74 protein-coding genes, 1 tRNA gene and 3 pseudogenes are annotated in these 91753 nt (G+C 54.4%); 46 read left to right on the top strand and 32 right to left on the bottom strand.

What is annotated here, in order from left to right:
- Together H6G53_RS15740 and H6G53_RS15735 are read left to right on the top strand one after the other, a co-directional pair.
- Positions 1-609: pseudogene (locus H6G53_RS15740) on the top strand (photosystem II q(b) protein); the annotation flags it as partial.
- A gap of 656 nt (positions 610-1265) precedes the next feature.
- Positions 1266-4244, top strand: a complete 2979-nt coding sequence (locus H6G53_RS15735; protein WP_190534595.1) for a CHASE domain-containing protein — start codon at positions 1266-1268, stop codon at positions 4242-4244.
- 121 nt (positions 4245-4365) lie between these two features.
- On the opposite strand, the gene H6G53_RS15730 is transcribed toward H6G53_RS15735, so the two are convergent.
- Positions 4366-5109 carry a J domain-containing protein gene (locus H6G53_RS15730; RefSeq protein WP_190534592.1) on the bottom strand — a complete coding sequence of 248 codons (744 nt, stop codon included), beginning with the start codon at positions 5107-5109 and terminating at the stop codon, positions 4366-4368.
- Between the two features lie 140 nt (positions 5110-5249).
- Here H6G53_RS15730 and H6G53_RS15725 point away from each other — a divergent pair, with 140 nt between their 5' ends.
- Positions 5250-5822, top strand: coding sequence for an NYN domain-containing protein (locus tag H6G53_RS15725; RefSeq protein WP_347278291.1), 573 nt, complete (start codon positions 5250-5252; stop codon positions 5820-5822).
- A gap of 28 nt (positions 5823-5850) precedes the next feature.
- Here H6G53_RS15725 and H6G53_RS15720 read toward each other — a convergent pair whose 3' ends face one another.
- Positions 5851-6855, bottom strand: coding sequence for a DUF1822 family protein (locus H6G53_RS15720; protein ID WP_190534589.1), 1005 nt, complete (start codon positions 6853-6855; stop codon positions 5851-5853).
- Entirely contained in the window at positions 6855-7718 is an 864-nt protein-coding gene (locus H6G53_RS15715) for a hypothetical protein (protein ID WP_190534587.1), read from the bottom strand. The genes H6G53_RS15720 and H6G53_RS15715 overlap by 1 nt, the downstream gene beginning before the upstream one ends.
- A 411-nt stretch (positions 7719-8129) precedes the next feature.
- On the opposite strand from H6G53_RS15715, the gene H6G53_RS15710 reads away from it, so the two are divergent.
- Entirely contained in the window at positions 8130-8669 is a 540-nt protein-coding gene (locus tag H6G53_RS15710) for a glycine-rich domain-containing protein-like (protein ID WP_190534584.1), read from the top strand.
- Positions 8670-8882: 213 nt separating this feature from the next.
- Here H6G53_RS15710 and H6G53_RS15705 read toward each other — a convergent pair whose 3' ends face one another.
- Positions 8883-9110: a ferredoxin family protein gene (locus tag H6G53_RS15705; protein WP_099531821.1), complete on the bottom strand. Its 228-nt coding sequence runs from the start codon at positions 9108-9110 to the stop codon at positions 8883-8885.
- 200 nt (positions 9111-9310) lie between these two features.
- Here H6G53_RS15705 and H6G53_RS15700 point away from each other — a divergent pair, with 200 nt between their 5' ends.
- Positions 9311-9976, top strand: coding sequence for a lysophospholipid acyltransferase family protein (locus H6G53_RS15700; RefSeq protein ID WP_370567647.1), 666 nt, complete (start codon positions 9311-9313; stop codon positions 9974-9976).
- A gap of 151 nt (positions 9977-10127) precedes the next feature.
- Here the strand turns inward: H6G53_RS15700 and metK are convergent, their stop codons facing one another.
- From metK to H6G53_RS15680, 4 genes are all read right to left on the bottom strand, one after another.
- Complete coding sequence (gene metK / locus H6G53_RS15695; protein WP_199309282.1) at positions 10128-11384, bottom strand: methionine adenosyltransferase; 1257 nt, start codon at positions 11382-11384, stop codon at positions 10128-10130.
- A gap of 347 nt (positions 11385-11731) precedes the next feature.
- Positions 11732-12541 carry an HAD family hydrolase gene (locus H6G53_RS15690; protein WP_190534580.1) on the bottom strand — a complete coding sequence of 270 codons (810 nt, stop codon included), beginning with the start codon at positions 12539-12541 and terminating at the stop codon, positions 11732-11734.
- Positions 12542-12869: 328 nt separating this feature from the next.
- The gene (locus tag H6G53_RS15685) at positions 12870-13886 is read right to left on the bottom strand and encodes a 30S ribosomal protein S1 (protein WP_099531823.1); all 1017 of its coding nucleotides are present in this window, start codon (positions 13884-13886) and stop codon (positions 12870-12872) included.
- Positions 13887-14069: 183 nt separating this feature from the next.
- Entirely contained in the window at positions 14070-14219 is a 150-nt protein-coding gene (locus tag H6G53_RS15680; RefSeq protein ID WP_190534578.1) for a hypothetical protein, read from the bottom strand.
- 73 nt (positions 14220-14292) lie between these two features.
- Between H6G53_RS15680 and H6G53_RS15675 the strand changes: the two genes are divergently transcribed.
- The 3 genes from H6G53_RS15675 (at position 14293) to H6G53_RS15665 (ending at position 17895) form a co-directional block, all read left to right on the top strand.
- On the top strand, positions 14293-15342 hold the full coding sequence (locus H6G53_RS15675) for a carboxylesterase (RefSeq protein WP_242030708.1): 1050 nt from the start codon (positions 14293-14295) through the stop codon (positions 15340-15342).
- A gap of 287 nt (positions 15343-15629) precedes the next feature.
- Entirely contained in the window at positions 15630-16985 is a 1356-nt protein-coding gene (locus H6G53_RS15670) for a TrkH family potassium uptake protein (protein ID WP_099531825.1), read from the top strand.
- Between the two features lie 196 nt (positions 16986-17181).
- Positions 17182-17895, top strand: coding sequence for a TrkA family potassium uptake protein (locus H6G53_RS15665; RefSeq protein WP_099531826.1), 714 nt, complete (start codon positions 17182-17184; stop codon positions 17893-17895).
- Positions 17896-18031: 136 nt separating this feature from the next.
- Here H6G53_RS15665 and H6G53_RS15660 read toward each other — a convergent pair whose 3' ends face one another.
- The gene (locus H6G53_RS15660) at positions 18032-18337 is read right to left on the bottom strand and encodes a hypothetical protein (protein WP_099531827.1); all 306 of its coding nucleotides are present in this window, start codon (positions 18335-18337) and stop codon (positions 18032-18034) included.
- Between the two features lie 509 nt (positions 18338-18846).
- Between H6G53_RS15660 and H6G53_RS15655 the strand changes: the two genes are divergently transcribed.
- The gene (locus H6G53_RS15655) at positions 18847-20073 is read left to right on the top strand and encodes a DUF790 family protein (protein ID WP_190534575.1); all 1227 of its coding nucleotides are present in this window, start codon (positions 18847-18849) and stop codon (positions 20071-20073) included.
- Positions 20074-20092: 19 nt separating this feature from the next.
- Here H6G53_RS15655 and H6G53_RS15650 read toward each other — a convergent pair whose 3' ends face one another.
- Both H6G53_RS15650 and H6G53_RS15645 read right to left on the bottom strand, forming a co-directional pair.
- Positions 20093-22171: a phosphodiester glycosidase family protein gene (locus H6G53_RS15650; protein ID WP_190534572.1), complete on the bottom strand. Its 2079-nt coding sequence runs from the start codon at positions 22169-22171 to the stop codon at positions 20093-20095.
- A 114-nt stretch (positions 22172-22285) separates the two neighbouring features.
- Positions 22286-22480: a heavy-metal-associated domain-containing protein gene (locus H6G53_RS15645; protein ID WP_190534569.1), complete on the bottom strand. Its 195-nt coding sequence runs from the start codon at positions 22478-22480 to the stop codon at positions 22286-22288.
- 163 nt (positions 22481-22643) lie between these two features.
- Between H6G53_RS15645 and H6G53_RS15640 the strand changes: the two genes are divergently transcribed.
- From H6G53_RS15640 to H6G53_RS15620, 5 genes are all read left to right on the top strand, one after another.
- Positions 22644-23510 (top strand): branched-chain amino acid ABC transporter permease, encoded by an 867-nt coding sequence (locus H6G53_RS15640; RefSeq protein ID WP_099531831.1) that lies wholly within the window; start codon positions 22644-22646, stop codon positions 23508-23510.
- 337 nt (positions 23511-23847) lie between these two features.
- Positions 23848-25032 (top strand): helix-turn-helix transcriptional regulator, encoded by a 1185-nt coding sequence (locus H6G53_RS15635; protein WP_190534566.1) that lies wholly within the window; start codon positions 23848-23850, stop codon positions 25030-25032.
- Positions 25033-25199: 167 nt separating this feature from the next.
- On the top strand, positions 25200-26438 hold the full coding sequence (cofH, locus tag H6G53_RS15630; RefSeq protein WP_305068629.1) for a 7,8-didemethyl-8-hydroxy-5-deazariboflavin synthase subunit CofH: 1239 nt from the start codon (positions 25200-25202) through the stop codon (positions 26436-26438).
- An 85-nt stretch (positions 26439-26523) separates the two neighbouring features.
- On the top strand, positions 26524-27582 hold the full coding sequence (locus H6G53_RS15625; RefSeq protein WP_190526176.1) for a hypothetical protein: 1059 nt from the start codon (positions 26524-26526) through the stop codon (positions 27580-27582).
- 293 nt (positions 27583-27875) lie between these two features.
- A complete protein-coding gene (locus H6G53_RS15620) occupies positions 27876-29684 on the top strand; it encodes a ShlB/FhaC/HecB family hemolysin secretion/activation protein (protein WP_190534563.1) in 1809 nt (602 codons plus the stop codon).
- A gap of 162 nt (positions 29685-29846) precedes the next feature.
- Here H6G53_RS15620 and H6G53_RS15615 read toward each other — a convergent pair whose 3' ends face one another.
- Entirely contained in the window at positions 29847-30029 is a 183-nt protein-coding gene (locus H6G53_RS15615; protein ID WP_099531833.1) for a hypothetical protein, read from the bottom strand.
- A 1006-nt stretch (positions 30030-31035) separates the two neighbouring features.
- Here H6G53_RS15615 and H6G53_RS15610 point away from each other — a divergent pair.
- Entirely contained in the window at positions 31036-32283 is a 1248-nt protein-coding gene (locus H6G53_RS15610; protein WP_190534559.1) for a calcium-binding protein, read from the top strand.
- 255 nt (positions 32284-32538) lie between these two features.
- Here the strand turns inward: H6G53_RS15610 and H6G53_RS15605 are convergent, their stop codons facing one another.
- The 4 genes from H6G53_RS15605 to H6G53_RS15590 form a co-directional block, all read right to left on the bottom strand.
- Positions 32539-32715, bottom strand: coding sequence for a hypothetical protein (locus tag H6G53_RS15605; protein ID WP_190534556.1), 177 nt, complete (start codon positions 32713-32715; stop codon positions 32539-32541).
- Positions 32716-33020: 305 nt separating this feature from the next.
- Positions 33021-33890 (bottom strand): ATP-dependent sacrificial sulfur transferase LarE, encoded by an 870-nt coding sequence (larE, locus tag H6G53_RS15600; RefSeq protein WP_190534552.1) that lies wholly within the window; start codon positions 33888-33890, stop codon positions 33021-33023.
- A gap of 174 nt (positions 33891-34064) precedes the next feature.
- Positions 34065-34811: a hypothetical protein gene (locus H6G53_RS15595; protein ID WP_190534549.1), complete on the bottom strand. Its 747-nt coding sequence runs from the start codon at positions 34809-34811 to the stop codon at positions 34065-34067.
- 368 nt (positions 34812-35179) lie between these two features.
- Positions 35180-37201, bottom strand: a complete 2022-nt coding sequence (locus tag H6G53_RS15590; protein ID WP_190534546.1) for an FAD-dependent oxidoreductase — start codon at positions 37199-37201, stop codon at positions 35180-35182.
- A 598-nt stretch (positions 37202-37799) separates the two neighbouring features.
- On the opposite strand from H6G53_RS15590, the gene H6G53_RS15585 reads away from it, so the two are divergent.
- The 6 genes from H6G53_RS15585 (at position 37800) to H6G53_RS15560 (ending at position 47877) form a co-directional block, all read left to right on the top strand.
- Positions 37800-38078 (top strand): 4a-hydroxytetrahydrobiopterin dehydratase, encoded by a 279-nt coding sequence (locus H6G53_RS15585; protein WP_190534543.1) that lies wholly within the window; start codon positions 37800-37802, stop codon positions 38076-38078.
- Positions 38079-38713: 635 nt separating this feature from the next.
- Positions 38714-40546 carry an HD domain-containing phosphohydrolase gene (locus H6G53_RS18790; protein ID WP_370567846.1) on the top strand — a complete coding sequence of 611 codons (1833 nt, stop codon included), beginning with the start codon at positions 38714-38716 and terminating at the stop codon, positions 40544-40546.
- A gap of 223 nt (positions 40547-40769) precedes the next feature.
- Positions 40770-42482, top strand: coding sequence for an iron uptake porin (locus tag H6G53_RS15575; RefSeq protein ID WP_190525788.1), 1713 nt, complete (start codon positions 40770-40772; stop codon positions 42480-42482).
- Between the two features lie 338 nt (positions 42483-42820).
- On the top strand, positions 42821-43858 hold the full coding sequence (gene glpX, locus H6G53_RS15570; RefSeq protein ID WP_099531459.1) for a class II fructose-bisphosphatase: 1038 nt from the start codon (positions 42821-42823) through the stop codon (positions 43856-43858).
- Between the two features lie 467 nt (positions 43859-44325).
- Complete coding sequence (locus H6G53_RS15565) at positions 44326-45612, top strand: glutamyl-tRNA reductase (RefSeq protein ID WP_099531458.1); 1287 nt, start codon at positions 44326-44328, stop codon at positions 45610-45612.
- Between the two features lie 1260 nt (positions 45613-46872).
- Positions 46873-47877 (top strand): ATP-binding cassette domain-containing protein, encoded by a 1005-nt coding sequence (locus tag H6G53_RS15560; RefSeq protein WP_190354153.1) that lies wholly within the window; start codon positions 46873-46875, stop codon positions 47875-47877.
- On the opposite strand, the gene H6G53_RS15555 is transcribed toward H6G53_RS15560, so the two are convergent.
- Positions 47819-48355 carry an MBL fold metallo-hydrolase gene (locus H6G53_RS15555; RefSeq protein ID WP_190534537.1) on the bottom strand — a complete coding sequence of 179 codons (537 nt, stop codon included), beginning with the start codon at positions 48353-48355 and terminating at the stop codon, positions 47819-47821. The two genes, H6G53_RS15560 and H6G53_RS15555, sit on opposite strands and share 59 nt — an antisense overlap.
- A 330-nt stretch (positions 48356-48685) precedes the next feature.
- Positions 48686-48784, bottom strand: a pseudogene (locus tag H6G53_RS19345) (MBL fold metallo-hydrolase); the annotation flags it as partial.
- A gap of 3 nt (positions 48785-48787) precedes the next feature.
- Between H6G53_RS19345 and H6G53_RS15550 the strand changes: the two are divergent.
- Positions 48788-50308 (top strand): site-2 protease family protein, encoded by a 1521-nt coding sequence (locus H6G53_RS15550; protein WP_099534632.1) that lies wholly within the window; start codon positions 48788-48790, stop codon positions 50306-50308.
- 182 nt (positions 50309-50490) lie between these two features.
- The gene (locus tag H6G53_RS15545) at positions 50491-52158 is read left to right on the top strand and encodes a tetratricopeptide repeat protein (RefSeq protein ID WP_190534534.1); all 1668 of its coding nucleotides are present in this window, start codon (positions 50491-50493) and stop codon (positions 52156-52158) included.
- On the opposite strand, the gene H6G53_RS15540 is transcribed toward H6G53_RS15545, so the two are convergent.
- Together H6G53_RS15540 and H6G53_RS15535 are read right to left on the bottom strand one after the other, a co-directional pair.
- Positions 52155-52784 carry a precorrin-8X methylmutase gene (locus H6G53_RS15540; RefSeq protein ID WP_190354258.1) on the bottom strand — a complete coding sequence of 210 codons (630 nt, stop codon included), beginning with the start codon at positions 52782-52784 and terminating at the stop codon, positions 52155-52157. The two genes, H6G53_RS15545 and H6G53_RS15540, sit on opposite strands and share 4 nt — an antisense overlap.
- Positions 52785-53032: 248 nt before the next feature.
- The gene (locus H6G53_RS15535; RefSeq protein WP_099534634.1) at positions 53033-53863 is read right to left on the bottom strand and encodes a TPM domain-containing protein; all 831 of its coding nucleotides are present in this window, start codon (positions 53861-53863) and stop codon (positions 53033-53035) included.
- Between the two features lie 374 nt (positions 53864-54237).
- Here H6G53_RS15535 and H6G53_RS15530 point away from each other — a divergent pair, with 374 nt between their 5' ends.
- Together H6G53_RS15530 and H6G53_RS15525 are read left to right on the top strand one after the other, a co-directional pair.
- A complete protein-coding gene (locus tag H6G53_RS15530; protein ID WP_099534635.1) occupies positions 54238-54909 on the top strand; it encodes a MotA/TolQ/ExbB proton channel family protein in 672 nt (223 codons plus the stop codon).
- Positions 54910-55079: 170 nt separating this feature from the next.
- Entirely contained in the window at positions 55080-55268 is a 189-nt protein-coding gene (locus H6G53_RS15525) for a hypothetical protein (protein ID WP_190534531.1), read from the top strand.
- Positions 55269-55537: 269 nt separating this feature from the next.
- Here H6G53_RS15525 and H6G53_RS15520 read toward each other — a convergent pair whose 3' ends face one another.
- The 5 genes from H6G53_RS15520 to H6G53_RS15500 all read right to left on the bottom strand — a co-directional run bounded on the left by H6G53_RS15520 (position 55538) and on the right by H6G53_RS15500 (position 59345).
- Positions 55538-56074, bottom strand: coding sequence for a pentapeptide repeat-containing protein (locus tag H6G53_RS15520; protein ID WP_190534528.1), 537 nt, complete (start codon positions 56072-56074; stop codon positions 55538-55540).
- 6 nt (positions 56075-56080) lie between these two features.
- Positions 56081-56404, bottom strand: coding sequence for a hypothetical protein (locus H6G53_RS15515; RefSeq protein ID WP_199309281.1), 324 nt, complete (start codon positions 56402-56404; stop codon positions 56081-56083).
- Between the two features lie 10 nt (positions 56405-56414).
- Positions 56415-57842: a cysteine--tRNA ligase gene (cysS, locus tag H6G53_RS15510; RefSeq protein WP_190534524.1), complete on the bottom strand. Its 1428-nt coding sequence runs from the start codon at positions 57840-57842 to the stop codon at positions 56415-56417.
- A 302-nt stretch (positions 57843-58144) separates the two neighbouring features.
- Complete coding sequence (locus H6G53_RS15505; RefSeq protein ID WP_099534638.1) at positions 58145-58366, bottom strand: DUF167 domain-containing protein; 222 nt, start codon at positions 58364-58366, stop codon at positions 58145-58147.
- Between the two features lie 73 nt (positions 58367-58439).
- A complete protein-coding gene (locus tag H6G53_RS15500) occupies positions 58440-59345 on the bottom strand; it encodes a C40 family peptidase (RefSeq protein ID WP_242030710.1) in 906 nt (301 codons plus the stop codon).
- Here H6G53_RS15500 and H6G53_RS15495 point away from each other — a divergent pair.
- The 3 genes from H6G53_RS15495 to rsmI are packed head-to-tail and all read left to right on the top strand — an operon-like array spanning position 59344 to position 61702.
- Positions 59344-60306 carry a serine hydrolase gene (locus tag H6G53_RS15495; RefSeq protein WP_099534640.1) on the top strand — a complete coding sequence of 321 codons (963 nt, stop codon included), beginning with the start codon at positions 59344-59346 and terminating at the stop codon, positions 60304-60306. The two genes, H6G53_RS15500 and H6G53_RS15495, sit on opposite strands and share 2 nt — an antisense overlap.
- A 40-nt stretch (positions 60307-60346) precedes the next feature.
- Positions 60347-60787, top strand: a complete 441-nt coding sequence (locus H6G53_RS15490) for a metal-sensing transcriptional repressor (protein WP_242030711.1) — start codon at positions 60347-60349, stop codon at positions 60785-60787.
- A gap of 15 nt (positions 60788-60802) precedes the next feature.
- Positions 60803-61702, top strand: coding sequence for a 16S rRNA (cytidine(1402)-2'-O)-methyltransferase (gene rsmI / locus H6G53_RS15485; protein ID WP_099534642.1), 900 nt, complete (start codon positions 60803-60805; stop codon positions 61700-61702).
- 7 nt (positions 61703-61709) lie between these two features.
- Here the strand turns inward: rsmI and H6G53_RS15480 are convergent, their stop codons facing one another.
- The 3 genes from H6G53_RS15480 to H6G53_RS15470 form a co-directional block, all read right to left on the bottom strand.
- Entirely contained in the window at positions 61710-62498 is a 789-nt protein-coding gene (locus H6G53_RS15480) for a 7-carboxy-7-deazaguanine synthase QueE (RefSeq protein WP_190534521.1), read from the bottom strand.
- Between the two features lie 186 nt (positions 62499-62684).
- Positions 62685-62789, bottom strand: coding sequence for a photosystem I reaction center subunit VIII (psaI, locus tag H6G53_RS15475; RefSeq protein WP_099534644.1), 105 nt, complete (start codon positions 62787-62789; stop codon positions 62685-62687).
- A gap of 221 nt (positions 62790-63010) precedes the next feature.
- Positions 63011-65344: a hypothetical protein gene (locus H6G53_RS15470; RefSeq protein WP_190534519.1), complete on the bottom strand. Its 2334-nt coding sequence runs from the start codon at positions 65342-65344 to the stop codon at positions 63011-63013.
- 339 nt (positions 65345-65683) lie between these two features.
- Here H6G53_RS15470 and H6G53_RS15465 point away from each other — a divergent pair, with 339 nt between their 5' ends.
- The 5 genes from H6G53_RS15465 to H6G53_RS15445 all read left to right on the top strand — a co-directional run bounded on the left by H6G53_RS15465 (position 65684) and on the right by H6G53_RS15445 (position 70629).
- The gene (locus H6G53_RS15465; RefSeq protein ID WP_190534515.1) at positions 65684-67213 is read left to right on the top strand and encodes a phosphoribosyltransferase family protein; all 1530 of its coding nucleotides are present in this window, start codon (positions 65684-65686) and stop codon (positions 67211-67213) included.
- Positions 67214-67314: 101 nt separating this feature from the next.
- On the top strand, positions 67315-68259 hold the full coding sequence (locus tag H6G53_RS15460; RefSeq protein WP_199309280.1) for a radical SAM protein: 945 nt from the start codon (positions 67315-67317) through the stop codon (positions 68257-68259).
- Positions 68252-69538: a hypothetical protein gene (locus tag H6G53_RS15455; RefSeq protein WP_190534513.1), complete on the top strand. Its 1287-nt coding sequence runs from the start codon at positions 68252-68254 to the stop codon at positions 69536-69538. The genes H6G53_RS15460 and H6G53_RS15455 overlap by 8 nt, the downstream gene beginning before the upstream one ends.
- Before the next feature lie 70 nt (positions 69539-69608).
- Positions 69609-69690, top strand: a tRNA-Leu gene (locus tag H6G53_RS15450).
- Positions 69691-69705: 15 nt separating this feature from the next.
- Positions 69706-70629: an ABC transporter ATP-binding protein gene (locus H6G53_RS15445; RefSeq protein ID WP_190354165.1), complete on the top strand. Its 924-nt coding sequence runs from the start codon at positions 69706-69708 to the stop codon at positions 70627-70629.
- Between the two features lie 100 nt (positions 70630-70729).
- On the opposite strand, the gene aroA is transcribed toward H6G53_RS15445, so the two are convergent.
- Positions 70730-72079, bottom strand: coding sequence for a 3-phosphoshikimate 1-carboxyvinyltransferase (gene aroA / locus H6G53_RS15440; RefSeq protein ID WP_190534510.1), 1350 nt, complete (start codon positions 72077-72079; stop codon positions 70730-70732).
- A 190-nt stretch (positions 72080-72269) separates the two neighbouring features.
- Between aroA and H6G53_RS15435 the strand changes: the two genes are divergently transcribed.
- Positions 72270-72758 (top strand): hypothetical protein, encoded by a 489-nt coding sequence (locus H6G53_RS15435; RefSeq protein WP_190354167.1) that lies wholly within the window; start codon positions 72270-72272, stop codon positions 72756-72758.
- 313 nt (positions 72759-73071) lie between these two features.
- Here H6G53_RS15435 and H6G53_RS15430 read toward each other — a convergent pair whose 3' ends face one another.
- The 3 genes from H6G53_RS15430 to ldpA all read right to left on the bottom strand — a co-directional run bounded on the left by H6G53_RS15430 (position 73072) and on the right by ldpA (position 77061).
- A complete protein-coding gene (locus tag H6G53_RS15430; RefSeq protein WP_190534506.1) occupies positions 73072-73824 on the bottom strand; it encodes a superoxide dismutase in 753 nt (250 codons plus the stop codon).
- Positions 73825-74038: 214 nt separating this feature from the next.
- Entirely contained in the window at positions 74039-75838 is a 1800-nt protein-coding gene (locus H6G53_RS15425; protein ID WP_190534598.1) for a R3H domain-containing nucleic acid-binding protein, read from the bottom strand.
- Between the two features lie 158 nt (positions 75839-75996).
- On the bottom strand, positions 75997-77061 hold the full coding sequence (gene ldpA / locus H6G53_RS15420; RefSeq protein ID WP_190534503.1) for a circadian clock protein LdpA: 1065 nt from the start codon (positions 77059-77061) through the stop codon (positions 75997-75999).
- Between the two features lie 275 nt (positions 77062-77336).
- Between ldpA and rfbF the strand changes: the two genes are divergently transcribed.
- From rfbF to H6G53_RS15360, 12 genes and pseudogenes are all read left to right on the top strand, one after another.
- Positions 77337-78110: a glucose-1-phosphate cytidylyltransferase gene (rfbF, locus tag H6G53_RS15415; RefSeq protein WP_190534501.1), complete on the top strand. Its 774-nt coding sequence runs from the start codon at positions 77337-77339 to the stop codon at positions 78108-78110.
- Entirely contained in the window at positions 78107-79183 is a 1077-nt protein-coding gene (gene rfbG / locus H6G53_RS15410; protein WP_199309279.1) for a CDP-glucose 4,6-dehydratase, read from the top strand. The genes rfbF and rfbG overlap by 4 nt, the downstream gene beginning before the upstream one ends.
- 21 nt (positions 79184-79204) lie before the next feature.
- The gene (gene rfbH, locus H6G53_RS15405) at positions 79205-80563 is read left to right on the top strand and encodes a lipopolysaccharide biosynthesis protein RfbH (protein ID WP_190534495.1); all 1359 of its coding nucleotides are present in this window, start codon (positions 79205-79207) and stop codon (positions 80561-80563) included.
- A 27-nt stretch (positions 80564-80590) separates the two neighbouring features.
- The gene (locus H6G53_RS15400; RefSeq protein ID WP_190534492.1) at positions 80591-81670 is read left to right on the top strand and encodes an NAD(P)-dependent oxidoreductase; all 1080 of its coding nucleotides are present in this window, start codon (positions 80591-80593) and stop codon (positions 81668-81670) included.
- Positions 81671-81732: 62 nt separating this feature from the next.
- On the top strand, positions 81733-83520 hold the full coding sequence (locus H6G53_RS15395) for a thiamine pyrophosphate-binding protein (RefSeq protein ID WP_190534489.1): 1788 nt from the start codon (positions 81733-81735) through the stop codon (positions 83518-83520).
- A gap of 56 nt (positions 83521-83576) precedes the next feature.
- Positions 83577-84506, top strand: a complete 930-nt coding sequence (locus H6G53_RS15390; protein WP_190534486.1) for an acetaldehyde dehydrogenase (acetylating) — start codon at positions 83577-83579, stop codon at positions 84504-84506.
- Positions 84487-85500, top strand: a complete 1014-nt coding sequence (dmpG, locus tag H6G53_RS15385) for a 4-hydroxy-2-oxovalerate aldolase (RefSeq protein ID WP_190534482.1) — start codon at positions 84487-84489, stop codon at positions 85498-85500. The genes H6G53_RS15390 and dmpG overlap by 20 nt, the downstream gene beginning before the upstream one ends.
- Positions 85497-86558, top strand: a complete 1062-nt coding sequence (locus H6G53_RS15380; protein WP_190534479.1) for an NAD-dependent epimerase/dehydratase family protein — start codon at positions 85497-85499, stop codon at positions 86556-86558. Before dmpG ends, H6G53_RS15380 begins: the two co-directional genes overlap by 4 nt.
- A gap of 25 nt (positions 86559-86583) precedes the next feature.
- Positions 86584-87042 (top strand): glycosyltransferase family A protein, encoded by a 459-nt coding sequence (locus H6G53_RS15375; RefSeq protein WP_190534476.1) that lies wholly within the window; start codon positions 86584-86586, stop codon positions 87040-87042.
- 39 nt (positions 87043-87081) lie between these two features.
- A pseudogene (locus H6G53_RS15370) lies at positions 87082-87798 on the top strand (IS1 family transposase).
- 261 nt (positions 87799-88059) lie between these two features.
- A complete protein-coding gene (locus tag H6G53_RS15365) occupies positions 88060-89919 on the top strand; it encodes a glycosyltransferase (RefSeq protein ID WP_190534472.1) in 1860 nt (619 codons plus the stop codon).
- Between the two features lie 153 nt (positions 89920-90072).
- Positions 90073-91008 carry an NAD-dependent epimerase/dehydratase family protein gene (locus H6G53_RS15360; protein WP_190534470.1) on the top strand — a complete coding sequence of 312 codons (936 nt, stop codon included), beginning with the start codon at positions 90073-90075 and terminating at the stop codon, positions 91006-91008.
- Positions 91009-91753: the final 745 nt, after the last annotated feature.

The raw sequence follows: 91753 nt of genomic DNA, 5'->3' as shown, positions 1-91753 counted from the left end.
CTGATCTACCCGATCGGTCAAGGTTCGTTCTCTGACGGTATGCCTTTGGGCATCTCGGGCACCTTCAACTTCATGTTGGTGTTCCAAGCTGAGCACAACATTCTGATGCACCCCTTCCACATGTTGGGCGTTGCTGGTGTGTTTGGTGGCTCGCTGTTCTCGGCAATGCACGGCTCCTTGGTGACCAGCTCGCTGGTGCGTGAAACCTCGGAAGTGGAAAGCCAAAACTACGGCTACAAGTTCGGTCAAGAGGAAGAAACCTACAACATCGTTGCAGCCCACGGCTACTTCGGTCGTTTGATCTTCCAATACGCTTCGTTCAACAACAGCCGCTCGCTGCACTTCTTCTTGGGTGCTTGGCCGGTTGTGGGTATCTGGTTCACTGCACTCGGTATCTCGACGATGGCGTTTAACCTGAACGGCTTCAACTTCAACCAATCGGTTGTTGACTCGCAAGGTCACGTGATCAACACCTGGGCTGACGTGATCAACCGCGCCAACCTGGGTATGGAAGTGATGCACGAGCGTAATGCTCACAACTTCCCGCTGGATCTGGCTGCTGGCGCTGAAGCTCCGGTTGCCCTGCAAGCTCCGGCAATCAACGGCTAAACCTGCCTTGGCTCGATCGCTCGATCGAGCCAACAACACAACTGAATCTTGCTGGAAAGGGGAGTGGTTTTGCTGCTCCCCTTTTGATTGGTTTGGGGGGTGTTTTGGGAATGTTGGGTTTGGTTGGATGATTGCGGATTGCAGCCCTGAGTTTGTGTGGATGCATCGGCGAATCCGAGCGTCTTAATCGAGGACTGAAAACCGTTGGTAGATAGTTCAACTGGGCGATCGCCCCTTAGAAGCCCCTTGGAAAAAGTTGGGATGGCCCTGCCAATTGAGCTAAAAAGTGCCTCAAATCGAAGATAGGAGCCTGAATTGCGCACATTAACCGCAAATATGGATCCTGAGTGCGCCAACAGCTTCTGAACCAGTCTGATAAGATCGTGGCAGTTGGAACCATCGTCATTCAATCTCGCTCCCCGTTCGATCAGATAGCACTAGTGCCTAGTTAGCGAACCGATCGGGTGAATGCTGAAGGGGAAGCAGCATCTTATAAACGCTTAAACGTCTGAACGTCTAAACGTCAAAATTCTAAACGTCGAGATTCAGCCTGCGGCTATCAACACTACCAACGCTATCAATAGTTATCGAAAGCATTAGAGTTTTTAGCCATCAGGAAGAGGGGATATCGATCAACACTGAACTGTTCATCTCCCATGAAACTTTCTGATGTTATTAGACGATGTGTTAGAGACTTCTGGAAAAAGACAGCCGTAGTTGCGGTTGCCTATTGTGGAACCGGCTTATTGTCGGGCTATTTTGCCATTCCACCGGGCTATGCTTCGCCGGTTTGGCCAGCAGCGGGGATCGCCTTGCTGGCTGCCTTGTATTGGAAAAAATATTCCTATTTAGGCATTTGGCTAGGGTCTTTTGTCCTGAATGTGTTGATCGGCACAAGGGCGATCGGCACGATTAATCTCAGCATTGTTTTGGTGGGAGCTGGCATTGCTCTGGGCGCAATTTTGCAAGCCTATGTTGGCAATGTTTTATTACAAAAACTGTTTAAGCATCCCATTTGGCGAGAAGAATTTTTAGGAATTCTGGCGCTACTGGTGTTAGCGGGGCCCATCAGTTGCATGGTGGGAGCAACGGTGGGCAATGGTGTGTTGCTCGCCAGCCATTCCATCACTGGGTCTCAGTTTTTGGAGTCTTGGTGGAATTGGTGGATTGGTGATTCGTTGGGAGTTTTGGCGGTTTTGCCCGTTGGCATCGTGTATATGCTCAAGCGCCAACGCATTGTCTTGAAGCTACACCGTGAGTCTAACCGTGATCGACAATTTGCGTCCTATATTCTGCCAGCTTTGTTGGTTTTAATCTCCACCATTTTGGCTTTTCAAATCACAAAAAATGCGGAACGACAGCGCCTCTATGCTGTGTTTGAAAATGATACGGAAATTATTACTCAACGGCTACACGAGAATTTGGACAAGGCCACGCAAATTCTCTTTAGTTTGCAAGGGCTGTTTGATACGGCTGACCGCGATCGGGGTTTGATTCCGGTGAGTCGGCAACAGTTCAAAATCTTTACGGATCCCTATTTTGAGCGAGTTCGAGGCATCCAAGCCGTTGGTTGGAATCCGGTGGTGAAACGGGGCGATCGGGCGAAATATGAAGCCTACATTCGCGAAGAAGGCTTTGTGAACTTTCAATTTCAACAACGAGATGAAAATAATCGGCTGATTCCTGATCGCGATCGGGAAACCTATTACCCCGTGTTGTATATCGAGCCGCTGAATGGAAATCAGCGTGCTTTTGGGTTCAACTTAGGGTCAGAAAGTCGCCGTCTTCGGACTCTAGAGCTGGCTCGGGACTCTGGCGGCTTAACGGCCACACCGCCAATTAAACTGGCCCAAGAAACGGGTCAACAGCAGGGCGTAATTCTCTATTTACCGGTTTATGAATTGCCGCTGCCAACCACCACAGCCGATCGGCAAAAATCTCTGTCTGGCTATTTATCTGTTGTTTTCCGAGTGGGGGATTTGCTGGAAACTTCTTTTCGGAATTTAGTTTCCAAGGGAATTGAATTTACCCTGTATGATCAGCCGCTTTCGGAAACGCTGTACCAGTCTAACCTTCAGGAGACTCAACAGAATAAAAATGCCTACATGGCCCGAGAGCAAATGATTCGCTTTGGGGGACGAGCTTGGGAAATTCGGTTTTGGGCGACGGAAGCTTATATTCGCGAATTAAGTACCAATGAACCCATGGTGGTGTTGCTTTCTGGGTTTTTCATTACGGGGTTAACGGGGGCTTTTTCGATCGCCCAAATTCGCAACTCCATTTTGGTGAACCTGTTGGTAGAAAAGCGAACCTATGAATTGGCAAGAAGCCAAGAAGCGGCTCTGCAAGCGGCCAGTAATGCGGAAAAGGCAAATCGGGCAAAAAGTAATTTTCTGGCGATCATGAGCCATGAATTGCGCACGCCCCTCAACTCCGTTCTGGGTTTTACGGAATGCTTGAAAGAGGATATGTTTGGCCCTGTGACGGAGGAGCAACGCAATGCTCTGGAGACCATTGAGCGGAATGGTCGCCATTTGCTGGCTCTGATCACAGATATTTTGGATCTATCGAAAATCGAAGAAGGCAAGTTTGAAATTGAGCTGGCTCCAGTGGATATTGAGCTGCTTTGTCGGTTTTGCCTAACGTTAGTCAAACAACAGGCGATCGCGAAAAGCATTACGGTCAATCTTGATCTGCCGTTGGTGATACCAACCCATGGAAATTTGCAATTGATGGCGGATGAACGACGGCTGCAACAATCGATCGTGAACTTGCTGAGCAATGCGGTGAAATTCACTTCTGAAGGTGGCTCAATTACGCTGCAAGTGTCGCTACCAGACCCTAATCATCCATTCATCCGCTTTGCTGTCATTGACACTGGAATTGGAATTGCGGAAGCAGATTTTCACCGGTTGTTTCACCCCTTCACGCAACTGGATGAGGCGCTTAATCGTCAATACGAAGGAACAGGCTTGGGCTTGTCCTTAGTGAAGCGCTTGGTTGAATTGCATGGTGGACGAGTTGGCGTTACCAGTCGGGTGGGCTTCGGCAGTTGTTTCACGATCGACCTTCCCAGCGCATTGTTGATTTCCGTGTCGGATGATGTTGAGAGTCCTGTTGAGTTGGATGATGAAACTGAGCCAGATTCAGGATCAACACCGGAATCAAGATCGGATCGCGATCGAGCAGATCATCTTGATCCACTAAGGGGAGAAGATTTGGTGAATTTGTGGGCCCCAACGCTGAAAATTTCTCCCCACTTGCCAATTGTTCCGCCGCTCATTTTGCTGGCCGATGATAATTTTGAAAATGCCCAAACCATTGCCCGATATTTAACTAATCGAGGTTATCGATTCTTGCGAGCTGGCAATGGCCGGGAAGCTGTTGAAATGGCAATTGACTATCAGCCTGATTTGATTCTGATGGATATCCAAATGCCGGAAATGAACGGGTTGGAGGCTATGGAACTCATTCGCGAAAATCCCCAAACGGCTCATATCCCAATGATTGCTTTGACGGCTTTCGCCATGGCTGGCGATCGGGCCCGTTGTTTGGCTGCTGGGGCTAATGAATATCTTTCTAAACCTGTAGAATTGGCCCATTTAAACAAAATAATTCGTAGCTTTTTTGAATAGTATTTTTGAATAGATGAGTGTTTTAAAGTGTTTTTAAATAAGTAAAGTGTATGCAAAATACCGACACGAAATGCACACACGAAATGCGCATACCAAACGCTCAAACCCTAACGTCCCAACCCTAACGCCCCAACTGATTAACAGCGGCCTTAGCTTCTCGGCGTAACCCTTCGGCATTGCGGAAAAACTCCTGGCCGTCGTGGAGCCGGGTTTCGTCATAATTCAGCGGGAAGTAGGCTAACTCTTCCAACCCATCGCCCAGGTGGTTCAAGCTGTAGTACAAATTGGCGGCAATGCCAGCGGTGCTGCGGGGATTGGGCATGGATTGCAAAGTGGCCTTGGCCCGATCGAGCGCCGTGGTCATCCGTTCCAAATAGGCTTCAAAGTTTGCCATCAATTCGTCATCGTAGGGATCGGCGGCAAGGGCGTTCACGGCTCCCTTGAGCGATCGGGCAATTTCGCGAATGGCGCGATCAATCGGTGTATGAACCCGCCGTAACCATTGTTCCAAGTCTTCATCGGCGGCTCGACCCGTTTGGCGCGATCGCCGCTGTTGGCGATGCTGTTCCGTGGCTGTGGTGCTGCGTTGTTCCCGTTGCCGATCGGCCGCATAGGGCTGGTGGTTCCAATTGTCGGGGCGATCGAATTGCCCATAGCGCAATGCCACGTCATAGTCAGCACGCCGTTGGTCATCGCTGAGTACTTCGTAGGCGACGTTAATGGCGGCAATGAGGTCATTGTTGGGCAAATCAGGATTGCAGTCCGGGTGAAATTGCTTCACCAAACGCCGATAGGCCTGCTTAATTTGCGCGGCGGTGGCAGTGCGATCGACCTGAAGGGTTTCGTAGTGGTTGGAAGCGGCCATGGGTGGAAAACAAAAGGCAAGCGGGCAATGATCCACCCATCATCGACATCTGACAAGCATTGGCCGATACGGTTGAAGGGGAATCTGCGTATTAAGATAGTTTGCGAACCACCCTTGTAAGCAAAGTGTAGGCAACGCTTGTGACTGCCCGATCGCATGAAGCGACTCTCTTCGTCGATGGCTACAACGCCATTGGTCAGTGGTCGCAAATGCGAAAATGCTCCATGCACCGACACCTCGAACGGGACGACTTGGAGGCAGCCCGTTGGGAGTTGATTCAGCAACTTTGCAACTATAGTGCCTATCGGGCGTTTGCAACTTATCTGGTCTTTGATGCCCAATACCGAGCAGAACGAGCTTCTGCGGAGACCATCACAGATCACCTAACGGTGCATTACACGGAATTTGGGCAAACGGCTGATACTTACATTGAACGGGCCTGTGCGCTCTACAGCCGCGAAGTGAATCGAGCCAGTCGGCGCGTGATTGTGGCCACGTCCGATCGCGCCCAACAGATGACCACGATCGGCTACGGCGCTGAGTGGATGTCTGTTCAGCAATTGCTCCACGACATTGAATTAGCGGAACAACAGGTGCGTCGTCGGCAGCGATCGACCCAAACCAGCAGCGGCCGCTTCCTGAGCAGTCGCCTGGATGATGCGGTGCGTCAGCAGCTTGAACGATTGCGCTATGGCGATTCCGCTTCCTCTTGATTTTTGTTTGATGGCCTTAATTTCCATTTCACCCTTCAAAAGTCTGCTCATCCCACAACTGTCGCAGCCGATCGAGCAAGCGCAGGGGCAAGGTTTCCCAGTCTGCCGCCGTTTCCGACTCCCCAGTCGTAGGCTGTGATCCATAGGAACTCCGGCGATCGCGCACTTGGGGCGTTAAGGATGATGACTTTTGCCCATAGGTCATTGGAGGGCGTGATGTGCCTCCTGGTAGCTCTCTGGCGGCATCGGCATCGGCTCCCGGCCCCTCCGCGCGATCGGGCTTCAGGTTAGGGGGTAAGTTCGTTGAAAACCATTCAGTTAATCGATCGGGCAGTCGATCGTTGAAATTCCCGGGAATTTGCGACTCTGAAGGTGATGGGTTCCGTGTGGATTGGTAAAGCCGCTCCAGGTACATCACAACAGCAGCCCGTTGCTTTGGCGCGATCGCCTGGCGAGTTTGACGGGCGATCGGATCCGTCGCTTCCGCAATCCAAACCAAGCCCGATCGAACCCGCGCCAAATAGGTTTCCAAGGCCTCCCAATCCTGAAGCGATGTCACTGGTAATCGTTCTGGCGCATGGGGTGGCAAGGGCAAATCGCCCACGGCCAACCAGCCCCAGAGCCAAGCCTCCGTCAGTTGCGCATTAATTCCCACGGGCACAAAGGCCACCACATGATCGGGCCAATCTAGCGGCATGGCCAACGGCTCAAGGATGCTGGAGTCTTGCACCTTCGGGGTTTGTGCCGCCCCTGGTGCTTCGGTTTGGGACTCCATCACAAAGGGCAACAGGGCGATCGAACCCACTTGCGGCACGGCCAAACAAGCCACCTCGCCAGGCAGCCTGGAAACCGGCTGTAACTCACCCGACGGTTCAAGGGCCAACCACTGCCAAAGATGCCCCAACGCATCCATCGCCAAACTTTCCAACAATACCGCTCGTCCTTGATGGGGGTTGGCCGCCTGACCCGCTTGGGCCAAGGCCCTTTGCCGATCGGCCTGATCCAAAGACAGGATAAGTGGATCCCAGTCCATTACGGCGCTCCTGTTTTGGGGGTGATCAAGCCTAGTAATTCCATAAATTGGGTTGGCTGGGTGCAAATCTCCTGGGCGATCGCCTGCAACATGGGATAGCACCGTCGCTTCCAGTGACTATGAATTGTTTGTTCATTCATTTGCAACTGCTGAGCTAAAGAACGCCAAGTCACCTTTTTCTCGGGCGGTTGTCGCTCCACCCGATCGCCCCGAGTCTGCAACAAAATCGACTGAGCCAAGAACTGACAATTAAGCTGTGGATCCTTCATGCCACAACAACCACTCAGGCGGCCTTCTGGATCTCGCTCAATATAAAGCTCCACCAGCAACCCTTGGCGCTGCACAGTTTGACGTTGCTGCTGTTCAATCAGGGTTTCAATGCCATCTAAGCGCAACCCGGCCGGCACGCAGTCTCCCAATGTGGAACTAGCGCGATCGCCCCGATCAGTTCCCACCGGAGCATCCAAGCTGAGGGCATTGAGCGGCATTTTGGCGCGGCGATAGAGATCAATAATTCGATACTTCAACTGACCATTCACCCAGGTCACAAATCGTCGGCGCACCAACTCCGGGCTGCTGTGGTCTAAGTCGCACCGAAAGGCAGCGATGTTCTTTTGGACATATTCCAACGCCAGGTTCAGCGCTTCCAAATAGTCCGGGTGTGAATCTTTCCGCAGACCCGGCAGCTTGGGAATTAGGGCCAATAACTGCTCAAGGGCCCGTTTGCGGTTCCGGGACTTGGGGGGCTGAAGTTGGCGCAGCAGCCGGATCAGCGCCAGGTCAGGATCCGCCGGATCCGCTGGGTCGGGAGAATTTGGGGAGTCTGGGGAATCTATTGAGTTTGAGTTGATCGATCGAGCCACGTTTGCCGCTCCTAGGAACGAGAGGGAATCGGTGGAATAAGAGGGCTAATTAACAATTGACGATGGAATCAAGATTGCAGCCGCTTTGGTGATCCCCCCTAACGGGTCTGCATAAGTTTCTGGGACTTAGCCGATTAATAGAAGCCACAGTTGCATGTTGCCTGGCTGATTACTTTCGGTAAACGACTTCCGGTGAATGCCCCCCGGTGAATAACTCCCGGTGCATTCTTCCTGGGCTGATTACTGCCGGTGAGCAACTTCCGGTTCATTTTCTTCAGCTTATTTTTTCTGGCCCATTGGCTCATTATTACGGGAGGCTAACCCATGACAACGCAGGGGATTGCTAGTGATTATTCTGTTGCCCAGCCGCAGTTCACCTCAGATCCAGCCACCGCTCCATCTGATCAAACCATGAGCACCCAGCCTCTGGCTAACAATTCCCACGGGACCAGCTCGATTCACGGACGCTTGCGACAAATTGACTGGCGACCGATTTTGTTCAAACTCACGGATGCAACCCATGGGTTGGGTTGGTCGATGGAGCGTGCAATCCCAGCGTTGCAAGGCTATTTGCAATTTTTACGAGCCATCGATCGCTATCCTCACATGGCCCTTGTACCCAGCGAGGACGTGGATGAAGTGTGGCACTGCCATTTGCTGGACACGCAAAAATATGCGGCCGATTGCCAGTGGCTCTTTGGTCGTTTTATTCACCACAATCCCTATTTGGGCACGCCAACCACGGGGGGCAAGGAGGCTTTGGCTCAGGCTTGGCAAGAAACTCGCCGGTTGCTCCAAACCTCGGTGGATGAACTGGCGGGCGGGTCTTGGGGCTGGTTGAGCGATGGCCCTTCCACTTGTGTGTTGTCCTTTCAAGATTTGGGCGATCGCCCTGGTTTGCCTCTCCGAATTCGGGCGGATCTGTCGGTGGAATTGCTGCCCTGTGCTTAGGGGATGTCTGGCAAGGATTGGGGGGCACTGGCCAATTGGGACACTAGCAAAGCACCAATCGTCGTGGGGGCAAGATTGCGAGGGCAAGATTGCGGGGGCAAGGGGCTTAAGCCCCTTGTCTTTGGCGGTTGGTGAGACCCGCAAGCTAGCAATCTGGGCTGTTCAGACACCCTCTGAGGAGTTTAATCTAATGCTCTGCTGCCCGATACGGTGCTACTGGGGAGTGCGCTGCAAGTCCGATCGCTCTTCGGGGACGATCGCCCCTTCCACCGGACAAACTTGGAGGCAAATGCCGCAATCAATACAGGTGGCAAAATCAATCCAGAACCAATCGGTTCCCTTGTTGTTTTTGCCGGGGCCGGGGTGAATGCAAGCGACGGGACAAGCTTCCACGCAGTCGCCCACGCCTTCACAGGTGTGGGTCACAATTGAATGAGCCATAGGACAATTAGGGACGGTTCTTCAGGTGTGTTCTTCTCAGGCCATGAGGCGCTCTTCAGTGTATCGCGACGTTAAGTAATGTAACGAGCGGCAGAATCGTACAAAAGCATGGCGAGAACTCTCGGGAATCTGCTGACTGGTGGGCCGGGAGGGGATGTCCATGAAACAATGTCCAGAAAGCAACTGTTGTGGAAGGATGATTGGCGTTGGTTTCTGAGAACCTACAACTCGTAAAGCGCGATCGGGAGCCTGTCAGTAGTTGGGCGCTTTACCATCTCCTGAAGTGGTCGGTGATTAGCCCGGTGTTGCATTCTTATTTTCGGGTGCGCATCTACGGAGCCGAGCGGGTGCCGAAGACTGGGCCGCTGATTGTGGCCAGCAACCACGCAAGCGATTTTGACCCCCCGATCGTGGCTAATTGCACGGGCCGGCCGGTGGCTTTTATGGCCAAGGAAGAGCTGTTTAATGTGCCGCTGTTGGCTCCTGCGATTCGGCTCTATGGGGCTTATCCGGTCAAGCGTGGTACGGGCGATCGGGGAGCCATCCGAGCCGCCATGGATTATTTAGATGCGGGCTGGGCTGCGGGTGTATTCATTGACGGCACGCGCCGGCCCGATGGCCGCATTCACAACCCCAAGCTGGGGGCAGCGCTGATTGCGGCTAAAACTCAAACGCCTTTGTTACCCATGAGCTTGTGGGGGACGGAGCAGATTTTTGCGAAGGGGAACGTTCCCTGCCCGGTGTCGGTGACGGTGCGCATTGGTGAGCTGATTGATCCACCCCGATCGAGCAATCGTGCTGAACTGGAAGCCGTCACCCAGCGCTGTACGGATGCGATCCATGCTCTCCATGCTCTGGGTCGTTAGGGGCCAAACGGTTATGCCGTAGGAAGCATAAAGGGATAGGGGCATACAACCGTATGCCCCTACTGGAAACTGTGTTGGGGGGTGAAGCCGCAAGGGCACCCCCCATTTGTTGTCAAAAATCGTTGCCAAGCAACGATCGCCTAGTGCGGGTCTAGGACACGCTCGACAACTGCGCCAAGTTGGCTTTGAGGGCCTCCACCTTGTCCAGGGCTTCCCAGGGCAAATCCAAGTCTGAGCGGCCCAAGTGCCCGTAGGCCGCCACCTCTTGATAGAACCGGCCACCCCGATCGCCCGGTAACCGTTGCAGATCGTAGGTTTGGATGATGCCAGCGGGCCGCAGCTCAAAGCAATTGCGAATGGCTGTGAGCAGTTGGTCTTCGTCTACCTTGGCAGTGCCAAAGGTTTCGATCGAGATACTGACCGGGCGGGCCACCCCGATCGCGTAGCTGACCTGCACTTCGCACTTGTCTGCCAAGCCAGCGGCCACCACGTTTTTGGCCACATGGCGACAGGCATAGGCCGCGCTGCGATCGACCTTGGTGGGATCCTTGCCCGAGAAAGCGCCGCCCCCGTGGCGAGCATAGCCACCGTAAGTGTCCACAATGATCTTGCGGCCCGTTAAGCCCGAGTCCCCTTGGGGCCCACCGATCACAAACTTACCCGTTGGGTTCACGAGAAAACGGGTTTCGCTCGAAGGCTTCACGCTCAAGTCCGTGAACACCGGCTCCACCACCGCCGACCAAAGATCCTCCCGGATTTTGGCTTGCACGGCCGCTTCTTCGGAAATATCCCCGATCGAAGCGGTGTGTTGCGTCGAAATCAGAATCGTATCGATCGCCACCGGCCGGCCGTCTTCATAGACCACCGATACTTGAGTTTTGCCATCGGGTCGCAGGTAAGCCAATTGACCCGTTTTGCGAACCGCCGCCAACCGCCGCGCCAATCGGTGAGCAATGCTAATCGGCAGGGGCATCAATTCCGGCGTTTCGTTACAGGCATAGCCAAACATCAAGCCCTGGTCGCCTGCCCCGATCGCATCCAGGGCCTCATCGCTCATCGCCTCCCGAGTTTCCTGGGCCGCATTCACCCCTTGGGCAATGTCCGGCGATTGTTCATCCAACGCCACAATCACAGAGCAGCTCTCGGCCGCGAACCCATTGCTGGAATCGGTGTAGCCAATTTCGGCAATTTTGCGCCGAGCAATCTCAACAAAGTTCACATGGGCCTTGGAGGAAATTTCCCCTGTAATCAACACTAAGCCCGTGTTAACCACCACTTCAGCCGCCACCCGCGCCTTCGGGTCAACGGTAAGCAGCGCATCCAAAATGGCATCGGAAATTTGGTCACAAATTTTGTCGGGGTGACCTTCCGTGACCGACTCAGACGTAAATAGGGAGCGACGAGACAAGGACACTGGCCCTCCAACAGCGAGACAGACTGATTGCTGATAAGCGAAGCGATTATATCACTGGTCTCTATTTGCCTTAGGTAACCATTAGTACTTGCGCTTTTCCATGAAAACTCTGAGAGCTATGATTCACGAATGAGTTCAATCAATTGTTTGGGTTAATTCATGGAACTCATGTGGGCTTAATTGATGAAACCTATTCTTGAACGGGTTAATTAACGGTTGAATCAATGGGGCGATGTATTGCTTGGCTTGGCAGTTAATTGAGAAATGAATCTGAAAAATTAGTTTATTAATAAATTTGAAATCGGTTTGAGAACTGATTTGTTAATTTATGCGATCGAAACCTAGGCGATCGAAACCTGAAGTGCATCCAAACTCTGAATCAGAAAATCAGCCTGTAGTTCCGATCGAGCCTGGTTGCGCATCTCTTGAACATCAATCGCCTTGGGGGGAATGGTGCGCGAAACGATCGTGTTGGGGATTGCGTAGGTGCGGTCGATCCCGATCGCGGCGGCCAGCCCCGCAGCCCTCGCTGCCTGCATGTCAATTGCAGAGTCACCCACGAGCAAGACCCGATCGGGCGCAACCCCCAATTGCTCACACAAGCGCCAAACACTAGCCGGGTCTGGCTTGGCGGGCCCCGTGTTCGCCGCGCCAATCACCTGAATCCATTGGGCCAGGTCATACCGCACCAGAAACGCTTGGGTATGTTCCAGCGTATCCCCCGTCAAAATCCCTAATTCCAAGCCCGATCGCGCCAAGCGCTCCAGGCAAAATTCCGTATCCTCGTAGGGCCAAGTTTGCAACGCCTTGTCCCCACAGATTCGATCGGCTTCGGCAAAGGCCTGTTGCACCAGGGCGATCGCCGTGGACCAGCTACAGCCGGTTTCCGCCACGTAGGCCGCTGCCGCCACACAGTTTTGCTCACGAGTTCCCACCGCCATCAGCCCGGCCGGATTCCAGCGATCGGCACCGGCCCCCATAGCCAACAGCAGGCGATCGTCCACCTCAGGAATGCGGGACTGAATAGCTTTGACCCTCGCTTGGGCCAACAGCCGCAAAAAACTGCTTGTGTCGGCCAGCGTTCCGTCCTTGTCGAACAGAGCTGCCTCAATTCCCTCTAGGGGGTGACCATCTACCCAAACTGTTAACACGAGTGGTTTTCCCAAGGGCGATCGCCCATAAAGACTACCCCCCCAAATGTTGATCTGGCCTGAATTTTGGATTCAGCCACCCAATTCCCACACCAAGGGCAAGCAAGATTTCAAACAGACTTCAAAAACCAGACTTCAAAAACCAGAACTCGAAAATGCAGCGAAAATGCAGCAAAAATGCAACCCAAAGACGCGATCGAAAAACGCCGTTTAAGTCCCTGATCTCTAATCCAGAAACCCTAATCCAGAAACCCTAATCCAAAAAAACTAACCCAAAAACACAACAGGCAAGGGTTTTTCGCTCCTTGCCTGTCGGGTCTCGTCAATCTTACTCGTCTGCTGCGGTGGCGTAAGCGGCTTCGTCTGCGCTTTCTTCCACCTCTTCCGGCGCTGCTTCTGCAACCGGCTCAGCGGCAGCACTAGCACTGCCCCCTTGCTGTTGCAGTTTCATTTGCTCGCGGTACTTCGCTGCCATTTCTTCCGCCTTGTCATAGACCAATTGGCGGTTCTTGAGCATGTCACCGGGTTCCGGCTCAAGCTGCTTGGTCGAAAGCGAGATCCGGCCGCGCTCGGCATCCAAATCGATAATCATCACCTTCACTTCGTCGTTGACGTTGAAGATGCTGTGGGGCGTATCGATGTGCTCGTGCGAAATTTCGGAAATGTGCAGCAGACCGCTCACGCCGCCGATGTCGATGAACGCACCGTAGGGCTTGATGCCACGGACGGTACCGATCACCACTTCGCCCACTTCCAGGCGGTTCATCTTGCGCTCCACCAATGCACGGCGGTGGCTCAAGACCAGGCGGTTGCGATCTTCGTCCACTTCCAAGAACTTGAGGGGCAGCTCTTCGCCCACCAGTTCTTCCTTGGGCTTGCGGGTGCTGATGTGGGAACCGGGGATGAAGCCGCGCAGGCCTTCGATCCGTACCAGCGCACCACCCCGGTTGGTGGCAAACACGGCCGATCGCACGGTGGCATCTTCCGCTTGCAGTTGGCGCACCCGTTCCCAGGCCCGCATGTACTCAATGCGGCGGATTGAAAGGGTTAATTGCCCATCCTCATTCTCATCAGCCAAGATGAAGAATTCGCGCGTTTCGTTGGGCTGCAATACCTCATCCGGATTTTCGATCCGGTTGATGGACATCTCCTGGATGGGGATATAAGCAGAGGTCTTGGCACCGATGTCAATCAATGCGCCGCGCGGTTCGATGCTGAACACCGTCCCTGCCACGATGTCACCAGGGCTAAAGTGATAGTCGTACTTATCAAGCAGGGCGGCAAAATCGTCGTGGCCGAAGCCAACGTCAATGCTGTTGATGGCTGAGATTTCTTGGGTGGGCATGCTAACGTGATGGTTTGAGTGCAGTCCGCTCACAGGTTCGCCGGTTACTCGAATGCTAGGCCGTCTACTAGCGAACACGACGATGGGCTATGGCAAGCTGCGAATGCTAGTCACTGGTCTAGATTCGCCTACAGAGACGGCGTGGGGCGAACTCCAGCAACCAGGGTTGACCGACTTAATATACTAGCACGATGGGTTGGTTCCGGTGGCTTGGTTGCGCGGATTGGCCGGACAAGCTTCCCCAGTGTTGTTGGTCATGGCCGAAATACCGCCGAAATGCCGTTGAATGGGGTTCCCAAAAGACGGCCTCAGCCCCCATAGAGCATGACCCATAGAGCATTCTCGATCGCCTAGCTAGAATCGGGGGCATCAGGTGGCCCCGTGTGGGCCCAGGAGGGGGGAAATCTTGAGTACGAATCTTCCAATCAGCAACTATCGGCAAGTGATCGGCAGCATGACCCAACAGGTACAAACCCTGGAGGCCAAGCTACCCCTGAAGCATCCGGACTGTCGATCGCGCTTTTGGTTACACGATCGCCCCGTGCAGCGCGTCTGTCTGCTATTTCACGGGTTTACCGCTGCGCCCTATCAATTTGTCCCGATCGGGGAAGCGCTCTATCGGGCCGGTTACAACGTGCTGGCTCCCCTGATGCCGGGCCATGGGCAAGCGGGCAAATGGAACAGCCAAACCCCGCCTCCCCTCCCGATCGACCCCAAGGTTTATCAGGACTTTGGGTTGGAGTGGGTAGCCAAAGCACGCACCTTTGGCCAACAGGTGTCGATCGGGGGGCTGTCCGGCGGCGGCACATTGGCTGCTTGGTTAGCGCAAGAACGCCCCCAGGAGATCTACCGCGCCCTTCTGTTTGCGCCCTACCTCAGCAGCAGCAGCAAAGTGGTTGACTTGTTCGTTTCCAAAACCCAAGGCTACTTCTCTTGGGGCAAAGGGGCCGAAAGCAGCAGCTTCGATCGCCCCGGCTATCCGGGTTTTGCCGTGCCCGCCCTGGCCACCATGCTGAAAATGGGGCAACAGGTGCTCGATCGGGCCCGTCGCCAGCCCAGCGCCCCCCTATTTGTGATCTCCAGCCAAAGCGACCAAGCCGTCGGCATTTGGGATCACCGTGCCCTTTGGGAAGACAACCGCAAACGCCAACCCATTACCTGGCAACTGGTGTTTAACCGTGTGCTCGATATTCCACACACGATGATGACCCAAGAGGAAGGCAACCGCTACGCCTCCCTGTTGATTACCCTCACCCAGGCCTTCATTGAAAGCAGTCTCACCTGGTCAGATGTGGAGGCGATCGCCCGGCGGATGATGAACAGCGAAACCTTCATGGATGCCGCCACCAAACTGCGACTCACCGATCGCGTTTCCGTTCACATGCCTGCTGCCATGACCCTGTTTGACAAGCGGGCCTTTGCGATGGATGACTTACTCGGAGAAAATCGCGACTGATTGTGGCGTGACTGACTTGGCATGACTGACTTGGCGTGACTGACTTGGAAAAATCGCGATCGATCCTGAGCACTGCGGATTTTTTGCGGTGAACGCTTGGATTAACACCTGAATTGACCCCTGGATTGGCCCTTGGATTCCTGATCCTTGCGGGGCTGGGTTTTGATGCGATCGCATTCAGACTCGGCCGGTTCTTTCGCAACTGATTTTTTCGCAACTGATCCAACAATCCCAAACCTCAGGTATTCTGCAAAAACTAAAAACTCGCTGATGGCAATGCCCAATTTATGACCCCAGCCAGAACCATTTGCCTGGGCTTTTTAATGGTGATTACGGTAGGCGCAATTCTCCTCATGCTGCCTATTTCTCTGACTAATCATCAGTGGAGCGATCCGATTACCGCGCTTTTTATCTCCACTTCGGCTGTTTGTGTGACCGGACTTTCAGTGGTTGATGTGGGGAAATATTACTCATTCTTTGGTGAGTTTGTAGTTGCTCTCCTAGCCCAAATTGGTGGATTGGGCTATATGACCGCCACGACTTTCCTGTTGCTGATTTTGGGTCGTCGTTTTGGCTTAAAGGATAAACTCGCCCTGCAACAATCGCTAGATATGCCCGGCATTTCAGGCGTTTTGCAACTGGTGAAATCCATTATTGGCGCAACCCTCCTGTTTGAGCTAACCGGTGCATTTTTATTGCTGGGGGCTTTTGTTCCTCAATTAGGTTGGAATTTGCAGGCAATTTGGTTCTCGGTATTCCACAGCGTCAGCGCTTTTAATAATGCTGGCTTTGGGTTATATACCGATAACTTCATGCAGTTTGTGGAATCGCCTGTGCTGAATTTCACCATCACAGGTTTGATCATCTTTGGAGGAATTGGCTACCAAGCGATTATGGAGGTGTTTTTTTGGGGGCGATCGCGCTTAGGTCGTAATCACGCCGCTAGCCTGCGTCCCGATCGCTTCATGTTTTCGCTTAACTTCAAAATTGTCACCACCACAACCCTGGCCCTCCTGCTAATTGGAACGGTTGCCATTTTGGTGACCGAATTTAACAACCCAGCCACACTCGGCAACCTCAGTTGGAATGGCAAACTCTTAGCCGCTTGGTTCCAATCGGTAACCACCCGCACGGCTGGTTTCAACACAATTGATAATGGAAAGTTAGGATCAGCTGCGCTGTTTGTGACCATCGCCTTGATGTTTGTGGGGGCCAGCCCTGGCAGTACCGGCGGCGGCATCAAAACCACCACGATTCGGATTTTAACCGGCGTGACCCGAGCGGTTTTGCAAGGTCAAAGCTCCGTCATTTTGTTTAATCGCCAAATTCCAATGGCGTTAATTATGAAGGCGATCGCGGTTTTCTTGGGTTCCCTCAGTGTGGTTGTGGTGTCCACCATTCTGTTAACGCTATTTGACCCGGCGATTCCGTTTGTTCAGTTGTTTTTTGAAGTGGTTTCCGCCTTTGCAACCGTTGGTCTATCCACAGGAATTACAGCGCAGCTCTCCGTTGGCGGCAAATTAGTTCTCATTGGCACAATGTACATTGGCCGGGTGGGCATTCTGCTGCTCATGAGCACTTTAATTAGTGAAAATGCTCGCAGTGTAATTCGCTATCCCGAAGAGGAATTGCTGGTGGGATAATTTGGCTCTGGTGCAATTCTTTTTCTCGATTAGCCCATTTTTTCGATCAACTGGCTTGATGCGATCGCCCTGACTAACTCACCGAATGGATGAAATTGATCGGTCAGCTCGATCGACTGGATCAAATCAGTTTGCTTAATTCGCCTCATAGGTTTGCTTTAAATCATCTTGACCCTGTGATTGATGGAGATTTCAAATGCAGTTTGGTTCCCTTAGTTTTTGGCGCAATTTTCGCAGCACGAACAAACAATATGTGGTGCTGGGCTTGGGTCGTTTTGGGCGTGCTGTTTGCTCCACGCTGCACCAAATGGGCTATGAGGTGATGGGAATTGACTCGGGTGAAAAGCAGGTCACCCAAGCCCTGAACGATAATATTGTGTCCCATGCATTGCAACTAGACACGACCGATCGCCAGGCCCTGGCAGAAGCTGGAGTTTTTGAATTTGAAACAGCCATTGTAGCGATCGGGAATTACATTGAAGCCAGCACCATCACCACTCTGAACCTCAAAGATGGCGGCGTGAATTATGTGGTTGCTAAGGCATCCACCGAAATTCATGGGCAATTGCTGGATAAGGTGGGAGCAAATTTGGTCATTTTTCCCGAGCGCGAGATGGGCTGCCAAGTGGCACGAATGCTCACCCGGCCCAACGTGCTGGAACGGCTAGATTTGGATGCCAACAATAGCGTGGTTGAGCTGGTGATTCCTGAGGAATTTGAAGGAAAAACGCTGCAAGAACTGCAACTGCGATCGCGCTATGGTGTGAATGTTTTGGCTGTGGCTCAACAATGCACAAAGGGCGGCGTGGAGAATATCCAAGTTAACCCCAATCCCTACGATCGACTGCACAAGGGAATGGTGCTCATTGTGATTGGTTCCAATGAAGGAATCGAACGGTTGCCGATGTAGATAATCTAGGTCAATTGCTGATTCAACTTGGCAATTCAATTTGGCAACTCAACTTGATGACCTAGATCAGCGATTGAGATGGGTGCTCTAAACTGCTAAGGCAATTGCCCCTGAATCTTGTGAATCTTGTGCCCGCCTAAATAGCTTCTTGCCAGGGAAAACCACTACCGTTGCCATCACCCAAAGGCAACGTCATGAAGGGAATGCCATTGGCAAAAACTGAAAGATGGCGGGCCACATTCAAAGCTGTGATTGGCTCCACCAAAGCCCCATAAAGACCCAACAATTTTTCAGCAACCGATCGATTGGGACAGTGAATTTCCAAGGTGCGCCACCGCCGCCGAATTCGACATTGGCGCAAAATTTGTAAGCGGCGGTTCAGGTCAGGATCTTCGCGGTAAAAATCCAAAATGACGCGCCCAAAGTCGAGGTTGAAATTCATAGTCTATCCTCCCGCGATCGAAACGGGCGATCGCCCTCATCACACTAATGATGGTCGGTGGCGATTCCCATGGGCATCACCTTTGGTGGCTGGGGATTAGGAGCCAATAACCGTATTTCGATTGAAACGCGCTTTCGGAAAGGCGGCCAGGAACTGACAAAAGAGTTCACGACCGGTTGCACCTCGTTACGAAAATCGTTAAAGTCCGCAATTTTCCGTTTCAATTGACATGGATGAACCCAAATTGACGGGATCCACTGATCAGCGGTCGATTCAAAGCTGATCAGATTCTAATCAAGGTGATCAAAAGGTGATCAAGCGGATCAATTTGCTTAATCTGATCAAAACTTGAGCGATTGGTGGTCAAATGCCGGTCGATCGCTGGTTAAAATTTGGGCCGCTGGCGGTCTAGAGGATGGCCAGTTCAAAGGCACACAAAATTGCATCAAATCGCACAAATTGACGAAAAATTACAGTAAATTACAGTCGATCGGGGTGAATCGAGACGGATGCTGCCATCGGAGCTATTAATTCATCGACGACGCGGCGAACAAATTATCCCGAAGCGCTTGCCTTTGGGCCCAGAGCACCTCAGCCAAGCCCAGGCCACAATCGCCCAATTTCAAGCGGCCGTGGGTCAGCCTAAATTGCAACTCGATCGCACCTTGGCTGAACTAGAAGGCACTAGCCCAGATTTCAAAGTGCAGCGAGGATTTGCGCATTTGTTGGAATCGGGATTTTCGACCTTTGAAGTGGTCAGCCCGATCGAGCCGTTGGCCCTCCGTCAGCGGGTCTTTGCCTTGGCCAATGCTCAGCCTCCCAGCCGCGATCGCGCTGGGGCCGTTTGGGAACAGGTGGCCCGGGAGTTGTCCATGGAGGGCGATCGGGAAGTTTTGCCCTCGGAATTGCAGCAATCTTTATATGCTGATTTGCCCCAAAACCGAATTTTGACGCAATTTGATCCTCCCACCCCCGAAGCCCTGATTCATCGCTATAACCTGTCCCAAGTTCAGGGAATTTTCTATCGTGCAAGTCACCTAAAAATTGATGCCTATCGCAATGATCCCGGTGAGTATAAATTGCTCTTTCGCTATTTAAAACTCTTTCAGTTAATGACCTATATTGAAGGCGATGAAGATACGGGATTTACGATTAGTGTGGATGGGCCCGCCAGTTTGTTCAAAGCCAGCACGCGCTATGGTTTATCGCTGGCAAAGGCGATCCCAGCCCTGTTGCATGTGACGAAATGGCGGGCAACGGCCACCTTGCAGGATCCCGATCCCCTCACCCGATCGCCCCAAGAACGGTTCTATGAACTGACGGCAGATTGCAGCTTAGTCAGTCACTATCCAGCCGGTAAACCCTTTGACAGCTTAATTGAAGAATCTTTTGCCAAGCGCTGGGAAAGCACCAAAACCGATTGGAGGCTGGAACGCGAAGTGAACCTGATTCCCATTCCTGGCAGCGTGGCCATTCCGGATTTTCGGTTGGTGCATCCCGATGGGCGATCGTGGATCTTAGAAATTGTGGGCTATTGGCGACCGGACTATCTGCGCAAAAAGTTTGCCCAGGTGATCAAGGCCGATCGCCCCGATTGGGTTTTGGCCATTTCCGAGCGCTTAAACCTAGAAAAGGCGGGTCTCGATGCACGCCAACTACCCGCCAAGGTGATTTGGTTCAAGGATCGGTTGGCTCCCAAGGCGGTTTTAGAGGCGATCGGGGAAACCGATCCCTAGGGGCAAAAACGCCGATCGCCTAGGGGCTGTTGAGGAAGATGCCCAGCGCACCATGCACTCGGGCCGCGCTGCGGGACGGGCGATCGACAATCCGCCCACCCACAACCAACGTGGTGGAACTGCCGCCATCGAGGTTCACCCCGTTCACAATCCCCATTTGCCGCATTAATTGCGCCATTTCCGAGAGCGACGGGCCGCGACCGCCCACGCGATTTTGCACAGCCACCACCAACAACCGACCATCAGCCGTTTGTCCAAAGCCACTGCGTGCCGCCAACTCCACAATGAAGGCATCGCTGAAGCCTTCGCGTTTGGCATCCAAGACAATTTGCCCGTTTTGCAGCATCAAAGGGCCAGCGGCAACAATCTGGGGTAAGCCGTCAAAGCCGCTAGGGTTGCTGCTGCTTTGTAACCGCACAGTGGTTCCCACAGGCAGGGCCGCCGCCACGCTGGAGAGCGATCGCGCCACGAGCAGATAGCCATTGGCCGGAATCGGAAAATTGCTGCTGCCGGCCGGGCCCCCCGTGAGCTGTTGCGCCACCCGATCGCCCTGCACCAAAATGCCTAATTCCCCATCGCTGAGGGTTTTGTAGCTGCTGCCCCAATCGCTGGTGTAGCGAGCGATGCCCCCTTGGATGTAGCCACTGTTGAGGGTGGTGAGTGTCCAATTTTGGCTGCCAGCGCTGATTTGCTCCCGCAGTTGCAGGCGATCGAACAAAAATTGCCCCGCATCATTCCAACCCACGGCCCCACGACCCAAGATCGGCCCCGACAGCCACCGGCCATCGCGCCGCAGGGCCCCCAAGGGCAGTTGGGTGTTGCGGTTGAAGTAACCGCCATTGATACCAGCGGGCGCTTCCCACTGGCGGATGGTTTGCACAAGGGGGGCAATGCCCGTTTGGCCGGCCGCATTGGGCGGCAGGGGCCGCAGCCGCAGACCCGGTTGGCGCGGGTTTAGCTCCAGCCACTGCACCGGAAACCGGGCAGACCCAAGGCTGAGGTATTGTTGCCGCCAGGTGAGACCGTTGGCCCAGGCGATCGAGCGGCTGGGGAGCCAATCGGGCCGCAGATCAATCACCAGTCGATCGGGCTGCACCAGGGTGAACGCCCTGGGCCGCGATCCGCTGGGAATGGGAATCCGGATGATGGTGCGGTTTCCGGCGGCGGTGATGTCGAGGGTGCTGCTGTTGGGCGGCAGGGCCGATCGGGCATCGAGGGCCACGATCAGGGTGCTGCCGTCTTCTTCCAGTTGCACCGCCGTGGGCCGATCGAAGTCCAACACATAGCGCGGGCCCCAAGCCTGATTGCCTTGGCGCAAGGTGCGGAGGGTGGAAACGGCGGCGGTGATGTCCAGGGTGCTGCCGTTGGGCCGCAACTGCCACCCCCGATCGCGGGCCCAATCGGTAATGTCCAAATAGCGAAAAGCACCAATTTGCCGAGCCGCCAGGGTCACGGGCATGGGCGAAAACCACTGAATTGGCTGGCGATCGGGCGCATTGGTATCCAGCAAATCAGCCCCCACCAACTGGGCGATCGCCCCGTCGGATAGGCCAATGCGGGTTTGGCCGTTCTCGCTCCAGCGGGCCCAACTGGCCCAACTGTTGGGAATCGATCGGCCATTCACCGTGATTTGGGTGCTGGTTTCCGCCCCGGCCGCCACTTGGGCAATCACCGACAGCGGCAACAGGGAATCGGCTTCGCTCAAGGACTCGGAACCGGTGAGTTCAGAACCGTTTGACACAGAACCGTTTGACACAGAACCCATCGATCCAAAATTTGCGGGTTTTTCAGATGCTTTTGCTAATTCAGCGGCTAATTCAGAATTGGCGGACTCAGAACCCATGGGCCCGGATGCTGCACTGGGTAAGGCGATCGGTGCAACGGACTTCAGGCTAGCGGCTTGCATTCGGGGTTGGGGAGCCGTTTGGGCCAGGCCAGGCATTGCCCCCCACCCCAGGACGATCGCCCCACCCACGCCCAGCCACCAGCGGCCCGAGCCTGTTGAGTCGAATTGCTGACCCGATCGCCCATAGCCACGTCGGCTCGATCGACTGTGTGCTTGCTTGCTCTGCACCGTTGTCACCCCAATTCTTGCCATGACTGCAAATTACCGATCGCCAGTCCACTGATTGCCAATGATTGCTAATCGATCGATCCCGATCGCCCGATCGCCCCGCACTGCTCGCCGCATCCGTCAGCAATGAGCCATTGATTAGCTCACTGGAAAGCCCGCCGCCTCGATCGCCTCGCGGATCGTGCCTTCTGCCGACTGGGTTTCCACAATCACCTGCTTGGTGGCCGGATCGCCCTGCACCGTCGCTTGGGGATCCACTTCTTGCACCGCGCGGGTAATGGCCGCCGCACAGGAAGCACAGGCCATGCTAGGAACCGTAAATTGCAGTGTCATAGACTCTTGAAAATCTTAAAAATGACGTTGAAATGGCCTTGAAACCACATTGAATAATCACGCTCCAAGAGCGCGGCCGGGGCGCAAGCTAATTTCCAGACGCTTGGCCAAGCGGTACACTGGCAACCGTCGCCCAGCCTAGCATTATCGCCCTCGATCGCTCATGGATCTGCAACTGGTTCAGTTTCTAATTAACGGGGTCGCCGTCGGCTGCATCATTGCCCTTGCCTCCGTGGGTTTAACCCTCACCTACGGCATTTTGCGCTTGTCAAACTTCGCCCATGGGGACTTGATGACCCTCGGAGCCTATCTGGCTTGGGTCGCCAACAGCGCGGGGGTAAATATTTGGCTGGCGATCGCCCTCGGAGCCGTGGGAACCATTGGCGTGTCCCTGCTGAGCGAAGTGGCGATTTGGCAACCCATGCGCCAACGCCGGGCCAACTCCACCACCTTGATCATCATCTCGATCGGGGTGGCCTTGTTCCTTCGTAACGCGATCGTCCTGATTTGGGGCGGCAACAACCAAAACTATGACCTGCCCGTGGTTGCTGCCTTTGACCTGTGGGGGCTGAAGGTCAAGTTTTACAACATTGTGGTGGTAGGTTTGGCGGCCCTGGCGATCGCCGGTTTGCATTACCTCCTGCAAAACACCAAGGTCGGCAAGGCCATGCGGGCTGTGGCCGATGACGTGGACTTAGCACGGGTGACCGGCATCAACGTGGATTGGGTGGTGCTGTGGACTTGGATCATTGCCGCTGGTCTGACGGCTTTGGGTGGCGGCATGTATGGACTGCTAACGGCCGTGCGACCCAACATGGGCTGGTTTTTGATTGTGCCGATGTTTGCCTCGGTAATTTTGGGCGGCATTGGCAATCCCTACGGGGCGATCGTGGGTGGCCTGGCGATCGGGATTGCCCAGGAAGTCAGCACCTATTGGCTGCCCACGGAATACAAGATGGCTGTGGCCTTGGTGATGATGGTTTTGGTGCTGCTGGTGCGGCCGCAAGGTCTGTTTCGGGGCACAACTTAAAAGTGGCAGCCTGAGAAATCAAGACAAACTCGAAACAACAAACTTGAAACACAGGATCCACGGGCCACTATTGCGAATCGATCGGCCAGCTTGCGAGGCATCGGTAACCGTTGAATAACCCCGATCCGGTTGATCAACCCCCCACCCGCTGACGGCCGTTTCGGCGGTTTGAAGCATCACAGCGGCGCAGGGATGCGGAAAAACAGTAGCGGTTGCTACATCAACCTTGACGAACTCCGTTCGCAATTGCCGTTATTTAACCTGCTCGCCTGGAAATTCTCCTGAAACTGGCCCCACTGACTGGAAGCAGTAGATCAGCCAGCCAGGAGGGGATTTCATGCTTGCTCAAGCCACACCGCCAGGGTTACCAGATACCCAACCAACGGATGTTTTGTTGGGGCAAATTGAAGCGGAACTAACGCGCAGTTTGGTTTATCAGCAGGCGATCGCCTCCTTGCAGGATTTGTTGGGTGAATCGGCGGAGGCGGCGCGGCGAGCGTTGGTGACGGTGGGCCGAGAGGCGGCGCGGCTTGCATTGCGCCGTAGCCAGTCGATGGCTGTGCCGATCGCCCTGCAAGAGCCAATGACCCCGGCCGCCGGTTTAGCGATCGCCCGCCAACAGGCCGGGGCGATTGGTCTTTGGCCGGATCCCGCTATGGTTCCGGCTCCCACTGACAACCCTTTTGATTTGCCTGAGTTGTTGATGAACGTGTTTGAAGGAACTTGGGCCACGCCGGATTACCAGAACACCGCTACCCAGCAGCCGATCATTGATGCCACACCCCAGGGCAAAGCGCCCCGGAAGGCAGGGTTAAACGGGTCAAGGCTAAATGATGCAGATTTGAGCGATTCAGGGCTGAATCATTCAGGGCCGAATCACTCGGGACTGAATCATTCACCGCTCAACGATGCAGCGCCCAGACCCTTGAGCAGTTCCCTGAGCAATCCCCGATCGGTCGTCGCCATTACCCTACCGGAGATGGATCCAATGGATTGGGATGAGAGTTTGCGGGCCATGGGTCGCACCTTGGCCGAGGTTCGGCAACAGTTGGGCTTCAACTTGGAACAAATCCATGTGCGCACCCACATTCCTTTGCGCCATTTACAGGCAATCGAGTCCGGCGACCTGAGCCGCTTACCGGAGCAGATTTATGTGCGTGGTTTTGTGCAGCGGATGGCGGAAGCGTTGGGCCTGGATGGCAAGGCATTGGCGGCCGCGTTGCCCCGCACAGAATCGGTGGCGGTGGTTCCCGATTGGTCGCAGCGCGATCGCAACACCAACCCTGCTTTGGAACTGAAGCCTTGGCATCTCTACGCGGGCTATGGGGTGATGGTGGCCAGTGGGTTGGCTTGGGTTTCCCACGCGGCTCCTGGTGCCAGCTCGCAACCGCTCAAGCCGGTGATTCTCGATCGCGAAGCGGTGGTGTCTCCGCCCACCAAGGCCGACCAGCCCCAATCTGCTCCCGCCACCGAGGCCGAAACCCTGGACTCTTTCATTGCTCCGCCGGAAGCCACGCGCTAGGGTCAAGGCCGCTTGATGGGGCGAAATTTTGGGTGCAATCTTGGGCGAGTTCGACATGGTGGAGCGGTTGCGCTGCTCTGGCCCTGGGCGATCGCCTTGAAATTAGCCATCTTTAGCCATCCGTTGATTAGCCCTTAAACTGGCGATCGTTGCGTTTGGCTTCCCCTATGATGGCTTCGATCGCCCCATCCCCCGCCCAGTTGGCAGCATTTGACCAGGCCTTGGAACGGGCTTTGGCCGGTGCGTTGTTGTCGCCCTCTGAAGGGTTGGTGTTGCTGGAAACGGCCTATCAATCCAAGGATTCGGCCCCGCGCGATCGACTGCGATCGGTGGCGGATCAGCTTCGGCAACGGCAAGCGGGCGAAACAGTCACTTACGTGATCAACCGAAATATTAATTTCACCAATATCTGCGAGCAGCATTGCAATTTCTGTGCGTTTCGGCGGGATGCGGATCAGGCGGGGGCCTATTGGCTCGATCGGGCGCAAATTTTGGAAAAAGCCGCCGACGCGGTGGCCCGGGGAGCCACAGAAATTTGTATGCAAGGGGGACTGAACCCCGAGGCGAAATATCAGGGGCGATCGCTGGATTACTACTTGCAACTGGTGCGATCGATTAAAGACACCTTTCCCCAACTGCATCTGCACGCCTTTTCGCCCCAAGAAGTGCAGTTCATTGCCCGAGAAGATGGCCTGTCCTTTGCGGCTGTGATTGGGGCCCTGCGAGATGCGGGGGTGGGGTCAATGCCCGGCACGGCGGCGGAGGTGTTGGTGGATTCGGTGCGGCGGATTTTGTGCCCGGAAAAAATCAACAGTGCCACTTGGTTGGAGATTGTGGAAACGGCCCATCGCCTGGGATTGCCCACTACCAGCACCCTGCTCTCGGGTCACATTGAAACCCCCGCTGAACAAATCGCCCATTTGGAACACCTACGATTGCTCCAGCAACGATCGCGCGATCGGGGCGATCGGGGCATCACGGAGTTTATTCTGCTGCCCTTTGTGGGCCAGGATGCGCCACCGACCTTGCGGCGACGGGTGGGCCGCGATCAACCAATTCTGATCGATGCCCTGATTTTGATGGCCGTGGCGCGGCTATACCTGGGCCCGGTGATTGCCAACCACCAGCCCAGTTGGGTGAAGTTGGGTCTGGCGGGAGCCACCGAAGCCCTGCGCTGGGGTTGCAATGATTTGGGCGGAACCCTGATGGAAGAGCACATCACCACCATGGCCGGAGCCACGGGCGGGACTTGCCAAAGCCCGGAGGATTTGCGTGGGGCGATCGCTGCCTTGGGCCGACCGGCTCGCCAACGGGACACCCTCTATGAGGCGATCGACGGCCCAATCAATGGGACAACTGATCCAGCCATCGACAGGGCGATCGATCCTTCCCGATCGGCCGCATAATGATCCGGCTGTTGCGATCGCCCGCACCCCCATGGACTATCCCGATGCAATGCCCGCCGACTTGGCCCCCGACGCGATCGAGCCGGTGGCCCGCCCGCCCCTAACCACCGAGGATTTGGAGCCACCCACGGATCTGAGTTTGCAGTTGCCGGATCCGGAAGACGACAAAATCAGCTTCAGCGATTTCCAAATCCAAATTGACAATGCCTGGCGCGTTTGCGATCGCTTCGACCTGCAAACGGATATTTGGCGGGGACGGATTTTGCGGATTGTGCGCGATCGGGAAAAACGCAGCGGTGATGGCCGGGGCACGGGCTTCCTGAACTGGCTGAAGGATCGTGAAATCAGCAAAAGTCAAGCCTATAGCCTGATTGAGCTGGCCGACAGCGCCGATCGACTGATGGATCAAGACGCGCTGGAACCGGAAACCCTTCGCCACTTCAGCAAGCGTGCCTTTGTGGCCACGGCCAAAGCCCCCGCCGAAGTGCAACACATGGTGGTGGCCGCGGCTCATCAGGGCGATCGAATCGCCACCAACACCGTTCGTCGCCTCACAGATGAGTGGCAGGCCGCCACCTCCGAACTGTTGCCCGAAAACATTCGCATCAAAGCCGCCGAGCATTCCCTGCCGGCCCGCTACCTTGCGCCCCTGGTGCGGGAAATGGAAAAGCTACCCGAGGTGCATCAGGTGGCCCTGCGCGAGGAAATTGAAGACCAACCGGATAAGGAAACGGTGAAACAGGCCACGGCCCAAGCGAAATTTTTGGCGCGATATTTGGATGCAGCCACGCGAGTTGCGGCACTCGATCGCCCGGAACTGGATCTAGAACAGGCTCTGGAGGAAGCCCTGCGGCTCGGTAGCTTGAATTTGGCGGCGGACTTGGTGAACCAGGCAGCTCAACTGGAACAGGCGATCGCCAAAACCTACAGCAGTTGGAAACGGGTGCGCGACCTGGCCGATCGGCTTTGGGTAGATAGCGGAGCCAGCACCCCCCACCTCCGCAACCTGATTAGCTGTCTGGGAACTCTTTCCAGCGAGCAAGTCAGCGTTCCCCTGGCCGGTGGGGGCGATCGGGTTGTGCGCTTGCAAGTGCTAGAAGAAGCCGAAGTTGGAGCCGAAGTCGAACCATTCCCAGCGCCATAAACCAGTCCCCAAGGGATATCAAAAGCCAGGGCAAGATGATTGGGTTTTTGAATTAAATTCGCCAATTTGATGGATCAGGTGAATTTTTAGAACCGATCCAGAAACTTGGAGAAAATCACCCCTCCTATTGTCGAAAAATGCCCAAAAACCGACAAAAACGCCCATCACCGTCAATCGTTAGAATCACGCAGGATCCGTGAGGATCCATCGCTAGGCAATTACTAAGCCGCATGTCAAAATCGCGATGATGGTTGACGGCGGCACAGTACTTAGCGCAGACGGTGACACGGGCTATGGCAACAAAACGGACGAACGTGAAGACGGCGTTAGGGCGAATTGCGATCGCCCAGGGCCTGGGATCTCTGCTCTGGTCGGGGGGGCTGTGGGGGCCGATCGCGCCGGGTTGGGCGATCGAGCCGGAAGCCGCCCAAACGCCCCAACGACTGACCCAACTCCCCCCCGACACCCGCCCGGTTCCCGACCTCAACCGCGATCGGTTTCCCCAAACGGGCCCAGACCCGCTGCAACCCCTGCCAGGCGATCTCCCCGCGATCGACTCGCCCAACCCGATTACGCCACCCCAGCCCTTGGATCCCAATGCGCCCCGCTTTTTGGTGAAGCGAATTGTGGTGGAAGGCAGCACCTGGCTCTCGGCCGCCGAACTGGCCGCCCTGACCCAACCCAGCGAGGGCCGCGAACTCACCCTCAGTGAACTGCAATCCCTGGCCGACCGCATCACCCAGCGCTATTTGGACGCGGGCTATCTCACCTCCCGCGCCTACGTGCCCGAACAGACGATCGGCCCCGATGGGATTGCCAAAATCGCCGTTATTGAGGGCTATCTCTCAGATATTCGGATCGAAGGAACCCAACGCCTGAGCCAAAACTACCTGCGATCGCGCATTCAACTGGGAGCCGGTCGCCCCCTCAACGCCGCCCACCTGGAAGACCAACTGCGGCTGCTGAAAGCGAATCCACTGCTAGAGACGATCGAGGCCAGCTTGCGAGCCGGCAACGATCCTGGCGAAAGCGTCCTTACCGTCCGAGTCACCGAAGCCAAAGCCTTGCGCGGCAGCATCAGCACCGACAACTACTCACCCCCCAGTATTGGCTCCGAACGCGGCATCCTTGCCCTGCAATATCGCAACTTGACGGGCATTGGCGATGAAGCCAGCTTCAGCTACAGCCACACCTGGCAAGACGGAGCCGACGTGTTGGATTTTGGCTATCGTCTGCCCGTGAACCCCATGGAAGGCACGATCCAGTTTCGGTTCTCGCCCAACTGGAACGAAATTGTGCAGCCCCAGTTTGCGGAATTGGGAATTCGCGGCAAATCCCAGCTTTATGAAGTGACTTACCGCCAGCCCCTCGTGCGATCGCCCCGCGAAGAATTTGCCCTTTCCCTAGGATTCAGTCACCAGCGCGGCCAAACCTTCCTGTTTGATGACGTGGGCTTTCCCTTTGGCATTGGCCCCGACGAAGACGGCCGCAGCATCACCAGCGTGTTGCGGTTTGGGCAAGATTACCTGCGCCGCGACCCCAATGGGGCCTGGTTGTTGCGATCGCAGTTCAACCTAGGAACCGGCCTGTTTGATGCCACCACCAACGACGGCGACGACCCCGACGGGCAGTTTTTTAGCTGGAATGGCACGGTTCAGCGAATTCAGCGCCTGAATCCCACCCATCTGTTGATTCTGCAAGCGGATGTGCAATTGGCCTTTGATGAGCTATTAGCCTCGCAGCAGTTTGTGATCGGTGGGGGGCAGTCCGTGCGCGGGTTCCGCCAAAACGTGCGATCGGGCGATAGCGGCTTTCGACTGTCCGTGGAAGATCGCATTACCCTGCTGCGCGACTCCTCTGGCGCACCCACCCTCACCCTGGCTCCCTTCATTGATGCGGGATATGTTTGGAACCATGACAACAACCCCAACTCCATCCCAGATCAGCGGTTTCTGATCGGTGCGGGAGCGGGACTGTTGTGGGAACCCTTCACGGATTTTCTGGTGCGTTTAGATTACGGTCTGCCGTTGGTGGATTTGGACGATCGCGGCTCCAATGCTCAAGATTCCGGAGTCTATTTCAGCGTCACCTACCGGTTCTAAATCGTGTTTGTGCCATTTTTCCTGTGAGTTTGATGGGGTTTGCTGCTGAAAACAATTCCCCGCCCAATTGGTCGATCGGGCGGGGAAGCAATAAGCTGGAAACTTGAAAAAAAGGGACAGGCAAAACCAACGACCAGCACCCTGCAAAAGGGTTGCGCAATATTACAGGTCGATCGGGGCCACCACTTCCACTAACTCCGCTTCTAACCGCAGGGATCCCGAGGGCATCTCTTCCACCTCAGCCCGCTGCTGGCGAGCGCTCCAGGCAATCAACCCCGGCAAAACCAAGCACAGCGCGCCGCTACCAATGCCGCACAGCGTAGCAATCGTCACTCCGCTATCCATAGCAACCCCTCCTGGCTTTGTATTGAGATTTGTATTGAAAACGAATTGGCTATGTTCGGTTCTGTTGTCAGGGAACCGATGCCCAAAAGTCGGGTCAAGCGGGGTCAAGTTGAGCGCTTCAACCCGCATTTCATTGTCGCTAAATTTCTGATCAAAACAGAAGGCTTTGGCGATTCAAAAAAGCTGTTTTGTGTATAAATTCCGCTAATGCTTGATGCCGATTGACTCCAATTGTTAATTAATAAATTCATAATTCTTTAAGATTTGAGACCCATTTCAGAGCCAAAATTCTCAGATCTTTTTAAGACATTCCAAAAGAAAGAAACTTATGCCATCAGTCTTTGGGAGTATTGCTGGGCGGAGGGCGATCGACTCTGCCGAAGGGGCAAGGGGGCGATCGATCCGGGCGATCGGCAAAAAATTCCCGTTCATCACCTCAAAAATCGTCACAACACTTATTCCTAGCTGCAAAACTGCCCCAGGCGAGAGGCTGCCCCCCCTTGCCCGCAAGATTTTGCAACGGTAAAACCAGAGTTTGGAGGATCCGAGAACAGGTTTTCCGCCCCAGACCGCAGGCCCAAAAGCAGCCCCAGATCGACGACTGAAACAAACCCTAGGACAGTTGCGTCATTGGCTTCAGCAGTTACCGAGCAAAACCGCTCAAAAAGCCGGTTTTTGCCCGCTAAACGTTGGGTCAGGCTGTGGCGTTCATGGAAGCGGCTAATCGTCCGCATCATGCCCAACTCAACTCGCGACAATCATCATTAGCTTTCATCACTCGCTCATCACTCGCTTTGATGCCTTGCTTCCGCGCTTCCGCTGGCTGTCCTGGGGTCGCTTGGCCCTTGGACGACAGCCAGCGGGTGGCGGCGCTTGGGTGACGATCTTTGGGTGACGATCTGTAGATGTCAGGTGCGATCAGTCCTCGATCGACTTCCCGATCGGGTGTTTGCCCCCGCCTGTTGCCCCCCTTCGTTTAGTTTTCCCTATCACCAGGAGTTGAATCATGCCTACCGTCACTGTTGCCGGGACGATCAATGCCGTTGATGCCAATAACAGCGGTCTCTATCCGTTACGCACTGTGCCCTTTGGGGAATACACGATCACGGGATTAACGGCAGGCAGCACCCAAATTGTCGCCTCAGCCAATGCCAGCACCCTCGATCCCTACTTGCAAGTTTTTAAGAAGAGCGGCACAACCTTGACCCTGGTGGCCGATAACTACGACTCTTCGCCCACCAACAAAAATTCCTTGGTGCAATTTGCCGCCGAAGCGGGAACTCAGTACGTGGTGCGCATTGCCCGCAGCAGCGCCGATGCTGGAGGGTTCAACCTACAAGTGACCAATGATGCCAGCGCCGTGATTGCGGGGCCCACGGCCGCCGGGACGGCCGATCTGTCGGTGGGTGACATCACGAGTCAATCCTTCGCGTTCCCCTCCTTCCCCACAACGGCGGAACTGGCCTCGCCCAATGGCGTTCCTAGCGGCCCTTCCACAGGACGCGATGACCTGTCGGGGTTGCCCCTGTTTTACCTGTCTGACGATGCGGACAACACCAACTTGGGTGTGCGGGTCGAAACTAAGGGCTTTTTCGTGGTGGGTCTGAATGGCAACGACACCATTACTGGCTCCTCGGAGAATGATTTCTTCAACGGCAACCGGGGTAATGATGTGTTGCTGGGTGGGGATGGCATTGATCAAATTCGGGGCGGCAAAGACTCCGACAGCATTGATGGTGGCGCTGGCAACGAAATTATTCTCAATGGCAACGATGGCAACGATTTAGTGCGGGGCGGCGAAGGCAATGACACGGTGAATGGTGGCCGCAACTCCGATTTACTGTTTGGGGACAATGGGGACGATCAACTGTCGGGCGATTTTGGCCAGGATATTTTGACCGGGGGCGCGGGGGCTGATTCCTTTGTGCTGCGGGCTGATCGTGACACCACGGCGGGCTTGTCCAACACGGCGACCAGTGCCAACAGCGCCGATATTGTGGCGGATTTTGTGCTGGGAACAGACAAGATTCGGCTGAACACGAGCGATAGCCTGACGCTGGAGAAGCTGAGTTTTGAGTTTGTGGCGATTAATGTGTCCACGGAGATCACCGGGGCCCTCACAACGGGGGTGAAAACGGGCACAGCCATCAAGGTGAATGACCCAACTTCGGCGGTGAATGGTCAGTATTTGGGTGTGGTGTTGGGAGTGTTGCCGGGGGCGCTGAATCAGTCGGCTAACTTTACGGTTGGTTAGGGGTTGGGGTGCTGGGTTGATGGGTTTCCTTCTGACCCGCTACACCTGATCCGCTGCACCTGATCCTTTGTGCCTCGGCCTTAAAAAGGGGATGAACCTGTGATCAGTTCATCCCCAATTACGTTTGGATTAGTCAAGTTTGTTCAGTCAAACTTGCACCATTTCGGTTGTGTTGATTCGGCCGCGCTTGCTCATCACCCACGATTGATCTGTGATCCGGCGAAGAGCAGCGGTCGATCGCCAACCCTAGCCAGACTAAGGAGTCGTGGTGGGGCTGGGGCTAGCAGCGGGGCTAGCAGCGGGGCTGGCTTCGGGGCTAGCAGGGGCTTCACCGCCGCCACCACCGCAAGCGGTTGCCAGACCGGCAACCAAGCTTGCAGCCACAACACCACGGGCAACGCGGGAAACCAAAGTCTTCAGGGTAGATTTCATGTTTGTTGTCACTCCTCAACAGCACAAAATGGGGTAGTCAAATGAACCCGACTGTCATCTTAAACGATGCGATCGGGAATCCGGGTAATTTGGCGGAGATCAGATTCCTGAGGATTCTATGACAACCGCCGCAATGGAGGTCGTGACCGCTCTCCATTGGGTTTTGGTCACGTTAACCCATCGTTAACCAAGAAACCTAACGCTGATTCTAGATCGACCTGTCGCTTTTGGTACGACAAGCGGGGCATTCTCGTGCAATGGTAGTTCGATTTTGCACTTTTCCTCAGCGATCGGTTGTAATTCGCCTAGCGCTGTGGGCCTGCGCTGGCGGAAACGCCTGACGTGGCAACCGATTCAGCCCCTCGGGGCCAGTTCAAGACGCGGTTGAGCTTGCCGCTCACGAGTCCTTCCAAGTCTAGGCAAACATACAAAAACCCCAGTTCTTGGAAATCTTGGACTAGTTTGGGCAGGTCGATCGCCCCCACAAAGTCCTTAATCAGCGCTGGCGGCAGTTCAATGCGGGCCGTGTCGCCCTCCGAGCGCACCCGCAAATCGCGATAGCCCAACTGTCGGAGATAGCGTTCGGCTCGACCCACCCGCTGCAATTTTTCGAGGGTGATGGTTTCGCCGTAGGGAAAGCGGGAACTCAGGCAGGGTTGGGCCGGTTTGTCCCACCAGGGTAAGGCTAGTTGCTTCGAGAGTTCGCGCACTTCGAGCTTGCTGATCCCCAGCTCGGCCAGGGGCGATCGCGCGCCTCGTTCCTTGGCGGCCTGGATCCCCGGTCGGTAGTCCCGGAGATCATCCGCATTCACCCCATCCACCACGTAGGGATAGCCCCGGGCGATCGCGATCGGCTTCAAGGTGTCGTGTAGTTCGCTCTTGCAGAAGTAGCAGCGATTGGTGGGGTTAGCGGCGTAGTTGGGGTTATTTAGTTCATGGGTTTGCACAATTTCATGGGCAATGCCGATGGCCGCTGCTTGGGCTTGCGCCTCCAGCAAGTCATCGGGCAGCAGGGAAGGGGACTCGGCAGTGATGGCCACTGCGCGATCGCCCAGCACATCAAAGGCCACCTTTGCGACGAGGGTGCTGTCAATGCCACCGGAGTAGGCAATGAGGGCGCGATCCATCTCTTGAAACAACGATCGAAGGCGATCCAGTTTGGCAGTGATCGTCATTTACCCATGCTCCATGGAACTTGCGAGAGAACTAGTTTAAAAGTTCCGTCGCGGCCTTTCCCAGCTATGCACACCCAATCTTGGATGTTTTAGGGTGATAGGGGCCTGGGTGGGTTCAGGATGGTTTCAGCCACAGGGCATCATCAGCCACGGGGCACGATCAGCCACGGGGCGTTATTTGAAAAAGCCCGTGAACGTGTAGCCCACACCCAACAGGAGGGCCACATCGGTGTTGTCGTCTAAGAAGGCGGCGGCCACTCGCCCGGTGGCTGTCCAGCGGTAACTGAGGGGGACATCAATGCCGCCCGTGAGCGCGAAGCCCACGTCTGTGTCATCGCCGAATAGGTCACTGATGGCCAAGCCGCCACCCACGAAGGGGACGATCGAGATGTCGCCCGTTTCCTGATTGCGAATGGGAAAATCGGCGGTTAGGGCAATCACCGAAGTGCCACCATTGCCCAAAATGCTGGCGTTGTGTAGGGAAAGGTTTTCGCTGAAAGCCGTTTTGCTCAGAAGGGCAAAGCCGCCTTCACCCAGGGCGCTGGAATCGTCATCGCCGCTCAGGCCGATCGCCCCACCAATACCGATGTAGCTAAATTTGCTGCTGGTGCGGCGGCCATTGGCGGCGCGATCGGGCTGTTGAGCAAGCTGACCATCGAAATGCGAGTCGGCTGCCAAAGCAGCAGGAGCAACGGCGAGGGTGGGCACTGCTTCCTGCAATCGATTGGCCTGAGTGGACGGCGCACCGAATTGATCAAGGGCGATCGGCTGGCGGCTGTCTTGCTCGGTGGCGGGCAAGTCTGCCGCCAATTCCGTCAGCTCAGCAGCGGGGGTTGCTTGGGCCGGTTGGCCAACGGCTCCTAACCCGATCGTGAACGCCAGGGCCAAGCCAGCCCGTAGGGGATCCAACATCAAAGGCATGGTCTACACTCCTCCACAATCAACGGCAACAGACGACAAGGCAAGCAACTCAAGGCGAGCAACTCAAGATCAGCAACTGTTGAGCAGCCCATCATGGAGACTTGTTGGGCGATAGGTTGAGCCGCTTGCCCGATCGTGATGGGTTGAACCGTGGGCGATGGGTTGCCAGCGGCCAAAACCGGGTTCCCCAGGTCTCAACAGGTCTCCATGGATGTGGGCTGAGGGGTCAGTCCCTCCAGTTGCCGCGATTATAGGAATTGCCCTTGAGCGCACCATGGGGTGAGTGCCAGCCCCCCATCTGGGCTAAGGGGGTTGGGCCAGTTGCCCGGCAGACTATGCCACCTATGAAAGGCTCTGAACTGAGGACTCTAAATTTGCAGCACCCCCTCCGGCCGAACAGTCAACAGGGTGCGGCGTTGTAATCCTTCCTCATGACAAATTTCATTGGCTGCCAGCAGGCCACTGCTGATGGCTCGTTCCATCAGACCGCAAGGGAAGGGCATTTTCACCCAATCGCCCGCAAACATGAGGTTGCTTGCGCCCGATCGCGTGGCAGGGCGTTGGGAATAACTGCCGGGGGGGAAGCCAGAGAAATTCTTTTGGTTCACCAGCTCGCGATGCAAAATTGTGGCTCCTTTGAGGGCCGGCACCAACTCGTATAGCTCCTGCTCAAAGGTGGTGAGCAGGGCTTCTTGGGTGGGGAATTCGGCTTCTTTGTAGCAGTAAGCATGGAGTTCAACCACGCTGCCCCCTGTGCGATCGGCCCAGGCTTTGTAGTCCTCTTGGATTTTGTGATAGCGGGTGATGCTGTCCGTTAGGCGGTAGCCCGAGAGGGAGGTGAACTCGCTTTGATCCCAATCAAAGTCGCGATCGAACCAGATGCGAGCCACCGCAAAGGGATCCGCCACGGTGAGCTGGGCCACTTGCGATCGCGTGGGTTCAGCCACGTCTCCTTCGGCAATGTCAAACAGATGGCGAATACCTTTCACATCCGCTGCAAACACGAAATAGTCCGCTTCCACCACCTGGCTCGGAGTCCGATCGACCGCTGCGGCCGCCAATTGCACCCGATCGCCCGATCGCTGCTCCACGTTGTAGCGAGCTAGGGGCTTGGTGGCGGGCCCCTGAAGCACCTTGCCCTCGCGATCGAACCGGGCCCCATGGCAAGGACATTGGAACGTGCCGTCTGCCTGGGGAGCCACCGTACAGCCCTGGTGCGTGCAGGTTAACGACAGCGCCGATCCCTCCGCCACCGCATAGACCTCATCGCCGCCCCCAAAATATTCCGGGCGATTCGCCAGCGGTTGAGCTGTGACCGGCTGCTCGGTGGCCGTAACCTCCTGGGTTTCTGGGCGCTGGGAAGTGGCTTGGGCACTGGCTTCGTTCAGCGAACTGTGGCGATCGACCCAGAACGGAACTGGAATGGCGGATCCCGTTTGGCGGTAGCTCAGGGATGTGATTTGTTGATCCTGCCACGCCACCTGATCGACCTGAGCATTGGCGATGACTTTGCCCCCGTTGGCCTCGATCGCCCGCATCATCGGCTCCACCAACGTGCGGCCCATGTCCTGCTTGGTGCCGTTAAAGGCCAGCCCCTCCGGATTGCCAAAGAAATAGAAATGGAAAAACTGCATTAACTCGCCCGCACTCAGCACATCTGGCGAGTTGAGCGTGGATTTGCCAAAGGGTAGGAAATACAGGTCATATAGTCCCTTGGGGAAGTCATTGGCCGCCCAGTCTGTCACGGCGATCGCATCGAGTTCCTCGTAGGTCTTCGTGGGTTCAAATCCCGTAATGGCCCGAAATACGGCCCAATGGGCAGGGCTGGTGAGATTTAAGCCCCAACGAAACCGATTCGGCGAAGAAATGGCCAAATCGACAATATTCCAAGGGAAGGATGAATGGGTGGGGCGAAACACTTCCGGTGCGTAGGTTTCATCCTTGTAGAGCACTGAGTAGCGCTCCAGGGACAGAAAATCCTGACGGATATTCATTTCTTCCGTCAGGGCCCACAGGTTGTAGTACTGCGGGAAAAAGCCATGGAACCCATGCTCCATCATCAGCGATTCACCATTGACCGTGATGGGCCAACTGGCGATTTTGCCGCCCAAGTGGGGCGATCGCTCCAGTAATGTCACCGCAAATCCGCGTCGGCTCAATTCATAGGCCGCTGCCAAGCCCGCCAAGCCACCACCGACCACAGCCACCCGCTTAGGGCGATCGTCCGGTAACCGCGTTGGCAATGTCAGGCGATCGGGTTGATATTGACTAGGCTCCGGCTTCATGAACCGCGAGTAGCCGAGGGCGCTGCCCACCGCACCCACACCAAGCAACTGCAAAGCTGTGCGACGCGAAAACGTTGATGCAGGATCCGTTGATGCAGGATCCATTGATGCCGAGTCCGTTGATCCAGAATCCGCAGAATTCGGCTGGGGAAAAAGAGTCATGGGGAAAGGAAGACAGTAAACGGCACAAGTTACGGCACAAATTCCTGAACTTGCTCTTGAACTTGTTCAGGAACCGGTTTCCGAGTTGCCAACAGGGCCAAGTGGTGCAGCGGGCGCTTGGTGCTCCCTCTTTGCAGCCACTCGCGAATCCTAGCCTACGATTGTGCCGAATTCCCTGAGGTTCTGCCACCTACATCAGGTCTTGGGATCATGTGGTGGCCGTCCCTGGGCGATCGCCCCAGCCCCGAGCAATGATCAATCAATGACCAATTAATGACCAATCCAGGATCAGCACCGATGTGAATCTGCTGTGGATCTGCCAATTTCAGCGCTCTTGATCTTGTACCAAAGCGGGATTCTACAAATTGCCAAAAATCGCCAAAATCGACGCTTATTCAGTATTTTTGCTGAAAATCTTGAATTCTGCGCCAAGCGATCGATCTTCCTTCCCCAAGACAGACCCGGTAACTTTAATTGAAGACCTCAACTCAACCTTGGGTTCGAGATCACTTCAAAACCACTGCGGGGTGAAATCAAAAATATGGCGCTTCTGACTGCATCCGAAATTCAAGACCGTTTGACCGCTCTGGCCAACTGGACGCTAGAGGGAAGCACCATCGTTTGTCGTCGTCGGTTTGCGGACTTCATCACAGCGATCGCCTTTGTTAATCAGCTTGTGGAACCCGCCGAAGCGGCCAACCACCATCCAGATTTGGAAATCAGCTATAACAAAGTGACGATCACCCTCAGCACCCATGATGAAGGGGGCTTGACGGCTAAGGATTTTGATCTGGCTGCCAAGATTGATCAGTTAGGCTAATCAGTTAGGCTAAGAGGATGTTTGAAAAGTATTTCTTGGCACAGGTCAAATAATAATCGTTGTCGTAAACAAGGGGCTTAAGCCCCTTGTCCCCCACGATCCACCAACGGTGAAGTCAGGGTTTCAGGCGACTTGACGACAGGCCCTAAGCCCCTTGTCGTTGTCGGTTGGCAAGACCCACAAGGTAGCCATTTAAGCTTTTCAGCCATCCTCTTAAGGATCAACGGAGTAAGGACAAATTGCCGAGGCTAACCCGGCGAGAGGCTGAAAACAGGAAAAGTGGGGAAAAATTGCCTGAAATTGCCTATTTCTCCAATCCATCGAATCCTGTTTTGCTGCAATTCCCATGTTTTACTGCAATTCTCATTCTCATGTTTTACTGCAATTCTCATATTGATGATCTGCTGATGATCTGCACTTCACTTCAGACTTGATTGCCAAATCGTTGAGCAGTGCCAGTCCTGTCATTCGTCATTCTTTGATGCATTATTCCTACGATCTTGGTAAGTGTGTTTAACTGCAAGGCTTGACTGCAAGGTTGGATTGCAGATTGATGACCAGTCTCTGAGGGGGTTTTGCATCGTTTTCAACAACTAAGCTTCCCTTCCCACCCTGTTATGCTATCGAGCGAATCGGTGAATTCAGTTTCTATCTGGGGCGAACGGGATTTCTTACAGGAAGCAGCCAGCCAAGCTTCTTTGGTGGAAGAGTTGCTGGCGATCGCCACGGCCCTGTCGGCGGTTAGCGACCTGGATGAATTGTTGGCGCTGATTCTCACCACTTGCCGAGAGCTGACTTGGAGTGATGCGGGCAGTGTCTATTTGATTGATCGCAGTGACGACACGCCCAAGCTGATTTTCAAAGTTGCCCAAAATGCCTCGCAGCCCAATGCCTCGTTTCGGGAATTCGCCATGCCCCTGGCCCGACGCAGCTTGGCGGGCTATGTGGCGCTCACGGGGAAAAGTCTGAGCATTCCCGATGCTTACTGTTTGCCAGCGGAGGTTCCCTACCAGTTCAATCACAACTTCGATAGCGGCTTTTCCTATCGAACCCGATCGGTGATTGTGGTGCCCATGCAAAACCTCAATGGCGAAACGATCGGGGTGTTGCAATTGATTAATCGCAAAATCGATCCCCGCGCGATCGTGGATCCCTGGAATGCGATGGAGGTGACCCGTCCCTATACGGAATGGGAAGAGCGCGTGGTGCAGGCCCTGGCTAGTTTGGCGGCCATTTCGATCGAGCGCAGCAATCTACAGGAAAGTATCGAAGCTCTCTTTGAGGGGTTTGTGCGGGCGGCGGTTCAGGCGATCGAGTCTCGAGATCCTTGCACCTCCGGCCATTCGGAGCGGGTGGCCACCTTGGCAGTGCGCCTGTGCGAAGTGGTGAACGAAATCCACACGGGGCCCTTGGCGGCCACCTACTTCACCCCTCGGCAAATTCAAGAAATTCGCTACGCCAGTCTGTTGCACGACTTTGGTAAGGTCTGTGTGCCCGAAGCGGTGTTGGTGAAACAGAAAAAGCTTTATCCCGATCAGCTTGAGGTGATTCGTCACCGGTTTGCCCTGGCTCGGCGGACGCTGGAGCTGGATTGTTTGCAGGTGAAGTATCGCTACTGGGTTGAGCACCCGGAATTGTTAACGGCTTATCAAAGCCGATCGTTGGTTCCTGAGTCTCCGAATGGGGTTTCTAGTCCTGGGGTTTCTAGTCCTGGGGGTTCTAAGCTGGCGGAGTCGAACGGCCATGGGCTAGCGGCCGCCAAGGTGCCCCCAGCCATGGCCCCCCAGACCCCTCATAAAACGATGGCCAATGCGGTGGCGGTGAACCCGCTCGATCGTCTGGACTCGGAGTTAACGGCGGCCTTGGATGAGTTGGATCAATATTGGACATTACTCCTAGAAGCCAATGAGCCGCAGGTGCTGGAAGCGGAACCGCTGGCCCAGCTTCAGGAATTGGCGAGTTACACCTATCGCGATGTGGATGGGCAACAAAAACCCCTGGTGACGGCGGCGGAAATTGAGCAGCTCACCGTTCCCCGAGGTACGTTGACCAGTGCGGAACGAAACGCGATTCAGTCCCATGTGACCCACACGTACCAATTTCTGAAGCGCATTCCCTGGACGAGCTATCTGCGTCAAGTGCCAGAAATTGCCTATGGCCACCACGAAAAGCTGGACGGCTCGGGTTACCCCCGGGGACTGCAAGCGGGTGAAATTCCGATTCAAACGCGCATCATGTCGATCGCGGATGTTTACGATGCATTGACGGCGGCCGATCGCCCCTACAAGCGGGCAATTTCCACCAGTTCTGCCCTCACGATCCTGCGGCAAGAGGCCCAAATTAATCGGCTGGATTCGATGCTGGTGAGCCTGTTTGAGGAAAAAGCGGTTTACCAGGCGATCGGCCATGCACTCGACCATCAATTGCTCCGGCCCCAGTCGGCGCTAGACGGCCCGTTCTGGAGCTGAAAGGGCCCGAAAACCCGCCCAGCCTCCGCAAAAGATTTTTTGAAAACTTTAAAAACTTTGGAAAGTCTTGCGATCGCCCGCCCACAAACCGATTGGGATTTTCGGCAGCGGTCACTAATTTTCAGTGGTACTCTATAAAGGTGATATGGAAAAATCGGCCCGAGTCGCCTTGCTGCGATTTTTCAGACCATCTTCCAGACAGGTGTGAGGATAGGAGAGCGTAATGTCAAAGTTGATTTGGAAAGCCCTGCTGGCTAGCCCGGCGATCCTGGGCGCTGCGGTTGTGGCAGCCTCGCCGGCTTCAGCCCAACAAGTTTCTTCAACCACCGTGCCGTCGGTGAGCGCTCTGGAAGCGACTGGCGACGGTTCGACCCTGAGCAACCTCGACCAGCTCAACCAGTATGGCCGCGAGGGCCGTGCTCGCCGCGCCAACAGCGCCGAGCAAGTGACCTCCGTGTCGCAACTGTCGGACGTGCAACCCACCGATTGGGCATTCCAAGCCCTGCAATCGCTGGTTGAGCGCTACGGTTGCATCGCCGGTTATCCCGACGGAACCTACAAGGGCAACCGGGCCATGACTCGCTACGAGTTTGCGGCTGGTTTGAATGCTTGCCTCGATCGAATCCAAGAATTGCTCGTGACCAACGTGGCCGACTACGCCACCAAGGCCGATCTGGAAGTCCTGAAGAAATTGCAGGACATGTTCAAGACCGAGCTGGCTGCCCTGCGCGGTCGCGTAGACACCTTGGAAGGTCGGATTTCTTACCTGGAGAAAACCCAATTCTCCACCACCACCAAGCTGACCGGCGAAGCCATCATGATGCTGGCCGGCGCTACTTCGGCCAACCTGGATGATCTGGGTGATGCCTTCAGCGGCAACAACGGTGACGACAACCAAGTGGTGTTCCAAAACCGTGTTCGCCTGAACTTCAACACCAGCTTCAGCGGCAAAGACCTGTTGATCACCCGCTTGCAAGTGGGTAACTCCAAGGGCTTCAACGGCGTGGCTGGCGAAACCGTGTTGACCAACCAAGTGTTTGGCGACACCGGTAACCAGTTCACCTTGGATACGCTGCAATACCAATTCCCGATCGGGGAAAAGGGCCGCGGCTACCTGATGGCCAACGCGGGCGTGTGGGATGACATCTCCAACACCCTGAACCCCTACTTCGAAGACTACGACGGTGGTCGTGGTTCCCTGTCCACCTTCTCCCAACGCAGCCCCATCTACCGTCTGGGCGGTGGTGCTGGGATCGGCGTGAAGTATGACTTCAGCGAAAACTGGCAACTGTCGGCTGGTTACCTGGCCGGTGAAGCGGCTAACCCCCGCAGTGGCGACGGTGTGGGCGAAGGTGGCCTGTTCGACGGTCAATTCTCGGCCATGGCCCAGTTGACCTACACGAACGATGCCAAAACCTTTGGCTTGGGTCTGACCTATAACTACTCCTACTTTGGCGAAGGCGAGTTCGGCTTTGATAACGCCGGTTTCGTCAGCGGCTTCACGGGCACTCTGGCGGCCAACCTGTTGCCCCAACAGGATGCTGTAACCTCCAACTCGGTTGGTCTGCAAGGTTACTACCAATTCAGCCCCAAGGTGGCTCTGACCGGCTTCGTGGGCTACACGGGTGTTGACTCGAAGGGCGGCCGCTTCGATGATGCCGACATCTGGTACTACGCTTTGGGCTTGGCCCTGCCTGACCTCGGTAAGGAAGGGAACCTGGGTGGCATCTTTGTGGGTGCTCAACCCTACCTGACCAACATCGATGGCGATGATGTGGATACCGATATCCCGCTGCAAGTGGAAGTGTTCTACAAGTACGCGGTTAACGACTGGATCTCGATCACCCCGGGTGTGATCTGGCAGATGAACCCGAACCAAGACAACGACAACGATGATGTCGTGATTGGTACGCTGCGGACGACCTTCGTGTTCTAGAACGCTTTGCGCTGGCGCAACCGCTAGCGCTGTTGAGGCTGATGGTGAGTTTCCCTAAACCTACAATTTTTGATTGGATTTAGGGCGGCTCCCCGGACTATGACGGTGGCTCAGCCTTCTGTTGAATCAGTCATTTCAGCCCCCTTTTAGCCCCACCTGTCACGGGTGGGGCTTTTGCTTTGTTGGCAGGCCGCGGGCAGCGATCCCAGTTCCCACAAATCTTTACAGCCGGGTTCTGGTAGAAGAGTTCGGCGCGATCGCCCCCCTTTGATAGACTAACTGAGCAAGCCCGAACGACTCTGGGGTTTCGTTGGCCAGCACTTGGGAAGGAGATTTTTGTGGAAACTACCCTCGGTTTAGAAATTATTGAGGTCGTCGAACAAGCAGCAATTGCGTCTGCTCGTTGGATGGGCAAAGGTGAAAAGAACACCGCTGACGAAGTGGCTGTGGAAGCCATGCGGGAGCGGATGAATAAGATTCATATGCGCGGCCGCATTGTGATTGGTGAGGGCGAGCGCGATGATGCGCCTATGCTCTACATCGGTGAAGAAGTGGGGATCTGCGCAACGCCCGACGGTGCCCAGAGCTGCAACCCTGACGAGTTGGTAGAAATTGACATTGCTGTTGACCCCTGCGAGGGTACGAACTTGGTGGCCTATGGCCAAAACGGTTCGATGGCGGTGTTGGCGATCGCCGATAAGGGCGGTCTGTTTGCGGCTCCCGACTTCTACATGAAGAAGTTGGCAGCGCCTCCGGCAGCCAAGGGCAAGGTGGACATTAACAAGTCGGCCACCGAAAACCTGAAGATCCTGTCGGAATGTTTGCACCGCTCGATCGAGGAGTTGGTGGTGATCGTGATGGATCGCCCCCGGCACAAGGATCTGATTGCTGAAATCCGGGAAGCCGGTGCGCGCGTTCGGTTGATCAGTGATGGCGACGTGTCGGCCGCTATCTGCTGTGCCTTCTCCGGGACGAACGTCCATGCCCTGATGGGGATTGGGGCAGCTCCTGAGGGTGTGATTTCCGCCGCCGCCATGCGCTGCGTTGATGGTCACTTCCAAGGCCAACTGATTTACGATCCCGAAATCGTGAAGACCGGCCTAATTGGCGAAAGCAAGGAGAAAAACCTGGAGCGCCTGGCCAGCATGGGCATCACCGATCCTGATCGGGTGTACAACGCTGACGAGTTGGCTTCGGGCGAAAACGTCCTCTTCGCCGCCTGCGGGATCACCCCCGGTGTGCTGATGGAAGGCGTGCGCTTCTTTGGCGGTGGTGCGCGGACTCAAAGCTTGGTCATCTCCAGCCAGTCCCGCACGGTGCGCTTTGTGGACACCATTCACCAATTCGGTAAGCCCTCGGTTCTGCAACTGAAGTAAGGGCTGACGGTTTGTAGTGGCTTGCTGAGGTTGCTTTGGCGATCGCGGCAAGCCATTGCCATGTCTACAGGTCTCGCCCCATCTATGGGTCGATCGCGCCTCAGACTGCCAACAGCAAGTTTTGGTCAGATGCCAATGGCCAAAAGATGGTTAACCGAAAACCAGAAATTGACGTTTTGTTGCATTCACGAAGTCGATCGCCGTTTCGGTAGCCTTAGCCTCAGACCAAACTCCCCCAGCAATCGTTTGATCATGACTCAACCAGGGGGTATAGCTAACCAGCGGTTGGCGATCGCTCCCCCCTTTTCTTAAAATCCCTGGCATAAAATCCCTGAAATTTGGCTAATCCAAACCCAGCTTGGCCCAATCAAGTGTCAAAGTTTCTATAGACCGATCGCCCGACGATTGGTAAATCCGTTAAAGTCGAACTTTCAACGCCGTTTGAGTACGTTTTAGCAAGAGGCCATATGAATATTGCTGTGATCGGACTGAGCCACAAGACGGCTCCGGTTGAAGTGCGCGAAAAATTGAGCATTCCCGAACCACAGGTCGAGGCAGCAATCGCCAGCTTAAGGAGTTGCTCCCATGTGGAAGAAGTGGCGATCCTCAGCACCTGCAACCGACTAGAACTCTATTGCGTTCTGAGTGAGGTCGATCGCGGCGTGCAGGAAGTGGTTGAAATTTTGGCAGAGCGCAGTAAGCTGCCCTTGGAAGCCTTGCGCCACCACCTGTTTGTTCTGTTGCGCCAGGATGCGGTGATGCACCTGATGCGGGTGGCGGCTGGCTTGGATAGCTTGGTGCTCGGTGAAGGTCAGATCCTCTCGCAGGTGAAAAACGCCTATAAACTCGGTCAAGACTACAAGGGAATTGCCCGCATCTTGAATCGATTGCTGAAACAGGCAATCACCGCCGGTAAGCGCGTCCGCACTGAAACCAGCATCGGCACGGGAGCCGTGTCCATCAGTTCCGCCGCAGTGGAATTGGCGCAACTGAAAGTGCCGGATTTGTCGCCCTGTCGCGTGGCCATTGTTGGGGCCGGCAAAATGTCTCGCCTGCTGGTGCAACATTTGCTGTCCAAGGGCGCAACCCAAATTTCGATCGTCAACCGATCGCTCGAACGGGCAGAAGAACTGGCTCGCCGTTTTCCGGATGCGAAGTTGAATCTGCACCCCCTGCCAAGCATGATGAGCACGATCGCCGCTTCAGACCTCGTGTTCACCAGCACCTCCGCCACGGAACCCATTCTCGATCGCGCCAAGCTGGAAGCCATCTTGCCCGAACATCGATCGCTGATGCTCTTTGATATTTCCGTGCCCCGAAACATTGCCAGTGATGTGAATGAATTGCCCGGCGTGCAGGCCTTTGACGTGGACGACTTGAAAGAAGTGGTGGCCCAAAACCACGAAAGCCGCCGCAAAATGGCGATCGAAGCCGAAGCCCTGCTTGACGAAGAAGCCGAAGCCTTTGAAGCCTGGTTGCAATCCCTAGACACCGTTTCCACCATCGACAGCCTGCGCCGCAAAGTCGAAACCATCCGCACCCAAGAACTCGAAAAAGCCCTGTCTCGCCTGGGATCAGAATTTGCCGAAAAGCACCAGGAAACGATCGAAGCCCTCACCCGTGGCATCGTCAACAAAATTCTGCACGATCCCATGGTGCAACTGCGGGCCCAGCAAGACATTGAAGCCCGCCAGCAGGCCATGCAAACCCTGCAAGTGCTGTTCAATCTAGAAACCGCCGACAGTGCCGCCTAGGCTGCCTCAGTCGTCGCCAGACCCTTAGAAATGACGGGTGGCTTGAGCAACCGCCCGTCACTCTGAATCGATGGTTTCTGAGACGATTCTTTTTGAGAGGATTCAATAATAACGATCACGCTTGCTGCGGTGCGATCGTTGTTATTGAATTGGTTACTGAATTGCTTAGCTCAAGACATTGCTTAGCTAAAGCATTTCGCAACAAGGATACAGGTTGAGGCATTTTTCAAGAACGGCCGTGAGCTGAGGGATGGCGCGATCGCGATGCCTCGCCCAAATCCTATGTCTATTGAGATCGCTTGAGATGAGGTTGCTTGGGATCGCTAATACAGCCGCCGATGAAATTACCAACAACGATCGCCCACAACTATTTCAATTGCATTGGGTCAGAATTGATCAAATCACTACCCACAAGGTGATAACCCTTTTGGGAAGCCAACTCAACAATTTGTTGAATATTCAAGCTCCGTACCCAACTCATTTCCTCATGAGTTAGGGTTTGGGATTGCAGGTAATGGATCATAGAAATAAGATCAATACCCAGATCGCTCATAAAGTGCATGATTTTGAAGCTCCTGCAAGATGGCTAGACATAACCTTCGTGTCAGTTATGTTGAGGTGCTTTGAAACGTCAAAAGCGGGTGGCTTGATCGGGTTCCAGGTCGCTCAACAGGGGTTAGAAAATGGCCCGGAGAAAGTTTGGGCAAGGGGTCGCCAAGGGAGATCAAGTCTTGGCGTTGGCATGAGTGGTTGTTAAGGAAAGTAATGCGATTAATTTCAAAGATTGAAAAATTCTAACAAACAACAGCGCCTAAACGCGAAATTTTAGCACCCCCAAAGCAACCGCGACTGATATATTGCGAGTCTTTGAGCATTGCGGTTAATTTCTTTGGAAAAGTTTTGTACTGCTCTTAGGAAAACTTCATCAAGAGTCTGTAAACATATTGTAATTGCCTCGTAAATATTTGGGAAATGCTCAGGCAGTATTCAGAGATTTATTCTCTGGCTGGATACTCAGACTGTGGTGAGTTGTGATGGCTAATGGTCTGGATTACCTCAATCTCTGAAGTGCGTGGTTACATGTTCAATTGGGCCACGAGTCGTTTTCGTCATCGGCTGTAATCGCGAGTTGTGACCGATGAACGCTAGGAGCGCCGATCGCTCAGGGGTTTCGCTGGGTGCAGCTTGGTTTAGCCTCTTTGAGCTTTGTGCTGGTTTTTGCGAGTTGAATCGGGTTTGTGCGAATGCGGGAGAGCAATCATGGGGATGTTGGTAGCAGAGGGGCTGCAAAAGTCCTATCAAGTGGCCCTGAAAGCGCCGGGGCTGCAAGGGACGATCGCCCACTTTTGGCGACGACGCTACCGAACGATCGAGGCGGTGAAGTCCGTGTCGTTTTCGATCGCCCCCGGCGAGGTGGTGGGTTTTTTGGGGGCCAATGGGGCCGGCAAAACCACCACATTGAAAATGCTGGCGGGTTTGATTTATCCCTCCGGCGGTCGGGTGCGGGTGGCGGGCCATGAACCCTTTGCCAGAGAGTCGGCGTTCTTACATCAAATTGCCCTGGTCATGGGGCAAAAGCAACAATTAATTTGGGATTTGCCCGCCTGGGATTCATTGCGGATTAATGGGGCGGTGTATGGCCTGAGCGATCGGGAACTGACCCAGCGGGTGGGCGAGCTGAGCGAACTGTTGGCGCTGGAGTCCAAACTGACGCAGCCGGTGCGTAAGCTGTCTTTGGGCGAGCGGATGAAGGCGGAGTTGCTGGCGGCGTTGCTCCATCGGCCGGCGGTGTTGTTTTTGGATGAGCCGACCTTGGGGCTGGATGTGAACGCCCAGGCCAACTTGCGGGATTTCTTGCGGGAATATAACGAGCGCTATGGGGCGACGATTTTGCTTACGTCCCACTACATGGGCGACATCACGGCCCTATGCGATCGGGTGTTGTTGATCCATGAGGGGTCGTCGATCTATGACGGCAGCCTCTCGGGGTTGGTCGATCGATTCGCGCCCTATCGGGAAGTGCGGTTAGAGTTGGCCCAACCGATGACAACGGCCCAACTTCAGGATTTTGGGGAGGTGGTGGCGATCGAGGGGCGATCGGTGCAACTGTTGGTGCGACGAGAGGTGCTGACCCCAACGATCGCTCGCCTGCTGGAGCAGTTGCCGGTGCAAGACCTGAGCGTGACGGAACCCCCGATCGAAGACATCATTGGTCAGGTGTTTCGCTCAGGCTCGGCGACTGAAGCGCAACCGGATCCAGCTTAGCGGCCGCCAAGTTCAAGGTCGTGAGCCGCTCATAGGCGCGATCGACCGACAGGGCCCCGCGCAAAAAGCCCACACTGGCCCCCGGGCAGCAATGGGCCAGGTTGACCGGCGAAAAGCGATCGATCAAGGCCTGAACCGATCGCAATTGACGGAACCAATGGAAGGTTTTGGCGGTTTTGAGGGGCATCAACTCCCCCTGGGGCGTGGGCAACAGATGACGACCACTAAACAAAATGCCCCCCGCCCGATCGAGCCAAACGCAGGCCGAGCCGGGCGTGTGGCCCGGGGTCCAAATCACGCGCAGTTCTGGACTCAGGATCACTTCTTCCCGAAACGTGGTCACCGGCAAATTGGGCAGCAGATAGGCCTCCTGTTCTTGCACCACCAATTCGCAGCGGGCGGCCGCGGACTGGGCGGCCGGCTCGCCCTCCTCAAGGGTTGTGGCCGGATTGCTGAAGGCCCGATGCAAGGCCCGCACGGTTTGCAGCGGGCCAAAGGAACTGCGGTGGGTAAAAATCCACCAACGTACTCCCCCATGCTGGGTTAAAAAATCTGCCGTTTCCTCGTGCCAAGGTGGACAATCGATCAGAATATTGCCTGGCAGTTGATGGGCTGGTTGATGAGCTGAAGAATGATCTGAATGATTTGAGTGATCTGATGGATCCGTTGGATTCGTCAGCTTATGAACCGATTGAGTAGGATCATCAGTCGGTTGCTTGAACCCAGTCGGCTGATGAGCAGATGGAACTGATGAATTTGATGAATTGGCCGGTAGGCCATTATGGTCGGCCGAGTCAGCAGGGTTGATCGAGTTTCCTACAATGAAATAAGCAGTCCCGCCTAACGTGTCGCGGTTGGGCGGAAAGGCATAGATCGAATCGAAAACAGCCTGCGGTGGCTTGGGCATCAGATGATTGTTTGGCTAGTGTTGATCGGCATCGTCGCATATTTTATTGTCCGCCAGAGCGTTAGCGGCATCACACGCGCCTCCGTGTGGGTGTTGTGGTTGGTGATGATGGCTCCGGCCTTGATTTGGACGGCTTGGACGCTGGCCAATGGCCCCGGCCAGCCCGTGCCGCCCTGGTTGGCCCTGCCGCCGTTTATTGCCTGTCCGTTGATTTATGTGTGGTTGGTGCAACAGGGGCGATCGGCCCGGCCCCAACAGCCCACCAATGGGGATTTGGAATCCCCCATTTCGGTGCTGGCGGATCCCAGCAGTCCCGCCGAAGCCCTGGCCCTGGCCCAAGCCCTTGGCTCTGCCAAAATTTCGCCCCGCCTGCTCGATCGCACCGAAGAAGCCAGCCTGCAAGATTGCTTTCCCTGGTCGGTGTTTTACCTCAGCAGCGTGGAACATCGTCCCCAAGCGGCCCTCTGCTATGGGCAATTGCGAGCGGAACCGGCCCTGGCTTACCGGACGGTTTGCGACAAAATTCGCCAAAAGTTTAGCGATCGATTCCTGGTGATTTTCCAAGAAGGGCAAAACGGTAAGCCCTTCTTTGCCCTGGTTCCGAATCCTCAGCGCACGCCCTTGGGCCAGGCCCTGAGCAAAGAACCGCCCCTCTGGAAACAGGTGGTTTGGTCGGTGGGGTTGCTGGGGTTGTCGCTGCTGTCCATGACCCTGATGGGGGCGGAGATGCTGCGGAACCCGAAGCTAGATTTGGTGCGAGATTGGGCCTTTATTCAGTCCGGTGCGCCCTACGCGATCGGGTTGTTGTTGGTTTTGGGGGCCCATGAACTGGGGCACTACTGGGCCGCTAAGCGCCATCGGGTGTCTGTTTCGTTGCCGTTGTTTATTCCGATTCCCGCCCTGCTGGGAACCTTGGGCGCGTTCACGCCCCTGCGATCGCCCATGCCCCACCGCCGCGCCATGTTTGATGTGGGCTTTTGGGGGGCGATCGGGGGGCTGTTGGTGGCCCTGCCCCTGTTGGTTTGGGGGTTAGCCCACTCCACGGTGGTGAATCCTTTGCCCGGCTCGGGGTTGCTGAATTGGCGCTCGATCGACCCTAGCTACTCCATCGCCCTGACCCTAATTAGCAAAGCCACCCTCGGCGCGGCCCTCACGCCCGGCAAGGCGATCGCCCTCCACCCGATCGCCCTGGCGGGCTACATTGGCCTTTGGTTAGGGGCCTTTCACCTGTTGCCCCTCGGTTCCTTGGATGGGGGGCGCATTGTTCGCGCCATGTTGGGAACCCAAGGAGCCATGCTGGTGGGACACATCACCCGGTTTGCCGTGTTGGCCCTGGCCTTGGCCCGCAGCGAATTCCTGGCGCTGGCCCTGTTGGTCTTCTTTTTGCCTGCCATTAGCCAACCGGCCTTGGATGATGTGACCCCGCTGGACGATCGACGGGATGGATTGGGCTTTTTGGCCTTGGCATTGTTGGTATTGGTGGTGCTGCCTGCGCCGCGTTTGTTGTTGAGTTGGTTGAGCTAAGGGGTTGAGCCAAGGGGTTGAGCTAAGGGGTGGCCAGGGTGCTGGATTGGCCACGGGCTGCCACACCCAAGGACTCCCGGATTTAGGACGATCGCCTCCGAAACAATAGCTAGTCACTCGGTCAGAGCCGGGGATCAACATCGACTCGCAATTGACTCGCAACGGGTTCGGAGGCTGTCTACATGAGTTCTTCCCGCAGCAATTTTGGTGAAACGGGCGATCGGGGCCGGGCAGCGGTCTGGGTTCCGGCCCTGGTGGTTCCCTTGGTGGCTCCTCTGGCCTTGGCGGCCAGCCCCGCCCAAGCCGTGACCCGCGCCACAACCCCGGTTCCTTGCCCTGTGACCGAAGCGGGCCAACCCCAGGCCACCTGTGCCAGCTTGGCGGAACCCGAAGCCCCGATCGCCGCCGCCGAGGCCACCGACCGCGCCGATCTGACCTTTGCCACCGCCAACATCAGCACCGGGGAAGCGATCGGCCTGGAGCGCACCCTTGGGGGCCTCAGTTGGTTGCTGATTGCTTTGGGAACGGCGCCCTTGGCCATGACGGCGGCCCTCTGGTTGGGGCGACGCAAGGTGGTGAATCATTTGGTGCAGTCGGTGCGCCGCAGCCTGAAGGATTTGGGCGATTTGGAAGCCCGGGTGAAGGTGGCTCGCCATCGGGCCGATCGCAGCCTGCAAGACCTGCAAGACCAGGTGGAACGCACCAAAATCTCGGCCGCCGCGTTGATTCATGAGCTGGAAACCCATGTGGCCGCCGTCAAGGGAACTGCCAACCAGGAACTAACCCAGTTTCAAGAACGGTTGGCCAGTGATCGCCGGGTTTCGCGTCACCAAATTGCGGAACTGGAGAAGGAATTTATTTCAAATATGCAAATTTTGGCGGGTCAAGCCGATCGCCAAAAGGCCTACATCATCCAAGAATTTACGCAAAAAGCGCCTCAAGAATTGCTGGCTTTGATTCAGCCGCAAATTCAGCAGGAATTGCGCACTTTGGTGGAGCAGTTGGTGTCTTTGCAGATGCAACAGATGCCGATGTTGGCTCCCACGCCGTTGCCCGCGAATGCCGATAATATTGCCGATCGGGCTGAACAACTGTTCCGTAACGGTGATCCGGAAGGGGCCTTGGCGGAATATGACAAGGCGATCGAGCAACAGCCGGACTGCTACGCCGCTTGGTGGGGAAAAGGGGTGGTTTTGGAAGCATTGCAGCGCTATCCAGCCGCGATCGCTGCCTACGATCGAGCCGTGCGCCTGAAGCCCGACAGCTACGAAAGTTGGCACAATCGCGGGCTGGTGCTGATGCGGCTGGGCAAATTTGAAGAAGCCGCCACCTCCTACCACCAGGCGATCGCCCTGAATCCCAATCACCCGGAACTGTGGCTGCATCAGGGATTAATCCTCAGTAAGTTGCAGCAAACCGATCAGGCCCTCAAGTCCTATAACCAAGCGATTTCCCTGAATCCCGATAGCCACGAAGCTTGGTATAACCGGGCCAATGCCTTGGCGCGGCTGCAACGGCCCCAAGAGGCCCTGCAAGCCTACGATCGGGCGATCGAGCTAAACGGTCAAAACGCCAGCGCCTGGCACAATCGCGGCATTGTGCTCACCCAGTTGGGCCAGTTTGCCGCCGCCCTCAGCAGCTATGACCAGGCGATCGACCTCGATCGCGCCGACCCGGAAACTTGGTACAGCCGGGGCAATGTGCTGGTGCGGTTAGACTGCTACCCCGAGGCGATCGAGTCCTATAACCAGGCGATCGCCCTCAATCCGCAGCATGAGCGGGCCCAGCGGAACCACAGCCTGCTGAGCGATCGCTTGGCCCAAGAGGCCGCCGCCCTGCAAACCGGTTAGCGCCCCTTTGCCCTGGGCCCGTAAGCCTGCCAAGCCAAATCCACCAGCCCGCCCATGGCCGCGATCGCCACGATTGGGCTGCCCTTGCGACCTTCCACGCAAATGTGGGACACCTGGGCATCGCGCAATCGGGCCTTGGTGGTGTCCACTTCCACAAACCCGGCCGGGGTGGCAATCACCAGGGCCGGGTTAATTTCTTCCGCCTCAATTAGTTCAATTAGTGCCAGCAGGGCCGTTTGCGACTCGCCCACCAGAAAGATGGCCTCCGGGTAACGCCGGGCCAGGGTTTGAATTCCCCAAGCGGCCTTGGTCAGGGCCTGTTGCGGCCGGACGATCGCCTCCGTGGCACAAAACACCGGATTGGCAAAGGTCGCCTGAATAGCAGGGGCAATCCCCACCTGCACCATCGGCACATCCACAATCACCGTTGTCCGCGCCGCCAGGGCCGCCGCGCCCGCACTGAGCGATCGCTCGGAAAAGCTCAGGCAACTGGCATAGTCAAAATCTGCGGTGGCATAGATCACCCGACGCACCATCTCGTATTCTGCTGGTGAACGATCGCCCCGATCGCCCAACTCCCGATCGATCAGAGCCAGGCTCTGTGCGTCCGTGATATGCCACTCCATCATCAACAACTCGTGCCAACTCAGCTTGGGCGGGCCATGGCCCCAACCCTGCTCTAATTTCACCCACCAAAGACACGGTGGCAACGATCGCGATCGCCCCGATGCTGAATTGGAGCACCGATCGCCAGGAAACTACCGCTAAAAAACTACCGCTAAAAAACGATTGCTAGAAAACTATCGCCAGAAAACGACTGCTAGAAAACGGTTGATTAACCTGTAGCCCCAAAACTGGATTTCATTGCCTGATCCTAAGTTTCGGCCTCTGAAGGGGGGCGACCAAAGACCGGCGACAGGAAGGCCACCAACGCCCCGATCGCGAATCCGGCAATGTTGCGCACCAGGGGCAGCCAGTCCGCCGTGCGGGTCACCACCGGGCCAATGCCAAAGGCAATGAACAAAATGCCCCACAGCGGCGACAAAATCAGCGCCCATTGCCAGGAAATCCATTCGCCGGCCTTGCGCGGGTGGGCCGCAAAACCACAAATCACGCCGCCCAGCACCGAAGTCACCAGGGTTAGGATCCATTGCTCCTGGGGCAAACCGGGCACAAACTGACAGCCCCCTTGGCGCAGGCAACCCATCACCGATTCCAGGGATTGGACGATCGCCTGATTTTCCCCGTTTTCGCGCACAAAGAACTGGTTACCGTAGCGGGTTTGCAGCTCAATCCAAAAGGTGCGCGGAAAGACGCTATAAAAATCGCCACCCACATTGAAGTTCAGCAAGTTGCCCCCCCGGGAGTCGGCCACCACCAGCAGGGTCTTGTTGTCCACATCCCAAAACCGCTTCACGGCCAGGCCGGGCGTTTGGTCAAATTGGGTCAAAACACGCAATTTCCAGCCGGTTTCCGCCTCGAAGTCCGCCAGGGTTTGGGCGAGTTTTTGCTCTTGGCCACTGGGCAACTGGTTGGCCAAGTCCACAACGGTGGTGAACTCCTTGGGCAGCAGGTCGGGGTTGTCGAAGGCTTGGGCGGGGGCCGGTGCGGCGATCCAGGCGATCGCACAAAGCACCAACGATCCCAGCGTGGCCATCAACCACTGCGACCAGCGGCGGGAAACCAGTTGTGTTGCCTGTTGCATAGGGACGCGCTCCAAAAGCCAGGGCGGAAGGATGGGGGACAAAATCGAATGGGGAAAAGAACTGAAAACCCTTGGTCTGTGGGGCAATCAAGGGGCCGGAGGATGGAAACCGTTGATTAATCGCAACAGTTCTTTACAGTCCATTAATGTAACTCAATGGTAAGGATCAATCCCCACTACAGTCAATTGCCTGGGGCCGATCGCCCCGATCGGGACGGGGCACAGCAACTTCCGGCCATCGCCAATCGGGCATCATAGGGCCAGGCTTGTTCTTGATTGGGTTTGGGTTTGGGTTTGGCTAAGTTTCGGCTGGCCCACGGGCCATGATTGGCCGCTAGATCAACCCGCTACGTTGCAAGGGGAGTAGGTGCTCGATGTCGTCGGTATGGCAATGGTTTGTGGCCGGTGGGGCGGTGATGGTTCCTTTGGCGGGTTGTGCGATCGCCACGATCGCCCTGGCGGTGGAGCGGGGCCGGTTTTGGTGGCGTTTGGCCCAGGAACAACCGCTCCTAATTCGGGAGGCGCTCGTGTTGTACGGGCGGGAACCCGATACCGATCGCACCCTGCGTTTGTTGCGATCGGCTCCAGAGGATTGGCCGATCGTGCAAATTTTCCTGGCGGCGCTCACGCTCGATCGCCCCACCCCCGAGGAGTTTCGATTAGCCCTTGACAGCGCCGCCCAAGCCCAACTGCCTCAACTCAAGCGGTTTGGTACGGCTTTCGACACGATCGTTGGCATTGCGCCCCTCTTGGGCCTGTTGGGCACGGTGTTGGGCTTGATGGGATCCTTTGCGGCCCTCCGCTGGGACAGCATCGGCTCCACGGGCGGCCCCAATGGCGCGGGTATCGGTTCGGGTCTGAGCGAGGCGTTGGTGTCCACGGCCACGGGCCTGGTGGTGGCGATCGGGGCGTTGCTGGTGGCGAATGTGTTTCGGAGTTTGTATCGGCGGCAGGTGGCGGCGATCGCCCAGCATTGCGGCCAGCTTGAATTGCTCTATCGTCATCATTGGGAAACCAATGGCGGGGTTCCCTTCGATTTAAGTTGATTGAAATGATTTGAGTTGATTGAAATTGTCTTGAATCGCTGTTGATTGAAATGACTTGAGTTGATTGAAATCGTCTTGAATCGCTGTTGATTGAAATGATTTGAGTTGGTTGAAATTGTCTTGAATCGCCGTTGATAGCTGCTGATTACTGTTAATTTCTATTAATTCTCATGCCGCGTCGTCGCACAGCCAATCCCCAACCACGACCCTGTGAACTCTGCCAGGCTCTGTCATTGGTGCGCTATCGAATTCAGGTCGATCGCACCGATCAATGGGTTTTGGCCTGTCCCCGTTGCCAAAAACAGCAAAGCGCCACCAATCCGCACTATCGCTATGGTGGCACTTGGAAGGCTCGTTAATTAGACCTCTTGCGCGGATCAATGTATTAAGCCTGTCGTGCTAGTAGTAGCGTGGCTGCCTTAATCCGTTGGGTTGAATTACATGGCTGTTACCGTCACCTGATCGTTAAGCAGCAAGATGCTCAAGCCCCTTGTTACCACGACTGGCTCCGCAACTTTGACCCAATGCATTAAGCCTGTCGCGCTAGTAAGTTGGGTTGAGGTACAAAACCCAACAACAATAAGGTTCATGCTGATCTGCTGTTCAGAGATTCCAAGCGCAATGGGCACTAATCACAACCTAAACTTTCGCGGGTGCTGACACCGGTTTTTTGATTGATGCCGCTGGCGACTTTGCAAAGTTGGGCCACGTCGTACCGATCGATCAATGCATCGGTGAAGTCGGCTCCCTCGATCGCGGTGTCGGCCAAAATTGAGCGCGTAAAAATTGCCTCACGGGCGATCGCTTGGGTTAAATCCGCCCGTTCCAACACCGCGCGATCGATCAAAGCGCCCGTTAAATCCGCACCTTGCAGGTTGGCTCGCAGCAAGGTGGCTTGGGTGAGGGTGGCATTGCTCAAGTTGGCTCCCGCCAGATTGGCATCGCGCAAATCGGTGGCCAAAAAAGCTGCGCCCACCAAGTTTTCACCGGCAAAATTCTGCCCTTCCTGGTTGGTTTTGCTGTAGTTGCCCATCGCTTGGGCGGGCAAGGCTCCCAACAAAACCCACAACAGGGCCAGCCCCAGCACCAGGATTAATCGTTTGCTGATGTTTTTACCAATGTTTTGACCGATGCTTTGGATTCCCAGGTTTCGGAGATTGATCATGGCCAATTACCGGTTGAGGTCGTCGGAGGTCGCAGTGGAAAATTCCGGTTCGATCGCCCCGCGCCAATCGGGACAAGGATCGGTTCCTGACCAACCAAAGGGGTGAATGCCGCAAATCAGCCTTGCCCGTCGATCGCGGCTGTAACCGTAGGCGATGCCGTGATAGTTTTCGCAGCCCCGACAGACGGCCGGTTGATGGGGGGTGCTGGCTTGGCTAAACCCCAGTTGCGATCGCAGCAAGTAGCGTTGGTTCTGGGCCCGATGCCAACCTTCACAAAATCGCTTCATGCCCTGCGCATTGGCCCGCTGAAACAAATCGCGATCGGCCATGGTCGTCCTCCTATTCTCGATGCCAGGCGGTTTCACCGGGGCGATCGATCAACACAATGCCCTGAGCTTTCAGCTCGTCGCGGATCCGATCGGACTCGGCAAAGTTTTTGGCCTTGCGGGCGGCCGTCCGTTGGGCAATTAAGGCCTCAATTTCCGCATCACTGGGGCCGGCCGGGGTTTCCGTTGGAGTTTCCGCTGTGGCCACCAGGCCCAACACATCCGCCAAATGCACCAAGGTTCGCCACTGCTGGGCGATCGCGGCGGCATCTTGGGAAAATTGCCCCTCATGGACGCGCAGATTCTTTTCTCGGCGCAACTCCTTCGCCAGCTCAAACAGCAAGGCCAAGGCTTCCGGTGTGTTCAGATCGTCATCCATGGCCGCCCGGAATCGATCGAGCGCCGTGGGGTCATAGGTGGACGCACCGTTGAAATCCCCTAGCCCCTCGAACAACAGCCCCTCTTTGAGCGTGTTCCAAGCATTTTTGGCCGCCTCGATCGCCTCCCCCGTAAAGTCCATGGGCTTGCGGTAGTGACCTTGCAGCACAAACAACCGCAGGGCCATCGGGTGAGGCCCCTCCGGTGCATCCAACAGGGCGCGGATGGTTGTGAAGTTGCCCAAGGATTTCGACATCTTCTCGCCGCCCACGTTCACCATGCCGTTGTGCAACCAGAACCGGGCTAGGGAATGGCCCGTGGCCGCTTCCGATTGGGCAATTTCGTTTTCGTGATGCGGAAAAATTAAGTCACCGCCCCCCACGTGGATATCAATGCTTTCGCCCAACTCTTGGCGCACCATGGCGGAGCACTCAATGTGCCAGCCTGGCCGGCCGGGCCCCCAAGGGGACTCCCAGGCCGGTTCGTCGGGTTTGGCTCCTTTCCAAAGGGCAAAGTCGAAGGGATCTTGCTTTTTGGTGGCTTCGTCGTCCGTGCGGCCGCTGGCTCCGGCTTGCAGGTCGTCTAATTTGCGGCCGGAGAGCTTGCCGTAGTCCGCAAATTTACGCACTGCAAAATACACATCGCCCCCGGCCGCATAGGCCACGCCCTTGGCTTCCAATTCGGCAATCAAGCGCTGAATGCCGTTCAGGGTGTGGGTGGCGCGGGGATAGGCATCGGCTTCCCGAATGTTGAGCCGGGCCATGTCTTCAAAGTAGGTTTCGGTGTAGCGATCGGCGATCGCCTCCATGGAAACCCCTTCGTTTCTGGCGCGATTAAGAATTTTGTCGTCAATGTCGGTGAAGTTTTGCACATAGCGCACGTCATAGCCCCGCCATTGCAAAAAGCGCCGCAGGGTGTCCCAAACGATGTATGACCGGGCATGGCCCAAATGGCAGTGGTCATAGACTGTTACGCCACAGCAATACATCCGCACCCGACCCGGCTCGATCGGCTCGAAGGGTTCTTTGCGACGGGTGAGGGTGTTGTAAAGCTGGAGCGACATGGGGAATTGGAGGGGCGGTCTGACGGTCTAAGTGATCTAAACCAATGCTCGATCTCAAGGCTCAACCTCAAGGCTCGACCTCAAGGCTCGACCTCAAGGCTCGATCGGATGCCAATGTCGGGGATCGACCATGAATCAATCATGGTATCGATGTGGAGCAAGAGGGGCGATCGCGCTTATCCTATCCCAATCCTGAGGGCCCTAGCGCTTGTCGTTGGGGCGATCGATGCTGATTCAATTTTATGGGATTGCTTTCAAGGGATCCCTCATTTTCTCGCCTCGCCCGCCTTGGACTTTGCTCGCTAGTCTGCAACTTCAATGATTTTCTGGCGACCCGCTTGGCCAACTTTGATCGTGATTGCTGATTTGCTAACGCCTAAGTGGGTCGCGAGGAGTTGAATTAACTCGCGATTAGCCTTGCCATCGATCGGGGGAGATTTTAAGAAAATGGTTAGCCCCCCATCGGCTTCTTCAACAATTTTCTGTTGTTTGCTGTTGGGTTTGACTTTTACGGCCAGTTTCATCATTAATTTGAAGTCTAATTGTTCGCTTGAGGGCCATCAAAGCGCCAAAGCAGATCGGTGAATGAACCGTGAATTAGCCCTTGAGGCTGGGTTGATAGCTGCTGTGGATGCGACCGGCTCCTTTGTATTGGGAAAAATAAGCTTGGGCCACCCGATCGCCTTGATCAGACAAAAAATCAACGGCAATTCTTCCCCGCCCCTGTTCATAGCCGGAACTGTGAAGATAGCAATGTTGTCCGATGGTTTTGCCTAAATACAGCGCCACATGGTTGGTTTTGGTGGGCATTCCAAAAAAAAGCAAGTCGCCGGGTTGCAGGTTTTCTAGTTCAACCGGTTCGGTGAATTCCTGTTGTTGATATGAATTGCGCGGCAACCAAACGCCCACACTCATAAAGGCCGCTTGAATGAGGCCAGAGCAGTCATAATCAGGGGCGATCGTGCCGCCCCAAAGATAGCAATGGGGAACGGCCATGGCCGCTTGGGCAAAGGCGATCGCCTGGGGAATTCGATCGACAATGGCCGATCGCGACACGATCGGGGCCCGATAGGGGCCAATGGCCGGGGCCAGGTGAGCCAAAGCGGCCAGGGGCAACCAAGCGGCATAGTCATCCTCGCAAAGCACCACCTCGATCGCCCCTTGATTGAAATCCCCGTTGGCTCCTGAATTGGCTTCTAGATTGGCTCCCGAATTGGCTCCTGCACCAGTGTCCAAACCTGCTGCCAAATCCGCCGATAGTTGCCGAAACCACAGTTGTCGCCCGGGAGCCACCTGGGTGCTCAGTTCTTCCCCGTCGGGCCGGGTGAAGAGGTCTAGGGGTTCGGTGCAGCGATACTCCGGGCGATCGGGAATCGGTTGGCCCAAGTCAGCCAGCACGCGATCGAGGGCGATCGAGGTCATGGAAGGTCTCCGGTGCAAACAAGGACGATCGCCCCAAGCATAGGCGAGAATCGTTGGGTTCACGCCAAACACCGTAGGCATGATTTTTTACCAACAGGATGGGGAACTGGAGCGGTTGGGAAAACAACTGCTCGATCGGCTATGGATCCAATATCCGCTGTTAGCCCGCAACCAATTGGCCCTGACCTGGTGGGTTTACGATCCGCCCTACATGGTGAACACGGGTGGGGCCCTGGCTCCGGCGGATTTTTGGGCCCATCCGGTACGTGGGTTCAGCTATCGAGGTGTGGAGCGCATTTATCCGGCCAGCGTGGTCAAGCTGTTTTATGCGGTGGCCGTGCAGGAATGGTTGGAAAAGGGCATGATTTCGCCCACGGAAGAGGTCGATCGGGCCCTGCATGATGCGATCGTCAATTCCAGCAACGATGCCACGAGCTATTTGGTGGATGTGTTGTCGGGAACCACCAGCGGCCCGGAGTTGCCAGCGGGCCCCTTTGAAACCTGGCAACAGCAACGACAAATCGTGAATCGCTATTTGCAATCGTTTGGTTGGGAAGAGTTCCAAACCATTAATGTTTGCCAAAAAACTTGGGGTGATGGGCCCTATGGCCGCGAGCGAGTCTTTTTGGCGGCAGACTACAGCAATCGCAATTATTTAACGACGGATGCGGTGGCGCGGCTGCTCCACGCGATCGCGGGTGGGGTGGCGGTTTCGGCGGCGCGATCGCAAATGCTGATGAACCTCCTGGCGCGATCGCTCGATCCGGCCACCGTGGCCAGCTTGGATCCGGATTACAACCAAGTCACCGGTTTTTTGGGGGAAGGGTTGCCCCCCACCACGCGCCTGTGGTCTAAGGCGGGGTGGATGAGCCGGGTGCGGTGGGATTGTGCCTATGTGGAGCCGGTGGATGGGCGGCCCTTTGGGCTGGTGGTGGCGATCGATGCGCCTTTGGGCGATCGCGATCGCAGTATTCTGCCCCAAATTGCTCACGGGGCCCTCGAAGCGGTGCGATCGCTCGGAAACCCGGAGCCATCGCGTTAGAATCCAAACTGCCCCTTTGAATCTGGCTGCGTTCCATCCCTTGAATCGTCCTGATCACGACCCTGCACAACCCGACAATCACCCTCACCCTGCCGCCGATTCCGACCAGTCCCATCAGCCCGCCCCCAGCTCTGCCCAGCATCTCGACTCCAATCCCGCTCCCAGCCATGCTCACGGCCATAGCCATGGCCCGTCCCATAGCCACAGCCACGCCCACAACCCGGAAGCGATTCGCAAAATTGTGAATCGTCTGTCGCGGATTGAAGGCCATGTGCGCGGCATCAAGGCCATGGTGCAGGATGGGCGAGATTGCCCCGATGTGTTGATTCAGTTGGCGGCGGTGCGCGGTGCGATCGATCGGGTGGCGCGGGCCATTTTGGATGAGCACCTGAATGAGTGCATTGTGCGAGCAGCACGCGAGGGCAACATTGACGCGGAATTGGCGGAACTGAAAGCGGCGCTCGATCGCTTTTTAATCTAGGGGGAGGTTCGGCAGATGACGGCAACGCCTTCCCCAGCGCCGACCACCGTGGGCGAAGTCACAACAGTGCAGCCGGGAACCCTGTATTTGGTAGCCACCCCGATCGGGAATTTGGAAGATATCAGCTACCGAGCTTTGCGAATTTTGCAGGCCGTGGATGCGATCGCGGCGGAAGACACCCGGCACACGGGCAAGCTGCTAGCCCACTTCCAAATCAGCAAGCCCCAACTGAGCTATCACGAACACAACCAGACCAAACGGATTCCCGAAATTCTCGATCGACTGCGGGCGGGCCAGGCGATCGCCCTAGTCAGCGATGCAGGTACGCCGGGCATTTCCGATCCGGGCGTGCCATTGGTGGCGGCTTGCGGGGCGGCGGGGTTGTCCGTTGTGCCAGTGCCGGGAGCCTGCGCGGCGATCGCGGGGCTAATTGGCTCCGGCTTACCCACCGATCGCTTTTGTTTTGAAGGATTTTTACCCACCAAGGGCAAAGAACGGCGCGATCGACTGGCTCAACTGGCCCAAGAGGCCCGCACCGTGATTCTTTACGAAGCGCCCCACCGCCTGCGGGAAACCCTGCAAGACCTGGCCAACCACGGCGGCGACCAACGACCGATCGCGATCGCCCGGGAACTGACCAAGCGCTACGAACAGTTTTGGCGTGGTTCCCTCTCGGAGGCGATCGCCACTTGGACTCCCGAGAATCCCGCCTGTCCCATTAAGGGGGAATTTGTGCTCATTTTGGGCGGAGTGCTCCCGGTGGCCCACCAACCCACGGAAGCGGAGATTATCGCCGCTCTGGCCGATCGAATGACCCAAGGGATGAGCCGATCGGCCGCCAGCCGCGAGATTGCCGGCCAACTGAACCTGCCCAAGCGATCGGTCTACGAGCTATCCCTCAAAATTCCCGATTAGGGCCCGGTCAAAGTTGCCCGATCGCCTTGTGGGTTTGTGGAATCACAATCACCTGCGGTAACCACTGTTTCAGGTGTTGTTGCCAGGCCAACACTTGTTCGGGCTGGGGCGCTTGCGGGGGTTGGCGATCGGGCTTAATCGGTGCGGGCAAGGGCGAAACGGGTTGCATCACGTAAACCAAATGGGGATCGATCGCCGCCACCAACTCAGCCGATCGAGTCAGATCCGCCAGCGTGGTTGCTTCGGAAACAATCGCTTTCACAAACACCCACTTTTGCGCTGCCACCGCCAACCGCAAAAACTCCCCATGGGCCTCCCAGTGGGTTTCGCCGCTGACACTGGGCAGCTTCAAATCCATGCCAATCCAATCCAGCCAAGGCAAGAGGGGTTCCAACTGCTGTGGCCGATGGCCCCCGGTTTCCAAATAAACCGGCAGGCTGGAAACGGTCTTCAAGGCTGGTAAGAAATCTTGCAAAAAACGACTGTGCAACAGGGGTTCACCCCCCGTGATGCTGATGCTGTCGTGTAGATGGGGGCGATCGAGCTGTTGCACCCAGTCCAGGAGCTGCGATTGGCTCACGGGGTTGGCAACAGTCACAAAATCCCGTAGGCCAGGGGTTTGCTCAATGTCGCAATGATCGGGAGCCACCCAGGTGCGATCGCTATCGCAATAGTCACAGCGCAAATCGCATTGGGCAAGCCGGATGAACAGTTGCCGCGTGCCCACGATCGGCCCTTCACCCTGGATTGCTGAAAAAACTTCAATTAACCGTGCCGTCGCCACCCGATCGCTCATGATCTTCAGGCGCTGTTCGCCCGCAAAAAACCGCTAACTATCTTAGACAGCCAGCGGTCTGGATTTAATCAACTCGATTCAAGGAGAAGGCAAACTGCAATCTCCCCAGTCATTGCCCTCGCTGTGATTCAGGGCCGTGATCGGGGAATTTGGCAGGCTACGCACAGCTTCGCTTGCGATTTTTTGTTAAGCGTCGCTTTCGATATACAGGAACAGCAGGGCCATTGTTACAGCAGGAAATACCCAGCCAACAATCGGCACGAAAATCGAAGGAAGAAAAGAGGCTGCCATGGGAAAAGATCCTTATTCTTAATCGAATTCAGAGGATTTCCCATTAACTGTACGAGCTGGCCTCCGGTGTGGCGTGGGGTTGCTAAAGATTTTTAACAAACAAGCGAATCAAGGCTTGAACCAAGGCTTGAACCAAGGCTTGAATCAACGCGGGGAGCCGATCGCCCCCAACATGCCCTGTGATTGGGTTTTGGATCCTTGACCGGAGGCTCAATGCCGCCCTAATCCCAACGGGAGGGCGACAGGGCCTCAAACAGGTTGTTGATCGCCAATGGATCCAATGTGGGGCGATCGGGATGGGCCTCGGGGGGCAACACGGGTGCAACAATCACCGCCTTGCGGCTTTCGCGGTGGGTTGCCAACTCCATCACCACCGCCTCAATGCTCAGTTCCGCCACCAGGGCCGGCACGGTCAAGGTGACACGGGTTTCCAATTCCCCCAGGCCATTGGGGGGCAATTCCAACAGCCAGCGCGGTGGTTCCAAGATTTGGCGCGTTTGTCGATCGCTCGTCCAAACCTTAATGCAGAGTCGTGAGGGCACCTCCGTCACTCGCAACCGCAAGGTGGCCGTGGTTTCCGCCACCAGGGGATGGGTCAACAGCTCGATCGTGGGCTGTGGAATCGGCATCGTGGGTGGCAAGGTGGCCTCGGCGGGCGGCGGCGGCGGTGGGCTGGCCTGAACAGGCCAGCCATTGGATCCGTTTTGCAGCGGCAACAGGTCATCCACCAGCACTTCACCGGCCGTCCAGTCCGCATCGGGATCCGGTGGCTCCGGGGCGGGCGCAACTCCCTCTCCTCGGGCCCGCATCCAGGCCCGTAAATCTTGGTCATCAGCCAAGGCCGTGAGCCTTGACCAGAACCGGTGACCCTTGGGCAGCGCGTCAAAAGGTGAAGGCTCACTGGGTAAGGGGTCGATCGCCCAAGGGGCCGGGCCGTTGGCGGTGGGAATTGGCGCAGCGGGGGGCAACCCTTGCAAAATGGCAGCTTCCGGCAACTCAACACCGGCGATCGGGGCGGGGGCAACCTCGGGCATGGACGGCGCGGAGTCCATGGACGGCGACATGGACGGCGACATCGATGGCAACATGGGCGCTTTCGCCGGTTGCACAAAGTTCAGCAGCTTCAGATCCAAGCTCTTTTTGGCGGGGGCTTGGGCATTGGGCCGAAACGGCAGGGATTCGTGCGGCAACGCGGCCGGGGCCCGATCGTCCTCTGTGCAATCCTCTGGGCGAAAATCCGGCTCGATCGCCCGCAACAGGGCATCGGCATCGGCGGCTACCGCGAAGGCCTGGCTGGTAAGGGGTTCGGCGCTGGGCAAACTGTGGGGATACAAAGCCAGCTCGCCCAACATCAAAAAGGTGCTGGCTTCCAGGGGCAATTCCACGGTGCAGGTGAACTGACCCGGCAAGGGTCGATCGCTTGGCCGGCTCCAGCGCGACCCGGCGATCGGCTGGCGCAACCGCACCAACACCCGCTGACTGTTGGGATCGCGCAGGGTTACCCGCCATTCCAAGGTGGGCGGCAGTTGAGCCAGCATGGGAGCCTTGGTTGGTTCGGCCCAATCCAAGCTGCCTTGCAACACCAACTGATCGCCCCAAGCGGTGATGTAGGTGGTGCGATCGAGTCGTAAGTGCAAGGGAGGAAGCTGGCTGGCGGCCACCAGCGGGTCGATCGCTTCCATGGGATCCGGTTCCGCCGGTTCCACCATTTGCTGCAACAGGCGATCGGCAATGCGCAACAGGCGATCGTCTTCCACTTGAATCAACCGCTCGATCGGGGGCGTGAAGGGTTCCGTGGGCGGTAAGGCCGGCAGAGGAATCGATGGGGGCTTGGCCGAGGCTGGCTCTGGGGCAATTGCTGGGGTAATTTCTGGAGTGTTTTTCGGGGTGCTCTCTGGGGTAATTTCTGGAGCAACTTCTGAAGCGATTCCTGAAGCGATTTCTGAAGTGATAGGCTCTGGCTCCGTGGCCTGGGGAATTTTCGGGGCGATCGAATCGGCCAGCCCGTTCGCTGCGTTCGCTTCCGCCACTAGCTCCGGCATGACCTCTTCAACGGCCCCCTCAGCACCATTCATGCCATGGGACGGGGAGAATTCATCGGGCGATCGGCTCACCACTTCCGACCCGTTGGATTCCTGGGCCAGCGCATCCGTCGCCGGTTGTGGTTCCACATCCACCCAATCTTCCGCCTCCACGGCCAACACTTGCAGCGTCACCGCATAGTGCCAGGCGGGCCCCGTGGTTGTCGGATCCGCCTCCTCGCCCACCGATTGCCGACAGCTAAATTCCCAAAGCCCCGGCCGCAACACCGTGAACGGAATCACCACCACCAGCCCATTGACATTGGTTTGGGCCGATCGGGACTGGGTGCGTTGGCTAGTGCCCCCGATCGCCCCATCCGGCTGGTAGCCCACACGAATTTCCACTGCCGCATCGGGATAGCTCGATCGGGCAATCAGGCGATAGCGTCCTTCCAAAACTTCGACGCTGGGCGACTCCAGTGGCAACCAAGCCCGATCGCCCTCCTTTTGCAGCAAAAACTCGCAATACTCCATCGACAACGTGCCCCGCAGGGTGAAGATTTAGCGGCGCGCGCAACGCCCAAAGCCAGCACCGTTGACTGGAATTCCTGAATTCAACCCCAAGGTTAAATCCCCGGCCCATCCACAACGGCGCTCAGCGGAAAAAGTGCCCCTATCCTACTCCATTAACCAGGGAACCCTGGGCCACTCCGGGGCATTCTGTCCGTATGGCAATTGACGGAGCGGAGGGGCCTAACTCTCTACAATTCAAAGCTTCTTAGCCGGTGATCCGGGTTCAGGTGTTTTGCCAATAATCTAAGCTCCTTTTCAGACATTCTCTGAAATTTCTGTTGAGATTTCCCTGCGATTCCTATGACATTTATCGATAAATTACACCGGGCGACCCAATCGCGCGGGAGTTTGCTATGCCTCAGTTTGGATCCGAGTTCTGACTTTTTGGAAGCGGCTGTGGCCGACATTGCGGCCGGAGTCGATCGCCCCCTGACGGCCTTGGGAGACTGGCTGCGAACGATGGTGGCCCAAACGGCAGATTTGGTTTGTGCCTATAAGGTGGCGATCGATCCCTATTTGCTATTTGGGGCGGCGGGCTTGGCCCTATTAGAAGACCTGTTGCGGCACAGGATTCCGGCAGAATTGCCCGTCATTTTGGATGCCAAACATGCGGACTGGATCAACAGCGGCCTGTTTGCCCGCACAGCGTTCGATCGCTGGCAGGTGGATGCCGTAACGATCGTGCCCTTTTCGGGCCAAGACCATGCCGCGCCCTTTTTGCTCCAAGCCGATCGCGCCCTTTTTGCCCTGTGTTACACCGAAAACCCCTCCGCCCGCGTTTTGCAAGACCCGGCCCCCGAGGCCGAACCCCGCTACCTCAGCTTGGCCCGCGAGGTGCAAACCTGGGGCATTCCCAGCCAAATGGGCTTGGAACTGGAAGCGGCGGATCCGGAAATCTTGCGGCGGCTGCGGGCGGTGGCTCCAGAAGCGCCCATTTTGTTGCGGGGGGCTTGGTCAGGGGCGGGGCTGGCAACGGTGGACTACAGCCAAGACCTGGACGCGGCCACGGGCGATCGACTGGATGCCAATCTGCGCCAAACCCTGCAAGCGGGCCTGGCGGCCGATGGTGATGGATTGATTGTGCTGGTGCCTCGGGCGGCCCTCAGCCACCCGGAACCCCGTCGCCAGATTATGCAACTGCGCGATCGACTCACCCAAGCTCAGACGGCCGTTTGCGGGCCGATCGCGGAAGCCTGCCCCCTTTGGTTGCCCGCGCCCGCCAGCACCAACACCAGCGCCCATCCCCACGCGGAATTGATTGTGCAGCTCTTCGACTTGGGTTGCATTCTGTTTGGTGACTATGTGCAGGCCTCCGGGGCCACCTTTCCCTATTACGTGGACTTGCGGCAAATCATCTCGAATCCCCAAGTCTTTCACAAAATCCTGTTGGCCTATGCCGATCGGGTGGCTCCCCTAACATTCGATCGCCTGGCCGGCATTCCCTACGGCTCCTTGCCCACGGCCACCGGCTTGGCCTTGCACCTGAACCGCCCCATGATTTTTCCGCGCAAGGAAGTGAAGGCCCACGGCACTCAGCGGGTGGTGGAAGGAAATTTCACCCCTGGCGAAACGGCGGTGGTGGTGGATGACATTTTGATTTCCGGCAAAAGCGCGATCGAGGGAATTGGCAAGTTGGAATCGGTGGGGCTGCGGGTCACTGATTTGGTGGTGTTCATTGACCACAACACGGGAGCCAAGGAACGTTTGGCCGCCAAAGGCTATCGATCGCACGCGGTGCTCACCCTTGGCGAAATTGCCGACACCCTATTTGCAGCAAACAAAATTGCTGAACCCCAATACACCGCCCTCAAGGCGATCGACCATGCTTAGCGCAGGGGATGTGGGTTGGCATCCGACCGGGTTGAAATTGCATAAACTGGCGCAAGTTTATCGACGGATGATGAGTCGATTGATTCTGAGATTTTTGAGCGATGGCCGACTTTACTGCTCTGCCGGAATTTCCTGCTCGATCACCCGCGCCGCCGTCGGGTGCTGCCTTTGGCACAGCCCAGGTCTATCAAACCCAAGCCCGATCGCTGCTGATGCCCGCATCTGGCTTCATCGGAGCCTACGACTTTACGCTCAATCCCTACCAAGGCTGTCAGTACGCTTGCACCTACTGCTATGCGGCAGCTTTTAGCCCTACGGCTCGGTGGCGGGATAATTGGGGCAATTGGGTGGTGGTTAAAACCAACGCCGTGGCGGTGCTGGAAAAAGAGCTAGAACGCTGGTTTCGGCATCACGACCAACCGCCCAGCATCTATATGAGTACTAGCACTGATCCCTACCAGCCGATCGAGGCAAAAACCCAACTCACACGGGCCCTATTAGCAACCCTGCTTCCCTATCAACCGACACTCGTGATCCAAACTCGCAGCCCGGCGATCGTGCGTGATCTCGATCTGTTGCAGCGGTTCCAGCGGTTGCGAATCAACATGAGTATTCCCACCGGTTCCGAGACTGTGCGGCGGGTGTTTGAGGAGCGATCGCCCAGCATTACTTCTCGGTTTCAGGCGTTGCAGCATTTTCGCTATGGCATTGCCCTATCACCTGATCACGACGTTTATATTCCCAAACTATCCGTCACCCTCACACCGCTGTTGCCCACGGAGCCGGCCGATTTGCCCAGATTGGTGCAGCGGTTGGCCATTGCCGATCGGGTGGTGTTGCAACCCTTCCATCCCGATCGGGGCAATCGGATGCGCCAGGCTTCTACCCGCCCCATCGCTACAGCCCTAAAACAGCGCTTTGCTTGGTGGTACGACTGTGAAGAAAAACATTATGAGCTGCTTAAAAATGATATTTTACGCTTAATTGCTGAAGGGCAATATGATCTAGAGCTTTGTGAACGTCAAGCGGGATTTGGCTATGATTGAAGTCCTGCGGCAATGGTGGAGCGATCGTCAATTGGCGGCGGCCCTCCAGCGGCGAGATTTTCGCCAGGTGCGACTGCTAATTGCACAACGGCAACAGCGCGGTTCAGTTCAGTCACCTTTGGCGCAGCTTTGTGTAGACTTTCTGCAACAGGAGCAGGATTTACGCGAAACGCGATCGCAGCTCAAAACCCTACAACAGGCCCAACGCGCCGCCGCCCAAACTTCCCCCTATTGCGAGCCAAATCCCGATTGCTGCCAAGACCTAAAACAACAACTGAAGCTACGGGCGATCGACCAGGGATTGTGGCAAACCACCGGGCTGCCGGAGGCGGTGTTTCACCCTCTGGAGATCATCCTAACGAAACACCTTGAGCAACGACTTCCTTCCCGGAAGACATCGGCTCAAAAGCAGGCTCTCAGGGATGCTTTAGGAGATTTACGATTGCTAAAAGGTGGAGCAAGTCCCACGTACTGCTTCCAATATTCTGCGGAAGCTTATTTATTAGAATATTTTCTAGAAAATACCCTCTGTCTCTTTATTAGTTGGCTACTGATTTATGAACGTCGACAATTACCAAGACAACCTCGAATTCTGGACTTAGCGGCGGGGCCAGGAACAACGCTGTTTGGGCTGTTGTTGTTGCGGGAATTGCTTGATCCAGAGGTACGATCGCCCGATCAGGTCTTGAACTATTGCTCTGTTGACTGTCAATCTGCCTTTCAAGATATTGGGCATCAACTGCTGAGGCAATGGTCTCTGGCAATGGGAATGAGTGACCAAAGTTATATCCAATTCAAAACGCTCAACCTTCAGGAAGATTCCCGATCACAGTTGCCACAGAAATTTTTTGATTGGATCACAATCGCCCATTGCTTCCCCTGGGATTCCGTGGAGCGTGCAATTTTTCTACAACAATATCAGCGCATCATTAGCCATGGCTTGAGCGATGCGGGCTATGTGTTATTCGTGATTCAAGATAAAAAGTTTCGATCCTTTCAAGGACTCAATAATCGATCGCTGACGGATACCCAAGAAAAAGCTGCCGTCATCACGTTTTTGCGAATGCTGAATCTTGATTTGGAGTGGTATTGCTATCTCAATTCCACCGGTCAGCGATCTCCCTTAGGCAAACAAGAGTTCAAACAATTTGCGATTAAAAATTTGCCTCCGCAGTCTAGGATTAGTCGTCTACGGCGGGATTATGCTGGTGCAACCTTTGATCTGAATTACGGTCTGGATGATTATGTGATTGTGGCGCGGCCGGTGCGGAACCGGTGACGGCTTCCCCAACTGGCATGAAATGACGATTGCCGAAGTGGGGGGATTTTGCTATGATATTTGGGCTTAAGCGGATATGGCGGAATTGGTAGACGCGCTAGATTTAGGTTCTAGTGCCGCAAGGCGTGTAGGTTCAAGTCCTATTATCCGCATGGGTTCAGCGCAGCATGTTGCGAATTGAACGGTTAACTAAATCCTATGACGATCGCCCGGTATTGCGAGGACTGAGTTTGTCCTTGCGACCGGGCGAAATTTATGGGCTGCTGGGCCCCAACGGTGCGGGCAAAAGCACGACGATTAATATCCTGGGTCGCCTGTTGGTGGCTGATGGGGGTGAGTTGTGGTTGGGCGATCGCCCCTTGGCCCAGGCTCCCCGCCACTGGTTGGGAATTGCCCCCCAGGACAACTTGCTCTACAAAAGCCTGACCTGTGCTGAGAATTTAGATTTTTTTGCCAGTTTGTATGGTTTGCGGCAATCGGAACGGCGATCGCGTTTGGCTCAGTGCTTGGCTTGGGTGGGCTTAACCGATCGCGCCGATAGTCCCGTGGAAACCCTCAGCGGCGGGATGCAGCGGCGGTTGAATGTGGCGATCGCCCTGGTGCATCGGCCCAAGTTGGTGATTTTGGATGAACCCACAGCGGGTTTGGATTTGGAAGCCCGTTATGACCTGTGGGCCATGATTCGGGATCTGAAAAAGCAGGGTTTGACGGTGCTGCTGACCACCCATTTGCTGGAGGAGGCGGAGCGCCTGTGCGATCGAATTGGAATTTTGAGCCAGGGGGCGATCGCGCTGGAGGGAACTTTGGCGGAACTGCGATCGACCATTCCCGCCGCTGAGTTGGTGCGGGTAACGACGGCCGATCGTGCCGGGACGATTGAACGGGTGGAGCAACTGGGCTGGCCTTGGCGGGAAGCTGGGGGGGAACTGGTGTTGTGGTTGCCGGAGTCCCTCAGTTTGCCGGAGTTGCTGGAGCGGCTGGCGGGCCTGCCGATCGATGGCTTGGCCCGTCAGCCCGTGGGTCTGGAGGCGGTGTATTTGGAAATCACGCGCCGTAGCCTGGCGGTTGGGGCGCGATCCAACTCGGCTTGATTAATCTGCCTGATCAACCTGCCCGATCTCGATCAGTTGACTGACTCACCATAACCGGCTCACCCGCCCGATCGATGGGTTTGATCCACTTGCAGGCCGATTAACCTTGGGTGAGCCGCTCCAGGGTGGGCACAAAGTCCGGATAGGAAATGGCCGCCGCCTCTGCCCGATCGATGGTGGTTGTTCCTTGGGCCACCAACGCCGCGATCGCCAGGCTCATGGCAATTCGGTGATCCGTGTGGCTGTCCACATCGGCCCCCCGCAATTGCACCGGGCCGGCAATTTCCAGCCCATCCGGCTGTTCCGTCACCTGGGCCCCCATTTTTTGCAGGGCCGCCGCCATCACCGCCAGGCGATCGCTCTCCTTCACGCGCAACTCTTCCGCATCGCGAATTACGGTTTTGCCTTGGGCCACGGTTGCCGCCACGGCCAAAATGGGGATTTCATCGACCAACCGAGGAATCAGGGCCCCGCTAATTTCGCAACCGTTGAGGGGCCCATAGCGCACCCGCAAATCTGCCACTGGTTCGCCCGCCGCGTCGCGCTCGTTTTCGAGGGTGATGTTGGCTCCCATCTGGTGCAGCACGTCGAGGATACCGGTGCGGGTGGGGTTAATGCCCACGTTCTCGATCGTCAGGTCAGAGCCGGGCACGATCGCCGCCGCCACCAGCCAAAAGGCCGCTGAACTGATATCCCCGGGCACGATTACCCGCTGGCCATGGAGCTTGGCCGGGCCGACCACCGTGGCGCTGATGGTGTCCGGATCCACGATCACTTCCGCCCCAAACGCCCGCAACATTCGCTCGCTGTGGTCGCGCGACAGGGCCGGTTCACTGACGGTGGTTTGTCCTTCGGTCATCAACCCTGCCAGCAAAATGCAGGATTTGACTTGGGCTGAGGCGATCGGGGATTGGTAATGAATGGGCTGGAGGGCCTGACCCCGCACGGCCAGAGGCGCGAGGGTGTTGTCACGGCGGCCCCAAATTTGTGCCCCCATCAGGGTCAGGGGCTTCACGACCCGACCCATGGGCCGCGATCGCAGGGAGTCATCGCCCGTAATTGTAAAGAAGCGATCGGGATGGGAAGCCAAAATGCCCAACATTAGCCGCAGGGTTGTGCCCGAGTTGCCCGCATCCAACACCCCGATCGGCTCCTGCAGATTGCCGATGCCAATGCCGCGCACGGTTACCCGATCGGTGTTCAGCTCGCTGATTTCGGCTCCCAAGGCTCGGAAGCAAGCGGCGGTACTGCGGGGATCTTCGCCTAACAGCAGGCCCTCAATGGTTGTTTCCCCTTCCGCCAAGGCCCCTAGCATCAGGGCCCGGTGGGAAATGGACTTGTCGCCGGGGATCCGCACGCGACCCACGAGGGGGCAGCCCTCGGCAGTGGGAGAAAGGATCAGCCGTTGGCGGGCGTTTACAAATTCGGATGTTACGATCGGGTGGAGCATCGGAAAATCGACAGGGTTCGGACTCGCGATCGCGCCGGGAGAATTGCCACAGGCAGAATTGCCCTAGGCAGTGATTGGCTTACCGGGCCCTAAAGGCTTGGCAAACCCATCGCCCAGGCTCGCCCGACAATCCTATCGCTTTCCGGGTTTTGCGCGTGATGCTTCTCCTGAGCCAACAAGGCCGCAACCTATGTCGCCGATTCGTCACCGCCGTCCGATTAGCCTGTCGCTGTTGTCGTTAGATTTACCAACGGCCGCCTCGATCGAAACTTCCGCCACGATTTACGAAAATGAGCGCGATCGCTTCCATATTCTGCTGGCGGAACCGGCAGTGAAGGCGATCGAACCGGTGCTGATGCCCGGTTATGCGGCCAATGCGGAACCCCAGGGCGATCGCAGCTTGTGGCTGGAACTTTCCCCCCAGCGGGCTGTGTTAACGATGCAAAGCGCCAGCGGTTTCCACTACCGCCACCTGTGGGAACGGGGGGTCTATGGCATCAGTCGCTATTGGCTCCAGGAAGCCACAGACCAGGGCTACGAACAAATTCGCCTCCGCAACTTCACCCGCAGCCTCACTCTGTCGGGCCGGCCGGTTCCCGATTGGGTGCGTTTGGAATATGAGCTTTGGGCCCAGAATTTGCCTTTAGGTCGCTATGTGTTGAACCTAGAGGTGTTTTAGGCATCTCAATTTGGGGCCTCAAACCCCCAGAAACCGTGCCAAATCTCAGCGAACAAGGGGCTTAGGGCCTGTCGTCATTTCCATCGCCGTAGGGGTTGGGTCTCCCAACCCTAACCCGGGCGATCGCCACAACCCTGTCCACCCCTGGGAATACCCGAGGATCACGGGAACTGGGCGGGGAAACCCCGCCCCTACGACTGATTGGTTTAAAGAACGAGGTCATAAGGGTTTCAGGAAATTTGACGACACGCCCTAAGCCCCTTGTCCTGACGGCTGGGACATGGGAAATCAAGGTGCCCGCGACCTTTGAGTTTTAAGCGGCTTTAGCGGCTTCGTAGCGCTGGTTAATTACCGGCCAGTTCACCACATTCCACCACTGCTGGAGATACTGATCGCGTCGGTTGCGATAGTTCAAGTAGTAGGCATGTTCCCAAACGTCGTTGCCGAGCAGGGGAATTTGCCCCTCCATTCGCGGGCTGTCTTGGTTGGCGGTGCTGGTGACGGTGAGTTTTCCTTGGCGATCGAGCACTAGCCAAGCCCAGCCACTGCCAAAGCGCTTGGCTCCCGCTTGGTTGAACGCGGTTTGCAGGGCTTCAAAGCTGCCAAAGGTGTCTGTAATTGCCCGGGCGATCGCCCCAGTAGGTTGGCCGCCCGCGTTGGGGCCCATGCTTTCCCAAAACAGGCTGTGGTTGTCGTGGCCGCCGCCATTGTTGCGAACGGCGGCGCGAATGTCGGCGGGCAACGCGTCGAGATTGCTGATCAGATCTTCAATTGAGCGCTTGTGCAGTTCGGGGTAAGGCGCGATCGCGGTATTCAGGTTTTTGACGTAGGCGGCGTGGTGCTTGTCGTGGTGAAACTCCATGGTTTCCCGATCGATCGTCGGTTGCAGTGCGTCGTAGGCGTAGGGTAAGGGCGGTACTTTGAAAATTTCGGGTACGGTCGGGGTGGTTTGGGCGATTGGAGCGGCGATCGCCCCATCTTGTGCCCACAGCAACCAGTCCGCCAGGGTGAAGCCCGCAGCCGCAGCTAAGGATTGCCGAATTAGCGCACGACGAGAGAGAGCCATAGGTAAAACCCTCGAATTGTTTTTTCTGATTTTTTGATTTTTTGAGGCCGGTTTGAATTGGGTCGCCTGCCCTAGTAGCGTGGCTGCCTTAATTTGCTGGGTTAAATTACAGGGCTGTTATCGCCACCAAATCGTTAGGCAGCAAGGGGCTTAAGCCCCTTGTTACCACGACTGACTCCGCAACTTGACCCAACGAATTAAGGCTGTCGTGCGACTAAGCCGGGAAGATCCGCAGGCGGCGGTTGGGTTCCTCGCCAAAGCTGGTGGAGGTGAGTTTGTAATGCTCGATTAGCTCGTGCTGCATTTTGCGCACATGGGCCGATCGCGGCAACAACTCCACCGGTTGCCCCTTGGGAATCACGATGTTTTCCACCGCCAGCCGTGCTTCTTCGAGGGCTTCCAGCTCGTCATCGCTGGCATTGTCCGCAAACAACCGCAGATCCACCGGTTCCACCTCGCCGCCCTCGTCGTCCAGCTTCAGAATCCGGCGCAGGGTGCGGGCAATGTGGGCCGTGCTGTTGGACTTCAGGATATAGATCGGCAGTTGGCGGGTTTTGGCCAGGTGGCGCAGCTTGGTGTGATTTTTCAAGTGGGTGCGCAACGCCAGCACCGCATCGGCCGTGTCCAGTTCCTTGGTCAAAACCACCGGCAAATTCAGCAACCGAATCGCCTGCTCGAGCTGGTGGCGGCTGACGGCGTAGGGGTAGACGTAGAGATAGCCGTTTTGCTTCAGGTCGTCGGTTTCGTCGATCGCCCGGGGGCTGTAGTCGGTGCGATCGAGCAGTTGGGCGAATTCCTCATGGGGCGTGGCGGCTCCCAGGGGCACCACCACCCGCCGATTTGGGGGCACAGGGGTCATTTGCCCGCTCGATCGCCAGCCGCGATCGCCCTTGCTGGGGCCCCCGTTGCGGCCCGCTGGAGCCAGGGAGCGATCGGTGCCCGCCGTTTCCGCTTCCGGCAGCTCGTGGGTAATCGTCACCTTGCCCGTGTCGCTGATGGTGCGCACCTGCCGCTCGGGAATCCGCCCGCGCAACAGGGAATCCACCGTGGTGGCCACATCCTCATGCACCACCCAGCGGCTGCGCTCCTGCATTTCCACCGCCACCTCAAAGGTGGGCGGGGCCTTGCGTTCTAGGACGGTTTTTTGGGAGCCGCGCCGCCGGGCCTCTTCGTCGCCCAAGGTGACGGATTGGATGCCGCCGACCAAATCCGAGAGAGTCGGGTTTTTGATCAAGTTCGCTAACTGGTTGCCGTGGGCCGTGCCCACCAGTTGCACACCCCGCTCGGCGATCGTCCGAGCTGCCAAGGCTTCTAGCTCCGTGCCGATTTCGTCGATCACGATCACCTGAGGCATGTGGTTTTCCACCGCCTCGATCATCACCTTGTGTTGCAATTCCGGCTCGGCCACCTGCATCCGTCGGGCCCGCCCGATCGCCGGGTGCGGCACATCGCCATCACCCGCAATTTCGTTGGAGGTGTCGATAATCACCACCCGCTTTTGCAACTCATCGGCCAGTACCCGGGCAATTTCCCGCAGGGCCGTGGTTTTGCCAACGCCGGGCCGCCCCAACATCAAAATCGACTTGCCACTTTCCACCAGGTCGCGGATCGTGGCGATCGTTCCGAACACGGCCCGCCCCACGCGACAGGTGAGGCCAATCACGTCGCCCCGGCGGTTGCGGATGGCGCTGATTCGGTGCAGGGTTTGCTCGATGCCGGCGCGGTTGTCGCCGCCAAAATGCCCAACCCGAGCGGTGGCATAGTCCAAATCGTCGCGGGTGACGGGTTTGTCGCTGAGGCTTTCGGTGCGGGCACCGGGGAACCGGGCCTCGGGCAACCGCCCAAAGTCCATCACCACCTCCACCAACTGATTCAAATCCGTATGATTTTCTAAAACTTTCCGCAGGTGAGGCGGCAAAATACCCAGAAGTTGGCTCAGGTCATCGGTGCTGCGAGTGCGACCCAGATCGATCGCTTCGCTACCCACAGCCGGTGCGCCAGCGGAATCAGCCATTGCTGCCAAGTCAGTTCCTTCCTTAACTTGTTGGGCGGTTTGCAAAGTCACGGGACGATCGCCAGTATCGGGAAACATCACCATAAGAGCTAATTAACAGCAAGAGGGCGCGGCAAGTTGGACTCGGAGCAAGGCAACGCTACAAACCTAGCCACGGGCTAAGGCGGCAGCGCTGCCAGCGGAATCGGAGCATGGGGAGCTTTCAGCGGAGCGAACAACGGTTGCGCCAAGGTCAGCGCCTCGGCCAGTAATTCCGGTTGGGTTTCGATCGGCACGGCTTGGCCCGCTGCCAGTTCCAGGGCCTCGAGCCGATCGGTCACGGGCTTCAGGTGTGATCGGGCATAGCTGCCATAGGCCACGCCGGCCAGTCGATTGGGCCCCAACAGATCTAAATCTCGGAGTTTGGGCACGGTTCGATCGTTCGTGCCCCCGGCCAACTGCACAAAGCCGGGTAAGCCCAATTGCAAAACCTTCTGGCCCAGGGAGATCGCCGCGCGCGTGGCCCCTGCACCAATGTCGCCACTCATGGGCCGCCCGTCCGTTTGCCAAATCAGGGCGCAACCGGCCGCTCGCAAGCCGGGTGCCATCAAGTCGTAGAGCGATCGCAAGTAATCTGCCAAATTCGGGCCATCGGGACAACTGACCGCCACCAACTGCAACTGATCGAGGTGGGGTTCCACCGATCGCCACAGCCGTGCAAAATCATCATAGCGACCCGGAACCGTGTGGATCTCGATCGCCTCCACGCCCAAGGGCAACACCACCGAGGCGATCGCGCTGGGGGTGGACACGTACGATCGGGCCCCAATCAAATCCAGCGGGCAAATATGCAAACAGCGGCCACAGCCGTAGCAAAGGCTTTCGGTTACGCCGCCCGGGTCGATCGCCCCCGTTGGACAAACCCGCTCGCAGGGACGAGAACAATCACTAGGGCACTGAGTTGGGTTAAACTGGGCTTTGCGAAAGTGGGGGTCTTCACCATCGTTCAGGCTAACCATTAGCCAGGGCGATCGACCCGATCGGGACTGGACAACCTCCAAGCCCGATCGTGCTGCCGCAATCACCGCCGGATCAGCAGCCACATCCACACAGTCAGCCCCCGCTAGCCCATAGACCAGGGCCAGAGTCCGGATGGCCGGCAAATGCTGGAAACTCGCGCCACAAATTAGCTTGAACCAGCACCCCGACTGCAATGAAACCAGCGGCGAAGGAAAAACACTCACCCTTCCATGCTACGCCCCCCCGCCAACTTTGCGATCGCCCAACTCCCAGGATATTGCTCTGATTTCTCTCGACTAAGTCATCGTAATGGTGAAGCAATTACACGCTGGTCTTGGATACTTGGTTTTCACCGAAAAAGCTATGTTGAACTAGATCCATGCTAGGTGCTAAAAAAACTGTCACTGCTGTGAGTAATTAGCTGACCTTAGGGAACCCAATTCTTAGTGGCTAGAAACTTTGACCAAATCATAAACTATCGAAAAAAAGCTAAAAGTTGATGAAGTGTGTAATTCTGGCCGGTGGACTAGGTACCCGTATTAGCGAAGAAACCTACCTAAAACCGAAGCCAATGGTTGAAATTGGTGGCAAGCCAATTCTTTGGCATATTATGAAAATCTACTCAACCCATGGCATCAATGACTTCATCATTTGCTGCGGCTATAAAGGATACGTAATTAAAGAATATTTTGCTAATTACTTCCTACACACCTCTGATGTGACTTTTGATATAGCTAAAAATATGATGGAAGTCCACGAGCGTTATGCCGAACCATGGCGAGTGACGCTAGTAGACACTGGAGAAAACACGTTGACTGGTGGGCGACTAAAACGAGTTGCCGATTACTTGCAGGATGACACTGAATTTTGCTTCACCTACGGAGATGGGGTTGCAGACATTGATGTCACTGCCTCTGTTGCCTTTCATCGGCAACATGGCAAGCTTGCTACGGTTACGGCAGTGCAGCCCCCTGGGCGCTATGGAGCACTAGAACGTGACGGCGATCAAGTAAGGGGTTTTCTAGAAAAACCTAAGGGTGATGGAGGGCGCATCAATGGTGGATTTTTTATTTTATCCCCTCAAGTAATCAACTATATTCAGGGCGATCTCACCAGCTGGGAAGGGGAACCGCTTGCCTCTCTGGCTGCGGCAGGTCAACTGCAAGCGTTTGATCACCATGGTTTTTGGTTGCCAATGGATACTCTGCGAGATAAGGTCTATCTGGAGCAGCTTTGGGACTCGGGCGAAGCGCCCTGGAAAGTTTGGCCATGAATCCTAGCCCTGCTATTTGGCAAGAACAATCGGTCTTGGTGACGGGACACACAGGCTTCAAGGGAGCTTGGCTATGCCTGTGGCTTCATCAGTTAGGTGCAAGGGTTTCTGGCTTAGCACTTGACCCACCAACAAACCCGAGCCTTTACCAAGTGGTAAGTTTTGAGAGACTCCTCGAATCAGATTTGAGGGTTGATGTTCGAGATGGGGTTGCGATTGAAGCAGCCATCTGCCAGACCCAACCAACCGTAATCTTTCACCTGGCAGCCCAGCCTCTCGTGAAACGTAGCTACGAACTTCCAGTTAAAACCTATGCCACGAACGTGATGGGGACGGCCCATGTGTTAGAGGCGGCGCGGCTAGTTGATTCGGTGCGGGCGATTATCGTGGTTACAACGGATAAGTGCTACGAAAATCAGGAGTGGGTGTATCCCTATCGGGAGAATGATCGCCTGGGGGGATTTGATCCTTACAGCAACAGCAAAGCTTGTGCAGAGTTAGTAGTTTCGGCTTATCGATCGAGCTTTTTGGGGCCACAGGGTATTGCAGTGGCGACGGCTCGGGCTGGAAATGTCATTGGTGGTGGCGACTGGGCGACAGGTCGATTGATTCCTGATTGTGTGCGGGCGTTTCAGGCGGCTGAACCACTGAAGTTGCGCTATCCGCAGGCAGTTCGTCCATGGCAGCATGTTTTAGAACCGCTGTCGGGTTATTTGCGCTTAGCAGAGGCATTACTGGGTGACCGTGCTCTGGAGTTCTGTGAAGCCTGGAACTTTGGCCCAGATGCGGTAGATACGGTGACGGTTGGCGAGGTGGCAAAGTTGGCTGCTGAGGTTTGGGGAGGAACAGTTGAGATCGCCAAGATTAATCCGGATTACCATGAAGCAGGATTATTGCAACTGGACTCTAGCAAAGCGCGATCGCGATTGTATTGGAAACCCCGATGGTCTCTGAATCAAGCAGTAGAGTCCACAGTTTCATGGTATCGTGCGTATTATGACGGGCGAGAGATGCAACAAGTTACGCAGGAACAGATTTTAGAATTTGTTGGTGTTACCCATCGGCAAACTTAAGGATGATAGTGACGAGCGAGTATGACTTCTAGCGAAATTGCCTCTACACAAAGTTCCGCTAGCATTCTTGGCCGCGAACAGGAGCTTCGATCTCGCGTTCTAGCAGCAGTTGCCGAGTTTTATGAGTTTAAATTTGCAAAGCAACCTTTCCTTCCGGGGCAAACACCAGTTCCTGTGTCGGGAAAAGTTTTCGATGAGTTAGAGCTGCTGAATTTAGTTGACTCTTCCCTTGATTTTTGGCTGACCACTGGGCGCTACGCAGCGCTATTTGAGCAACGATTCGCAGAGTGGATTGGTGTAAAACACTGCTTACTGGTTAACTCAGGGTCATCTGCTAATTTGTTAGCCCTGAGTGCCCTGACTTCAAAGCAATTGGGCGATCGCCGCTTGCAACCTGGGGATGAAGTCATTACGGTAGCTGCGGGATTTCCGACAACAGTAAACCCAATTTTTCAGAACCAGCTCGTTCCCGTCTTTGTTGACATTAGCCTACCTAGCTACAATATAGATGTCACGCAGCTAGAACTGGCCTTGTCTACTCGCACGAAAGCAATTATGGTTGCCCACACCTTGGGTAACCCATTTGATGTCGATGCAGTCTTAGCTTTTGCAGAGAAGCATCAACTTTGGGTCATTGAAGATAACTGCGATGCTGTTGGCAGTCTCTACAAAGGTCGGAAAACCGGCACATTTGGGCATCTATCCACTGTTAGCTTTTATCCTGCTCATCACATAACAATGGGAGAGGGTGGAGCTGTCTTGACAAGCGACTCTCGGCTCAAGAAAATCGTCGAGTCATTTCGGGATTGGGGGCGAGACTGTTGGTGTCCTCCTGGAGTAGACAATACCTGCCGCAAGCGATTTGACTGGCAGTTGGGTGACTTACCGTTTGGTTATGACCATAAATACACTTACTCACACGTTGGCTATAATCTAAAGCTGACAGATATGCAGGCTGCAGTTGGTGTTGCTCAGCTAGATAAGTTGCCAGACTTTATCGCAAAACGCCAGCAGAACTTTAGCTTCTTGTATCAACAGTTGAAGGAGCTAGAGGATGTCTTGGTACTGCCAGAATCATCCCAAGATGCTGATCCAAGCTGGTTTGGCTTCCCGCTGTCTCTAAGAGATAACGTACCATTCACTCGCAATGAATTCGTGCAGTATCTGGAGAAGAATTTGATCGGTACTCGGTTACTCTTTGGCGGAAACTTACTCCGACAACCTCTATACCAAGGATTAAATTATCGATTTGTTGGGGAGCTTCAAAATACAGACAAAGTGATGGACAAGACACTATGGCTGGGTACATTCCCAGGGTTGACAAAGGAAGCATTAGAATATGCTGTCGAAAAAATTAAATACTTTACAGCACGTTTATAAAGTTGAAAGACAAAGAACGCTCAACGTATGAAAATCAATCCCTTAGCAGAAGACCTAGATTATATTCTTGAAACTACTCATGATCTGTGGGAAGACCTGCGATCACAACGTATTTTCATTACGGGTGGTACAGGTTTTTTCGGCCGCTGGCTATTAGAAAGCTTGGTCTGGGCTAACGATAAGCAAGCGCTAGAAGTTAAGGCTCTGGTCTTAACCAGAAATCCAGCAGCATTTGCAAAAAAAGCCCCTCACCTAGTATCTCATCCGGCTATTGAGTTTCATGTGGGTGATGTCAGGTCGTTTTCCTTCCCTGACGGTGCTTTTTCCCATATAATTCACGCGGCAACAGAAGCAAGCGCCCAGCTAAATCAGGAAGCCCCTCTACTGATGTTAGATACAATAGTCCAGGGAACAAGGCATGTGCTAGAGTTTGCACGGCACTGCGGGGCCAAGAAGTTTTTGCTAACTAGTTCTGGGGCAGTTTACGGGCAGCAGCCACCTGATATGACCCATATCCCTGAAGACTATCGGGGAGCACCTGACACTATGGATGCCAAGTCTGCTTATGGCGAAGGAAAGCGAATGGCAGAGCTATTATGTACAATTTATGCTCAGCAATGTAACATAGAGACTAAAATTGCAAGATGCTTTGCCTTCGTTGGCCCGCATTTGCCTCTAGAAAGCCATTTTGCAATAGGAAACTTTATTCGTGATGCACTTCAAGGTGCTTCCATTTTAGTTAATGGCGATGGTAAACCTTACCGCTCCTATCTTTATGTGGCTGACTTGGTTATTTGGTTGTGGACGATTTTGCTGAAAGGTCAATCCTGCTACCCTTACAATGTGGGTTCTGAAGAGTCTCTAAGTATTGCCAATGTAGCTCATGTCGTAAGAGAGATATTTCATCAAAATATTCAGGTCGAAATTTGTCAGTGTCCTGCCTCCAACGCTGCAACTAGCCGCTATGTACCATCTAGTAAAAGAGCATTGTCTGAACTAAACTTGCAGCCCAGAGTTGATTTAGTAAATGCGGTTCGACGAACAATTGCGTGGCTACTCATGGATTCTCAGGTAAATCATCTATGTGAAATAAAACGAAAATCTTAAGAAAAATAAAATCAAAATATTTATCATTTACATTCTCCTCTCAAATCAAAAGTGAGTCTTTTATGAAAACCCGAGTTGCAGACTTTATAACAAATAAGCTGTACGAAGCAGGAGGGGAGTGCGTATTTTTAGTCACAGGTGGCATGATTATGCACCTGACCGACGCTTTGTATCAGCATGAAAATCAGAAGTTCGTTTGCTGTCACCACGAACAATCCGCAGTAATGGCAGCAGAAGCCTATGGAAGGTTTACAGGAAAACTAGGAGTTGCTTACGTCACGGCTGGCCCTGGGGCATTGAATACACTAACGGGAGTTGTAGGGGCTTATGTAGACTCTTCTCCCTGTATCATCGTTTCGGGTCAATCCAAGGTATCCCAAACTATGGTTACAGGGCCTAGGCAATTTGCACTCCAAGGATTCAATACCCTGCCGATATTTGAGCAGGTTACCAAATATGCCGTAATACTCAATGACTTATCAAGAATAAGATATGAAGTCGAAAAGTGCATTTATTTAGCGACCTCCCATCGTGTGGGCCCAGTGTGGATTGAGTCTCCCATTGATATTCAGGGTATGTATTTTGATCCTGATGAGTTTGAGGGATTCAATCCCCCAGTGCTAGACCAATCAGTGAATTCTCTAACAGAAACGGTTAATCAAGTTGCTGAGACGATCCTCCAAAGCAGAAGACCTTGCATCTTAGGCGGAGCTGGTATTCGGCTTTCCAACGCTATTGAGTCCTTCCACAAACTAATTGATAAAACCCGTATTCCGGTCTTAACGTCAAGACTAGGAATGGATTTAATAGATCATCATCATCCTTTATTTGTTGGCAGACCCGGCACTTATGGCGACCGAGCAGCTAACTTTACCATTCAAAATTCCGATCTGTTGCTCAATATCGGCTGTCGCTTAGGCATTGGACTTGTTGGCTATGACTTTCAAGATTTTGCACGTTACGCAGTAAAAATTTGTGTTGATGTTGATGAACAAGAGCTTATAAAGCCTTCTATTTTACCCGATATATCAGTTTGCTCTGATGCAAAACTTTTTATAGACCTACTGCTTGAAAAACTAGGCGATTATCAACTTGATAACTCTTCGTGGAGGAAGCAAACTCAAGTCTGGAAACAAAAATACCCTGTTGATTTACCGGAATATCAACAAGAGAAAAACGGTGTTAACTCTTATCATTTCATGAGCCGATTATCCAAAGAAGTGTCAAAGGACTCGTCCTTTTTGATTGATACTGGCTCTTGCTTTCATGTTTTTGCACAGGCTTTCCAAGTCAAATTTGGACAACGACACATCATCACAGGTGGTTTATCTACAATGGGATATATGCCTGGGGCTATCGGAGTGGCAACTGCTAATCAGGGGAGAGAAGTATTCTGTATCACTGGTGATGGTTCAGTTCAGTTCAACATCCAAGAGCTACAAACGATTTTTCAGAATGATCTACCCATTAAATTAATTGTCCTCAATAACAATGGTTACTTGCTGATTCGCCTCACTCAGAGAAATTTTCAAGAAGGGCGATTCATTGGAGTTGATAAAGATAGCGGTGTGAGCTGTCCCGATATGGAAAAAATTGCATCTGCCTATGGAATTAAGTTCATCAGAATCTCGGGACTCTGTGACTTGGATGAAAAACTATCTGAGATTATCCATCATCAGGGGCCTTTAGTCTGTGAGGTAATGACACCGCCGAATCAATTACTGATTCCAAGAGTTGCTTCTAAAAAGATGGATGATGGCAGAATGGTATCGATGCCGTATGACGATATGTTTCCTTTCCTTCCTCGCGAAGAATATTTAGGAAATTGCGTTCGCGAAAAAATCGTGTAATTGGTAAGACGAAATAGTAAGAAATAGGAAATGCCCGAAAATCAGGAGATGATAAGATGCGCAAACTAAAGGTAGCAATACTCGGTAGTGGCAACATCGGTACAGATCTTCTGGTCAAGATCATGCGATCACCCCTCCTTGAGTGCTCCCTATTTATTGGACGTAACATGGCATCTCCCGGTATGGCAAAGGCTAATAGCCTGGGGGTGAGAATTTCTGACCTTAGCATCGAAGCTATTGTTAAAGAACCAGATTGTTGTGATTTGGTTTTTGATGCCACATCAGCGAAAGATCACATCCATCACTGGTCTTTGTTGGAAAGGCTGGGTAAGATTGTAATTGACATGACACCTGCCAAAATTGGTGAAATGTGTATTCCGGCTGTAAATATAGAAAAATGTAATTTGTATAAAAACGTTAATATGGTTAGCTGTGGTGGGCAAGCTTCTATTCCTCTAGCCTATCTTGTAGGCCGTATTCACCAAAGCGTTGAGTATATAGAGGTTGTTTCTAGTATTGCTTCTCGGAGTGCTGGCCCCGCTACTCGTGCAAATATTGATGAATATATCGAAACAACGGAAGAGGGTATTAAAAATTTTTCGGGATGCAACCGTGCTAAAGCAATTCTTATACTTAATCCGGCACAGCCATGTATTGATATGCAAACTACTATTTTTGCCAGAGTCAAAAATCCTGATCTGGATAAACTTAAGACTGTTGTTGACGAAATGGTTAACAGTATTCGGATGTATGTTCCTGGATACCAGCTTATTGTACCTCCCATGCTTGAAAATGATCGAATTATCATGACGGTCAAAGTTCAAGGGCTGGGTGACTACCTGCCAACGTATGCCGGCAATCTGGATATTATTAACTGTGCCGCAATCGCCACTGCCGAAAAATACGCAAAGGAATATATTAAGATTTCCAGCTATGACGACAACTGTGATGCAGTAGAGGAGCCTTATGTCAACTGTATTGATTAGTGACCCTACTCTAAGAGATGGAAACCACGCCGTCCGTCATCAACTGAGCGCACGACAAGTAGCTCTCTATGCATCAGCAGCCGATGCTGCTGGTGTCCCTATCATTGAAGTTGGACATGGCAATGGACTTGGTGCTTCTTCTCTGCAAGTAGGAGAAAGTTTGATCAGTGATCACGAAATTCTAGAGGTAGCTAGACAAAACCTGGTCAATGCAAAATTGAGCATCCACGTGATTCCTGGTTTTGCCACAATCAACAAGGATCTAAAAACAGCTATAGATATTGGCGTAGATTTGGTCAGAGTTGCCTCTCACTGCACCGAGGCTGATATTACTCAGCGACATATCGGTTATGCTCGGGATAAAGGAAAAGAAGTTTATGGAGTCCTAATGATGAGCCACATGGCATCAAAAGAACTTTTAGCAGAAGAAGCATCAAAAATGGAATCTTATGGTGCTGAGGCTATTATAATTATGGACTCAGCAGGCACTTATCTTCCCTGCGATGTCACTGAAAGAATAGCAGAGTTAGTCACAAACTTAACTATTCCAGTGGGTTTTCACGGACACAATAATTTGGGAATGGCAGTTGCTAATTCAATAGCGGCCGTCCAGGCAGGAGCCACTATTTTGGACGGCACAGCACGTGGCTTTGGTGCTGGTTCAGGTAACACCCAGCTTGAAGTCCTAGTCGCTGTCTTAGAAAAAATGGGATTTTCAACAGGTGTTGACTTATACAAGATGCTAGATGCAGCTGACATTGCTGAAAAAGAATTAATGTCCGTCATTCCCAGCATCCAATCTATTAGCGTTATCAGCGGACTATCTGGAGTTTTTTCAGGATTCGCTAAGCATGTTGAGCGTATTTCCAGGGAATATGGAGTGAATCCAAAGAATGTTTTTCTTGAGCTTGGTCGTCGTAAGGTGGTAGCAGGTCAAGAAGATTTAATCATCGAAATAGTTATGAATCTAATGACTGGAGGGGCTACCAGGTGAGGCAAGACTTGATTAATATTATCAAAGAGGACTGTGATCGAGTAACAGCGAACTTTGTTGATGATTTATCTGTATTAAGAGGTGAGTGTATCCTGATCACAGGAGGCACCGGTTTTGTTGGAACGTGGCTAACCGAATTGATCGTATTCTTGAATGATGCCTATGGCTTTAACACAAAATTAGTCTTGCTATCATCGCGAGCCTATAATTTCAGCGCTAAAGCTCCACATCTGGCACTGAGAAAAGATATCTTGCTTGTAGAGCAAGATGTTCGCGCTTTTTTGGATATTTCCAGTGACGTAAATTGGATTATCCACGCTGCTGCAAACCCAGATAGCCGTCTTCATGCTTCAGATCCATTGAAGATAATAGATGTCATTATCAAGGGAACAGAGTCGGCTCTGATGGCAGCAACTCGTTTGCCAAACTTAAAAAAATTTCTCAACATCAGTTCTGGTTTAGTCTATGGCCTACAACCTCTAGAGATGGAGGTTACCCCTGAGAATTTTCGTGGAGTCTTAGATTTTACTTCCATTAACTCTGCCTATGCAGAAGCAAAGCAGATGGGAGAAACTTTGTGTGCTGTTTACCGAAATCAACATAGGCTACCGGTAGTCAATGCCCGTCCTTTTGCTTTTATTGGCCCCTACCAACTTCTAGATAGACCTTGGGCAATTAATAATTTTATTCGAGACAGTTTATTGGGGAGTGAGATTCGCATTTTAGGAGATGGCGAAACGATCAGGAGTTACATGTATCCTAGTGATATGGCTCTATGGCTCCTGGTAGCTTTGGTCAAGGGACGAATCGGAGCTAGCTACAATATAGGTAGTTCACACGGCATTACTCTAAAGTCATTGGCATCCATCATCTGCAGTAACTTTGCGAATCCGCCCGAGATAACAGTTGGCTCTTCAGAGATAACTAAACTCAAGCGATCCAAGTTAGTCCCAGACACTTCTTTGGCTTCCAAAGAATTAAAGCTTGACTTAACAGTCAATATTAAAGAATCTATTAGAAAAACAATTTTATGGAATCTCGCCTTAATGCGTAACTGAGACAGTAAACGCGAGGAGTTAACCCATGAGCACCACTGAAAAGTTACCACTGATTTCGATTTGTATTCCCTTGTTCAATAAGGTTGAATTCTTTAGACAAACAGTTGAATCAATACTATCTCAGACTTACGAAAACTTTGAAATAGTCATTAGTGATAATGGAAGCTCGGATGGATCTTCAGAACTGGCACTGGAGTACGCCAGCGCTGATGTGCGAGTCAAGTACTACCACCTCAGTCAAACTATATCAGCTGGTGAAAACTTTCGTCATTCGCTTCTCTTAGCGCGCGGTAAAATTCTAAAGCTTCAGTGTGCAGATGATTATCTCGAACCAGACTTCATCTCGACAATGGTGCAGCCTCTTCTCAAGTCACCTGAGACTGACTTTTCTGTATGTACTGTAAAGCCTGTCTTTGACGACGAGGCAAGCCAAATTCTCAATCCATCACTTATCGAACAACATTTGGCAGTGCCTTTGAAGTAATGATGCCAGTCTAGAAGTCATCATTCATAGCTCCAGTTCATGCCTGCTTGTCCTCAATGCCAATCCAGCCACACGGTCAAAAATGGTCGCATCCACAACGGCAAGCAACGCTTCAAATGCAAAACCTGTGACCGTCAGTTCATTGAGCACCCCACCCAGAAACGAGTCACACCTGAGCAGATCGCCCTCATTGATCGTCTGCTCCTAGAACGCCTCTCCCAGTCCGCGATTGCGCGGGTCGCACAGGTCTCTGAATCCTGGATTGAATCCTATGTGGCGGTCGAGGCCGGTCGCATTCCTCGTCAGGCGCAAGTGCGCCCCAAAAAAAAGGCCGTTTAATTCTACAACTGGACGAGCTTTGGTCATTTGTCGGTTCCAAGCAGCAGAAAGTCTGAATCTGGCTGGCCTTGGATGCCGTGACTCGCGAAGTGGTCGGAATATCCATGGGAAATCGTTCAGCCCAGTTAGCCCAAAAGCTGTGGGAGGGCTTACCGGGGGGGCTATCGCCAATGTGCAGTCCGCTATACCGATTTTTGAGAAGCCTATCGAACTGTGATTCCCAGAAAGCAACATCGACCTGTAGGCAAAGAGACCGAATTAACCAATTACGTGGAGCGATTGAATAACACCTTGGGTCAGCGGATCAGTCGTTTAGTTCAGCATACCCTATCTTTTTCCCAATCCTTGGTGAATCACGAAGCAGCAATTTGGCGATTCATGCACCACTACAACGCCTCATTGCCCATCGCTTCATAGTCCATCATTATTTCACATGCACTACCCACCATTAGATTTTAGATGAAGGGTTGAAGAGACATTTCAGATGGTAATATGAATGTAGGAGTATTTCGGCGACAGCGAGCAAGTCAAAGCCTTTACGGGTAGACAACTTTTCACTGATGAGAATCATAACTTCACAAGTTTCACCACAAAACTTTCCAGGGATAAATTATCGAATCAATTCTATTGGCGAGCAAACCCATGAAGCTACATACAAGTAAGTAAAACCACCTCACTATGAAGCGGAACTCTCAGTATCCCTTGGTTTCGATCTGTATACCCCTGTACAATAAATCTGAATTTTTTAGGCAGACAATTGAATCAATTCAATCTCAAACGTATGAAAACCTGGAAATTGTTATCAGTGACAATGGGAGCACTGATGGATCTTGGGAGATTGCTGCTGAATATGCCAATCTTGACTCGAGGATCAGATTATACCGTTCGGAAACAACCATTTCAGCTAACGAAAGCTTCCGTCGTGCCATTCTTTTGGCTAACGGCGAAATCCTGAAACTCCAATGTGCCGATGATTATCTGTCCCCAGATTTCGTTGCACAGATGACTGCTCCGTTGCTAGCATCAACTGATACGGATTTTACTGTCTGCAAGGTTCAACCTGTTTTTGAACGTGTTTCTCATGCTCTTTCACAAAAAGATGTTGAAAATGACTTTTTAGTGACTCTTCCGAAATCTATTCAAGACTTAATTAAGACTGTTGGACTCAAAGAACGATCGAGAAAGTTGCTTTATCATTGGGTAAGTGGATATTCACTTGGTGGCTTCTGCGGTCTTTTATTCCGAAAGCGGTGTCTACCACTAACCCGATGGAAAGGAATTGAAATGGGCGCACCAGCTTCTCATTTAGACTGGGACTTCCTATTTCGTCTCTATCTTAACTACAACGGCTTATTCCTTGACAAAGTCCTAGAGTTTTTCCGATACAGTCCCACCAGTGGCACCCTACAGCTCCTTTCGGGAGAATTCACGTCATTTGACGAACTCGGGCTCTTGATGTCACTAACATTAGCAACTGATAAGACTCTTGGTGAATTTCGCAGCAGTTTATCACCAGAAGATTGGAGCGCCCTACTCAGAAAAAGTCATCAAGACCTGGAGTTCGTTGCTCAAAACACATTTGCGATAGATAGCAAGTCTGCTTCTGAAGTAAGAAATTGGTGCGGACTTGAGCAAGATTTACGTGACCAGTTGCTGCAAGATCCCACTAACTACTTCGTCTATCGACAGCTGTCAAGTCTGCTGGAACAGCGCAATCAAGCCACAACTGCAGAGAGGGCTGCAAGCCTTGCTTTTCAGTTACAGTGGGGGAAGACATTGGTTTCACTAAGAAGCTATGATTACTCCAGTCCAAACCTAGAGGTAGTACAGCCAGACAAGTGTTTTCCTCACATGATTCTTGGCAATAAAGAATTGGTGACCTGGAAATATTTTCGGAGAGACACTCCACATAACTGGTATGTAGATTCCCGAGCGACTAGCACTGGTTTCCTAAGTCGCGATGAGGCTGTACTTCTGCATAACATAGCACTTCAGTTCCGGGGACTGCCTGCCCTAGAAGTTGGATGCTGGATGGGTTGGTCAGCATGTCACTTGGCGTTGGCAGGTGTCTTACTGGATGTCATTGACCCCATCCTATTCAACCCCGAATTTCAACAATCTGTATCTCAATCACTACATTCCGCTGGTGTTTTGGAAAGGGTTCACCTGATTCCTGGGTATAGTCCTCAGGCTGTCCGAGATCTGGCATCAACTAGATCTTACCCTTGGTCTTTGATTTTCATCGATGGTAATCATGATCACCCCGGTCCATTACTAGATGCACAAACCTGCGTAGAATTTGCTGCCCCCGACGCTGCAATCGTCTTCCATGACTTAGCCTCCCCTGAAGTTGCTGAAGGATTACACTACCTTCGTAGTCAAGGCTGGCAAACTATGATCTACCAAACGATGCAGATTATGGGAATTGCCTGGCGAGGTACCGTTCGGCCGGTCTACCATACTCCAGATCCACGAGTGAATTGGCAGACACCAGAGCATTTAAAAGGCTATATGATCAGTGGAGAAGATAATTTGTAAACTAGGTTGGGCTTGTAGATTAACTATCTATCACTCCCTAGACTTGACCTTTGCAAAGCTACTTACAGACCTTCCATGATGAATCAATCTGACACTGGCTTTCTCCATGCTTTAAATTTCATTTAGATACAAAACTGTATGGAGAAAGTAGATATGGAAAAAGCACTGATTTTAGGAGGAGCAGGTTTCATTGGTGGCAACTTGGCGCGGTCTCTAGTCAAGCAAGGTGCTAATCCAAGGATATATACCCGTCCAACCATGTCTTTAAGTCGCATTAAAGATATCAGTCACCGATTGGATATTGTCTATGGTGACTTCCTGGATGATGTTGCTCTTGCTCAAGCCCTCCAAGGTGTTGAAACTGTTTTTCATCTAATCTCAACTACATTTCCTAGCCATACTCAAAAAAGTGGGGTCTACGATCTCCTATCCAATCTTTTACCAACCATCCGCCTAGTTGAGCTTTGCGTAGATGCTGGAGTTAAAAAAATCGTATATGCTTCTTCAGGAGGCACAATCTACGGTGAGCCGCAGTTTACACCGATTACAGAAGATCACCCCTGTATTCCGAAGTCCGCTTACGGTCAAAGTAAATTAACTATTGAAAATTATCTCAAGTTCTATGAAAGAACCACACCAATCACCTTCAATATTTTGAGAATCTCAAATCCCTTCGGCCCTGGACAGCATTCCTGGCGTACCCAAGGTATTGTAGCGGTAACCATTGGCTGTATTTTAGAAAACCGAACTCTGCGCGTTTATGACCAGGGCTATGCAATCCGTGACTATATCTTTATCGATGACGTAGTTGATGCGCTAGTACTGGCAGCCAAATCACCTTACTCATCTACCGTTAATATTTCATCGGCTCAGGGCTACCAGACAATTGAAATCATTAATAAGCTTGAAGAAATATCATCAACAGTAGTTGATAAAGAGTTCGTTCAGGGAAGAGAGGATGATGTGAAAGTCAACATACTATCCAATCATGAGGCGTACGAAATATATAATTGGAAACCTCGAGTTTCTCTGGATCATGGTTTACTGCAGACATTTAACGCTGCAAAAGATCAGTACTCGATCTCATAAGGAATTCGATTTTTGTTGAATTTTCCAAAAAACCTGACTAACCATGTACCACTTTTGCACTCTTTTCGACCATCGCTACCTATCTAAAGGACTAGCTCTCTATGATTCGCTAACTCGGTGCAATAAGAATGCGTTCATGTACATTCTTTGTCTTAGCGACATATGTTACTCAATTTTAGAAAAACTCAAGCTTGCCAATGTTGAACTAATCAGACTAGATCAGCTTGAATCCACTGATCATCAGTTTTTAAACTCCAAGTCAAATCGCTCCTTAGTTGAATATTACTTCACCGCCAAATCATGCTTGTTGAAGTGCATCTTTGACCATAATTTGCATGTAAGTGCTTTGACTTATCTGGATGCAGATCAGTACTGCTTATCTGCTTTTAGCCCTGTCTACTCAGAGTTAGATGGAAGCTCCATTGCCTTAACTCCTCATCGATTTCCTCCGAAGCTAGAAGAGTCAAAGTCGTACGGTCTATACAATGCTGGGTGGATTTTCTTCCGACGAGACCATGAAGGACTGAAGTGCCTAGATTGGTGGCGCAACTGTTGCTTGGAATGGTGCTTAGATCACCAAGAAGATGAGAGATATGCAGACCAAAAATATCAGAAGTGTTGAATCTAAACACAAAACTTCATATTCTAGGCAACAAGAGTTTCTGGCAGTAAATCATAGCTCCAATGACTGATTGAGCCATAGCGACCGAGTACAACTTGCAAATATCGCAATTTATCTAGTAGC

The organism is Limnothrix sp. FACHB-406, from assembly GCF_014698235.1.
In the GTDB taxonomy this organism is placed as follows: domain Bacteria; phylum Cyanobacteriota; class Cyanobacteriia; order CACIAM-69d; family CACIAM-69d; genus CACIAM-69d.
Note: the sequence above shows the minus strand (reverse complement) of the source record. Positions and strands in the feature narration are given on the sequence as shown.

Coding starts and splice junctions, on each gene's coding strand:
- H6G53_RS15735 (WP_190534595.1), top strand. CDS start 1,266: ATGAAACTTTCTGATGTTATTAGACGATGTGTTAGAGACTTCTGGAAA.
- H6G53_RS15730 (WP_190534592.1), bottom strand. CDS start 5,109: ATGGCCGCTTCCAACCACTACGAAACCCTTCAGGTCGATCGCACTGCC.
- H6G53_RS15720 (WP_190534589.1), bottom strand. CDS start 6,855: ATGGACTGGGATCCACTTATCCTGTCTTTGGATCAGGCCGATCGGCAA.
- H6G53_RS15710 (WP_190534584.1), top strand. CDS start 8,130: ATGAGCACCCAGCCTCTGGCTAACAATTCCCACGGGACCAGCTCGATT.
- H6G53_RS15705 (WP_099531821.1), bottom strand. CDS start 9,110: ATGGCTCATTCAATTGTGACCCACACCTGTGAAGGCGTGGGCGACTGC.
- H6G53_RS15685 (WP_099531823.1), bottom strand. CDS start 13,886: ATGCCCACCCAAGAAATCTCAGCCATCAACAGCATTGACGTTGGCTTC.
- H6G53_RS15680 (WP_190534578.1), bottom strand. CDS start 14,219: ATGGGTCATGCTCTATGGGGGCTGAGGCCGTCTTTTGGGAACCCCATT.
- H6G53_RS15670 (WP_099531825.1), top strand. CDS start 15,630: ATGACCCCAGCCAGAACCATTTGCCTGGGCTTTTTAATGGTGATTACG.
- H6G53_RS15665 (WP_099531826.1), top strand. CDS start 17,182: ATGCAGTTTGGTTCCCTTAGTTTTTGGCGCAATTTTCGCAGCACGAAC.
- H6G53_RS15660 (WP_099531827.1), bottom strand. CDS start 18,337: ATGAATTTCAACCTCGACTTTGGGCGCGTCATTTTGGATTTTTACCGC.
- H6G53_RS15655 (WP_190534575.1), top strand. CDS start 18,847: ATGCTGCCATCGGAGCTATTAATTCATCGACGACGCGGCGAACAAATT.
- H6G53_RS15650 (WP_190534572.1), bottom strand. CDS start 22,171: ATGGCAAGAATTGGGGTGACAACGGTGCAGAGCAAGCAAGCACACAGT.
- H6G53_RS15645 (WP_190534569.1), bottom strand. CDS start 22,480: ATGACACTGCAATTTACGGTTCCTAGCATGGCCTGTGCTTCCTGTGCG.
- H6G53_RS15640 (WP_099531831.1), top strand. CDS start 22,644: ATGGATCTGCAACTGGTTCAGTTTCTAATTAACGGGGTCGCCGTCGGC.
- H6G53_RS15635 (WP_190534566.1), top strand. CDS start 23,848: ATGCTTGCTCAAGCCACACCGCCAGGGTTACCAGATACCCAACCAACG.
- cofH (WP_305068629.1), top strand. CDS start 25,200: ATGATGGCTTCGATCGCCCCATCCCCCGCCCAGTTGGCAGCATTTGAC.
- H6G53_RS15620 (WP_190534563.1), top strand. CDS start 27,876: ATGGCAACAAAACGGACGAACGTGAAGACGGCGTTAGGGCGAATTGCG.
- H6G53_RS15615 (WP_099531833.1), bottom strand. CDS start 30,029: ATGGATAGCGGAGTGACGATTGCTACGCTGTGCGGCATTGGTAGCGGC.
- H6G53_RS15610 (WP_190534559.1), top strand. CDS start 31,036: ATGCCTACCGTCACTGTTGCCGGGACGATCAATGCCGTTGATGCCAAT.
- H6G53_RS15605 (WP_190534556.1), bottom strand. CDS start 32,715: ATGAAATCTACCCTGAAGACTTTGGTTTCCCGCGTTGCCCGTGGTGTT.
- larE (WP_190534552.1), bottom strand. CDS start 33,890: ATGACGATCACTGCCAAACTGGATCGCCTTCGATCGTTGTTTCAAGAG.
- H6G53_RS15595 (WP_190534549.1), bottom strand. CDS start 34,811: ATGCCTTTGATGTTGGATCCCCTACGGGCTGGCTTGGCCCTGGCGTTC.
- H6G53_RS15590 (WP_190534546.1), bottom strand. CDS start 37,201: ATGGATCCTGCATCAACGGATCCTGCATCAACGTTTTCGCGTCGCACA.
- H6G53_RS15585 (WP_190534543.1), top strand. CDS start 37,800: ATGGCGCTTCTGACTGCATCCGAAATTCAAGACCGTTTGACCGCTCTG.
- H6G53_RS15575 (WP_190525788.1), top strand. CDS start 40,770: ATGTCAAAGTTGATTTGGAAAGCCCTGCTGGCTAGCCCGGCGATCCTG.
- H6G53_RS15565 (WP_099531458.1), top strand. CDS start 44,326: ATGAATATTGCTGTGATCGGACTGAGCCACAAGACGGCTCCGGTTGAA.
- H6G53_RS15560 (WP_190354153.1), top strand. CDS start 46,873: ATGGGGATGTTGGTAGCAGAGGGGCTGCAAAAGTCCTATCAAGTGGCC.
- H6G53_RS15550 (WP_099534632.1), top strand. CDS start 48,788: ATGATTGTTTGGCTAGTGTTGATCGGCATCGTCGCATATTTTATTGTC.
- H6G53_RS15545 (WP_190534534.1), top strand. CDS start 50,491: ATGAGTTCTTCCCGCAGCAATTTTGGTGAAACGGGCGATCGGGGCCGG.
- H6G53_RS15540 (WP_190354258.1), bottom strand. CDS start 52,784: ATGGAGTGGCATATCACGGACGCACAGAGCCTGGCTCTGATCGATCGG.
- H6G53_RS15535 (WP_099534634.1), bottom strand. CDS start 53,863: ATGCAACAGGCAACACAACTGGTTTCCCGCCGCTGGTCGCAGTGGTTG.
- H6G53_RS15530 (WP_099534635.1), top strand. CDS start 54,238: ATGTCGTCGGTATGGCAATGGTTTGTGGCCGGTGGGGCGGTGATGGTT.
- H6G53_RS15525 (WP_190534531.1), top strand. CDS start 55,080: ATGCCGCGTCGTCGCACAGCCAATCCCCAACCACGACCCTGTGAACTC.
- H6G53_RS15520 (WP_190534528.1), bottom strand. CDS start 56,074: ATGATCAATCTCCGAAACCTGGGAATCCAAAGCATCGGTCAAAACATT.
- H6G53_RS15515 (WP_199309281.1), bottom strand. CDS start 56,404: ATGGCCGATCGCGATTTGTTTCAGCGGGCCAATGCGCAGGGCATGAAG.
- cysS (WP_190534524.1), bottom strand. CDS start 57,842: ATGTCGCTCCAGCTTTACAACACCCTCACCCGTCGCAAAGAACCCTTC.
- H6G53_RS15505 (WP_099534638.1), bottom strand. CDS start 58,366: ATGAAACTGGCCGTAAAAGTCAAACCCAACAGCAAACAACAGAAAATT.
- H6G53_RS15495 (WP_099534640.1), top strand. CDS start 59,344: ATGATTTTTTACCAACAGGATGGGGAACTGGAGCGGTTGGGAAAACAA.
- H6G53_RS15500 (WP_242030710.1), bottom strand. CDS start 59,345: ATGCCTACGGTGTTTGGCGTGAACCCAACGATTCTCGCCTATGCTTGG.
- rsmI (WP_099534642.1), top strand. CDS start 60,803: ATGACGGCAACGCCTTCCCCAGCGCCGACCACCGTGGGCGAAGTCACA.
- H6G53_RS15480 (WP_190534521.1), bottom strand. CDS start 62,498: ATGAGCGATCGGGTGGCGACGGCACGGTTAATTGAAGTTTTTTCAGCA.
- psaI (WP_099534644.1), bottom strand. CDS start 62,789: ATGGCAGCCTCTTTTCTTCCTTCGATTTTCGTGCCGATTGTTGGCTGG.
- H6G53_RS15470 (WP_190534519.1), bottom strand. CDS start 65,344: ATGGAGTATTGCGAGTTTTTGCTGCAAAAGGAGGGCGATCGGGCTTGG.
- H6G53_RS15465 (WP_190534515.1), top strand. CDS start 65,684: ATGACATTTATCGATAAATTACACCGGGCGACCCAATCGCGCGGGAGT.
- H6G53_RS15460 (WP_199309280.1), top strand. CDS start 67,315: ATGGCCGACTTTACTGCTCTGCCGGAATTTCCTGCTCGATCACCCGCG.
- H6G53_RS15455 (WP_190534513.1), top strand. CDS start 68,252: ATGATTGAAGTCCTGCGGCAATGGTGGAGCGATCGTCAATTGGCGGCG.
- H6G53_RS15445 (WP_190354165.1), top strand. CDS start 69,706: ATGTTGCGAATTGAACGGTTAACTAAATCCTATGACGATCGCCCGGTA.
- aroA (WP_190534510.1), bottom strand. CDS start 72,079: ATGCTCCACCCGATCGTAACATCCGAATTTGTAAACGCCCGCCAACGG.
- H6G53_RS15435 (WP_190354167.1), top strand. CDS start 72,270: ATGTCGCCGATTCGTCACCGCCGTCCGATTAGCCTGTCGCTGTTGTCG.
- H6G53_RS15430 (WP_190534506.1), bottom strand. CDS start 73,824: ATGGCTCTCTCTCGTCGTGCGCTAATTCGGCAATCCTTAGCTGCGGCT.
- H6G53_RS15425 (WP_190534598.1), bottom strand. CDS start 75,838: ATGGCTGATTCCGCTGGCGCACCGGCTGTGGGTAGCGAAGCGATCGAT.
- rfbF (WP_190534501.1), top strand. CDS start 77,337: ATGAAGTGTGTAATTCTGGCCGGTGGACTAGGTACCCGTATTAGCGAA.
- rfbG (WP_199309279.1), top strand. CDS start 78,107: ATGAATCCTAGCCCTGCTATTTGGCAAGAACAATCGGTCTTGGTGACG.
- rfbH (WP_190534495.1), top strand. CDS start 79,205: ATGACTTCTAGCGAAATTGCCTCTACACAAAGTTCCGCTAGCATTCTT.
- H6G53_RS15400 (WP_190534492.1), top strand. CDS start 80,591: ATGAAAATCAATCCCTTAGCAGAAGACCTAGATTATATTCTTGAAACT.
- H6G53_RS15395 (WP_190534489.1), top strand. CDS start 81,733: ATGAAAACCCGAGTTGCAGACTTTATAACAAATAAGCTGTACGAAGCA.
- H6G53_RS15390 (WP_190534486.1), top strand. CDS start 83,577: ATGCGCAAACTAAAGGTAGCAATACTCGGTAGTGGCAACATCGGTACA.
- dmpG (WP_190534482.1), top strand. CDS start 84,487: ATGTCAACTGTATTGATTAGTGACCCTACTCTAAGAGATGGAAACCAC.
- H6G53_RS15375 (WP_190534476.1), top strand. CDS start 86,584: ATGAGCACCACTGAAAAGTTACCACTGATTTCGATTTGTATTCCCTTG.
- H6G53_RS15365 (WP_190534472.1), top strand. CDS start 88,060: ATGAAGCGGAACTCTCAGTATCCCTTGGTTTCGATCTGTATACCCCTG.
- H6G53_RS15360 (WP_190534470.1), top strand. CDS start 90,073: ATGGAAAAAGCACTGATTTTAGGAGGAGCAGGTTTCATTGGTGGCAAC.